Here is a 113,429-nt window from a genome sequence, read left to right on the forward strand (position 1 = left end):
TGGGCGTGATCGGCCGCGGCCACATGCGGGGGGGAGGCACGCAGGGGTTCCTCACGGCCGTGCCCGACGGCACCCAACGCTTCCTCCCGTGGGACTGGTCGCGCACCGCGGGCACCTGGTTCTGCAACACCGGCACGCGCCTGGACGAGGGATGGGAGCCCATCCGCGCGGACATGGCGCTGGCCGCCTGCGGAGACTGGCCCCCCCTGCGCCCGATCGGGACGCTCGATCGCTTCGCCAACTGCCAGGAGTGCCACGGCAGCCAGATCGGACTGGAGTTCGATGCCGCGGCGGGCACGTACGAGACGGAGTACACGACGCTCCAGGTCAACTGCGAATCGTGCCACGGACCCGGTCGGCGTCACGTGGAGATGGCGGGCGCCGGCACGTTCACGGACGTCGACATCGGGCTCGAGAGCCTCGCCTGGACGGACAAGGACGCCTCGCTCTCCGTCTGCTTCCAGTGCCATGCGCTCAAGGACGTGATCGCCGAAGGCTATCTGCCGGGTGAGGACCTCACGGATCACTACGCGCTCGCCTTCCCGGCATTGGGGGAGGAGCCGTGGCACATCGACGGGCGGGTCCGGACGTTCGCCTACCAGGCCAACCACCTCGCCAGCGCCTGCTATCTCGAGGGGCCGATGGACTGCGTCAGCTGCCACGAGCCGCACGGGCAGGGCTACTGGGACGTGGACCGGCAGCCCCTCGCCTCTCCGTTCGACGACGGACAGTGCACGGCCTGTCACGCCAGCAAGGCGGCGGACCCCGCGCAGCACACCTTCCACGCGCTGGAGTCGGAAGGGAGCCGCTGCGTGAGCTGCCACATGCCGTATCTGCAGCATCCCGAGGTCGGCGAGGGCGTCCCGTTCGCACGCTCCGACCACACGATCGCGGTGCCGCGTCCGGCCTTCGATGCCTCCCTCGGGATCGTCTCCGCCTGCGCCCAGTGCCACCAGGACACGGACGCGGCCACCCTCGAGCGTTGGACCGAAGAGCGCTGGGGTGCCGGGAAGCCGCAGCGTCCGCTGATCCAGGCGCAGCGCGACGCCCTCGCCGGGCGCGGCGACCCGGCCGCGTTGCTCCGGCCCGATCTCACCGATCCGCTCGTGCAGTTCCAGGCGCTGGCCCGCGTGCTGACGGATCACCTGCAGCCGGACATGGGCACGCTGCCGCCGGGGGTGGCCGAGCGGCTCGAGGCGTTGGCCGGCAGCCCCGATCTGGAGGTACGCAGCCTGGCGCTGGCTGCGCTGCACTGGAGCCGGGGCGACGACCCGCGCGTGCGCACCCTGCTCGTGGACGCCCTGGGGCGCGCCGAGGACGCCGCGGCGCTGCGCGGGCGCTGGGTGCTGGCGCTCGGATTCCTGGGCGACCGGGCGCGGGCCACGTCCGCCCTGCAGCAGAGCGAGCGGGCCTACGCCAAGGCGCTCGAGATCGCGCCCGGTGACCCACGCATCCTGTCGGCCCTGGGGCAGCTGCGTAGCCAGGCCGGCGATCTGGCCGGCGCCATCGACGCCTTCCGCGGCAGCCTCGCGGCCGATGCGGCCCAGCCGCTCGTGCAGGTCAACCTGGGCGTGGCGCTGGAAGCCGCGGGCGATCCGGCCGGGGCCCGCCGCGCGCTCGAGGACGCCGCGCGTCTGGATCCCCACGAAGCGCTGGCGTGGTTCAACCTGGGCAACCTGCATCAACGGGCCGGACGCCTGCCGGACGCGGCGGAGGCGTACGCACGCGCCGTGGCAGCCGATCCGGGCCTGGGCCGGGGTCAGTTCGAGCTGGCCCGCACGCTGCTTCGTCTGCAGCGCTTCCAGGAGGCCCTGCCCCACGCGCGCCGGGCGGTGGAGTTCATGCCCGACCACGCACCCTCGCGCCAGATGCTGGCCGACCTGGAGCGGGCGCTGGGCGGCTGAGACACCTCCGCGCCCGGAGGCGTCCCCACGACGACGCGAGGGGGACTCGCCGGGAGCTGGCCGCTTCGCTTATCGTCGGTGCCGCGGAGCCCCCGCCTGTCGCGCTCCGCACCAACGGCCGAACCAGGAGACGTCGTGGGAGTCATGCGCAGCGCGCTGCTGTGGGGGTCGCAGAACCGGTGGTTGGAGCGGCAGTTCCGCAGCCGGGCCTTCGCCAAGCAAGCGGTCGCGCGCTTCATGCCGGGAGAGCGGCCCGAGGATGCGCTCGCCGAGTCCAGCTCGCTGTCCGAGCGCGGCATCCAGTCCGTGCTCACCTGCCTGGGCGAGAACGTCTCCTCCAAGGCCCAGGTGGAAGCGATCGTCACCGACTATCTCGACCTCATGGACCGGATCGGCGCGGCCGAGCTGCCCACGCACGTCTCGGTCAAGCTCACCCACCTCGGGCTCGACCTGGACCGGGACCTCACGGTGCGCAACCTGGTGCGGCTTGCGGCCCGCGCCGCCGAGCATCGCCACACGTTCTGGGTGGACATGGAGTACTCGCGCTACGTGGACGCGACGCTCGACGTCTTCGAAGCGGCCCGTCGGGAACGGGAGAACCTCGCGCTGTGCCTGCAGGCCTATCTGCACCGTACACCGGAGGATCTCGAGCGCATCGCCGGCGCCGGCGCGGCCGTGCGTCTCGTGAAGGGCGCCTACGCGGAGCCGGCGTCGGTCGCGATTCCCAGCAAGGCGGAGGTGGACGAGCGCTTCGAGGAGCTCTCGCTGCGTCTGATCGAGCTGTACGACGGACGGGGACAGCCGCACGGGTTGGCCACGCACGACGTGCCGCTGCTCCGCCGCGTGGCCTCGGAAGCCGCGCGACGCGGGTGGGGCAAGGATCGCTGGGAGGTGCAGATGCTGTACGGCATCCAGCGTTCGGCCCAGAACCAGCTCGCGGCGGAGGGCTATACCGTGCGCGTGCTGATCAGCTACGGCGAGGCCTGGTTCCCGTGGTATATGCGAAGGCTGGCCGAGCGTCCCGCCAACGTGGGGTTCGTGCTGCGCAGCATGATGGGCGGGTAGCCCGCGGGACCGCGCCGCCGAGGCCGGAGGGCGACGGGCCGCCGCAGCACGCGGCGGCCCGTTCCGGTTGCAGTGCAGAAGCGGAGCGCTCAGCCCCCGGTGGGCGGCTCGAACCGGATCGGGAAGGCCACCCACACCGCGACGGTCTCACCGCGATTCCGCGCGGGCGTGAAGCGCGCTGCACGTGCCACGCGCAGCGCCGCCTCGTCCAGGGCCTCGTGCTCCGAGCTGCGACCGACGCGCGCGTCGGTCACGGTGCCCGACTCATCGATGTGGAACCACACGAGCGTGGTGCCCGTGATTCCCGCCTCACGCAGGAGCGGTGGGTATTCGGCCTGCAGCGTCGCCTGCAGGGCCTCGACGTCCACGAGACCCGGCCGCTCCGTGAACGGCGTGTACGCCACACCCTCCGGCGTCTCGAGGCGACCCGTCTCTCCGCCGTTGAGGCTGGGACGAACGGGAACGGATGCCTGCGACGAAGCGGTCTGGAACGTGATCGGGAAGGCCACCCACACCGGGACCGGCTCGTCTCCGTTCAGCGCGGGCGTGAACTCCATCACGCGTGCCACCTCCAGCGCGGCCTCGTCCAGGGCCGGATGTCCGGAGCTCTCCTGGACGCGCACGTCCCCCACCACGCCGTCGTCGCGGATGAAGAACCACACGTTCACGGTGCCTTGGACGCCCGCGTCCCGCAGGAGCGGTGGATACTCCTCCACCAGCGCGGCCTGCACGTCCTGGCGGTTCTTCAGATCCGGACGCACGGTGAACGGCGTGAAGGTGGGTCCGGCCGTGACGTCGGCCGCCGTCACCCCTGCCTCCGGGAGCTCGGGCGCGAGCGGTCCCCCCGCCTCGGGTTGCGGCGTGAAGCAGGCCACCCCGAGCGCGACCGCAACGGACGCCCCGACGACGAGACGCAGCGTGCGCCCGAGCCGCCCCCGGGCCGTCAGCACGTCGATGCGACGTTCGAGCAGGGACGCGGGCTCCGACAGCGCCGGAGCAGGGAGCAGCCCGGGGGAGCGACGCGCGCCGACGCGCAGGAGCAGCTCGCAGTAGTCGCGCAGGCGGACGTCGCCCTTGGCGAGCACGCGGGCATCGCAGTCGGATTCGATGGCCGCGCGCAGGCGCCGCACCATCCACCACAGGGGCGCGTTCCAGGGTACCAGCAGCAGGAGCGCCCAGGCACCGGCGAGCAGGCGTCCGTCCCCGGCGCGCACGTGCTCGCGCTCGTGCGCGACCATCAGTGGCAGATCGGGCGCGTCCAGCGCCCAGCGCGGCAGCACGATGCGGGGCGTCAGCACACCGGTGACGGCGGGGCCGGTGTCCTCGGAGATCCAGGCCGGCCCGCCCAGAACGGTGGTGGCCTGCCACGCGCGGGCCCGTGCCCGCAGCGACAGGAGCGCGCCGACCGTCAGCGCCAGCAGACCGCACGAGAGGATCCCCCAGCCCGCGAGGGCCCACTGATCCACCAGCAGCGTCGCCGAGCCCTGGGGCACGGTGACGCTCAGCCCCTCCAGCACGAACACACCGGACGGCGCCGACGCGTCCGGAGCGGCCACAGACCGCTCCGGCAGCAGCCCGGACAGCCGCACGGCGGGCAGCAGCACCGCCGCGACCAGCCCGGCACTCCAGGCGAAGCGCAGCGGGACGCCCGCGTGCCGGAACAGGCGCTCGGCGCCGAGCGCCGCCAGGGCGATCGCGCCGGAGACCACGACGGTGAACAGCATCCAGGCGGCGATCATCGGTCCTCCTCCTTCAGGCGGTCGTCCAGGAGCGAGCGGATGCGGCGGAGCTGGGCCTCGGAGAGGCGGCGGTCGGAGACGAGCTGTTGGAGGAGCAGCTCCGGAGAGTCCCCGAACACGCGGGTGACAAGGCGGTCGGCGGCGCTCTTCTGCGCCGCCTTCCGGGCCACCGTGGGGTGGTAGCGGTGGGCCCGCCCTTCTTCGGTGTGCGCCACGAACCCCTTCTCCTCCAGGGTTCGGAGCACGGTCAGCACGGTCGTGTAGGCGAGCGGGTCCGCGAGCCGCTCCTGCACCTCGGCCACCGTGGCGGAGCCGAGGTCCCACAGAACGGTCATGACGTCCAGCTCGCGCTCGGCAAAGACCAGGTCCACGACGCCTCCCATCGGGGGATCTACTATGGATCTAGTAGCAGGATACCGGCCTTGGGCGCGCCTGTCAACTACTCGATTAGTAGAAAGAGCGCCAGGGGATCCGCGGGCGGCGGGATGTGACTTCACGCCCCTCGAGCGGTCCGAAGGCGTGGACGCCCCCCAGTGATCCACACCCCCGACGAGGCCGCCCCTGGTGGCCCCATTGGATGGAGCGAACCGCCGTGACGCCGTATCCGGATGACCACGCCGGCCGGGTGGCCGAGTGGACGGGCCGTATCGCCGCCCGATTGGGCTTCTCCGCCGACGTGTGCGCAGGCTGGGCCCGTGCGGCCCGGTGGCACGACATCGGGAAGCAGCACATCCCGCGCTCGATCCTCGAGAAGCCCGGCCCGCTCTCGCCGGCCGAACGCCGCGAGGTCGAGCGGCACCCGGCCCTGGGCGCGTCCATGCTGGCCGCCGGGCCGCCCGAGCTGCGCGAGACCGCCTGCGTCATCGCCCTGACCCACCACGAGCGTTGGGACGGCTCGGGCTACCCCTTCGGCCTGCGCGGCGAAGAGATCCCCCTGGTGGCGAGGATCGTGGCGGTCGCGGACGTCTTCGACTGCCTCTGCACCGACCGGCCGTACAAGCAGGCGTACCCGCAGGAGCGCGCCTGCGCCATCCTCCGGGAGGGTGCGGGGACACTGTTCGACCCCGTGTGCGTGCGCGCCCTCGAGGACGTGGTGCGCCCGGCGGACGGGTGCGTGCCACAGGTGTCGCGACGCGACGCGCCGGTCGCCATCGCCGCCCCGGCGCGTCGGCGGCGCAGGCGCGTGCCGGCCGCCGCGGCCTGACTCAGGCCTCCGTCCGCTCCTCCATCAGGGCGAGCGTGTTCCCTTCCGTATCGCGCAGGAACGTCATCCACAGCGCGTACCGCTCGGTGCGATGCACGACGTGGGGCTCGTCCACGAACGTCGCTCCCCGTTCCCGCAGCGCGGCGTGCGCGGCCACGATGTCGGCCACCCGGTAGTAGAGGATGGACGCGGGGTGGTCGAAGCCCGGCTCCGACGCACCGGAGAGCATCAACCGCACTCCCCCGCAGTCGAAGAACGCGAGGGAGGGCGGCGCCTCGAACAGGAGCGGGAGCCCGAGGACGTCGCGATAGAACCCGACGGCGCGCGGCAGATCCTCGACGTGGACGGCGATCTGCCCGATCGCGAGCGGCGCGTGCGGCAAGGACATGGCGACCCCGGGGTTGAAGTATTTAGCCACACTAACTAAATACGATCATGTCCGACCCTTCGCAAGACGCCACCACGCCCGAGCTGCTGCGCACCGCAGACCGGCTGCATTCGGCCGCGCTCCACCTGCTGCGTTGGGTGCGCGCCGTGGACACCGCGTCGGGGCTCTCCGCCCCTCGCCTCTCCGTCCTGTCGGTGCTGGTGTACGGCGGCCCGCGCACCGTGGGGGAGCTGGCTGCGGCCGAGCAGGTCCGTCCCCCCACCATCACCCGGCTCGTGCAGGCGCTGGAGCGCGAGGGCCTGGTGCGCCGCACGGGCGACCGCCGGGACGGGCGCATCCAGCGCATCCACGCCACGGCGCGCGGGCGCACGCTGCTGCAGGCCGGTCGGCAGCGCCGGATCGACCGACTGGCGTCCGGCCTGGAGCGGTTGAGCCCCGACGAGCGCGCCGTGCTGGACCGGGCGGCCGTCCTGCTCACGCGCGTCGTCCGGGGGGAGTGACCCGCCTGCCCGTTGCGCGCCGGCTTCGGCGCGCCGAACATGGCCGGACCGTCCCTTCCAGCCGGAGTCCGCCATGCCCGGGTCTCTCGTCCGTGTGCTGCCCGCCCTGCTCCTCGTGCTTCCCGCCGCCCTGACCGCCTGCGGGGGCGGGGACGGCGCCGCGTCGGCAGACGGCGGGGACCACACCGCCGCACCGGCCGAGCCCCGGATCGAGATGGCGCCGACCGGGCCGGAGGAACTGCCGCCGGCCATCCTGGGCGAAGGCGGCGCGCCGCAGGGGATGGACCTCCACTACGTCGACGGCGACAGCGCCACCACGGGCTACCTCGCGGTGCCCGAAGGTGCAGGCCCCTTCCCCGCCGTCCTGCTCATCCACGAGTGGAACGGCGTGGTCGACCGCATCCGTCAGATCGCCGACGCGTTCGCGCGCGAGGGCTACGTGGCGCTGGCCGTCGACCTCTACCAGGGACGCACCGGCTCCAACCCCGAAGAGAACATGGCGCTGGTGCGCGAGACCCGTGAGGATCCCGAGGCCATGATCGCCAACCTGAACGCCGCGGCGCGTACCCTGCGGGCCCGCCCGGACGTGACCGGCAAGGTGGCCACGATGGGGTGGTGCTTCGGCGGCGGGGTGGCGCTGTCGTATGCGTTGGACGGGGAGAGCCACGACGGCACTGCGATCTTCTACGGAGGGCTCGTGGACGACCCGACGCGGCTCGCCTCCATCCATCACGAGGTATACGGCACGTTCGCGGCGGAGGACCAGGGCCCGTCCCCCGAGCAGGTGGATGGCTTCGTGGCCGCGCTGCGCGAAGCGGGCGTGCCGAACGACGTGCACATCTACGACGACGTCAACCACGGCTTCTGGCTCTACGTGGAGCGCGACGCCGAGGACGCGCGCGGTCCGGCGCTCGATGCCTGGCAGCGGCTCAAGGCCTACCTCGACCGCACGCTGTCGTAGTCTCGGGCGCGTTCCGGCGCGTGCGCACGCTCGTCGTTCTGGCCGCGGGCCTCGGTCGCCGCTTCGGTGGGCCCAAGCAGCTCGAGCCGCTGGGCCCGCACGGTGAGAGCCTGCTGGAGCTCACGCTGCACGACGCCTGGCGCGCCGGGATCGGTCACGCCGTGCTGGTCACGCGCGCGGAGCTCGAGGCTCCCCTGCGCGACCGGCTGCAACGAGGGGCCGCGCGGGCGCTCGCGCTCGACTTCGCCCTCCAGGAGGTGGACGCTGCCACCGGCAAGCCCTGGGGGACGGCGCACGCGGTGTCGGCCGCGGCGCCGCACGTGCGCGGACCGTTCGGCGTCGTGAACGCCGACGACCTCTACGGCCGCGCCGCCCTCGCGGCCCTGGCCGACAGCCTCGCGGCCCTGCGTCCCGGCGCGCCCTCCGCTCCCGTGCGGGGTGTGCTCGTGGCCTACCCGCTGGACCGCACCCTTTCTTCGAACGGCGGGGTCTCGCGCGGTGCCTGCGTGACCGACGCGGCGCACCGTCTGCTCGGCATCGAGGAGACGCTCGGGCTGGAGGCCACGCCTGCCGGAGCGGTGCGCGGGCGCCGACTGGACGGGACCTCCGTCACGCTGCCGGGCACGACCCCCGTCTCGCTCAATCTGTGGGGCTTCGAGGCGGGGGTGCTTCCGCTGCTGGCGGCCTCCTTCGCCCGCTTCCGGGAGCGGGCGTCCGCCGGGGAGGAGCACCAGCTTCCCACCGCGGTGGCCGAAGCGGTGCAGTCGGGCCAGCTGGTCGTGACCGTGCGGCCCACCGACGCCGAGTGGATCGGCGTCACGCATCCCGCGGACGCCGCGCCCGTGCGCGCGCGCCTGGCGGAATGGTTCCGCGAGGGGCGCTATCCGGCGTCCCTCTTCACGTAGAACGCAGAGGCTCGGATGCAGCTCCAGTGGGTGGACTGGGCGGTGATCGCGGCGTACGGGGCGCTGGCGCTGGCGGTGGGCGTCTTCTTCGCGCGGCGCGCGGGCCAGGGCACCGAGGACTTCTTCCTGGCCGGACGCAAGCTGCCGTGGTGGCTGCTCGGCACGTCCATGGTGGCCACCACCTTCTCCACCGACACGCCCAACCTGGTCACGGACCTGGTCCGCAGCGGGGGGGTGGCGCAGAACTGGGTGTGGTGGGCCTTCGCCATCACCGGGCTCTGCACGGTGTTCTTCTACGCGAAGCTCTGGCGGCGCTCGGGTGCGCTCACCGACATGAGCTTCTACGAGCTGCGCTACTCGGGGCCCGAAGCCGCCTTCCTCCGCGGCTTCCGCGCCATCTACCTGGGCGTGTTCTTCAACGTGATGATCATGGCCACGGTGACGCTCGCCGCGATCAAGATCGGCGGGGTGCTCCTGGGGCTCGGCAAGTTCGAGACGGTGGTCCTGGCCGCCACCGTCACCGTGATCTACTCCGCCACGTCGGGGCTGTGGGGTGTGGTGGTCACCGACCTGCTGCTGTTCGTGCTCGCCATGGTGGGATCGGTGGCCGCGGCCTGGTTCGCGCTGGCCCATCCGGCCGTGGGCGGGCTGGACGGGCTGTTCGCCCATCCCGCCGTGCAGGGCCGGCTGTCGCTCCTGCCCGACTTCTCCGATCCCCGCTCCGCGCTCGCGATCTTCATCGTGCCGGTGGCGATCCAGTGGTGGAGCACGTGGTACCCGGGCGCGGAGCCGGGCGGAGGCGGCTATGTCGCGCAGCGCATGCTGGCCGCGCGCGACGAGCGCGAGTCCATGCTCTCCACGCTGTGGTTCAACGTGGCCCACTACGCGCTGCGCCCCTGGCCCTGGTTGATCGTGGCGCTCGCCTCGCTGGTGGTGTATCCCGATCTGGCCTCGCTCGCGGAGCGGTTCCCCAACGTGGATCCCTCCATCGTGCGTGACGACCTGGCCTATCCGGCCATGCTGGTCTTCCTGCCGACCGGTCTGCTCGGCCTGGTGGTGGCCTCGTTGGCCGCGGCCTACATGTCCACCATCAGCACGCACCTGAACTGGGGTGCCTCGTACGTCGTGGACGACGTGTACCGCCGCTTCCTCGTGCCGGACGCGGACGAACGGCACTACGTCACGGTAGGGCGGATCACCACGGTGGGGTTGATCGTGCTCGCCTCCACGGTGGCGCTCTGGTTGGAGAACGCCATGCAGGCCTTCCAGATCCTCCTGCAGATCGGGGCCGGCACCGGACTGGTGTTCCTGCTGCGCTGGTTCTGGTGGCGCATCAACGCCTGGACCGAGATCGCCGCCATGGGGGCGTCGTTCCTGGTGGCCGTGTGGTTCCAGTTCGTCCACACCCGGGTGGGCCTGCCCCCGCTCGACGCGTCCCTGCAGCTGGTGATCGGTGTGGCCGTCACGACCGTGGGGTGGCTGGCGGTGACGTTCCTGACCCGCCCGACCGAGCGCGCCACCCTCCAACGCTTCTACGACCGTATCCGGCCGGCGGGCTCGGGATGGCAGCAGGTGGTGGACACCCACGGCCGACCGGGAGACGGCACCATCCCGGCAGCGGTGGCGGGGTGGTTCCTGGGCTGCGCGACGATCTACGCGGCGCTCTTCGGCACCGGCTACCTGCTCTATGGCCGCACGACGTGGGCCGTGACGGCCTATGCGGTCTGTGTCGTCTGTGGCTGGGGGCTGCTCCGGATGCTTCCGCGCGTGAGCCTCACGCGGTAGGCGCCGCCCGCGCGCTCAAAGGAGCGCATCCACGCGCGCGCCGTCGGAGGCCACGGCCGTGAAGACGACCGGATCTTCGACCGCGAAGTCACGCAACCGGCGCAGCAGCGCTGCGCGCACGGACTCCTCCGTGTGCTCGTCCGTGAGCGCCACCATCGATCCCCCGAGCCCCGCCCCGGTCAATCGCGCGCCGTGCGCGCCCGCACGACGGGCTTCGGTGACCAGCGCGTCCAGGCGCGGCGTGCTCACGCCGTAGTCGTCGGCCAGGCTCGCGTGCGACGCATCCATCGCCGCGCCGAAGTCCTCGGCGTCCCCCCGCGCCAGCGCCGCCGCCGCGGCGAGCACCCGCTGCGCCTCCGTCAACGTGTGCCGCACGCAGCGCAGCGTCGGGCCGTCCAGCCGGGTCTCGGCGCGCGCCACCGGAGCGAGATCGGGGCGCGCCAGCAGACGCGCGTACGTCACGCCCGCACCCCCGTCCACCCCCAGATCCGTGCGCTCGGCGGGCGTCCACGTCGCGGTCAGCGCCGCGAGGCCGTCGGCGCACGCGCGCACCCGCGCGTTGTAGACGGCCTGTGCCTCCCCCGACTTCTCCGCCCGTTCGCCCGAGTGCGCGACCACGAAGCGCCAGGTGTCGGGAATGGGGATCGCGTGCAGCGTCAACGGCTCGAAGTCGATGCGGAGCGCGTGACCCGCTCGACCGCCCAGCGAGATGGCCTGGTCCATGCCACCGCCCTCCGTGCCCACGAAGCGCTCCGCGCGCGCGGCTCGCGCCATGAGCTCGGCACGCGCACAGGTGATCCGGTTGGTGTGCAGCAGGGCCAGCATCGTGGCCACGACCAGCGCCGAGGAGCTGCTGAGCCCTGCGGCCACGGGCACATCGCTCGTCACCCAGGCATCGACCCCCACGGGCGCCACGCCCCGCTCGGCCGCCAGCGTCTGCACGGCCCCCGCGCCGGCCTTCACGTAGTTCAGCCAGTGTCCGGGGCGCCCGCGCTCCAGGGGCTCGGACAGGAGGAAGGTGCCGCGTTCGGCCGCGGGGTCGGCGTTGGCCACCCGGACCACGGCGTCGGGCCGCGCCCGCAGGACCAGCTCCACGCGCCGCTGCAGCGCCATCGGCAGCACGGGGAGTCCGTTGTAGTCGGTGTGGTCGCCGATGAGGTTCACGCGCCCGGGCGCGAATGCCACGTGGGTCGGCGGAGCGCCGAACGCCTCCGTGAAACGATCGACCCGGACGGAGGCCGGCGGGTGGCGGAGATCCATGGGGCGAAGCGTAGGCGACGCGGCGCGCACGGGCCAGCGGGCCCCGCTCCGCGGATTGCGGACCGGCGGGCAGGCCGGTCTACTGCCTGTCGTGGCCGGGCCGCAGGCCCGGAGGACGTCACGGGCCACCGACACCGGCAGGAGCGCGATGCGAGGCAGACGGGTCATCACGGTCGTCGACGCGCACGCGGGCGGCGAGCCCGGGCGGGTCGTGACGGGCGGGGTGCGGATCCCCCCGGCCGAGCGCGTCTACGACACCATGCGCTGGATGGAGCGCGAGGCCGACGGCCTGCGACGCCTGCTGCTCCGGGAGCCGCGCGGCTACCCCGCCCTGTGCGCCAACGTGCTGGTGCCGCCCTGCCATCCCGAGGCGGACGCCGGGTTCGTGATCCTGGAGCAGACGGAGTACCCGCCCATGTCCGGGAGCAACACCTTCTGTGTGGCCACCGTGCTCCTCGAGACCGGGATGATCGAACCCACCGAGCCCGTCACGCGGTTCACGCTCGAGGCGCCGGCCGGTCTGGTGCGCATCGAGGCGCGGGTCCGCGCAGGGCAGGTGCAGTCCATCCGGTTCGAGAATGTGCCGGCCTTCGCCGTGCACCTGGACGCCGAGATCGACGTGCCGACCCTCGGTCGGGTGCGGGTGGACGTGGCCTGGGGCGGCATGTTCCACGTCCTGGCGGACGCGGCCCGCCTCGGGCTGGAGCTCGTGCCTGAACGGGGCGCCGAACTGGCGCGCGTGGGGGCGATGCTCACCGCCGCGGCCCGCGAGCAGCTGCCCGCGGTCCACCCGACGAACCCCGGCATCGAGGGCGTGTCGATCGCCCAGCTCACGGGACCGCCCTCGGGTCCCCACGCGGACGGGCGCAACACCGTCGTCGTCTCCACGGGCACCGTGGATTGGGATCGCCCCTCCACCTGGCGGGGCGCGCTGGACCGCTCCCCGTGCGGCACGGGCACCTGCGCCCGCATGGCGGTCCTGCACGCCCGCGGCCTGCTCGAGGTCGGCCAGCCCTTCCGCCACGAAGGGATCCTGGGCACGGTCTGGACGGGGTCGCTTGGTGCCCCGACCCGCATCGGGGACCGGGACGCCGTGGTGCCCGCGCTGGAGGGGCGAGCCTGGATCACGGGCTTCTCGCACCTCGTGCTGGACCCGGAAGATCCGTTCCCCGAGGGGTTTACGCTCGGCGATCTGTGGAGTTGAGTGAATCCTGGCCCGGTCCTCGGGCGCGGTCCTCCCAGGCCAAATACTTGACGTGTCATATTTTTAATCCAGATTCATCGCATGCCATCCCCTCCCCGCTCGCTCGCCGACGCCCTGCGCCAGGGACAGCCGTTCCGCTCACCGGCCCAGGAGGCCCTCCTGGGGCTGTTCCGGACGGCGGACGACCTGCGCCGTCAGGCCGCGCTGCGCTTCGAGGCCCATGGGATCACCACACAGCAGTACAACGTGCTGCGCATCCTGCGGGGCGCCGGGGCCGGGGGGCTCGCGGTGGGTCAGATCGCCGAACGCATGGTCGAGCGGACGCCGGGCGTCACCCGGCTGGTGGACCGGCTGGTCGACGCCGGATGGGTGGACCGCGACCGCTCCGCCGACGACCGGCGCGTCGTGGTGTGCCGACTGAAGGACGCCGGACGGGACCTCCTGGCGGTGCTCGACCCGACCGTGGAGGGGATGGAGGAGGAGCTGCTCGGATCGCTCACGGAAGAGGAGCAGGTGCAGCTCACGACCCTGTTGGACCGCATCCGGGCGGAGCTCCCGGAACTCGAGGCACCCGGCTGCGAGGCGTCCGACGGCGCCACCGATCCGGATGCGAACCACACCCGAACCGACAACGGAGCACGCACATGAAGACCGTGGCCGAGCTCGACCACGAAGTGAACCAGGCCATCCTGAGCGGGCGCGCCCTGGAGGCCTTCGAGACCCACTATGCGGACGACGTGGTGATGCAGGAGCCCGGCGTGGAGCCGTTCGTGGGCAAGGACCGCAACCGCGCGCGCGAGCAGGAGTTCTTCGCGAGCGTGGAGGACTTCCACGGTGCCGAGTTGGTCGCTTCCGCCGTGGACGGGGACACCACGTTCTCGGAGTGGATGTGGGACGTGACGCTGAAGGGCGTCGGACGGATCCGGATGGAGCAGGTGGCTCGGCGGCGTTGGAAGGACGGGAAGATCGTCCACGAGCGCTTCTACTACACCAAGGGCTGAGCCCGGGCGCCGACGGCACGGAGCCGAGCCGGTACCCGGACGCGGTGTGCAGGACGGTGGAACGAACACGCGGCGAGGTCCGATCGGGCCCCGCCGCGTCGTCGTTCCAGCGCCGTGCCGCGCACCTACTCGAGGATGACGAACAGCGCCTGCTGCGGCGTCCAGTAGAAATCGTTCAGCGCACCGCCCGCGATGGGCTTGGCCTCCCGGGTCGCGAGCGCATCGGCGACATCCGTCTTGCCGTTGAACGCCACGATCAGGATGCCCAGCGCCCGCCCTCCGAAGACGCCGCCTTTCACGCTGCGCAGATCCACGGACGTCCAGGTGTAGGTCATGCCCTTGTACTGGAAGGGCGGGACCTCCCCGTCCATCTCCTTCGGCACCATGCCCGCGGCGCCCGAGAGCGGGAAGCGGCCCTTGTCCTCGAGGACCTCGTAGGCCGTATGGCGGATGGTGTTGAAGTCGGTGAGGATGCGCGCGCTGTCGGCGCGGCCGATGGGGCCGCGCATGCGTGGCACGGCGATGGCGGCCAGGATGCCGATCATCACCATGGCGGACAGCAGCTCGGGCAGCGTGAACCCGGCGCGCCGGGACGGTCGACGGGGGCTCATGGACGGCCTCCCCCGGACACGAGGAGACGGCCGGGGTCATCATACTCGGCGAGATGGGAAGCCTGTCCATCCACCTCGGCCGTAAGGGAGTAGCGCGTTCCGCTCGGGTGATACTGGAGGCCGTCGAAGCCGAACTGCAGCTCGTCGAGGGAACCCGGCAGGCGGCCCTGCTCGGCCCGGAACGCCTCCACGCCCAGCACGGTCAGGGCGGCGTGGGCGTGCGCGACATCGGCGGCCTGCTGGCTGGTCAGCGCGACCGGCTCCCGCTTCAGGGACACCGCGTTGAAGATCAGCACGCCCACCAGCACCACGCTCGATCCGATCATCGTGCTGGGGCGCGCGAGGAACGGCTTGCTCGGTCGCTGCGCCTCGGTGACCTGGCGAGCGGTCTCGGACCGCTCCTCCACGCGTTGCATCACGGACGCCAGCGCCTCCTGTTCGGCGGCGCTCGGTCCGAGGTCGATCGACGGGTCCATGGGCTTTCTTGGGCTCGCACCGGGGCACGCCCCTCCGGACGAGCCCCTCGGCCCCTGGAGTATCGGCCGGGCGGGGGGAGGGATTGAGCCGGGGCTGCCGGCCTGGCCCCCCCGGCTCCCCTCCCCGCCTCAGCCGCCCCGGCGCGTGGATCCCGTGCGCGGCCGCTCGTTCTGGAGCTCGGTCAGGTCGGCGCTCCAGCGGTCGTCGCCCAGCAGGTGGCGGACGAAGTACTCGGCACGCAGCCAGTACCAGTAGTCGCTCATGTTGCCGTACCCGTGACGCTGCCCGGGGAAGACGAAGAAATCGAAGCGCTTCCCGGCCCGGATCAACGCCTCCGCCATGCGGTGCGTGCCCGCGTGGTGCACGTTGTTGTCCACGTCCCCGGTGGTCAGCAGGAGATGGCCCTTCAGGTTCGCGGCCAGATCCGAGTTCTTGGGGATGTCGTACTCGAAGGTGACCTCGCCGTCGTCTCCTTCCACCTCCTTCACCCCGTGATGCTTCTCCGACCAGTTCTGGTTGTAGACGTCGTTGTTGTGGTTCCCGGAGGAGGAGACGGCCACCTTGAAGAAGTCCGGATAGACCAGCATGGCCGCGGTGGACATGAAGCCGCCGCCGGAGTGCCCGTAGATCCCCACGCGCTCCAGGTCGATGAAGGCGTGGCGGGCGCCCAACTGCTCCAGGGCGGCCTTCTTGTCGTCGAGGCCGTAGTCGCGCAGGTCGCCGTAGCCGTAGTTGTGGTACCACTTGGAGCGGGCCGGATGGCCCCCCCGGTTCCCGATGGTCACCACCACGAAGCCGAACTGCGCCAGCCCCTGCTCGTACGGAGCCAGCGAGAAGCTCTTGGCCACCGACTCCGTCTGCGGTCCGGGATACACGTAGGCCACGACCGGATAGACCCGGGTGGAGTCGAAGTCGTACGGCTTGTACATCACGCCGTAGAGATCCGTCACGCCGTCGGCAGCCTTCACGTGATAGGGCTCCGGCATCCGGTAGCCCGCCGCCTCCAGGCGGCTCAGGTCCGCGGTCTCCAGGTCCAGCACCTTCCGGCCCGCAGCATCGAACAGCGCCACGGCCGGTGTGGTGTCCACGCGGGAATGGTTGTCCACGAACCACCGGCGGGACTCCGACATCTCCACGTCGTGGTCGGCATCCCCGGGGTTGAGCAGCGTCACGCCCCCACCGTTGAGGCCCACCCGGTAGAGGTGTCGGTAGTACGGGTCCTCGCCGGCCTCGCGTCCGTTGGCCACCAGGTAGGCGAACCCGCGGGCCTCGTCGACCCCCACCAACTCGTCGACGTGCCAGGGCCCCGAGGTGAGCTGCGCCCGCAGCGTGCCGTCGGCGCCGTACCGGTAGAGATGGGCCCAGCCGTCCTGTTCCGACCACCACAACAGATCGCCGTTGTCCAGCCGGTGCGGGTCCTGGTGCTCCACGTAGGTGTTCAGCCGCTCCTCGATGACCACGCGCACCTGTCCCGTGGCCGGGTCGGCGGAGAGCACGTCCACCCGGTGCTGATCGCGGCTGCGCCGCCAGAAGTACAACTCGTCGTTCTGATCGGAGAGCCAGCGCGTGATGGGGATCTCCTCGGAGCCGTTCCCGCCTCCTCCGCCGAAGAACCCGCCACCCCCCGTGCTCTCGGGGTCGTCGAAGACCCCCATGCGCTGATCCTTCCAGGGCGTGTCGTCGATCTTCTTCGGAGCGCGCGCTTCCAGGTCGAAGACCCACAGCTCGGTCTGGGTGACGTTCTCCTCGCCGGGCATGTCGTACTTGTACGTCTCGAGCTGGGGTCGCTCATTCCCCGTGCTGTGGATCACCCAGAGGTCTCCCACCTCGCGCCGGTCCTGGCGCGTGAGCGCCAGCCACCGCGCGTCGTGCGACCAGGATACGCCCGAGCGCTGCCGCTTGTCGTACTCCTTCAGGGTCTCGTCGTCGTTGTCGCCGCGGCCGGCGAAGCCCCAGCTGTAGTGCTCCTCGCCGTCGGTGGTCAGACGGATCTCCTCCACCTGCACGCCGGCCTCGGCCGAATCCGCTTCCTCCCCGGTCTTGCCGCGGCGGGCGTCGAGGATCTTCCGGTATTCGTCCCAGCTCATCATCCAGAGATCGAAGTGACGGCTGAAGACGACCCAGGAGGTGTCCGGCGAGACGCTGGCCCACGCCGGATGCCGGTCCGGCGCTTCGTAGTCGTCCAGGCGCCGCAGCGTACGGGTGTCCACGTCGTACTCGAAGTACATGACCTCCTTGCGGGTGCGCGGCCGGCGCTGCCCCTGCCGCTGCTCGTCCTGTCCGCGGGCCGTGTCCGCCTCGACGATCTCCTCGTCCTGCGAGGTCTCCACCTCGAACTGGAGGGTGTTGTCGTCGACGAAGCGGATGTTGCGGATCGGGAGGTGCTGCGCGTCCCAGGGGTCGCGCGTCAGCCGCGTGAGCTCGGCCGCGATCCGGTCCCGGTCGAAGATCTGTTGGCGCGTGCCACGGGCGGGATCGACCAGAAGGAAGTCCTTGCCGTCGGAGTCCTCCCACTCGTACCAGAAGCGGTCGCCGTTGCGGATCCACTGCGGGTCGACGCGGGTGTCGCCGACCAGCTCCGAGATACGGTACGGCGCGAAGCGGGCGGCCAGCGCGTAGTTGGCGGAGCCCGCGCCGCCCACGCGGGCATCCGGCGCCTGCTGCGCTCCGACCGGAGGCACCAGGAGGGCGGTGAGGACGACCAGGAAGGAGACACGACGCATCGGCTGGACTCCGGTGGAGAGGAGCGCGGGGACCCGCCCCAAGAGGGGGCCGGGAGGGCATGCGGGCAATGGTCCTTCCCCTCCGGAACCGAACCCCGCTCGCCGCCGGGGGTACCGTCCCGGCGTTTCGGCCCCACTCGGGGGCCGAGCTCCCAGGAAGGACGAACCATGCGCTCCCTCGCACCGCACGCGCGCCGGACGGCCGTGCTGGCCCTCCACTTCGCGCTCATGGCGGCGCCTCTCGCCGCCCAGGTCCCCCAGACGCTCCCCCCCACCAACCAGGCGATGTTCGCGCCGCTCGAGCTGCCCGACCCGGGCCTCGTGCGCGCCCCCACGGGCGAGCCCGGCGAGGACTACTGGCAACAGCGCGCCGACTACCGCATCCGCGCCACGCTGGACCCCTCCGCGCACCGCGTCACGGGCTCGGAGACCATCACGTACACCAACAACTCCCCGGGCGAGCTGGAATTCCTCTGGATCCAGCTCGAACAGAACCTCTTCCGTCCCGGCAGCCGCGGCGCCCTCGTGAACTCGGGATCGCGGTGGCGGGGCGCGTTCCCCGGGGGCGGCGTGGACCTGTCCCGCGTGGAGGTGGTCCACAGCGGGACACGCTACCGTCCCTCGACCACGATCGACGACACACGGATGCGCCTGGACCTCGAGACGCCGCTCGCGGGTGAAGGCGGAACGATCGACATCGAGATCGATTGGTCCTTCGTCATCCCCGAGTACGGCGCCGACCGCATGGGACGGCTGGAAGGGGCCGACGGCTGGGTCTACGAGCTGGCCCAGTGGTATCCGCGCATGTACGTCTACGACGACGTGGACGGCTGGAACCCCCTGCCCTACCTGGGCCAGGGCGAGTTCTATCTCGACTACGGCACCTACGACGTCGAGATCACCGTGCCCCGGGACGTCATCGTCGTGGCGGGAGGAGAGCTCCTCAACCCGCAGGACGTGCTGACCGCGGAGCAGCAGCGCCGGATGGAGCGCGCACGCGCGACGCGCGAGACCGTGATGATCGTCTCGGCGGACGAGGTCGGTACGGCGGCCAGCCGGCCCTCCGGATCGGGGGCGCTGACCTGGAAGTACCGCCTCGAGAACGCGCGCGACTTCAGCTGGGCCGCGTCGCGCGCCTTCATCTGGGACGCCAGCAGCTGGGAAGGCGTCCTGCTCCAGTCCGCCTACCCCCGTGAAGGGATCGGTACCGACGAGAACCCCGGCTGGGAGCGGTCCACCGAGTACCTGCAGCACACGATCCCCTACTACTCGCAGCAGTGGTTCCGCTTCCCCTGGCCGGTGGCCGTGAACGTGGCCGGGATCGTGGGCGGGATGGAGTACCCCGGCATCGTCTTCTGCTCGGTGCGCGCCCGCGGCCAGGGGCTCTTCGGCGTGACCGACCACGAGTTCGGTCACTCGTGGTTCCCGATGATCGTGGGCAACGACGAGCGCCGCTACGCGTGGATGGACGAAGGCTTCAACACCTTCATCAACCACTACTCGAACCTGGCCTTCTACGGGGACGACGCGCAGCGGGCCCAGTCGACCAGTTCGCCGAACATCGTGCAGCAGATGCTGGCGGCGACCGCGGACCAGCCCATCGAGACCTATCCGGACGTGTTGCGCCGCGAAGGTCTCGGCTTCATGGCCTACCGCAAGCCCGGCTACGGCCTGATCCTGCTGCGGGAGCTCGTGCTCGGGCCCGACCGCTTCGACGCGGCGTTCAAGAGCTACATCCGCAACTGGGCCTACAAGCACCCGAAGCCGTGGGACTTCTACCGCATGATGGAGGAGGTCAGCGGGGAGCAGCTCGCCTGGTTCTGGCGGGGTTGGTTCCGGACCACGGAGACGCTCGACCAGTCCGTGGCTGGCGTGGCCTACGAGCAGGGCACCACCCGCGTGCGCCTCACCAACCGCTCCGGGCTGATCATGCCCGTACCTCTGGAGATCGAGCTCGAGAACGGGGAGGTGCTGCGGGAGACCCTGCCGGCCGAGGTCTGGATGCGCGGTGACGACTACGTCCTCGAGCTGGAGACGGCGGCCGCACCGGTCCGGGTGACCATCGATCCCGCGGCGCTCCTGCCGGATACGGATCGATCGAACGACACCTGGACGGTGCGTCCGGTGAGCTGACCCCCGACGGGGTCGACCCGACCCTTCCTGCCGAGGCAGCGGCCCGGCGCCCCTGAGGCGCCGGCGCCGCACCCACCTGCGGGCGCCCCTCCGGGGGCGCCCGTTGTCGTAGGAGCGCAACGGCCGATCTGGCACACCGGTTGCTCCCCCACGGTGCAGCAGGTCGCACCGACGCGGCGCAGAGGTCGCGGGCGAGGTCCGCGACCGGCGGCGCTCCTCAACCGACGGAGGTGGACGGAGGATGCGGATCATGACCCGGTCGGCCCTCGCGCTGGGCCTGACCCTCGGCCTGGCGGCCTGTCTCGACCAGACGCCCCTCGACCCGACCCTCTGGGAGCACCTGGACGTCGTCGAGGACTCGGTCGTTCTCGACGCCCGCGTCACGTACCTGGGCGGAGAAGAGCTGCCGGTGCTGGCCGCGGCGGACGCCGCAGGCGGCGGCGCCTCCTACAAGATGAAGCAGGTGGCCCGCGTGGATCCGCCGGTCGTCGCCGGCGTGCAGCTCCAGGCCTCCCACCTGGTGCGGGACGGGTCGCGCGCCTTCGTGGCCTACAACGTCCGAGGGGAGGTCTTCCGCGGCGCCATCGACGTCTTCGACAAGCTCAACGACGAGGATCCCCGCCTGCGCGCTCAGGCGTTGCTCTACGACTCCGAGGTGTCCGCCGTCGACCTGTCGGGCGGCGACCTGTACCTGGCCACCGCCACTGCGGACGAGTCCTTCCGCACCCCGGCCGTCCTGGAGGTGATGTCGGTCGCGAACGGCGCCAAGGCGCTCGTCTCGCAGCGTCGCGTGGAGCTGTCGAGCTTCGCCGGCACCGGCGTGAAGGTGTACGGCGGGGAGATCTACGCGACGTCGGGCTCGAGCGGGCATCTCACGGTGTTCGATCGCTCCTTGAACCCGGTCTTCACCGATGCGCTGAACGACGCGCGGGCCGTGGATGTCACCGATCGTTGGGTCGTGGCGATGCGAGGCACGCCGGGCATGCTCCGCGTCTACGACCGGCGTTCGCGCTCACGGCTGCGCGACATCACCCTCGGCGGGGCCAGCACCCCGAACGCGAAATCCTCCCTCTTCGTGCTGGGGGACCTCGCCTTCGCCGCGGCGGGGGACGGGGGCGTGGTGGTCGCCAACGTGGCCACGGGCGAGATCGTCGAGCGCGTGCCCGCGCCGCGGGGACCGGGTGTCTCGGTCTCCAACGGGCTCGCCTGGTACAAGGACCTGCTGTTCGTCGCGAACGGCGAGGGCGGGCTGTGGATGGCCGAGGCGCGCACCGACCTGGATCGTCTCGGGAACGGCGCGCCCGGGTTCGAGATCGTGGGTCGCATCGACCTCAAGGGCTCGGCCAACTTCGTGGACGTGAAGGGCGACCTGCTGTTCGTGGCCACCGGCCTCGCCGGTCTCACCATCGTGGAGTTCGACGACTGATCATGCGTGCCGCGCTCCTGCTCTCCGGACTGCTCCTCGGCGGAGCGCTCGTGATTCCCGCCCCGGGCGTCGCCCAGTCCTCCTGTGCCGTGGCGGCCCGGGTGGACGACGGCTGGTCCGCGTACCGGTCGGGTGCGCTCGAGGACGCGCGCGCGGCCTTCGACCACGTACGCGCGGCCTGCCCCGATCACACGGGCGCGCTGGTGGGCCTGGCCTACGTGGACCTGCGTCTGGATCGGCGCGCGGAAGCGCGGCAGGCATTGGAGGAGGTGCTGCGCGTGCAGCCCGACCACGGGGACGCGCGCAAGGCGCTGGCGCGCCTGGAGGCCCGGGAGGGCCGGCTGGAGACGGCCGACCGGGAGTGGCGACGCGTCCTGGAGCAGCATCCCTCGGACGTCGAAGCGCTGGTGGGTCGCGCGCAGACGCTGCGCTGGCTGGGAGACGCACGCGCCGCCCGTCCCCTGCTGGAGCGGGCGGAGGACGTCGCGCCGTACGATGCCGCGCTGGCGGACGAACGCGCCTGGAATCGCGCGGACGCCGGGCTCGGCGTGCAGACCCGCCTGACCCATGAGCGCGACACCGACGACAACCGCATCACGACGCTTTCCCTGGGGGGCGCCTACCCGGTCGCGCAGGGCGTGCGCCTGGTTTGGGACACCTACCTGCGCTCGACCGGATTCGGCACCGAGCGCGACCGCAAGGCGGCGGCCTACCACCTGACCACCACCGTGACCCTCCCGTCCGGGTGGCGCATCAGCGGAGGCGTGGGCGCCAGCGAGACCAGCGTCCTGGGGCAGGATGTCACCGCCGACCTGGACGTGGCGCTGCGCTCGCCGGTGGGTCGGGCGCTCCAGGGCGGTCTGCGGGTCTCGCGCAGTGCCCGCAACTTCACGAGCACGCTGATCGAACGCGGCGTCCGGGCCGACGAGCTCGGCGTGGACGGAGCCTGGACGAGCGGTCCGTGGGCCGCGCAGGCCACGACGGCGGTGGCCCGCTACCGCGGCACCGAGTCCAACCGCTACTGGTCCGCCGGGGGGCGCGTCGACCGCACGCTCGGTGATCGTCTGCAGCTGGGCGTGGTGGCGCGCGGCTTCGGCTTCGCGCACGACGTGCGCGACGGCTACTTCGATCCCGGCCACTTCGCGCTGGTCGAGCTTCCGGTCCGGGCCCAGGGCGAGCGTGGGGCCTGGAGCGGCTTCGTGGAGGTCGCGGGTGGGCTCCAGACCAGCGCGCTGCAGGACGGCACCAGCGTCGCGCCGCGCACGGCGGCAGAGGCGCGCTACCGGCTGGCCCCCGGTCGGGAGCTGGCGCTGACGGGCTCGTGGACCCGTTCGGACGCGCTCCGCCTGTCGGGCGGAAGCGGCGCCTACCGCTACACTTCGATCGGACTCGCGGGCGCCTGGGTCTTCTGAGGCAGGCGGGCGGTGGGCTCGGCGTCGAATCCCTTCCGCTGCATCCGTCCCCAGTCCGCCTGACCGCGTAGCAGCTTCCACATCCCACGGAAGCGCCAGAACACGGTGAGCTGCCGGTACCCGAAGTTCTCGCCCACCGCCAGAAGGAAGAGCGACAGCACGTCGCGCATCCGCAGGTACCGGTGGAAGGCGTACTCCTCCAGCGCCACGGCCACGAGGGAGGTCAGGGCGCCGAGCACGACCGCCATCAAGAAGAACACGATGACATAGCCCGACACCGCCCATCCCATCACGAGGCTGAGCGCGAAGGTCCCGTAGCCCAGCACCTCGATGATCGGTCCCACCATCTCCAGGAAGAAGAAGTGCGGGAAGGCGATCATCCCGGTGAATCCGTAGCGCGGATTGAACAGCATCTGCCGGTGGCGCACCAGGCTCTCGTACAGGCCGCGCTGCCAGCGGTCCCGCTGCCGGCCGAGCGTCCGTAGATCCTCCGGCACCTCGGTCCAGGCCACCGCGTCGGGCACGAACGCGATGCGACAGGGCGTGCCGCTCTCCTGGCAATGCCGCTTGAGGCGCACCACCAGCTCCATGTCCTCGCCCACGGTCTCTCCCAGGGTGAAGCGGCTGGCGTAGCCACCCGCTCCCACGACCGTCAGGCGCTTGAACAGACCGAACGCGCCCGAGATGACGAGCGACGCATTCGCGCTCGTCCAGCCCACCCGTCCCACCAGGAAGGCACGCAGGTACTCGAGGACCTGGAAGCGGGCCAGACGGCTCTTCGGCAGGCGCACCTCGGTGATGACCCCGCCCTTCAGCTTGCAGGAGTTGGCGACCCGGATCATCCCACCGGCCGCCACCGTGGTGGCGTCCTCCAGGAAGGGGCGCACGATGCGCATCAGGGCGTCCCGCTCGAGCAGGCTGTCGGCGTCCATCGCACAGAAGAGCGGCGTGACGCAGTGGTTGACCGCCGCGTTCAACGCATCCGCCTTGCCGCCATTCTCCTTGTCCAGGACCCACAGGTTGGGGTGGAGTCGGCTGGAGTACAGCCCGCGCACACGTGCGGTGGGGATCTGCGCCGTACGCGCGCGCACGCCGGGTACGAGATCGAACGCCTCCTTGAGACGCGCCAGCGTGCCGTCGCTCGATCCGTCGTTGACGACGAGGATCTCGTGTTCGGGATAGTCGAGCGCCAGCAGTGAGCGCACGGACTCCACGCAGGTCGCCTCTTCATTGTAGGCGGGCGCGAAGACCGTGATCGGCGGCGCGGCGGCGATCAGCGTGGGCTCCAACGCGCTGAACGTCCCGAGGCTGGGGACATAGCGACCCAGTGCGCGGACCGCCTGCACCGTGATGGCACCGTATACGGTGTTGATCAAGCCGAAGTAGACGAGTACGAGCAGGTTGAACGCCTCGACCAGCGGCAGGACGAGCTCCGTCATCGTGGGCTCCCCTCCGCCAGCACCTGGGAGCCGATGGCGGCCCGCGGGTGGGACGACAGCGCGAGCGCGCGTAGCTCGGCCCGCCACCCCGCCTGCAGCAGGCTACGGGCGGCCCGCAGCGCGACCCACTGCGACGGGTCCTCGTAGACCATGCTCTTGAGGCGTTCCAGCTCCTCGGGGCCGCCCAGCGCCGACAGCGCATCCGCGGCCGCCACCCGCACCACGAAGTCCGGATCCGACGTCCGCCGCGTCACCACGTCCAGGTGATCCGAGTTGCCGACCTGGCCCAGGAGGCGGAGCGTCGCCGCGACCACCTCGCGATCCACCTCCAGCTCCAGGACGTCGGCCGCGACATCCGCGCTCCCGAAGTCGTTGAGCTGGCGGAGCGCCTCCGCGACGGCGGAGCGCACCCACGCGTCGTGCGTCGGATCGGCCAGGGCGGCCCGCAAGGCCGGCGCGGCCTCCGGTCCGCCCGCCGCCAGGGTCGAGGCGAGGAACCGGGGGGTCCAGTCCGTGAGACGGGGAAGCCGCTGCAGCACGTCCGGCATGTGCTCCACCGATGCCGGACGCGCGAGCGTCTGCACGGCCATCATCGTGACCAGCGGAGACTCGTCGTCGAGGCCCCGTACGATCTCCGCGCGGTACTCCGGCCACCCCAGCTCACCCAGGGTCTGCACCGCGCGCGCGCGCACCGCAGGGGAGCGACGCTGCGCGCGTGCCGCCACCTCGGGCAGGAACGGGAGCGCGAGGCGGCGCACCCGCTCCCGGTCCTCCCCCGCCAGCCGGCGGGCGAAGCGCAGGAGGTTGCCCACGAACGGCAGCCGGTCCTCGTCGGCGACCAGGAAGGGCGCCGTCTCGTCCCCGGCGAAGAGCGCCTCCACGATGCGTGGATCCCACTCGGCGGCGAGACGCTGGCGCCGTTCCATCCGGCGGCGCGCTTGCGCGCGATACCCCAATGCCAGCAGCGCCAGCCCGAAGGCCAGGAGGACCAGTAGCAGCGTCAGCCAGGCGAGGACCGGAAGCGACGGAGCCAGGCTGCGACCGAGCGCGCCCAGCAGCTCCAGCAGGCCCATCGTCAGCCCCCGCCGATCAGGCGCTGCACCCGGGCGGAGAGCTCGCTCAGCGAGAACGGCTTGCGCAGCGTATCCGTGGCGCCCATCGAGAAGGCTCGTGACACCTGGGCGTCCCGCTCCATGGTGAGCATCATGATGGGGACCTGCGCGAAGGCCGCGCTCTCGCGCAGCTTGCGCAGCAGACCGAATCCGTCGGTGCCCGGCGTGGCGACGTCGAGAATGATGGCAGCCGTGGTCAGCGTGGGCGTCATCTCCAGCGCGTCGAGGCCATCGCCGAAGTGGACGACCTTCAGACCGTCACGGGTGAGTCGCTCCTCGATGAGCCGCGCGGTGAGCGGATCGTCCTCGACCAGCAGGACGGTGGCGTCGACGGGCAGCTCACGCTCGTCGGAGTCGACGATGCGGCCTCCCCCGCCCCGGGCCGCCTGCGCCAGCCGCCGCTCGGCCATCATGATGCCGTCCTCCAGACTCTCGGCGGAGTCGAGCGCCACCAGACCCACGGAGCAGGTCACGTCCGGCACCCGCACACCCGAGGCGGTCGGTCCCGGTGCCGCGAGCGCGGCGCGGATCTTGGCGAGCGCCACATGGGACGCGGCAACGTCGGTGTGGGGAAGCGCGATCGCGAACGCGTCGTCCCCCCAGCGCGCCACCAGGTCCGAGCGCCGCAGCACGGTCGACAGTCGGCTGGCGAGGAGTCGGAGGACCGCGTCTCCCACATCCCGTCCGTGGAAGTCGTTGAGCGCCCGGAAGCGGTCCACGTCCAGCAGGCCGAGCGTCAGCGGCTCTCCCTTGCGGACCAGCGCGCTCCAGGTGTCGCCCAGCGCACCCAGGAAGACGTTGCGGGTCCGCAGGCCGGTGAGCGGGTCGCGCAGGGCCTGATCCCGGATCTGCGCTGCGCGCAGCAGGAAGGCGCCGACGGACGCCGACAGCACCGCGGGGTGCACCGGCTTGGTGAAGTACGCGTCGGCACCGAGCGCAAACCCCTCCGTCTGCGGCTGCGCCCCCGAGGCACCCGAGACCACGATGATGGGCACCGCCGAGGTGCTCGGTCGCTCCCGCAGCTCCACGAGCAGCTCCCGTCCGTCCACGTCGGGCAGCGTCTGATCGAGGATGACCAGGTCGACGCGCTCGAGGGAAAGCAATCGATCGGCCTCGGCCTTGGTGCCGGCGACGAGGATACGACGACCGGGTGCGTCGAGGATGGCACGCAGGAGCACCACCGTGGTGGCGTCGTCCTCGACCACCAGGACGGTGACGACGTCGGCGGCACCGGGCTCGATCTCGGCCTCGACCCGCCGCACCAGGGCCTGCGCGGCGTCCAGCAACGCAGGCCCGGGGCCACGGGCACAGCGATCGGCCGCCAGCGCGAGGTCAGGGAACCGCTCGGCCGCGCGGCGCGCCAGCGCCGCGGCCAGACGGCGCAGCGAGTCGACGTCACCCGCGTCTCCACCGCGGGCCCCCTGTACCGCGATCCGCAGCGCGTCGCGCTGGGCCACCAGACCCTGCCGGTACCAGCGATCCATCGGATCGTCGGGGACGGAGGCCGCCCCGGTCGGCGCCGGGAGCCCTTCGGGCGACGGGGATGGCCCCGGATGGACCGCGGGCTCGACGGACGCGGGCTCCACGGGTGCGGGCAGGAGCGCAGCCACGTCCAGGGCGGCCTCGCCCTCGAGCAAGGTCAGCCCCGAGGGCCCCGAGGCCGGTCCCGAGCCCAGAGCGGCGCGGACGTCGGCATAGTCGAGATCCACGGGGTCGCCGACGGCCAGCACCAGCCCGGGCCCGCGTCGGGTCTCCCCGCCCCCGAGGCGGCCGTGGTCCAGCCCCGGGTCGGTGACCAGCAGCGTGTGGATCCCACAGATGCGGCCGCTGCGGCACAGGAGCACGAGGGCCCCGGGCCGCAGGGCCTCGAAGACCGCCCGGTTCCGGGGCCCATCGGTCACCGGCCAGAGCCCGACGGTCAGACCCGGAGCCGCCTTCAGATGCGGACGGGCGTCGGGGCTCAGCAGGACACGCAACTCCTCGCCGACCGGCGGGTCCTCGATGGCCGACGCGTGCATCCGCCGGGCGGCCGCGCTCGAACCGGGAACGAGGACCACCTGCGCACGGGGCTCCGGGGCCCGGTCGGAGCGGATGTCCGTACCCTGCGGACCGGAGGTCCAGGGGACTGCGCTGGCGATCATCGACCGGCGAACGTCCAGGAATGAAGCCATTCTCGGCGGATACGCCGCCTCGTGCGACGATCCAACGTGGCGTCGGTACAGCAGGTCCCGGGCCACCCTGTATCCGGGTGGACGGGGGCGGCCGCGCCCGCGATCGTAGGGCGTCCGAGCGGCCGCCCTGAGGGCGCCGCCGAACCGGTTCCCTCGCCACCGTCCCTCGCCACGCGCCATGGGCAGACGCCGCATCCCCACCGTCTCCGGCTCCGACCCCGGGCACGCGGACCGGCTGCGCCACCGGAACGCGGACGAGACGCTCGATCTGCATGGGCTGGAGGTCTGGCAGGCCGAGAGCAAGGTGCGGTTCTTCCTGGAGCGGACCGCACGCCAGCACGCGGGAGGCGTGGTGCGGATCGTCACCGGACGCGGGCTCCACTCCAGCGATGGGCCCCGACTGCGCGAGGCGGTCGAAGCCCTGCTGCGCGAGCGTCCCGAGGTGGCCGAGCAGGAACGCGCGCTCGACGGGGGGAGCGTGCTGGTCCGGTTGCGCTAGCGCGGAGGCTGCGGCTCCACGGCCAGCGCCGTGAGCTCGGCCAAGGGCGCCTCGATGCCCGCCTGGCGTGCCAGGCGTGCGACCGTGGCGTTCAGCGCGTGCACCTCGGTGCGCCGGCCGGTGCGAAGATCGTGGAGCAAGCTCGGATAGAACGTGTCCGGGAAGGCGTCGAGCACCGCGTGCACCTGGGCCTCCTCGTCGTCGGGGACGGGCACGCCGAGCGCGCGCGCCACCCGGGCTACCTCGGCCACCGCGCGCTCCTGGAGCGCGCGCCCGTGCGGATGGGCCCGCACGGGTCCCAGCGCCGAGCGCGCCGGGGCGCAGAGCGTGGCCAGAGCGCATACCACGCCCATCTTCCGCCAGAGCTCGGCGCGCAGATCCGCGGAGACCTCCACGTCCACCCCCGCCCGCGCGAGCGCCCGGGCCAGCGGGGTGACGAACCCGGCGGGCGCGCCGGCCGGGGAACTCAACACCATGCGGCGATGCTCGCCCTGGCGCTCGAGCACGCCGGGTCCGGTCTTGAAGGCCGTGACGTAGGCCAGACCCGCCAGCACGCGGTCCGCCCGCACACCCGCGGCCACCAGTCGTTCGACGGCGTCCACCCCGTTCAGGAGCGGCACGGCGAGCGCACCCTGCTCCACCAACGCGCGCACCGAGGGGGCCACCGCGTCCAGATCGTAGGTCTTGACGGTGATCAGCACGACGTCCGGCCTGCCCACGTCGGCAGCCGACACCGCGCAGGGTACGCGCACCACCCATTCCCCCGCGGGCTCCCGGATGCGCAGCCCATCCGCGACGATCGCCTCCCGGTGTGCGCCGCGCGCCACCAGGTGCACGTCCTCGCCGGCCCGCGCGAGCAGGGCGCCCAGGTAGCCGCCCAGGCCGCCCGCGCCCACCACCGCGAACCTCATCGGTCCGTCACGCAGCCCAGCGACGCGGAGGAGACGCTGCGCACGTACTTCAGCAGCACCCCGCGGTCGACCGGCAACGGAGGCTCGCGCCAGGCGGCCCGGCGCCGGGCCCGTTCCTCCGGGGGGATGTCCCACTCGATGCGGTTCGCCTCCGCGTCGATGGTGACGCCGTCCCCGTCCGCCAGCAGCGCGATCGGTCCGCCCACCTGTGCCTCCGGGGCCACGTGGCCGACCACGAAGCCGTGGCTGCCGCCCGAGAACCGTCCGTCCGTGATCAGCGCCACCGATCCGCCCAGGCCCGCACCCATGATCGCCGATGTAAGCGTCAGCATCTCCGGCATCCCGGGTCCACCCTTCGGGCCCTCGTAGCGCACCACCACCACCGATCCCTCGGCGATCGTTCCTTCCTGCAGCGCCTCCAGGGCCGCTTCCTCCCGGTCGAAGACCCGGGCCGGTCCGCTGAACCGCAGGCCCTCCTTGCCGGTGATCTTGGCCACCGCGCCCTCTGGCGCCAGGCTCCCGTGCAGGATGCGCAGGTGTCCGGTGGGCTTGAGCGGGCGGGACAGCGGGCGCACCACGTCCTGACCCTCGTGCAGGTCGTCCACGTCCTCCAGGTTCTCCGCCAGCGTGCGGCCCGTCACGGTGAGGCACGACCCGTCCACGAGGCCCTCGCGCAGGAGCCGCTTCAACACGGCCGGGACGCCGCCCACCCGGTGCAGATCCTCCATGACGTAGCGCCCGGACGGCTTGAGGTCCGCCAGCCACGGGGTGCGGTCGCTCACGGCCTGGATGTCCGCGAGGTCGAGCGGCACGTCCACCGACGCGGCGATGGCAAGCAGGTGGAGCACCGCATTGGTGGAGCCGCCCAGCACCGTCACCAGCACCAACGCGTTCTCGAACGCGGCGCGCGTGAGGATCTTGCGCGGTGTGAGGTCCAGCTCCAGCAGGCGGCGGAGCGCGGCGCCGGCCGCACGGCACTCGGCGCGCTTGGCCGGATCGGTGGCGGGGGTGGAGGCGCTGAACGGCAGGGTCATGCCCAGCGCCTCGGCGGCGCTGGCCATGGTGTTGGCCGTGTACATCCCTCCGCAGGCCCCGGGGCCGGGGCACGCGGTGCGCACGACGCGCCGGAAGCGCTGCTCGTCGATGGTGCCGGCCAGGCGCTGTCCGTAGCTCTCGAACACCGACACCACGTCCAGGGCCTCACCGTCGAGACGGCCCGCCCGGATGGTGCCGCCGTAGATCATCAGCCCGGGTCGATCCAAGCGGCCGAGCGCCATGAGCGACCCCGGCATGTTCTTGTCGCAGCCGGGCAGGCAGACGAGGCCATCGTACCACTGGGCGCGCACCACGGTCTCGATGGAGTCGGCGATGAGATCCCGCGACGGCAGGGAGAAGCTCATCCCGTCGGTGCCCATCGAGATGCCGTCGCTCACGCCGATGGTGTTGAAGCGCATCGGGACGAGGTCGGCCTCCCGCACGCCGGCCGCCACGTCCGCGGCCAGGTCGAGCAGGTGCATGTTGCAGGGATTGCCCTCCCACCACATGGACGCGATGCCGACCTGGGCCTTCTCGAGGTCCTCCGGCGTCAGACCGGTCGCGTGCAGCATGGCCTGGGAGGCCGCCTGCGCCTCGGGCCGGGTGATGCGCGCGCTGTAGCGGTTCAGGGGTCGGGACTCGCTCACGGCCTGCTCCTCCGGGGTCGGGGAACAGACTAGGGCGTGGGCCCAGGCGTTACAACGGGCGCCCCCCCTGGGCGGAAGACAGGCCGAGCGGGGGGCGGAGCCCTCAGGCCGGCACGCCGCTGTTCCAACGCGCGGCCCAGCCGCGCAGGTCGTCCCCGTGGGCCTCGGTGGTGAGCAACACGAGCGTGTCACCCGGTTCCGCCACGGTGTTCCCGTCGGGGACGAAGGCGCGCTCGGCGCGCCGCACCAGCACCACCAGGCAGTGCGGCGGGAGATGCAGGTCGCGCACCCGGTGGGCGTGGCCGCCCTGGTCCAGGGACGGGACCTGGACCTCCACCTGCACGGACGTGTTGCCGGGCACCTGCAAGAGCCCGCCCGCCCGCTCCAGGAGCTTGCGGTGCTCCTCGCTGAGCTCTTTGTAGGCCCACATCATGTCGTGGCGGCGCAGCACGCCCACCACGGCTCGCGAGCCGCTGTCCAGGACCGGGATCTGCTGCACGTCCGCCTGGGCGAAGAGCCGGAAGGCCACGCGCAGCGTGTCCGCCGGCCCGCACGACAGCACCTTGCGCGTCATGGCGTCGCCGACGGTCTTCCCCTCCATCTCGCCGGCCAGCACGGCCTGTTCGAGATCCGTGTCGGTGATGATGCCCACCAGGCGCTCGTTCGCGTCCACCACGGGCCAGCTGCGGGTGCGGCGCGAGCGCGCGAAGCGCGCCATCTCGTCCAGCGTGAGCTCCGGCGAGAGCGTCTCGAACTGCCGACTCATGGTGTCCTCGACCAGCACCATGTCGAGCACGCTGGAGGCGCTGCCGGCCGGCGTGAGCGCGCCGCGCCGCCGCAGCTTGAGCGAATAGATCGAGTCCGGATGGAGCTTGGACGAGATCAGATAAGCCACGACCACGGAGAACATCAGCGGGAGGATGATCTCGTAGTTGTCGGTCATCTCGAAGAGGATGATGATCCCTGTCATGGGCGCATGCGCGGCCGCCGCGAAGAGCGCCCCCATCCCCACCAGGGCGTAGGCGCCCGCCGGGGCGATCGGGATCTGCAGCACGTCGTTGGCGATCCGACCGAACGCGCCGCCCCCCATGGCACCGATGAACAGCGCGGGCGCGAAGACACCACCCGATCCCCCCGCTCCCAGCGTGATGGACGTGGCGAGGATCTTCAGGAACACCAGCGCGAGCATCATCCCGGTGGCGAGGCTCCCCATGAGGGCCAGCTCCACCCCTTCGTGCCCCACCCCGAAGAGGTGGGGACTGCCGAAGAAGCCCAGCGCCCCCACGGCCAACCCGCCCACGGTGGCCTTGAACACCGGACCGCGCGACCACGCCTCGAACGAGTCCTCGAACCAGTAGACGGCACGCACGTACAGGGTGGCCACGATGCCCAGCAGCACACCGAGTGCCAGGTAGAGCGCGAACTCCCACTGGTTGACGAGCGTGAACGTCTCCACGAGGTGGAAGGCGGGCTCGCGTCCGAGCGCGGCCTGCGAGACCGCCGTGGCGGTCACGGCCGAGATGACCACCAGCCCGAACGAGCGGGCCACGAAGCTGGAGAGGATCACCTCGAGCCCGAAGATGGTGCCCGCGATCGGCGCGTTGAAGGTGGCGCCGATGGCACCCGCGGCGCCGCAGGCGACGAGCACGCGGAGCTGATCGGGCGAGACGCCCAGGAGCTGTCCCAGGGAGCTGCCGAGCGCGGAGCCGATCTGCACGATCGGACCCTCGCGCCCCACCGATCCGCCCGAGCCGATGGAGATGGCGCTCGCCACCGCTTTGGCGGCAGCCACCCGGGGACGGATACGCCCGCCGCGCATGCGTACGGCGTACTGCACCTCGGGGACGCCGTGTCCGCGGGCCTCCGGCGCCCACCTCCGCACCAGCAGCGTCACGAGGACCATGCCGATGGGAGGCGCCAGGAAGTAGTGCAGGTTCGCGAGCGCGGGTGGCAGGCCGAGCGCGGGTCCCAGCTTCTGCCCCTGGCCGAAGAACACCCACTGGACGGCGGCGATCAAGACGCGCAGGACGATCGCGCCGCCCCCGGCCAGCAGGCCGACGGCGATGGCGATCAGCAGGGGTGCCGTGGTTTCGGACTGCGCGAAGCGCAGCCGGAGCCGCTCGAGGGGCGGAGGGGTCACGCGCGGGGGCGGGAGGTCGGAACCATCGTGGCGAGAAGGATAACGCGTCCGGCCGCTTCGGTCAGGGGGCCCACCCTGGCGTACCTCCCGCCGACGCCCTACCGATAGCGGATGCGTCCGCCCCTCGACCCGGGAGCCTCCATGCCCTCGCTGCGTAGCTGCGTCGCCGTCCTGGCCCTACCCGTCCTCGCGGCCTGCGCCGCGGCCGACGCAGGCACCACGGACTGGACGCCGACCGACGCGGACTGGCCCGTCTATGGCGGCGACGACGGCGGCCGCCGCTGGTCCGCGCTCGATGGGGTCACGCCCGAGAACGTCGCGGACCTGACCGTGGCCTGGACCTGGGAGACGGGAGACGTCCCGGTTCCGGGCCCGATGCGCCCGATCCCGGGTCAGGACGTCCGGGCCGGCAACTTCGAGGTCACGCCGCTCGCCATCGGCGACACGCTCTACGTCTCCACGCCCTTCAACCGCGTCGTGGCATTGGACGGTGCGACGGGCGCGGAGCTGTGGAGCTACGACCCGGGCACCGTGGACTGGGGCAAGCCACCGAACGGCACCGGCCTGGTGCACCGGGGCGTCGCGGTCTGGACCGGCGACGGCAGCCGACGGCTCTTCCTGAACACGCGCTGGCGGCTGATCGCGCTGGACGCCGCCACGGGCGAGCCCATCGAAAGCTTCGGGCACCGGGGCGAGATCGACCTCACCGAGCAGCTCCTGTGGCGCACCAACCGTCTGCACTACACGCAGACGTCTCCACCCGTCGTGTACGGCGATCTGGTGATCCTGGGCAACGGCGTGTGGGACGGCTTCGTGTATCCCAACGATCCGCCCGGCAACATCCAGGCGTTCGATGTGCGAACGGGCGAGCTCGTGTGGTCCTTCAACCCCATCCCCCAGGACGGGGAGTTCGGCAACGAGACGTGGGAAGACGAATCCTGGCGCGTGAAGGGCCACACCAACGCGTGGGCGCCGATGACGGTGGACACCGAGCGCGGTCTGCTCTACGTGCCCATGGGGACGCCAAGCGGCGACTACTACGGCGGAGACCGCAAGGGCGACAATCTGTTCGCCGAGACGCTGCTCTGCCTGGATGCACGCACGGGCGAGCGGAAGTGGCACTTCCAGACCGTACACCACGGGCTGTGGGACTACGACCTGCCCGGCGCGCCGGTGCTCTACACCGCGGAGGTGGACGGGCGCAGCGTGGACGCGGTGGCCATCGCGGCCAAGACGGGGTTCGTGTACGCGTTCGACCGGGTGAGCGGCGAGCCCATCTGGCCCATCGAGGAGCGCGAGGTGCCCGCGAGCGACGTACCGGGTGAGCGGGCCGCACGCACGCAGCCCTTTCCCACGCGGCCCCCGCCGTTCTCCCGCCAGGGCTTCGAGGAGGACGATCTGGTGAGCCTCACGCCGGAGCTCAACCGGCGCGCCCGGGACCTCACGCGCGGGTTGCGCTTCGGGCCGCTCTACACGCCGCCGTCCCTGCAAGGGACGCTGGGGATGCCCGGCATCATCGGTGGGGGGAACTGGGGCGGCTCCGCGGTGGATCCGACCACCGGCTTCCTCTACGTGAAGGCCACCGAGGGCCCGGCCCTGTTCAAGCTGGCGCCGGCGGACACCAGCCGCGTGGTGGCGGAGTGGGACATCGACCGCGACGCGCGGGGCATGACCAGCGTGGACGGCGTGCCGATCATCGACCCACCGTACGGGACCGTGACGGCGATCGACATGAACGCAGGCGAGATCGTGTGGCAGAGTCCGGTGGGGGACAATGCGCGTGTGCGGGAGCATCCCCTTCTCGCCGGGGTGGACCTGCCGGAGCGGCTGGGAGCGGCGGGCGCGCCCGGTCCCATCGTCACGGCGGGCGGCCTGGTCTTCGTGGCCGGCGGCGCGGACGTGCTGACCGCGTTCGACGCCGCCACGGGCGCGCGGCTGTGGGAGGGACCGCTGCCCGGACGCGGCTACGCGAACCCGATGACCTACGCCACCCGCGACGGACGGCAGTACGTGGTGATCGCGACCGGCGGCGGGGCGGACGGGGGAACGCTGGTGGCGTTCGCGCTGCCGCCGGAGGGAGCGCGATGAGCACCGATCGTCGCAGCTTCCTGAAGGCCGCCGGGACCGCCTTGGGCGCCGCGGCGGTGGGTACTGGATGCGCACCGAATCCAGCGAGCGACCGTGAGGACGCTGCGGCGAGCACGTCCCTGGACGGCGGACTGCTGCGCGCGGTGGCCGTGCTGGTGCTGCCCGCAGAGCTGTCGCCGGTGGAGCAGGAGGAGGCCGTGCAGGGCTTCGAGCGCTGGGCCGCAGGCTATGAGCCCGTGGCCGAGCTCAACCACGGCTACGGGACGTCGGAGATCCGGTACGGCCCGCCCGACCCGCGGCCGGGCTGGGCGGCGCAGCTGCGGGGGCTGGATCTCGAAGCGCAGCGGCGCTCGCAGACGGGGTTCGCGGCGCTCGAGCGCACGGAGGCCGACCCGCTGCTCCGCGGCCACCTCGCAGGTGCACGCGGCGGGCTGGGCGCTCCGCTGCAGGCCGAGCACGTCGCCCTGGCCCTGCTGGGGTGGTGGCTGTCCACGCCGGATGCCACCGACCGCTGCTACGGCGTGCGCATCGCGCCGCAGACCTGTCGTGGCATCGACACCGCGCCCGCCGAGCCGGAGGCGATCCTGTGAGACGCCGCATCGAGGAAGCGGACGTGGTGATCATCGGTGGGGGGATCAGCGCCGCCCTGGTGGCCGAGAAGCTCACGGACGAGCACGACGTGGACGTGCTCGTCGTGGAGGCAGGCGGCGAGTCGGCCCTGCTCGAGGCGCGGGGCGAGCGGCGCCAGCGCTACCTGGACTACGGGGAGAACCCGTGGACGGACGACCACATCGCCGATCAGGTGGCGCTCGGGATCATGTCGCGCTCCATGGTGGTGGGCGGGCAGGCGCTCCACTGGGGGGGCACCACGCCGCGCTTCACGCCCGAGGACTTCCAGCATCGATCGTACTTCGGCGTGCACACGGACTGGCCCCTCGACTACGACACGCTCGATCCGTACTACCAGGACGCGGAGGAGCGCATCGGGATCGCCGGCGAGCAGGGACCCGATCCCCTCGATCCGCGCGGCGCGCCCTACCCCATGCCGGCGGTCCCGCTCACGTGGACGCTGGGTCGGCTGCAGGAGTGGGTGTCCGCCGCGGGCATCCCCACCTGGATCAATCCGGTGGCCAAGAACACGCAGCCCTGGCGTGGCCGCAACGTCTGCCAGCGCTGCGACACCTGCAACATCTGCCCCACGGGCGCCAAGTACACCCCCGATTTCACCTTCCAGCAGCTGCTCGGTGCCGGCCGCATACGTCTGCACCCGCGCACGCTCGTGCGCCGCCTGCTGCTCGAAGACGGCACGTCGCGCATCCACGCGGCCGTCGCGCGTTCCTACGACGATCCCGACACCGACGTGGTCTACCAGGCACGCACCTTCGTGCTGGCCGCGGGCTACACGTGGAGTCCGCACCTGTTGTTGTTGTCCGCGCAGGGTGCCTTCCCGGAGGGACTGGCCAATTCCTCCGGACTGGTGGGCCGCTACATGAACGGGCACCGCAGCGTGAGCGCCTTCGTGGAATTGCCGCTGCGCCTGCTGCCCGGCATGTACAACGGGCATTCGCTCATCTCCAAGTATTTCCAGCGGCCCACGGCAGCCGGCGGACCGGGCCTTCCGGACGGCTTCATGCGTCACGACTTCCGGGTCTGGGAGTCGACCACCGCCCGCGGTCCCCGGCTGCGGGACGACGACGACCGCCTGCTGCTCGGGGACGACCTGATGGCGGACTGGCGTGCGCGCACCGCGACCGGCACCACCCGGCTACGCTCCTACTACGACGTGATCCCGGACCGGGACAGCCGGGTGGAGCTGGACCGCGGGCGCACCAACCGCTTCGGAGATCCGCTGCCCACGTTGCACTTCCAGGACGCACCGATCTCCCGTGAGCAGCGGGGGCGCACCGAAGCGCGCATCCGCGGCGTCTTCGAGCGGCTCGCGGCGTCCGGCAACGGCCGCGTGCTGCGTACCTCCGTGGACGATACGCAGGATCACCCCGGAGGGGGATGCCGCATGGGGGACGATGCGGCCGACAGCGTGGTCGATTCCTGGGGCCGCACGCACGACCACGAGAACCTGTTCGTGGTGGGCGCCCCCACGATGGTGTCCGGTGGCTGCAGCAACGGTACGCTGACGTTCGCGGCCCTCTCGTTGCGGGCCGCGGAGGAGGTGGGCCGCGCCTTCCCCGACCGGGCTCCGGCCGGGGCCTGATCGGGTGGGTCTGCACGTCGTCCTGGTCCATCCCGAGATCCACTGGAACACCGGCAACGCGGGGCGCACCTGCCTGGCGGTCGGCGCGAGCCTCCACCTGATCGAGCCGCTGGGCTTCTCGCTGGAGGAGCGCGAAGTGAAACGCGCGGGGCTCGACTACTGGCCGCACGTGGACCTGCAGGTCTGGCCGGACTGGGACAGGTTCGAGGAGGCCCTGCCCGGGCTGGGCGAGCCCTGGTTCTTCTCCACGCGCGCGCCGCGTTCCTACTGGGATGCCCCGCTGGGCGCGCCGGAGGACGTGGTGCTGATCTTCGGGCGCGAGACGATCGGGCTGCCCGACGCCCTGCACGAACGCTACGCGGAGCGCTTCGTCTCCATGCCGGTGGCGTCCCCGCGCGTCCGCTCCCTGAACCTGTCGACCAGCGTGGCGCTCGCGGCGTACGAGGTGCTGCGGCAGCGGCGCGACGTCACTTCACGCTGACGCCGGCCGCCGCCAGCGCGTCGGAGACGATCGCCGACGCCTCCTCCTGGATCCGGGCCAGGTGGTCGGGGCCGCGGAAGCTCTCCGCGTAGATCTTGTACACGTCCTCGGTCCCGGACGGTCGCGCAGCGAACCAGCCATTCTCCGTCGTCACCTTGAGCCCGCCGATGGGCGCGTCGTTGCCCGGCGCGCGCGTGAGCGTGCCCGTGATGGGCTCGCCCGCGAGCGTGGAGGCCGTCACCTGCTCGGGCGACAGCTTCTTGAGCACCGCTTTGGCCTCGGGGCCGGCCGCGGCGTCCACGCGGGCATAGACGGGGCTTCCGAAGCGAGCCTCGAGCTCCGCGTAGCGCTCGCTCGGATCCCTCTCCGTGCGCGCGGTGATCTCGGCCGCCAGCAGCGCCAGCAGGATGCCGTCCTTGTCGGTGCTCCACGGCGTGCCGTTCTTCCGCACGAAAGAGGCGCCCGCGCTCTCCTCGCCCCCGAAGGCGAGGCGGCCGTCGAAGAGCCCGTCCACGAACCACTTGAAGCCGACGGGCACCTCCACCAGACGGCGTCCCAGCGCGCCGGCGACGCGGTCGATCATGGAGCTGGAGACCACCGTCTTGCCCACGCCCGCGTCCGGGCTCCAGTCCGGACGATGGGTGAACAGGTACTCGATCGCCACCGCCAGGTAGTGGTTCGGGTTCATGAGCCCGCCGCCCGGGGTGACGATGCCGTGGCGGTCGAAGTCGGTGTCGTTGCCGAAGGCGACGTCGTAGCGGTCCTTCAGCTCCACGAGACCGGCCATGGCGTACGGGGACGAGCAGTCCATGCGGATCTTCCCGTCCCAGTCCAGCCGCATGAACGCGAACGTGGGATCGATCCGGCGGTTCACCACCTGCAGGTCGAGCCCCCAGCGCTCGGCGATGGCGTCCCAGGCGTCGAGACCGGAGCCACCCATGGGGTCGGCCCCGATCCGCACGCCGCCTTCGCGGATGGCGTCCATGTCCAACACGGACCCGAGGTCGTCCACATAGGGCGCGATCAGATCGCGTTCGACGACCCGGTCCGACTGCCGCGCCCGGCGGTAGGGCATGCGCTGCACGCCCTCGAGGCCGGCCTCCAGCAGGGCATTGGCCCGCGCCTCGATCCGGGACGTGATGGCGGTGTCGGCCGGTCCGCCGTTCGGCGGGTTGTACTTGAAGCCGCCGTCCTCGGGCGGGTTGTGCGACGGCGTGATGACCACGCCGTCGGCCAGCTCCGCGCTACGGCCGGCGTTGTGCGTGAGGATGGCATACGAGATCACGGGCGTGGGCGTGTAGCCGCGGCCGGACTGCAGCACCACCCGCACGCCGTTGGCGACCAGCACCTCCACGGCGGTCACGAGCGCGGGTTCGGACAGCGCATGCGTGTCTGCACCGAGCAGGAGCGGACCCGTGATGCCTTCGTCCCGACGGTGCTCGGCGATGGCCTGCGCGATGGCGAGGATGTGCGCCTCGTTGAAGGTCCGCTCGAGCGACGTGCCCCGATGCCCCGAGGTCCCGAAGGAGACGCGCTCGCGCGCCTGGGCGGGATCCGGCGACTCCACGTAGTAGCGGGAGACCAGCCGCGGGATGTCGCTCAGCTGGTCCGGCGGGACGGGCTGTCCGGCGAGGGGGTGGAGGGCCATTGACGGGTCTCGGAGATGGAATGGGGGCGCCAGGACCCGAAGGTTTGACCGCAGAGCGGCGCGGATCAAGTCCGACCCGCCCTGTCCACCCCGCCGGGCCAAGGCGGCGGGACGCTGGGCGCCCCTCCGGCCCGCGCTCCGCCGACCTGCAGCGCTCCGCCGCCGGACCATCCGGCGGCGGAGCCCCCGCCTGCTAGTTGATCCGCTGGGTGTAGACGACGGCGTTGTTGCTCGCGACGGGATCCGTGTCCTGCCCGGTGACGGAAAGCGTGGTGGTATGGAGACCCGTCTGGATGCCCTCCAGAGTGAGCGTGAACTCCGCCCGTGCCCCCGCGGCGAGCGGCCCGATCGCACAGGTGATCACCTCGGCCGCATCCGCCGTGCAGGCGGCGCCCGCGGCGGACACGAAGGCGAGCCCCACCAGCGGCGTCGTGACCACGGTCGAACCGCTCGACGCAGACGGACCGGAATTCGCGACGCGGAAGACGTTGTCCATCGTGTCGCCGAGCACCTGGCCATACTCCTGGCTGACCTGGGTCAGGACGAGGTCCGCTTCCGCGTCGTTGTCCTCGATCTCGATGGTCACCGACGGTGCCGCCACGCCGCCGTAGCGCGGGTCCGTGCTGACCACCGTATGACGGATGGTGTCGGTGTGGAGCCCTTCGAGCACTGAATCGTCCAGGGCGGACGTCAAGAACTCCAGCGGCAACATCCAGTCGTCCACAGTGAAGGTCTTGGCTCCCTCCGTGAGCACCTGTCCCAGAATCGATGTGGTGCTCACCTGTACGTCCGCGGTGGGCGCGTCCGGTCCGAGACACAGGCTGTAGCTCTGGGGCCCCTGCCCCTCCGCCAGGTGCAGCGCGTCCGGATGGGACGCGAGAGCCGGACCCGCGGGGTCGAAACCGACAAGGGTGGCGGTGCCGCCGCGGGTGTGCAGCCGCCACGCCCGCGCCGCATCGAGGCCGAGGCCGTTCACCGCCGCGAACGACACGCTGGCCGAACCGTCGTGCGTGATGAGCGGCAGCGCCTGGCCGCACTGACCGCCGACGAAGGCTGGGTCGGTCTCGACCGTGAGGGTTCCCGTGGCGGAGAGGGCCCCTGCGACGGCGACCGCATCGAACTCACCTGCTGTGGCTCCCTCCACCTCGATCACCACCTCGGTGGCGCTGTCGAGCAGTGCCGACGCCATCGTCAGCGTGCCGGTGCCGTTGCCGGGGAGGATGCGCGCACCGAAGGCGATCACGTCACCCACCGTACCGGCACCGGTGAGCGTGGCGCGGTCGAGCTCCAACACGCCGTCCATCACGCTCCCGGCGTTGGCCTGGAACGTCGTGCCGGTGGCCAAGTGCAGGGTGGAAGTGTCCGCGTCGATGGTTCCCTTGTTCTTGAAAACGTTCGGCGAACCGGCGCCTCCGGGTCCGGCGACGCTCAGTCGCGCGTCGGTGACGTAGCTCACCTCGCCCTGGTTCACGATGCTGTCTGCGAGCACGAGGACCGGGCCCGTCACGCGCCATTCTCCCCGATTCACGAGGCCGGGCAGGACGACGGACATCGAATCGGCCGAACTCGTCCAAAGATGCAGGACGCCCTCGTTGATGGTCGGCCCGGCTGTCTGCCGATCAAACGCATAGCTCCGCTGCGCGGTGCCGAGAGCCCGCAGCGTCACATCCCTCCCGATGATCCCGGTGACGCGCGTGGTCCCCGGCGACGTCCCCGTCAGATGGAGCGTCCCGTCGAGTCGGCTGGTCTGCAGCACGACGTCGCTGTTCCACACCGAAACGGCGTGTGGAGAGGGCTCGAGCTCGCCCCCCGACCAATCGAAGGGGAAGAAGATCTGGATGGGTGCAAGGCCGACCACCGAGCCCGACCGCTGCAGCCAGCGTGCTCCCGTGGCGCCACCCCGGTGCAGGAAATCGATGGGACTGGTACCCGCCGCGCGTCCGACGATCACTCCGGTGTTGATGACACGGGCATCCGTGGCCAACCAGACGTCGATCGGTGCGGTGAGATCGAGTGTGCCTCCGTTGCGGATGCGTGCGACCTCGAAGCGCGCGAGCAGTCCCCCGCAGGCACAGGGGTTGGATACGGTCAAGCGGCCGTCGTTGATCAGGGTCGGGCCCGGATTGCCGCCGATGACGTGGCCTCCGACCGAAGGGATCTCGAAACGGCTGCCGGCGGCGACCTCCAGCGTGTCAGAGACTGCGAAGGTGCTGGCCACGACGGGATCCCACTCGAGCGTCACCTCCGCGCCCGGGCCCCCGATGCGCAGACTGGCCACGTCCGTGGGCGAAGCCAATTGGACCGTGTAGGTGCCCGGCGCGTCGATGCAGACCACATCGCCCGGTGCGGGCACGCCGGCGGGCGTCCAGCGTCCCGCGTCGAGCCACAGGCCGCCGATGCCGGACGTCCAGGTGCGGGTACAGGCGCTGCTGGGGATCGCCACGGCAGCCGCCTGAAGCGCCGGCGGGGCCGGTGCGGCGGCCGCGGGGTGGGTGGGACTATCGTGACAGGCTCCCACGGCCGATGCGACCGACAGGAGCGCGAGGATACGAAGCCGCGGCATGATGCATTCCCCCGTTGGAATGGCGTTGCGCGCGGCCACTCGACCGCGGCACACCGGCCACGGCGACGAGGAAGGGAGGATCTGGACATCACCCGCAGCGGTGATCGACGAGCGGGGAGAGCGGGGCCGGCGGGAGGAGAGGGTGTGAGTGGACGAGAACCCGCGGGCCCGCGGGATGAAACCCCCTTGGAGCCTGGGACCTACGGATCCGTCCCGTGCGACGCGTAGTACCCGGCGATCCGCTCGTGGAAGCCAGCGCGTGTGTAGACGTCGGGTCGGCCCGTGTCGATGACGTCCGCGAGGACGGCGGCAACCTCCTCGGCACTCTGCGACTCGGGAAAGGAGCGGGAGTCGGGTCCGCCGTGCAGCGCACTGTTGCCGAAGTCGGTGCGTACCACGCCCGGGGAGAGCAGCGAGATGCGGATGCCGGGATGCGACTCGGCCAGCTCGGCCCGGAACGTGGCCGTCAGCGCGTTCAGGAAGTGCTTGGCCCCGCAGTAGGCGGAGCGGATGGTGGCGAACGGCACGCGTCCCAGGAGCGAGGACACGTTGATCAGGTGGCCCTGGCCCCGCTCCTTGAAGTGCGGGAGCACCTCCTGCATGCCGTACAGCGCGCTCAGCACGTTGGCGCGCATCATGGCGTCGATGTCGTCGTCCGTGAGCTCCGAGGGCAACCGGGAGATCCCCCGACCGGCATTGTTCACCCAGACGTCGACGCGACCGAAGCGCTCGAGCGTCGCGTCCACGGCCCGCCGCACCTCGGCGCGGACCTCCATGTCGGCGCTGACCGGGAAGACGGTGCCTCCGGCCTCCCGCGCGACCTCCTCCAGCTTCTCGGCCCGGCGGGCCACCGGCACCACGGCATCCCCGCGGGCGGCGAGGAGCTGGACTGCGGCCGCGCCGATCCCGGCGCTGCCACCCGTTATGACGACGACCCGGGGGTCCATGGACCTCCCTCCCCTGCATGGGATATGGGCGCTGCTGGATTCGAACCAGCGACCCCCTGCTTGTAAGGCAGGTGCTCTGGACCAGCTGAGCTAAGCGCCCGGCACTTGTGCCTGCCTGAAGATAGGGTGTGGCGGGGGAGTCGAGCCAGCGCACCCACTGGGCCGAGGGAGGTCAGACCTACGCGACGGTGGCGCGCAGCGCACCCACCTCGGACCGGTGGAACAGGAGGGCAATCGACCCCGTGGCTCCCGGAAACGTGATCGCCCAGGCGGAGGCCGGCCAGATGAGGACGTTCAGATAGAGCTGCCCCACCAGGAACGGCAGGAGCAGCCCGTTCGCGATCAAGAACCAGCGCGCGATGCGCTCAGCTCCGTGGGTGGCGAACACGGGTGCCGCGAACAGCGTCGCCAGACTCATGAAGCTGTATCCCAAGAGGTCCACGGAGTACAAGAACGAGTCGAAGGGGACGAACAGGAACACCTCGATGCCCGCGGTACGCGCTTCGGCGATGCGAGGCCCCACGAACGTCAGCTGAACGAAGTAGGTCATGCTGATCAGGACCGCGTAGACGGTCCCGAAGGCGAGCGCCGCCTGGCTCCAGACCTTCTTCTCGCGCGGTGCAGCCTGGTGGACGCTGACGAGCAACACGAGGAACGAGCTACCGAGCAGGAGGGAGGGAGTGAGCAGGACGGCGATCCCGAGGGTGGTGCTCGAACTCGCCGGCCCACCGTCGGAGCCGAGCCAGCCGAGCCACTCCGCGAGTTGCGCCACGACATACGTCAGGCTGAATACCGTGGCCAGGATCGCGGACCAGAACCCCACGGCACGATTGGCGGTTGTCACGTACATCGCCCGCGCTCCCCGTTGCGACCCCGATTCGACCTGCGTTTTCTAGGGCCACGGACAGTCTAGCCAGAGCGCCGTGATTCGGTCTGTCGGGGAGGACCCGCCCCACGCCGTCGGCACCCGCCGGTCCCGGGCGTGGCGGCCGCACCCGCGCTACGGCGTTCGCACTGCCAACACCCTTCCCGGCCCCTCCACCAGCAGATCCCGAACGGCCTGGGCCGGCAGGATCTCCTCCAACGCAGCCAGGATCTCCTCCGGCATATGCGGCCGGAACTCCCCGTGGTGATCCGTGGCCACCAGATCGGCGATCCCCTCCCGGCACAGCGTCGTACCGAGGTCCTGAGCACCGCGACCGTGGTGTCCGAGCAGGCTTCCTCCGTTGACCTGCAACGACGCCCCCAGCCCGCGCCACTCCTCCATGGCAGCCAACGGGTCCGTATCCCCATAGGCGTAGCGCTCCGGGTGCGCGAGGATCACGCGACGACCGTCCGCCCGACCGGCCGCGACGACCGCCGCTCCGTCGAAGCCGGGCCGGAACCCGAGTTCCACGAGTACGGTCTGGCCACCGTCCACCCCCACGCCTTCGATCTGGAGCGCACGGCGGAGGTCCTCGGGTCCGGGGGCCAGGATCTCCTGGCCCAGGTGCAGGCGGGGAAAGCCGTCCTTCTCGCCTACGGCGCCCTGGACGCAGGTGAATCGCTCGCGGTGGAGGGCGACGTCCGCAGCGAGCTGCTCCGGCGACCGGGTGGCCGCCAACAGGTGGGGCGTGAAGCACACGGCCGCGACCCCCTGGGCGCAGAACATCTGCAGGTGACGAAGGGTCTCGTCGAGCGACCGGGAGCCGTCGTCGACGTCGGGGAGCAGATGGTTGTGGAGATCGCAGGCGAGGGCCAGGAGGCCTCCGGGGCCGAAGGGATCAGGGCGGAAATGGCCGACCGGCGGAGCGGCGAGCCCCCGTCCGTACCGCCGGAAGCATCCCGCGTGCCGCTCAGCGAGGATCGCCCACCACGAGGGAGATGAACACCACGACCACGCCCAGCACCCACGGAGCGAGGCCGACGAGCAGCCCGTGACGGAGGTCCTTTCCCATCCAGGCCAGCCAGGCACCATAGCCGCCCAGCCCCAGGCCCAGGAGCGCCGCAAGAACCGTGGTGGGCGTCCCGTACTTGCTCGTCTGCAGGATCCCCAGGACGTTGAGCGCGGCCCGGACCCCGAACCAGAGGTTCAGCGCCGCAACCAGGGACACGAGGATTCGCATGCGATGCGTCCTTCGGAGCAAGGGCCCGACCGGCAGCCAGGACGCTCGCGCCGAGCCCGCGCCCGCGCAATCCAGGACCGGCACCCTCCGGTCGGCTGCACCACCGCCTGCGGGTACAGGTAGAGGGGCCCCGGACGCCGGCCACCTCCGACGCTCGTCCGCGAGCCGCCCGTGACCTCACCCCCGATTGCGCGCGTGCTTGTGGAGGCCTGCGTCACATCCGCCGCCGAGGCGGCCGCCTGCTTTGCCGCAGGAGCCTCACGGGTCGAGCTCTGCCGTCGGCTCGACGTCGGTGGGCTCACGCCGGACGGCGCGGACGTCCGCGAGGCGCGCGCCCTCGCGGGCGGCCCCGTCTTCGCGATGGCCCGCTCGCGCGAGGGGTCGTTCCGCGTTGCACCGGCAGAGCTCGCGGCCCTCATCGAGACCGTATCCACGCTGACACGGGCGGGCGCCAATGGGATCGTCGTCGGCGTGCTCGACGCACGCGGGCGGGTGGACGCGGCCGCGCTACGCGACCTGGTTGCCGCCGCCGACGGCCGGCCGGTCACCTTCCATCGCGCGTTCGACGAGTTGGACGATCCCCTCACCGGCCTGGAGACGCTGCTCCGATGCGGTGTGCACCGCGTGCTCACGTCCGGCGGGGCGAGCCAGGCGTGGGAGGGGCGCTCCATGCTGCGGGCGCTGGTGTCCGTTGCCGGTGGCTCGCTCACCGTGCTCGCCGGAGGGCGCGTCCGCGCCGATCACGTGGCACGTCTCATCGAGGAAACCGGCGTCACGGAGGTGCACGCGCGAGCGAGCGCGGTGCCGGGCCTCGTGGGAGCACTCGGGCGCGAGCGGCGGACCTGACGCACAGACGGCGGCGCCGGGCGAGTACCCGTCAGTCCCACTGGATGCGCACCGACATCCCCGGGCGCGCCCCGTCGAGCAACGGCGCCACCTCCGCACGCAGTCGCTGGGTACGCACCCGCTGATTGTCACGATGCGCGAGGTGCATCGCGTCGAGGATCGCCCAGGCCGTACCGCCGATCACGAGTACGCTCCCCAGCGCGCAAGCGCCTTCGCAGCTCCGTCCGCCCTCGCCGAGGATGAACTGGTCGGCGTGCATCACCAGACCGAACCCCACGAGCCTCGTCAGGCCCGACGGGATGCCTCGCCGCCAGTGCCCGGCGTAGCTGTATCCGAGTGTCGGCACGTACAGCTCGAGCAGCGGGATGAGGAGCAGGCTCTTCTCGCTGGGCCTCTCGGCGGATTGTGCTCCGGACGAGTCCGCTACGACGGGCTCCTGTCCGTCCAGGGTCACAGGGCTCGCGAGCACGGCGCATACGAACAGGAGGATCCACACCCTCCCAGGCCGGACACCCGTGGACCCGCTGGGCGCGCCATCACGCCACCGACCGACCGGTCTCCCGACCGGCCCCGTGGGGCCACCCGTACGCCTCCGCCATCCGTTGCCGATGTGCATGCAGCTCCTCCTTCCATCTGGCTGTTCCCCACCCCATCTCCTCCTGGATCCACGGGCGCAACGCCGCCGCGGCCGCGGTACCGCCGTCGGCGGTGCACAGTGCCAGCCGCGTGCGCCGCAGGAGCAGGTCCGACAGCGAGCGCGGCGCCTCGGCACGGATGATCCATCGCACCTCGGCGACGCAGACGTGCGACACCACGGCGTGGTGCTCGTCGCGTGGTCGAGCCGCCATCCACTCGACCCCCTCCGCGCCATGCCGCCCGAGAAGGCGGCGCGCGGTGCCGCTCGCGAACGGGAGACCCATCCACGGCGGCGGCACCGCATCGAGCGTCGGTGCCGGAGCGGGATGCACCCGTCCCGGCCGCAGACGCGGCCAGATCCGGCCGAGAACGTCGCGGGCCACGTGCGCGAACGTGGTCAGCTTCCCACCCGCCACGGTGAACAGCCCGCGCTCCTCGAGGACGCGATGGTCCCGGGAGCCATGGAGACCCGCCGCCGCGGGGCCCGCACACAGACCGCGCACACCGGAGAAGGTGCACAGCACGTCGTCCGGGCCCAGGCACCGGGCCGGAGCCAGCCCCCGCGCCCAGGCCAACAGGTGATCCGCCTCGGCCCGGGTGATCCGGGGCTCGCGGTCCAGCGCCTCCGGCTGCGGCTCGGACGTGGACCCTACCAGCGTGACGCCCAACCACGGTACGGCGTAGACGGGTCGGGCCGTGTGGGGGTCGATGGTCGCGACCGCGTGACGCAGCGGGAGTCGATGGCGCGGCAGGACGAGATGACTGCCGCGCACGTGCGTGAGCACCGCATCCAGCCCCAGCCCCGCGCGCACCCGATCGGCCCCCACGCCGGCGGCATTGACGACCACTCGCGCCGGCTGGACCCACGCACGACCGGCGGCCCGGTCGTGCAGACGCATCCCGGCCACGAGCCCGTCGGAGGAGCGCACCAGGTGCCGAGCTTCCACCCCGTTCAGGCATGTGGCCCCCGCCCCGCGCGCTTCGCGCAGGACGCGCAGGACCAGGGCGGCGTCATCCGTCACCGCATCGCGGTACCGGAAGGGGGCGGCGTCGGGACGGGCCTCGTCGGCCCGGGGGTCGGGGACGTCGCACGGGTCGACGCCGCCCCACCATCCGTACGCCCGCATCAGGAGCCCCACCGCCCACGGGGGATAGGGCCCGGTCTGGTCGCGCGGGATCGCGAAGGCGAGGCCGTGCACGAGACCGGAGCCGGCCTCCAGCAAGGCGTTGCGCTCGGCACACGCGCGCCGTGCCGTGCCCACCTGCCCTCGGGCGAGATAGTGCAACCCGCCATGGACCAATTTCGACGAGCGGCTGGACGTTCCGGATGCGAAGTCCGCGCGCTCCACCAGCAGCACCGACAGACCGGCGTGCGCAGCGACACGCGCGACGCCCGCGCCCATGATCCCGCCGCCCACCACGAGCACGTCGACGGTCCGCACGCCTCCCCGCTCAGCCACACGCCCTCTGCGCCGGAGCGCGGTGCGCCGGCCACGCCGCGAGGTGCGCGACGAGCGTGTCCAACCGGGAGCGTGACGCCCCGAGGGGAGCCGGCAGGAAGAGGATCTCCCCCATGCACCGGGACACGTTCGGAGTGCGCACGTGGCCGAAGCCCGGAGGCGACGGAACCGGCGCGAGGCTCGTGGCCCCGCGCGTGGCGTCGAACCCGTCGCGCCACAGCGCGCGCATCCGCACCTCCGGCTCGGGCACGCAGACCGGCACCAGCCAGTGCGTGTGGTCGGACGCGGAGCGACCTGGGACAGAGAGATGGGGGATGCGCTGCAGCAATGCGGAGGCGGCGTCGGCTCGCCGGCGGAGGCGCGCTGGATCGAACCGCTCGAACCGGTGCGCCATCAGGGCCAGGAGAGCTCCGGACGGACGGCGGCGGATCCGCTCGAAGAATCCGGCCCCGGGAAATCCACGCAGCGAGTTGCTGAGGCGGGCGTCGTGGTTCCATCCCAGGAGACCCGCCAGGCCCACCACGCTCCCGTAGCAGGCCGGTGTGAGGAGGGCCTGCACGCCTGCCGCGCGCAAAGCCCGGACGCGGACCTCACGATCGGGTTGCAGCGGCCACGCGTGCTGGATCCGCCGCATCCGCTCCCGCAGGTCCGGGGAGCGCACCACCAGCACCGCCCCGCCCAGGCACGTGTGGGTCTTGATGAGCCCGAAGCTCATCATGACCACGTCGCTCCGAGGATCTCCTGTCGTGTCGAGGCCGGTGAAGCTCTGGGCACAGTCCTCGACCAGGAGGAGACCGCGCGCCGTGCAGAACTCCCGCACGCGTCCCAGTGGCATGCGGCTTCCGAACAGATGCGCGACCACGAGCACCCGGGCGCGAGGTCCGGTCGCGCGCTGGAGCGCCTCCGGGTCGAGGGCCAGCCGATCCATGTCCAGATCCACCGGCACGGGCACCAGGCCATGGGCTGTGACGATGCGCGCCATGTCCCGGATCGTCAGCGCAGAGAGCAGCACCTCGCTTCCGCGAGGGAGCGCCAACGCGTGCAGCAGAAGATCGAAGCCGCTGCGCACCGACAGCGTCACGAGCGTGCGCGGCGGATCGGGCAGGTGCGTGCGCAGGCGTCGCGCGAGCTCGGGGCGCGGTCCTGGCCGCGGACCGACCGCGACGGCGTGCGCGAGATCGCTCCAGCCGATGTCCAGGCGGCCACGCGGCATCACGACGCGCGGTCCCGCGCGAGCGCCCCGGCTGCGTCCTCGCCGTAGAAGCCGCGATAGCGCTCTGGCAGCAACCCGGCAACGGCGACCATGCAGCGGTCCGTCTCCCTGCGGCGGAAGGCCTTCCCGCTGAGGCCCGAGGGCGAAGCATCGAAGGACAATGGCGCCCCGAAGGTGATCCGGACCTGCGGGCGCCACAGCGCACGCCAGGATCGGTGCAGCTGTTCGGCACCGGTCACGGCGACCGGCAGGATGGGGGCGCCCGAGCGCTCCACCAGGAATGCCAGGCCGGTGTGGGCGCGCCGGAGCCCGCCCGTGGGGCTACGTCCGCCTTCGGGCGCCAGCCCCACCATGCAGCCCCTCGCCAGCGCCCCCACCGCTCGCTCCAGCGTCGCGCGGTCGCGGCCTCCGCGTCGAAGCCAGAGACCGCCGGCGGCGTCGACAAAGCGGCTCAGCGGATGATCCCTGCGGTCCGCGGCAACCAACGCGACCACGTCGGTCCGCGGAAGCGCGGCGAAGATCAGCGGAAGATCGAAGTTGCTCACGTGATTGAAGATCAGAAGACAGGCGCCCCGGGTGGGGACGTGTTGGCGCCCCCGGACGTCGAGCCTGCACAGGCTACGCGCCACCGCGCGCGCCAGCAGGTGGACACCGCGGGCACCGAGCCCGGCGCGGGAGCCCCGGGAAAGAGGTGGAGGAGTGCGCATGCAACGGCTCCGGACGGGGGGTGCTCTGACCCCGGTACGGGAAACCCGCGGGACGTGGTCCAGCCGGAGCGCGGTTCCCGTATCTCGGATGTGCCCCGTGCCCGGTCCACGCGCCCCTGCTTCGGAGGCGGGAAGGCCGGTGCCCCCATCCACTCCACCCGGAGACCACCGATGGAAGGACCGCGAAGCCTGAGACCGCTGCTCTGGGCGAGCCTGCTTCTGATGTGCGCAACTCCAGCCGCCGGACAGACGCTGCAACGGGGTCGTTGGGTGAGGATCGGGGACGGGCCCGACAGCTCGCGCGGTCGGGTCGTGTACGCGAGTCCCGATTCGCTGGTCCTCCGCACGCCGGAGGGCCAGCTACGGACGGTGGACCCGGCCGCCGAAGGACCGCTCTACATCAAGGAGAGCCGCAGGGCCGCCGCCACGCTCGCCGTCCTCGTGGGCGGCGTGGGAGGGGGCGTCCTCGGCCACTCGATGGCGGGCACCAGCGAGCAGCCCGACTGCGGCTTTCTCGCCTTCCCGGACTGTACCCGCACCCGTGAGGTGAAGGACCTCGGACCCGCGCTGGGGGGCGCCTTGCTCGGCGCGAGCCTGGGGCTGCTGCTCAGCCAGATCGGGACCCGCTGGATCGAAGTCGACGGTACGAGCGCGCTGAGTCTGGGCCCGGTGCCAGGCGGCGGAGTGAGGGCGGTCCTCACCGTGCCCGCACCCTGAGGACACGCTGGCGGGTGCGCATCGTCGATGCCGCGGGCCTCCGTCCCCGCCACCACCCCCACACCCCCGGATCGTGTCGGAGCAGATCCGGGCGGAAGGCGGAGGGAGAGGAGAACACGGCGCCCAGCTCGGCCGCGGCCTGGGGATCCCGCAACCGTGCCAGCACCAGCGCGCGCCGGATCTGCGCCTCGGATCCGTGCAGCGCGTCGAACCCCACCGGGGTGGCCGCTACGGCCCCATCTGCTGCGCGGAGGCGCACACGGCCGTCTGCCGCCCCAGGACCGTGAGGGCAGCATACCCGCTCAAGCGGTCGCTGATCTCCTCGGACAGACCCTCCGCAACGTAGGCCTCCTCGACCTCCGCCAGGATGTCCGTGGCGCGCTCCCAGCGTTCGGCGTACAAGCGGTCTCCGGGGGTTCGGCCGCACCGTAGGCGACCGGGAAACCGGGACCAATCGAGCCTGAGCCCGCGGCGGCCCCGGGCTACTCCGCCTGCAGGACCGCCTTCGGGTCCACGCGCGCGGCCCGGAGCGCCGGCATCAACGTCGCCAGCAGGGCGACGGTCAGGAGCAGCGCCGCCGCGCCCCCGAGCGTCCACGGATCGGTGGGGCTGACCCCGAAGAGCAGGGCGTCCAGCGAGCGCGTGAAGGCGACGGCTCCCACCAGCCCCACCGCCACACCGATGCCGGCGAGACGCAGCGATTGGCCCACGATCAAGCGTACGACCTGCCCGGGCAGCGCCCCCAGGGCCAGGCGGACCCCCATCTCGGCCTGCCGTTGCGCCACCAGGTAGGCGAGCACCCCGTAGATGCCGACCGCGGACAGCAGGAGCGCCATCATTCCGGCCACGCCGAGCAGCACCAGGGTGAAGGAGGCCCGCGCCATGACGGGCGAACGCGCGATGGCGGCCGTCAGGGCCCGCGGCTCCACGACGGGCACCTCGGGATCGAGTGCCGTGACCACGTCGCGGAAGGACGGGAAGAGGGGCGCCGCATCCCCGCCCTCCGTGCGGACCACGATGCGCATGGTGCGCGGCGGCACCCAGAGCGGCGCGCCTTCGATGGGCATCAGCGGGAAGTACACCGCTTCCAGAGGAGGGCGGTCGAGTCCGTCCGCGCGCACGTTGCCGGCGACTCCGGCCACCCGGTAGAACGGCTCCTCCCAGCCGTTGCCGCGCACGCCCCTCCCGATGGGGTCCTGACCCGGCCACACCCGTGCGGCGAACGCCTCGGTGACGACCACGCGACCCGCTTCGCCGTCCAGATCACTCCACGAGGGAGCGCTCCCCCGCACCGGGATGCCGAGTGTCTCGAAGTAGCCGGGCGCCACCTGCAACACGGGGAGACACGGCGGCTGCTCGTCGGCGTTGGGGGGCTGGTCGTCGAAGAAGAGCGCGGCGCAGTGGCTCGCGTCGTTGGTCTCCACCAGCGGCAGCAGCTCGGTCGCGCCGGCCACCGAGACGCCGGGCAATGACTCCAACCCGGACAGCAGTTCACGCTGGAAGGCCGCCACGTCCGCATAGTCCGGATAGCGGCCCGCGGGCAACGGCACGGTGAAGACGGCGACGCCATCGGGCTCGAACCCCGGATCCACCGCACGCAGGTGGATGAAGCTCTGGAGCATCAGACCGGCTCCGGCCAGCAGCACGAGCGCGAGCGCGACCTGCGCGCCCACCAGGCCCTGTCGGAGACGGTGGCGTACGGGGGACAGGACCCGGCGGGTGCCCTCGGCGAGGTCGTGCGGGTCCGTCATCCGGAACGCCACGGGAAGCACGCCCAGGAGGACGCCACCCACGATGGTGAGCGCCACAGTGAAGGCGATGCTGACGGCGTCCAGATGCACCTCTCCCAACCGCGGCAACTCGGCGGGCGCCAGACGGACGAGCACATGCACGCCGGCCCAGGTCAGTCCGAGCGCCGGGCCCGCCGCAGCGAGGGCCAGCAACACGCTCTCCGTCACGTGCAGTCCGGCGAGCCTGCGCGCGTTGGCCCCCAGCGCCGCTCGGATGGCCAACTCGCGCCGGCGGCCCTCGGCGCGCACGAGGTACAGATTCCCCACGTTGGCCACGGTGATGGCGAGGAGCAGCAGCACGGAGCCGAACAACGTCCACAAGGTGCGGTGCGTGTCACCGAGCACATGCGCCTTGAGCGGGACGGCGCGTGTGGCGAAACCGCTCTCGCGCATGAAGCGCTCGGAATAGGCGGACGGGAAGCGTCTCGTGAACGTCGCGGTGATCTCCCCCAGCTCGCGCTCGGCGTCCTCCGCGGTCCGTCCCGTCGCGAGCCTGCCGACCACGGAGAGCCAATGGGCGTTCACGGGCCGGGCAGCCGGATCCAGGCGCAGCGCCGTCCACACGTCCGGGACCTGTTCGGGGAGCGAGATCCCTTCCTCCAGCACGCCCACCACTTCGGCGGTGACGCTGCCGAGCCGGAGCGTGGTGCCGACCACGGCGGCGTCACCCCCGAACTCACGCTGCCAGAAGCCATGCGACAGCACCGCCACGCGGGCAGCGCCGGGGACATCGTCCTCCTGCAGGAAGAGGCGACCGACCGCCGGGCGCGCAGCGAACACGTCGAACAGGGTGTGCGACACGGACGCCAGCTCCACCACCCGGGGCGCGCCCTCTCCCAGCCAGGTGATCTCCTGGGTGGAGAACGCGGCGACACCCGAGAGCGTGCGCGCATCATCGACGAACGCGAAGTAGCCGGCCTGGGAGACCCCCCAGCGGGCATCGGCGCCCACGTACGGCACCGCGCTCTCGACCCACACCAGCTCGTCCGCATCCGGGTAAGGGAGCGGACGCAGAACCACCCGATCGACGACGGTGAAGACCGCGGAGGTCGCTCCGACCCCAAGGGCCAGGATCGCAACCACGGAGAAGGCGAGGAGAGGCCGGCGCAGGAGGCTGCGCGCCGCCAGGCGCGCACCCGCGGAGACGTCGGCCATCCGCTCGCTCCAGGCGGCCTTCCGGTGGCGGGCGCGATCCACGTTCCGTGTTGCGGCACGGACGCGTTCCACGTCCCCGAAGCGCGCGAGCGCTTCCGCGCGGGCCTCGGCGTCGCTCATCCCGCGTGCGCGATTGTCCCGGATGCGCATCTCGATGTGGTGCGCGATCTCCTCGTCGACGTCGCTGTCCACGCGCCGCGCCTCGAGGGTCTCGTCCAGGTCCCGCCGCCGTTCCGTCATCGTCCCCCTCCCTCCCGGTCCTCCACTCCGCGGCCGCCCGTCCGCACGGCCGAGGGCGTCCACGCGCGCACCGTCTGCGCACGCCTCAGCCGCGATCGCCCTCCAGCACCATGGCGATCGTCGACACGAAGCGCGCCCACTGCCGCGTCTCCTCCGCGAGGCGCCTCCGCCCGGCCGGAGTCAGCGTGTAGTACTTGGCGCGGCGGTTGTTCTCACTCGTGCCCCACTCGGCGCGCACCCAGCCCCGTCCGACCATGCGGTGGAGCGCCGGATACAGGGACCCCTCCTCCACGCCGAGCGCATCGCCGGTCTGCTCCTCGAGCGCGCGGGCGATGCCGTACCCGTGGCACGGGCCCCAGCTCAGCGCCTTCAGGATCAGCATGTCCAGCGTGCCCTGCAGCAGCGCAACCCGCCGCGCTCCCTCCCCACGCGCCATCGTTTCTCCCTTCCCTAGATGCTTGAGGGGAAGCGTACGGCGGCGGCAGTTCGTTGTCAACGAACGAGCTTCAGCGGCTCGGGGAGAGCTCCGAGACGAGGTCCAGATCGGGGAGCATCACGATCTCGATGCGGCGGTTGGCGCGTCGGCCGTCCGCGGTCTCGTTGGAGGCCACGGGTTGGTGCTCCCCGAACCCGGCTGCGGACAGGTGTGCGGGGGCGACGCCCTGCTCCGTGAGCAGGCGCACCACCGTCAGGGCCCGAGCGGCGCTCAGCTCCCAGTTGGAGGGGAATCGCGCCGTGGAGATCGGCACGTCGTCCGTGTGCCCTTCGACCTGGAAGCGTCGATCCGGCAGGGCCGCGAGGGCCTGGCCCACCGGGATCACCGTGGCGGTCCCCTCGCGATTCAAGGAAGCGCTCCCCGACGTGAACAGCACGTCCTGCGGGAGCAGGATGACCAGACGCCCGCGGTCGATCCGGACCGAGAGCTGGCCCCCGTCGATCAGCGACCGGAAGCGCGCCAGGATCTCCTCGTAGATGCGGTTCCGCTCGCGTACCTCCGCCTCGACGGCCGCGAGCGCGTCCAGACGGCGCTGCAGACCCTCCACCTCCTGCCCCCGATCCTGCAGGCGCTCCTGCAGACGCAGGCGCTCGGACTCCGTGGACGATGCCGTCCGGCTCAGCCGGCTCAGCTCCCGCTCACGAGCGGCGAGCGAATCGCGGAGCGTCTCCTGCCGTAGTCGCAGGTCGGCGATCTCCGCCTGCAACCGCCTGCGCTCCTGCTGCGCACCCTGCTCCGCGCTGGTCAGGCGCGCCTGTGTCTCCGACAACTCGGCGAGGGCGGCACGGTGCGTACCCCGGGTCACGCATCCGGAGGAGAGGACAGCGGACACGACGACGGTGCCCAGCAGGCAGTGGCGCATCCACGCTCGATCGGAGGAAGGGGTCGAGGCCCGCAACCGAGCGAGCCACAGCCAGAGTGCGCGACCGCGGGGCCTCCCGCAAGCGCGGCGCGAGTGCGCCCGCGGCCTGCGCCGGCCCGGGTCAAGGGGCCGGCGCATCCTTCGGACTGCACCTCGATTGTGCGGTGGTTCAAGGCGGGGCGTCAGCGCCCCGCCTGCGCCTCCGACGAACGTCGTTCGTTCTCCACGCCCGCAGCCGTCCGGATCTGTCCGATCAGCTCGTGGAGGCGCGTCTCGATGGCCTGCATCTCGCGCTCGGCCTGGAGCGCCAGGTGGCCTCCACGCCGGGCGTCGACGCCCAACCAGTTGAGACGGCGCACCTCCTCCAGGAACACCTGGGTGAGCGTCCGCAACCGCCTGAAGCGGCGCACGCGCTCCCACGCGTCCCGGCGGGCGCTGGTCTGGGCCGGCTCCAGGTTGGAGGCCAACCAGATCAGGGGGGCCAGGGCCATGAACCCCAGCACCGTTCGCAGGAAGGGGTGGAGCGGAAGTGCCAGGGCGCACACTTCCGCACAGACCACGGCCCACAGGACGAGCCGGGGTGAAACGGGATGGGGGGTGGCGGCATGGGTGAACCGCACCGCCTTCTCGGCGGCAGGCTCGCTGATTCTGCTCATCTGTCCTCGCGCTCGAAATGGGGCAGAGATGCACCACCTCGGGGGACTACAGGGCGCAAGCTCCGCGCCATGTCGCAGGGCTGCCGCCTCGTCGGGCCACAATGGCGCAACGGCGCCGATCTGTCCTCACCGGTTCAGCCAGTACGCGACCTTCACGAGGAACGTATTATCGGGATGCAGGTCGAAGAGGCCATTGAAGTCCCGCCGCCAGGGCTGGCGGGGCTCGTCTTCGAGGTAGGCCTCCCGGCCGTGCGCCCAGACGAGGAAGAGGGTCGAGCCCGGGCTGTACTCCCAGCGCAGCACGGCGTTGGTGCGCAGCTGCCGGAAGGAGAAGCTGAGCGCTTCGTCCGCCGGCGGTGCGTACGGCCGGAAGCGATCGTCGTAGTCGTCCGCGCCCGGTGTGGCGCTCACCTCACGCACGTCGGAGTAGGTGCCCGAGCTGGCGAACGGCTCCCCGTAGAACTCGAATGTGAGATCCGGCGTGGCCGTGTAGTTCAGGCGCACGTTCATCGAGACCGTACGCTGGTCCAGGTGAGCGAACGTATGGTGGGTGACACCGGTGCCGTCCGTGAAGTTGCCATACCACTGCGCGTCGCGGTCGACGTGGTTGACGTTCACACCCAGGTTGGCGCGCAGCCGGGTGGAGACGTTCATGTTGAGGTACGGGCTCAGGCTGGTGCGCCGCGTCCGACCCTCGTCGGCGAAGTCCAGGTTGACCCACATCCCGGGAACGACCATCCGTCGGCTGTCTCCGTTGACACCGAACCAGGGGAAGATCCCCCCGCTCTGCCGCAGCGCGGGGCCGCCCCGGGTGCAGCGGTCGCACCAGGTCTCCCCGAGTCGACCGAACGTCGCCCCCGCATGCACGTCCCAGTTGTTGTGGAGACCCATGTGGCCGTTCACGTTGAGGGCGTTCTCGAGCCGGAGGCCGGACGTGCTCCAGTGCTCCCAGTGGTTGGCATTGAGTTGCGCCCAGCGGTACAGCCGGGTGGGGCTGCGGAACGACAGCGCGGCCCACGTGCTCCAGTCGAGGATATCGGCACGTCGCAAGAACCCCAGATCGTTCGGCTCGAAGCCCGCGGATTGCCGGACCAGGCTGGTCTCGAAGCGCGTGATCCCGCCTCCGTACTTGCCCACCTTCAACTGTAGCGCGGTGCCCGACAGGGAGGTCCGCGCGGAGTCGAGGGCGAGGTCGTCCCCGGGCTGCTGGTAGTAGTGCACCGAGCTGCGCTGCGTACGCGTGATGGCCTCTTCGCTACCCGCGACGTGCGAGGCGGCGAAGGAGCCGGCCACTTCGTAGTTGCGATCTCCGAACCGGTTGCGGAAGCTGAGGCCGCTGACCCAGGCACTCTCGTGCATCCAGGCACGGGTGTTCTCGTCCAGGCCGCGGTGCACGGCCGTCCCGATCCAGCCGATCCCGGCGTCCCCGTTGCGGAAGTCCTGCTGGACGCGCAGGACCGTGTGGTTCGTGCGCGGCTCCACGGCCCGCCCCTGGGTCCCCTCCACCTGTTGCGTGAAGGCGTCCAGGACCCCGAACGACAGGCCACCCCGCGTGCGTCCCGTCAGCTTGACGGCGGCCGCGATGGGGGTGGACGTGGGCGTGCGGGCATCCCCGTACTCGGAGGCCAGGGACGGGCTACGGCCGATCCGCCTCGAGTAGAACAGACCTTCGTTCGTCTGACAGTCGACGACGATGTAGCAGTTCAGGGCGAACTGGTAGAGCCCCGTGCCTTCCACGAAGAACGGCCGCCGCTCCGACTGGAAGACCTCGAACGCCGTCAGATTGAGCACCGCGGGATCGGCTTCCACCTGGCCGAAGTCCGGGTTCACCGTGGCATCGAGGATGATGTTGGGTGTCAGACCGACCTTGAGATCCCCTCCCACGGAGATCTCCTGGGCGCGCTCGAACCCACCCCCGCCCAGGGGCCGCGACACGTTGCGCGTGAGGGCATATGGGGTCAGCTCGGCCCGGCGTACCGAGCCCAGGTTCTCCAGGCCCTCCAGGTAGCCGAGCTGGGAGACCAGGCCGCTCACATTCTGAGAGTAGAGCGGCCAGCTCACCGACTCGTTGTAGCGTTCGATCTGGCGTCGGATCCCGAACCCGAACGTATGCTCGTCGGCGTCGGCGAAACGGAGCTGGGAGAGGGGAATGCGGAACTCGGCGGTCCAGCCGAGCGAATCGACCTGCGGGACCGCGTCCCAGATCCCGTTCCAGGAGACGTCCTCGTTGCCGTCGTTGAAGATCGAGTAGTCCCGCTTCACGCCGTCGGGATTCACGTGGAAGGAGAAGCCGGTGCGTCGATCGTTGTAGGAGTCGATGTACAGCGTGATCTGGTCCGACGGCCCACGCACGTCCCGACGCGTGAGCGCGCGCATGATGCTATCGGGATGCGCATCGAAGGCGCGCACGAACACGTACAGATTGTCGTCGTCGTACGCGACCCGGAACTCGGTCCGCAACGAGGGATCGGCGTCCGGTGCGGGATTGAACTGCCGGAAGTCGCTGCGCGCCTCCGTGTCGCGCCAGACGGCGTCGGTATCGAGGCCGTCGATCCGGGGCGGCTCCAGGGCCCGACGGGCGGAGGTCACGGTGGTGCTCCGGGTCACCCGTCCGGAGTCGGGTCGGTCCCCGTCCACCGCCTGGGCCGCAGTTGGATCCGCGACGCCCAGGAGGAGCCCTGCGGCCAGCAGGCCACTCCATGCCACCGTAGACGCACGCGCTCGTCCTCCCATCCCGTCCCCCTGCCCCATGGGCCCGCTGTTGTCCACCTACGGTTGGATGGCGGGAAGACCTGAAGGGTTTCGACCACGCTCCGGCCGTTCCTCCGCCCCGTGATCCCGCCGGGCGGGCAGGAGCCGCCTCCGACCCCGCCTCCTAAGTGCTCAAAAATAAGCACATGGTGGATTTTGACCACAACAGGGCCGCTCGTCAAGGTGGTGAGCGGTTCCTTCTTCCTCCCTCCGCTGCGTGCGGGATTGATCGGTTCGAACAGATCAATCCGGCGCGGAGGGGCGCGACAGTACCCGGACAGCGAGGCCGGAAAGGGGGGAGCAGGCGCCGCGGTGGATCGGAGAGCCGGGTCGGATGCCGAACCGAGCCCGGCGGATCAGCCGTCGGGAGCCAGGATCCGTCCGGGGCCGGATCAGCCGTCGAGGGCCAAGATCACACGTCCGGGGTCAGGATCACCCGTCCGGGGCCAGGATCCGCCGACCGGCGGCCAGCCCATCCGGGTTGATGCCGTGGCCCATCCCGGGATACAGGCGCAGATCGACCGCGGCGCCCATGCGGGTGAGCAGCTCGGCGGTCTCGCGCACGCGTGTGGCCGGGATGTGCGGATCCGTGTCTCCGCAGGCCAGCAGGACGGGCACAGACGACAGGGAATCGGCCGGTCCGGCCGCACCGGCCTCCGGCCCGATCACGCCGCCGGCGTATGCCAGCAGCCCCGCGAGCGGACGGGGCCGGCGCCGCACCGACTCGGACGAAAGGCACGCGCCCTGGGAGAAGCCGACGAGGAACGTGCGCTCCGACGCGATCCCCTCGTCGCTGAGGTACGCCTCCAGGTCGTCGAGCATGCGGAGCGCGGAGGAGAGCCACGGTTCGTTGTGCTCCGTCGGCTCCAGGAAGCGGTGCGGATACCAGGTGTGCTGGAACGCTCCGGGCGCCACCAGCGCCGAGTCCGGCGGTGCCAGATGCTCCCCCAGGCCGAGGATGTCCTCGCTGGAGCCTCCGCGGCCGTGCACGAGCACCAGCACGCGGGCCGCGTCCCGGAGTGCGCATCCGCCCCACAGGAGGGGGCGCCCTTGATGCGGAGTCCCGGAGCCCGGCTCGCCGGGTGTGTGCGTCAGCATCAGTGGACCTCTCCCTGCGCGGGGCGTCGGAGTCGCGGACAGCGAGGAATGGCGGGAAGGAGTGGAGCTCCGGGCCAGGTGCCCTGGCGCCGGTGCGCCGCCCCGCGTAACCCTGGAGCGCCCTGCGAGTGCCCTTCCCCACCCTGGTCGTGCCCATGACGCCGGACGAGTATCACGCGATCGCGCCCCTCATCTCCGACTGGATCGCCGGGTACTGGCGGACGCTCCGCGACCTGCCCGTCCTGCCCGACATGCAGCCGGGCGATCTCGTCGATCGCCTCCCCGACGCGGGTCCTGAAGAGGGCGCCGAGGTCGCGCAGATCCTCGCCGACTTCGAACGCGACATCCTGCCCGCCGTCACGCACTGGAACCACCCGCGCTTCCATTCGTTCTTCGCGATCTCGTCGTCTCCCCCCGGTGTGCTGGCGGAGACGCTCATCGCGGGGCTGAACATGCAGCACATGCTCTGGGCGTCGGGCCCGGCCGGCACCGAGCTGGAGCAGGTCACGCTCGATTGGCTGCGTCAGTGGTTGGGGCTCACGCCGGGGTGGTTCGGGCAGATCCTGGATACGGCATCCACCTCCACGCTCCACGCCATCGCGGCCGCACGGCACCGGGCCGAGCCGGAGAGCCGGGACCGGGGCCCTTCCGGGCGGCTCACCGTCTACACCTCCGAGTACGCGCACTCGTCGGTGGACAAGGCCTGCATGATGGCCGGGATCGGGCTGGCGAACCTGCGGCGGATCCCCGTCGATGCCGACTTCCGGATGCGGCCCGACGCGCTCTCGGACCGCATCCGCGCGGACCGGGCCCAGGGCCTCGTGCCGGCGTGCGTGGTGCCGACGGTGGGGACGACCGGCGTCACCAGTGTCGACCCGGTGCGGGAGATCGTGGCGATCGCCCGGGCCGAACGCATGTGGGTGCACGTCGATGCCGCCTACGGCGGGGCCGCGGCCGTGGTGCCCGAGCTGCAGCACGTGCTCGATGGGGCGGACGACGCCGACTCGATCGTGGTCAATCCCCACAAGTGGCTCTTCTGCCCGATGGACATCAGCGTCCTCTACACGCGCGACCCCGCCACCTTCCGCGGCGCGTTCTCGCTGACGCCGTCCTATCTGGCGTACGAACAAGGCGATCGCACCGTCGACCTCATGGACTACGCGCTGCCGCTGGGGCGGCGCTTCCGATCGTTGAAGCTCTGGTTCGTGATGCGGTCGTTCGGACGGGAGGGCATCGTGCGGCGCATCCGGGAGCACGTCGAGTGGGCCGAACGCCTGACCCGCCGGATCGAGGAGGACCCCCACCTGGAGCTGGCCGCCCCCACCACGATGGGACTGGTCTGCTTCCGCCACCGCGACGGGGAGGACGCGACCCGACGGATCCTCGAGCGCATCAACCGCTCCGGGTTCGCCTTCCTGTCCCACGCCACCATCGCGGGCCAGCTCACGATCCGGTGGGCGCTGGGCACCTACCTCTGCACGTGGGAGGATCTCGACGCCGTGTGGACGCGCGTGGAGGAGGCCGCCGCCGGCTGAGGGCCGCCGCGTCAGTGGCCCGCCGCGTGTCCGTCCTTGCGCGGATCCGAGGCCGCGGCCCAGCCGCGCGCCAGCTTCATCACCAGCTGTGCACCCCCGAACGCGGGCTCGCTGTCGGAGATCTCGTGGCCCAGAGCGGCCAGCGCCCGCCGGGTGTCGGCTCCGATCGCCGGCTCCAGGGCCACGCTCCTGCCGGAGAGATGGTAGAAACGGGCGGCGTCGACGGCCGCCTGCGGCTCCATGCCGAAGTCGATGAGGTTGATCAGCAGCTGGGCATGACCCTGCGGCTGCATCGCGCCGCCCATGAGCCCGAACGCCATCCAGGGCGCCCCATCCCGGGTGACGAACCCCGGGATGATGGTGTGGAAGGGGCGTTTGCCCGGAGCCGCCCGGTTGGGGTGGCCGGGCTCGAGGGTGAAGCCACCCCCCCGGTTCTGGAGCACGATGCCCGTCCCCGGCACCACGACGCCGGAGCCGAAGTAGCCGAACACCGAGTTGATGAGGGACACCATGTTGCCGTCGCGGTCGGCCACGGCCAGGTAGATGGTCTCCGACGCCTGGGCGGCCTCGGGCGCCTCCTCCCGATCGGCGGCGGCCCGCGGCGAGATGAGCGCCCGGCGCGTGCTCAGGTAGTCCTCCGAGAGCAGGTGCCCAGGGCTGGTGTCCATCCACTCCGGGTCGGCGACGTAGAGCCGCAGGTCTTCGTACGCCAGCTTCTTGGCCTCGATCAGGTGATGTAGATACTCAGGCGAGTTGTGGCCCATCGCCGCCAGGTCGTACGGCTCGAGCAGCTCCAGCATCTGCAGCGCGGCGATCCCCTGTCCGGAGGGCGGAAGCTCCCAGACGGTGTAGCCGCGATAGTCCACCGACAGCGGCTCCACCCAGCGCACGCTGTGCGCACGCAGGTCCTCCAGGGTGAGGAAGCCACCTTCGGCCTGGAGGTGGTCCACGATCCGGCGCCCCAGCGCGCCCCCGTACAGCGCGCCCGGTCCTTCGCGCTGCAGCGCCGCGTAGGAGGCGGCCAGATCGGGATTGCGGAACCACTCGCCCGCCTCGGGCCCCCGATCCCCCTCGAAGAGGAAGGTCGCGGCGGCGCCCGGGTCGCGGGCCAGCTTGGGCACCTGGGCCCGCCACTGGGCCGCGATCACCGGCGTCACGGGGAATCCCTCCTCGGCGATGCGGCGGGCGGGCTCCAACGCCTCCGCCAACGTCAGGGTGCCGTGCCGTTCGAGCAGCGCTGCCCACCCCGACACGGCACCGGGCACCGTGACCGACCGGGGCCCGGAGCCCGGCATGCGCTCCACGCCACTGGCCAGGAGCGCGTCGGCGTCGAGGAGCGACCCGCCCTTCCCCGACGCATCCAGGCCCACCAGACGTCCCTCTCCGGCCGACCAGAACAGGGCGAACAGGTCTCCGCCCATGCCGGTCATGTGGGGCTCGACCACGCCCAGGACCGCGGCGGCCACCACGGCGGCGTCGATTGCGTTGCCGCCCTCCTCGAGCACCCGCAGGGCGGCCGAGGTGGCCAGCGGCTGGCTGGTGGCCACGGCTCCGTGGGGCGCATAGACGGTGGAGCGCCCGCCGGCGCTGAAGGGTCCTTGCTGGGCAGCGAGATCGGGGGACGAGCTCATCAGCGCTCCTGCGGCCAACGCGGCGATGAAACGTTTCTGGGCGTTCATACGTCGTATGTGACGAAGGGGTGGACGAGAGGTGGAGGAACCAGAACCCATGACCTTGCTCAGAAAGACTTCTCCGAAGATCACGATACTCGGCATCACGCTCACCATTCTGGCCCTGGGATCGGGGACGGTGCTCAGCGAGCGCCCGGCTCCCGCCGACAGCGGCGACGTGCCGGTCCAACCGGCCGACGCCGCCCCCCAGGAGGCACCGGCTCCGCCGGTCACGCTCAACGGCTGATGCGCGGGACCCTTCCGGGTCCCGTGGTCATGCCCTCCACACGGAAGCGGCCCGCCCGCACGGGCGAAGGCCGATCCGCTCGAGCACGCCGACGCGCTACAGGATCAGGGCGAGCGGGATGAGGACCACGTAGCCCAGCACCAGCAGCAGCGGTGCGGCCGTGATCGAGCCCTGGGCGAGCAGGAAGAACCCCAGCCCGATGGCCGCGAGGGCGGCTCCCCCCACGACGGCGTTGACGGTCGAGAAGCGGAGCGCCTGCGAGGCCACCGCCCCGGTCCGCGCCGTCTCGTTCTTGGTGGTGCGAGTCCTGGCCATGGCTCAGCCTACCGGGCGCCGGGGTCGGCGGTCAAGGGAGCCGCCGCGGCGCGCCGGCGCTCAATCGTCGTCGTCCTCATCGTCGAGACCTCCCAGGTCCCCTTCGTCCGAGCCGTCGTCCAGGTTGAACTTGCGCAGGATGCGGGCGAGACGGGAGCGCGAGATGGACAGCGTGCGCGCCGCCTGGCTCTTGTTGCCCCCGCACCGCTGCAGCACGTCGGCCACGTGGGCGGCGATCACCGCATCCAGCGTGTCGGAGTCGGGTCCGTCGGACCGGCTGCCTCGCGTGGAGACCTGGATGCCCAGCGAGATGTGCTCTTCGGCGATCGCATGCCCGCGCGCCAGCACGATCGCGCGCGTCAGGACGTTCTCCAGCTCGCGCACGTTCCCGGGCCAGGTGTGCCCACGCAGACGCCGCATGGCGGGCTCCGAGATGAAGCGCGTGTCGGATCCCATGTCGCGCGCGATCTTGGCCAGCAGCGCCTGGGCCAGGAGCGCGATGTCGTCCGGGCGCTCCCGCAGCGGCGGCACCTCGATCTCCACCACCTTGAGGCGGAAATAGAGGTCTTCGCGGAAGCCTCCTTCCTCCACCAGCTTCTCGATGGGCTGGTGCGTGGCGGCCACCACCCGGGCCTCGGTGAACCGGGGCTCCTCTCCCCCCACCGGATAGAACTGCCGCTCCTGCAGCACCCGGAGCAGCTTGGTCTGGAAGTCCGGCGAGGTGTCGCCGATCTCGTCCAGGAAGATCGTCCCCGCCCCGGCCAGCTCGAAGTAGCCCCGCTTGGACGACACCGCTCCGGTGAAGGAGCCCTTCACGTGGCCGAACAGCTCCGACTCGAGCAGCGTGTCGGAGAGCGCGGTGCAGTTCACGGCGATGAAGGGCTCGCGCGAAGCGGAGGAGTTCTGGTGGATCGCGCGCGCGATCATCTCCTTGCCGGTCCCGGTCTCGCCGCGGATGAGGACCGTGGCCCGGTTGCGGGCCAGCACGCCGATCGTCTTGAAGATGTCGATCATGCGCGGGTCGCGACCCACGACCGTGTTCTCGCCGAAGGACGGAGGCGGGATCTCGGGCTGCTGACGGCGGGCCGCCCGGTTCAGGCGCTGCGCCTCCAGGCAGCGGTCCACCAGGGACTCCACCTCCCCGAGGTCGACCGGCTTGACCAGGTAGTCGAAGGCGCCCGCCTTCATGGCCAGCACGGCCGAGCTCATGTCCTCGTGACCCGTGGCCACGATCACGTCCACGTCCTCCATGTCGGACTTGACGCGCTCCAGGAGCTGGAGCCCGTTCATGCCCGGCATGTGGAGGTCCGTGATGACGACGGCGGGATCGAATTCCTTGATGCGGGAGAGGGCTTCTTCGGCGCTGCCGGCGATGCCCACGTGATGGCCCACGTGCTCGAGCTTGGCCTTGAGCACGCCGAGGGCATCCGTGTTGTCGTCGACCAGGAAGATGCGTGACGGCATCGGCACGTCCGGTCTTTCGTCTTCCGGTGGGGGAGCGTGGAGCGCGGGGTGAGGGGGCTCCACGTCGGGACCGGGGCTTCTACCCGCGCTCCTCCGAGGGGTTCGACGGGGGCACGGGCGGCGGGCGAGCGCCGGGCGGATCGGTCGGTGACGGGGGCCCGGACCCGGCCGGAGGACCGGGGTCCCGGGGCGCGGGAGGGGTGGGCGGCCCGGGCGGCTCCTCCCACCAGGCCGGCTCGTCCGGCGGCTCGTTCGCCCGCAGCCGCGCCATGCGCCGGGTCATCCGCCGCCGCCGCCAGCGCCACAGCACGAGCAGCGTCACCCCGAGGCCCAGCCAGAGGGCCACGGACTGCGACAGCAGCAGCAACCACCCGTAGCGCCGCTTGAGCCACCGTACCCAGGCGGTCTCGAAGCGCCCCGGGGTGAAGCCGAACACGCTTCCGAGCGCGTCGTCGAAGCTCCCCCCCAACCTCCACCGCTCCAAGAAGATACGGACCCCTTCCTCACCTGCGGGCTGAGACAGCAGGTATTCGACCGCGGATGCCGAGAGGTCGTACGCCAGCCGGGCCCGGGCGCCCCCGTCCGGCCAGTCCAGGGTCAGCGAGTCCAGCGGGGGTGCGGTCCCCCGCGCCAGCGCCCACCGTAGCGCCCAGCCCGACCGGGCGTCCCATTCCCCTGCCGCCACCCGGGCGTAGCCCTCGTGGAACCAGCGCGGCACGCGCAGGTCCTCCAGCCACTGCGCCAGCCCGATGTGGGCCCACTCGTGCCGCAGGGTGGCCGCCCGATCGCCGAAGCGCGTGCGGTTGGACGCATAGACCGGCAGCAGGATGGCATCGCGATCGAGCAGCGCCACCGCGGCCGACCAGTCGGGCGCGGCCCCTCCCACCAGCGCCTGGAAGCGCTCCTCGGTGTCGGCCAGCCACAGCGTCACCCCGGAGGGCACGCCCTCCGGCAGGCCCAGCAGCGCGGGGGCGGTCTCGAGCCCCGTCTGGAGGTCCCGGGCGCGCGCTTCGAGCCCGTCCCAGTAGACCACGGTGACCCGGCGACCGGGCAGGGTGTCGGCGCCCGACAGCGGATCGACCGCCTGGGGCACGGAGACGTGCCCCCGATCGGATGACGAGGCCTCCCCCGCGGCGACCGCAGAGACCGCACGTCCGCCGCGCGCGTCCGCCCCGGTCCACGCCCCCCCCACCGTCGCGAGCGCGAGGAGGAGGGAGGCGAGAGAGGTCATCCGGTGTGTGCCTGTTCCAGTTCGCGTTGGCCGGAGCGGGCCGCCTCGTTGGACGGGTTGAGCTCCAGCGCCCGCTGGAAGTACTCCCCCGCCCTCCGGAGATCCGCGTCCTGGCGGGCGAGTTGCCCCAGCCTGGCGTACACGTCATCCCCGAGTTGGGGTTCGACCCGCACCGCGCGTTCGTAGTGGGCGCGGGCCCCACCCAGGTCGCCGCGCCGATGGGCGAGGTCGCCCAGGTTCTTGTGGGCCTGTGGCGGCGGGTCCTGCCCCACGGCCCGGAGGTAGAACGCCTCCGAAGCGGCCGGCTCGCCCACCTGCTCCAGGACCGCGCCGGTGTTCACCAGGATGGCACCGTCCTTGGGATAGCTCGCCAGCCCCTCGCGTCCGATCCGCACGGCATCCTCGGTGGAGCCGTCCAGCGCCGCGGCCAGCACGGCGTGCGCGAAGTAGATGGGGGGAGGGAGCCGCTTGCCCAGCCGCTCCCGGTAGCGGATGAACGCGTCGTTGGCGCCGCGCGGCTGGTCGGCCTTGAGCAGCGCGATGCCCCGGTGCAGGAACAGGTCCACGTCCGAGGGTCGGATCCCCTCGGCCACGTCCAGGAGTTGGAGCGCCTCGTCGTAGCGACCCAGCATCTCCAGGGCGAGCGCGCGATTGCGCAGGACGCCGTACGTCTTCTGTTGCGCGCCCGGCAAGGCGCCGTAGTGATGCAGCGCATCCGCCGCCTTCTTCCCGTGCAGGGCGATCCGAGCCAGCTTGCGGTGCGCCAGCTCGTTGTGCTCGTCCAGCTCCACCACCCTGCGGAACTCGCGCGCGGCGTCTTCCAGCAGACCGGCTCGATCGAACGCGAGCCCCAGGTCCAGGTGCCGTTGGATGCGCGCTTCCGGCGTGTCCTTCTGCGCACCCACCTTGCGACCGCTCTGTTCGGCAAACCCCGCCTGCACGAGCCCGTACAGCGCCTTGCCGGCTGCGAACTCCACCAGTCCGGTCTCGCGCACGACCTCGTCGACGGAACGCTGACCGTCCAAGGCCGCGATCACCTTGCGTTGCTCGCCGGTCAGCTCGATCTCGTCGCCCTCCGGCTGGCGCGTGAGCGAGAACACCAGGTCGAAGCTCGGGATGCGCTTCTCGATCAGGCTCCATTCGTCGACGCGGCGCGCACCTTCCAGCAGCAGGTTCTCGGCGTTGATCGAGACCAGCCGCGCCTCTTCTTCCTCGGGCACGTGGTCGGGATCGAAGTGGAACGAGCCCTGGCTCCACGTGAACAGATGGTAGACGGCCTCCGAGATCTGCAGCTCCACATACTGCTTGAGCTGCTCCTCCGTCATGGCCCCCTGCCCGACGAGCAGGCGTCCGAGGCGCGCGCCGGGCTGATGCGCCTGCCCCTCCATGGCCGCCGAGAGCTGCTCGCGGTCGATGACGCCGTTCTGGACCAGAAGCTCACCCAGCCGGTCGGGCCGATTCAGCACGGACGCGTACGTGACGCGTCCCTGGTCGAAGTAGACGTAGCCGAAGTTCGAGCGGTCCGTGATCCAGAGACATCCGCTCTTGCGGCCCATCGCCAGGAGCTGGCAGATGTCCGCGAGATTGACCTCGTTCAGCGAACCGCGGAGCGCCATCTCAGGCATCCTCCGGTACAATGCGGTCCTCGATGCGCGGCCAGTCCCAGACCACCTTCTCGGGCGAGGGACGCCAACGCGGTTGCGGGTGGGCGGTCGGCTGGACGCCGTTGGCCGCGGCCTGCGGCTGATCGAACGGCGCCAGGATCGCGTCGATGATGTCGCTCAGCTCCGAGACCGGGATCGGGCCCTGCGGCCACGGCTCCGCGTACTCGGGGTCTTGATGGGGGATCACCGGAGCCGGGTCGGGGAGGTCCGCCGTCGCTGGCTGGGGTGCTTCGGTCGGTTCCTCGCCCGACTCCGGTGAACGATGTGGAGGCGCCGGTGCCGCGGCCGCCGCGGGGGCAACGGGCTCGGGTGCCGGTTGGTCCTCGATGCCCACTTCCTTCTGCCAACGCCGCTTCTCGGTCAGCAGCGTCGGGAAGTCATCGGGCCGGATCTTGATCTTGGTGAGCGCCGCCGGGCCCGCCACATCCAGGTGGGTCGGCTCCGGAGGCGTGAGGGCGTGCCGCTCCGAGCCCCCTTCCAGGCTCGCCAACGCGGACTGGAACGCGGGATCGATCGCTTCATCCTCGCGGATGATGCGGCCGTCCTCGTCGCGCTTGACCAGACCGAGGTCGGGGCCCACTTCGCCCCCGCCTTCCAGGCTGTCCAGGGAGGTCTCGAGGACGCCTTGCCGCTTGACCCGCCGCGCCAGCAGCTCCTCCGCCGGGAGCGGCGGCTCGCCGGTGACGTCCATCTGCACGACCAGCCCACCCTCGAAGCGCGAGCGCAACCGGTCGTCGATCTGCGTGACGCGCGACGGGGGCCGGTCCGCGGCAATGACGATCCGGGCGCCCCGGCGCTTGACCGCCTCGAACAGGTGGAAGAACTCGTCCTGCGCCCGTTCGGTCTGCGAGAGCTCCTGGGCCTGATGCACCATCAGCAGCTCGACCGTCCACCAGCGCTCGCGCCACGCACCCGCCACGCCCTCGGAGAGGGCCGTCACGAACTCGTCCGCGAACTCGCGGGCCGAGATGAGCGCGACGCGGGAGCGGGGCCGCTGCGAGACGAACGTCGTGCCGATGGCCTCCAGCAGCTCGCGCGCACCGTGCCCGTCGGGGCTCCACACGAACAGCGGGTTGTACTCGGGCGGCTCCTCGCCCACGACCTCGCGTGCGGCCTTCACCGCCAGCGCAGGGAAGCGCTCCTCCGCGGTGTCGAGGGGACGATCGTCGCGGAACGGCGGGAAGTCACGCACGCGCTCCCGCGCCGACGCCAACAGCGCGCGGGCCTCCTCCAGGCGCTCCGGGTCGGTCAGGACGCCGCGCGCGGCCTCCGGCCACGGGTTGCCCACCATGTCCAGCTCGGACTGGATCCGACGCAGCTCGTCGAGCACCGCGTGGTAGTCGGCGACGATGCGCTCCGGGTCCGCCGGCTCCAGATCGCCATCGAGGACCCGGCGCAGGCGGGATGCATTGAACCCCTCCGCCTCGGCCGCCTCGGCGGCTTCGCGCAGCTGCGTCTGCCACGCCTCCTCGAACTCGGGCTCGGCGTGGGCCGTCGACGCACCCAGGCCGGCCAGGCGCTTCGGACGCTTGACCCGCTCGCGCGGCACGTCGATCAGCTTGCCCACCTCGGCGGCCGTGACGACGCGGCCCTCGAGATCCTGGATCGCGATCACACGGTTGAGCCCACCCATCAGCTCGCGCACGTTGCGGAACGGCATCCGGGCGATGGCCTCGGCCACCTCGTCCGAGACGCCCACGTTCCGCTCCGCGCGCTTGCGCCGGATGATGGCCAGGCGCGTCTCGAACTCGGGAGGTGAGATGTCCACCATCAGCCCGCCCGAGAAGCGCGACAGCAAGCGCGCGTCGAGCCCGTCGATCTCGGCGGGGGGACGGTCCGACGCGAGGACGATCTGGCTCCCGGAGACGTTCAAGGCATCGAGCGTGCGCAGCAGGATCTCCTGCGCCTCGGGCTGCCCGGTCAGGAACTGGACGTCGTCCAGCAACAGGATGTCCAGATCCTTGTACCGATCGCGCATCTCCTCCTGCCGGCCGTGCGCGAGCGCTTCAGCCAGCTCGTTGAGATAGCCTTCGAGCGTCTGGTACAGGACGCGTGCGTCCGGGTTGAGCCGCTCGGAGTGGTGGGCCATCGCGTTCAGGATGTGCGATTTGCCCAGACCCGACGCCGAGTACAGGAACAGCGGGTTGTACGACGCCGCCGGGGAGTCGGCGGCACGGCGCGCGGCCGCGGAGGCCAGCCGGTTCCCGGGACCGACGACGAACGTGTCGAAGGTCATCCGTGGATCGAGCTGGGACTGCACGTCGCGGATCATCGCTGCGGGAACAACCTCTCGAGACTCGTCATCAACGACGTCTCGAATTCCTCCGCCCGCAGGGGACCATCACCGCCGACGCCGGCGAGCGAGCCCAGCGTGCGCGCGAACACCTCGAAGGCGCCACGTGCGACCTGGGGGCGGCCGTTGGCGCGGAAGACGGTCAGGAACAGGATGGGCCCGGCCGGAGTGAGCAGCTCGGAGAGGAAGAACTCGCAGGTGCTGCCGCGGTTCTGGGACTGGGCCATGCCGGGGTCGCCGACCAGCTCCCCGATGCGCTTGCCGGTCGCGTGGATCCCGGCCGCCAGGGTGGCGACCTTCATCACCTGGCGCGCGTCGGCGAAGCCACGTTGCAGGAGGAGCCGTCCGGAGCGGTTCATGAGCATGACCCGCTCCGCGCCCGCGTCCCGGACGAACGTGTCCACCGCGATGTCCAAGGGTCCCGGCGGAGGAAGCCGCGTCGGCACTCCTCCGGTCGACCTCACGTTCATGCCGCCCCGGCCTATCCTCCGCGCGCGGTTCTGGCGTACGCCAGCGCCGCCGCGAGATCGGGCGGAGGTGGGATTCGGAAGTGCAGGTGCTCTCCGCTCAACGGGTGAGCGAAGGAGAGCGCCCGGGCATGCAAGAACTGCCTGGGCACGCGGGCAAGGAGTTCCCTCGCCCAGCGTCTGTCCGGCCCCGCGATTCCGCGCTCCCAGCCCGCGCCATACAGGGAATCTCCGATGACCGGATGGCCCAGATGCAAGAGGTGGACCCGGATCTGGTGGGTCCGGCCGGTGGACAGACGCACGTCCAGGAGCTCGCCGGACGGCCAGCGCTCCCGCACCCGGATCAGCGTACGGGCGGCGCGTCCGCCCTCCACCACGGCCATGCGTTTGCGGTCCCGCGGATCGCGACCGATGGGCGCCTCGACGGTGAGGCGGTCCTCGGGCAGATGCCCCCAGGACGCCGCCAGATAAAGGCGTTTGATCTCCCTCCGCCGCAGTTGCTCGGACAGCGCCAGGTGGGCGCGATCGGTCTTCGCCACGAGCAGGAGTCCGGACGTGTCGCGGTCGAGCCGATGGACGATGCCGGGGCGCAGCCGACCGCCCACGCCGGACAGATCGCGGACGTGGAACAGCAGCGCGTTGACCAGGGTGCCCGTGCGATGCCCGGGGGCCGGATGGACCACCATGCCGGCAGGTTTGTCCACCACCAGCAGCTCGGCGTCCTCGTGGACCACGTGCAGGGGAAGGTCCTCGGCGGGGATGTCCACCGGCTCGGGCGGAGGCACGTCCACCTCGATCACCTGACCGGGCTCGACCGCCTCCGACTTGCGGACGGCACGTCCGTCCACGCGCACGCGCCCCTCCTCCGCCAGCCGCGCCACCCGTGTGCGCGAGAGCCCCAACCGGTCGGCCACGAAGCGGTCGAGCCGACCGCGGTCGCCTTCCCCGACCTCAAGACGCGCGGCGCTGTCGCTCATGCAGTCGGCGCTCGTCCCACCAGATGGCGACGATCAGCGCGATCGTGCCGAACAGGACGGCCACGTCCGCGAGGTTGAAGACCGGGAAGGACAGGGATCCCAGGCGCAGGTCGATGAAGTCCACCACGCCGGGCGGGTCCTTGAGACGGTCGATGAGGTTGCCCAGCGCACCCCCGAACGTGAGGGCCACGGCGTACAGCCGGAAGCGGAGCTCGACCGGCATGAACAGGAAGACGAGCGCCAGCAGCAGAGTGGCCGCGAGCGAGAGCAGCGTGGGCCCGTTCGCGCCTCCCACCGCGAGCCCGAACGCCGAGCCCGGGTTCAGCAGGTAGGTCACGCGCAGCACGCCCTCCACGACCGCCTGGGCGTCTCCCGGTTGGAGCAGGACGCGGATGAAGTTCTTCGACGCCTGGTCCAGCAGGACCACGCCTCCGCTCACGCCGAACAGCGCGACCGCCTTGCCGGGGCGCCGGACGCCGCCCGCCTGCCTGGTGCGGTCCGCCATCCGGCCCCCGGCTCAGCCCGTCTCCACGGGCTCGAGGCCGATCCAGGCGGTGCGGCCGTCGAGGTCCTCGTCCCGCGCATGCGCGAACGCGCCCGGCTCCGGCCGGTCCAGCACCTGCACGTCGAGCGCCAGGGTCTCGCTGGCCAGCGCCTGGGCGTACGCCTCGGCCGCGGCCCGCACGTCGTCGGGGCCGGCCACCGCCAACCGGATGCGGTCCGAGACCGCGAGCCCGCCGTCCTTGCGCAGGCGCTGGACGCGGTTGACCAGCTCGCGGTAGAGGCCTTCGCGCACGAGCCCGTCGTCCAGGGTCGGGTCCAGCGCCGCGACGTACCCGCCCTCGGCGCGCACGGCGTAGTCCCCCGCGGCCTCCTCCACCACGTCCAGGTCGCCCGGCTGCAGCGCGAAGCGCTCGCCCTCCACCGCGATCTCCACGGGCTCCCCGGCCCGGTACCGGCGGAGCGCGTCCGCATCCAGGTCGCGGATGGCGGTGGCCGCCTGCTCCGTCCGCTTCTGGAAGCGCTTGCCCAGCACCCGGTAGTTCGGCTTGGCGCTGACCTGCACCAGGCCGTCGGAGGTGGTGATGAAGTCCACCTGCTTCACGTTCAGCTCGTCCTCCAGGACCTCCAGGACGTCGGGACGCGGCACCTGGCCGCCCGGCACCACCGCGCGCAGCTGACGCAGCGGCTGGCGCACCCGGATGCGCACATCCTCCCGCGCCGCCCGGCCGAGCCGGGACAGCATGCGCACCGCGCGCATCTCCTCCTCCAACGCGGGGTCGGACAGGGCGCCGGGGCCGCTCTCCGGGAACGGCGTGAGGTGCGCGCTCTGGCTGGTCAGGGCGCGGCACAGCGCATCCGCCACGAACGGCGTGACGGGCGCCAACAACAGCGCGAGCGTGTGCAGCGCGTCGTGGAGCGTGCGGAAGGCGGCGCGCGTGTCGTGCGCGTCGGTGTTGCCCCAGAAACGGCGGCGGGAGCGGCGCACGTACCAATTGGACAGGTCGTCGACGAACGCGCCGACTTCCCGGTAGGGCCGCGTGATCTGATAGCCATCCAGCTCCGACCGCACCAGGCGCACCAGTCCGTCCAGCCGGGCCAGCACCCAGCGATCGAGCACGGGACGGGCCTCCGGCGCGGGATCGGCGTCCGAAGGCGACCAGCCTTCCAGGTTCGCGTACAGCGCGAAGAAGCGGTACGTCTCCAGCAGGGTGTCGAACAACGCCCGGCTGGCGTCGGCCACGCCCGCCGGATCGTAGCGCTTGTCCGCCCACGGGTAGCTGACCGTCATCATGGCCCAGCGCAACGCGTCGGCGCCGTGTTCGGCGATGGCGTCGAACGGGTCCACGACGTTCCCGCGGGACTTGGACATCTTGAGGCCGTCCGCGTCCAGGATCAGCCCGTTGACGATGACGTTCTTGAACGACGGTCCCTTGCCCAGCATCGTGGAGATGGCGAGCAGCGAGTAGAACCAGCCGCGCGTCTGGTCCATGGCCTCGCAGATGTAGTCCGCCGGGAACTGGTCCGCGAACACGTCCTGGTTCTCGAACGGGTAGTGCCATTGCGCATAAGGCATGGCGCCCGAGTCGAACCACACGTCGATCACGGCGGTCGTGCGCTTCATGGTGCCGCCGCACGCGCACGGCCACGTGTACTCGTCGATGAACGGCCGGTGCGGATCGAACGGCTCGGGCAACGGGCCCGCCTTGTCGGCCAGGGCCGCGAAGCTGCCGATCCACTCCACGTGGTCCGCGTCGCGATCACAGATCCACACCGGCAGCGGCGTGCCCCAGAACCGGTCGCGCGACAGCGCCCAGTCCACGTTGCCCTCCAACCAGGCTCCGAAGCGGCCCTCCCCCACCTCGGGGGGGTGCCAGGCGATCTGGTGATGGTTGGCGAGCAGCTGGTCCTTGAGCGACGACGTGGCGGCGAACCAGGAGTCGCGTGCCATGTAGATCAGGGGCGAGCGGCAGCGCCAGCAGTGCGGATAGCTGTGCAGGTAGTGCTCGGTGCGGAACAGCCGACCGCGTTCGGCCAGCAGCTCCAGGATGGGCGCGTCGGCGTCCTTGACGAACAGACCGCCCACGACCGGCACGGCCGTCCCGAAGCGGCCCTGGTCGTCGATGGGCCGCAGGAGGGGCAGGCCGTAGCGCTGCCCGGCCGCGAAGTCGTCGGCCCCGAACGCCGGCGCGATGTGCACCAGGCCCGTTCCGTCCTCGGCGGATACGAAGTCCTCCGCGACCACCGTCCAGGCGGTCGCGGACGGGTCGTCCACCGCGATGAGATCCAGCGGCCGCTCGTACCGCGTCCCCACCAGGTCGGCACCGCGGTGCCGAGCCCGCACGGGCGCGTCCTCGCCGAACAGGGCGGCCAACCGCGATTCGGCCACGATGCGCGGACCCGCCTCGGTGTCCACCTCCACGTAGGTCAGATCCGGATGGACGGCCAGGGCGGCGTTGGACGGGACCGTCCAGGGCGTCGTGGTCCACACCACGAAGGCCCGGCCGTCCGGGTCGGCCTGACCGTCCTCCCCGCGCAGGGGGGCCAGGAAGTAGAGGGAGGGGTCTTCGACGTCCTCGTAGCCCTGGGCCACCTCGTGCGACGAGAGGGCGGTCCCGCAGCGCGGGCAGTACGGCACACTCTTGTGGCCGCGGTAGAGCAGTCCCTTCCCCGCCAGCTCCGACAGGATCCACCACACGCTTTCGATGTAGTCGGCGTGGTAGGTCACGTACGGCTTGGAGTAGTCGAGCCAGTAGCCGATGCGCTCGGAGAGCTCCTCCCAGACCTCCTGATAGGTCCAGACGGACTCGCGACACACCTCGTTGAAGCGCTCGATCCCGATGGCCTCGATGTCGGGCTTGCCGGAGATGCCGAGCTTCTTCTCCGCCTCGATCTCCACGGGGAGCCCGTGGGTGTCCCAACCCGCCTTGCGCAGCACGCGCCGGCCGGTCAGCGCACGGTACCGGCAGATCAGGTCCTTGGTGGTCCGCGCGATGATGTGGTGGAAGCCGGGGCGGCCGTTGGCCGTGGGCGGGCCCTCGTAGAAGACGAAGGGCGGGTTGTCCCGCGTCCATTCGAGCGTGCGCTCGAACAGGTGCTCCTCCCGCCAGCGGGCCAGCACCTGCTCTTCCAGCTCGTTCAGCGACTTGGGCAGCTCGGGATAGCTCATGCGTCGGCGAAGTGGGCGATGACGTCGTGGACGAGCCCGGTCAGATGGGGCTCGGCCTCCATGGCCGTGCGGATGATGGTGTTCACGTCCGCCGGCTCCAATGCATCCGGCAGACAGGCGTCGGTGACGATGGACAGACCCAGCACGCGGATGCCCATGTGGCGGGCCACGATCACCTCGGGCACGGTGGACATGCCCACCACGTCGGCGCCGAGCGCGCGCAGCATGCGGTATTCGGCACGCGTCTCGAGGTTGGGACCCACCACCGCGACGTAGACGCCGCGCCGGAGCGGGAGGCCGCGCCGGAGCGCGACGTCCTGTGCCAGGCGCTGGAGGGCGCGGTCGTACGGCTCCGACATGTCCGGGAAGCGCGGTCCCAGCGCATCCAGGTTGGGGCCCACCAGGGGGTTGTCGCCCAACAGGTTGATGTGGTCGTCCAGGAGGACCAGGTCACCGGGCGACCAGAGCGGGTTCATCCCGCCGGACGCGCCGGTGACGATCAGCACGTCGATGCCCAGCCGGCCCAACACGCGGATGGGGAAGGTCACCTGCTGCAGGGTGTAGCCCTCATAGCGGTGGAAGCGGCCCTGCAGGACCACGACCGGCACCCCGGCCAGGGAGCCCAGCAGCAGACGCCCGCTGTGGCTCTCGACGGTGGCCAGTGGGAAACCGGGCAGGTCCGTGTAGGGCACCGTGGCTTTCACGTCCATCTCGGACGCCAGCCGCCCGAGTCCCGTCCCGAGCACGATCCCCACGCGCGGCGGCACGAAGCCGGGCGCGTTCCGGATGCGCTCGGCGGCCGCGTCGACCGCCGCGAGGGTCGGGACCGTGTCCGTGCTCATGCCTCGGATCCGGGGCGCTCCTGGGACTCGCCCATCGAGAAGCGCCAGTGGGGCTGCCAGGGCTCGTCGCCGGAGCGCTCCGACCCGTCGGGCCGCAACTGGTCGATGTCCACCACGTCTTCGTCCGCGCCTTCCTCGTCGTCGGCGTGGGACGATGCCGCGCGCCGCGCGCCCGCATCGTCGGGGCGGTTCACGAACAGGTCGAGCTCCAGCGGCTTCTCCTCCAACGGGCTGCGGCCTTCCTCCACGCTGACGAAGTCGAGCTCCCGCTCGAGCATGGCCCGCACCGCCCTGAGGAAGCGCCGCCGCCTCCGGTCGGCCTCGTCGGTGGCCAGCCGGATCTCGTCCAGCCGGTTCTCCGCGTCCATCAGCATGCGCTCGATCTCGGCCTCGGCCTCGCGACGCATCAGCTCGGCCTCGCGCTGCGCCTGGCCGGAGATGTCCTTGCGCAGGGCCTGGGCGGTCACCAGCGCGTCCTGCACGGCCTTCTCCCGGTCCTGCTGCTCCTTGACCTGGTCGGTGAGCCGCGCCGTGCGCTCCTTCAGCGTCAGGTTCTCCTTCACCAACGCCTCGAGTCGCTCGGCCACGATCTCGAGGAAGGTGTCCACTTCCCCCGCATCATAGCCGCGCATGCCCTTGCGGAAGTCGCCGCGCTTCTTCCGCACGTCCAGCGGTGTGAGCTCGATCATCTGCGGTTCCCGTTCAGGGTGCTTGGATGCGCTCTCCGAAGAGGGCGGTGCCGATGCGGATCATCGTGCTGCCCTCCTCGATCGCGATCTCGTAGTCGTTGGTCATCCCCATCGAGAGCTCCGTGCCCTCGTATCCCGCCACGGCCCGACGGGCGTCCTCGTGCAGCGCCCGCAACCGGCGGAACGTCTCACGTACGGGCTCTTCCTCCTCCACGAACGGCGCCATGGTCATGAGACCCCGGACGAGCAGGCCCGGGAGCGTCACCAGGCGGGTCAGCGCCTCGGGAGCCTCCTCCACGGTGAAGCCGCCCTTGGATCCTTCTCCGGAGGTGTTCACCTGCACCAGCACGGGGAGGCGGCGCCCCGTCTCGTCGGCCACCCGGTCGAGGCGCTCCGCCAGGCGCACCGAGTCCAGCGCGTGGAACAGATGGGCCGCCTCCACCGCGTCGGGGGCCTTGCGACGCTGCACATGCCCGATCAGGTGCCAGCGCACGTCCGGGTCGGGAAAGGCGCCGCGCCGCTCGACGAGCGACTCCGGGCGGTTCTCCGCCAGATCGCAGAGCCCGGCGGCGCGGGCGGCGCGCACCGCGGCCAGCGGGTGGCCCTTGGTCACCGCCAGGAGCCGCACGGCGTCCGCGGGCCGCCCCGAACGCACCGCCGCGTCCTGCATGCGTCGCCGGAGCTCCGGCAACGCGACGGACACACGCTCGTGGTAGGCCTGCTCGGGCGGGGTCAGGGGGGGACCCCGCTCCGCGTCCGACTCGTAGACCGCCCGTGGCAAACCCGCGCTCCTCCCGTTCCTGGACAGACTGTTAATTGTAGTGCTCGCTCCGCTCGGAAACCACGGATCCGGACACCCTCCCAACGCAACGAGGCCCCGCCGGACCGAGTCCGGCGGGGCCTCGAGGCGCTTCCGGGATCCCGGTGCTACTGGATCTGGAAGGTAATCGGGAACGCCACCCACACCTGGACGCGCTTGTCGCGGTTGAGCGCGGGCGTGAACTCCATGATGCTGGCCACCTTGAGGGCGGCATCGTCCAGGGCCTTGTGCCCGGACGACTGCTGCACCTGCGTGCGGAGCACGCGGCCGTTCTCGTCGATGAAGAACCAGACGTTGACCGTGCCGCCGATCCCGGCGTCACGGAGCAGCGGCGGGTACTCGCGCGTGAGCGCCCGCTGCACGTCGCTCCGGTTCTTCAGGTCGGGCCGCACCGTGAAGGGCGTGAACGTCGGCGCCGCGGACACGTCCGTCTCCGTCGCCTCGGGCGGCGGGGGCAGATCCTCGACGGGGTTATCGTCGAAGGTCGTGGGCGCGATCGTGATGTCCTCCTCGATCGGCGTATCGGCGATGACCGGCGTGGCCGGACGCGCGATGGCCTGGGGTGGCGGCGGGATCTCGATCTCGGGCGGCAGCTCGATGGCTTCCAGCTCCTCGGTCGCCACCGACACGTCGGCCGCGGTCATTTCCGGCCAGAACTGGAAGACCGCGAAGTGGATCGCCGTCGCCGCCACGATCGAGCCCCAGAACCAGGTGTTGAATCCCTGTTTGAAGCGGTCGTTCGCGGTGGTGCCGGCCGTGGCGGATGTCTCGGTCATCGTCTCTCTCCGGCCATGCGGCGCTCGAGCTCGGTGGCGAACACGACGCGGATTGCGCCGGCCTCCTGCAGCTCCTTCTGCACCAGGTCGATGTAACGGTACGGGACGTCCTTGTCGGCCCGGACCGACGTCACGAGGCGGCGCTCCGTCTCGATGTACATCGGCGCCACGAGGGACGAGACGTCCGCCATGGCCACCGGCCGATCGTTGACGAAGACGTTCCCGTTCTCGAGCACCCACAGCTCGAGGACGTTCTTCTTCTTCTCATCGATCTTCTGGGTAGCCTCGGCCTGGACCCAGTCGATGGGCTGCTCGCCCGACGTCCGGAAGACCGTGGTCACCATGAAGAAGATGAGGAGGAGGAACGCGATGTCGGCCAGCGAGGACGAGGGGATCTCGTCCGACACGCCCGACTTGCGCTTGAAGCCACCCTGCTTGATCGCCATGACGTCAGCCCTCCAGGACCTGCAGGGAGATCTTGTCCGCGCCCGCCGACTGCAGCGCGTCCAGGACGTCCACCATGAATCTGTACGGCGCGTCGGGGTGGGTCTTTACCGCCGCGATCAGGTTCGGGTTGTTCGTGACCTCGAGGCGCCACATGGCCTCGAGCTGCTCGGGGCGCACCTGCTGGGTCTGCTGGCTCTCGCCACGCTTGACCTCGACCAGCCCGTTGGGCTGGACGATCAGGTGCATGATGTTCTTCTGGCTGACCTGCACCTGCTCCTGGGCCTCGGGCAGCACGACCGGAAGGCCCTTGTCACGCGGGAACACCGTCGTGACCAGGAAGAAGATCAGCAGCAGGAACGCGATGTCCGCCATGGACGAGGTAGGCACCTCGTCGCTGACCTTGGACTTCTTTCTCATCATCGCCATGGAATCGCTTCTCCGCGGGCGTAAGCGCTGGTTTCAGATACCGGATGGACGGGCGTGGGGTTCCGATCCCGACTCACGTCTGCGGGGGCACTCCTCCGCCAGGCGTGGCTCGTGTGTCCGAAGGACGCTGCGCCACGCCGCCTTCCCCGGCCAGGGGGTCGGGGCGGGTGGCCTGCTTGGTGGCGGGCCGGGCCATGGTGCTCGCGCGCGCCTTCCGGGAGGAGGTCACGGTGAGCTTGCCCTGCTTCTCCATGTCCCACGCCAGGCTCAGGATCTCCTGGGTGCCCTGCTCCATGTCCACGATCAGCTTGTCGATGGCGTAGACGAAGAAGTTGTAGGCGATGTTGACCGGGATGGCGATGACGAGGCCGGCCGCCGTGGTGAGCAGCGCGACCTTGATCCCTCCGGCCACGAGGCCCGGATCCACGTTGCCTGCCGCCTCGATGGAGGCGAAGGCCAGGATCATCCCGGCCACCGTGCCCAGGAAGCCCATCAGCGGGGCCACGTTGGCGATGGTGGCCAGCACCACCAGCCCGCGCTCCAGGAAGCCGAGCTCGATCGTGCCGGTGGTGTTCACGGCGGCTTCGACCTCACCCCGGCGGACCTTGAGGTCGCGCAGTCGGAGCAGACCCGCGTGCAGGATGGCAGCCGTGGGCCCACGGGTGGACGCCGCGATCTCGATGGCCTCATCCAGCCGGCCGCTGCGCGCCGCCTCCTCCACCCGGTTCATGACGCCCTTGGCGTCCTTGTGGGCGACGAAGAGGGTCCAGGCCTTGGCGATGATCACGCCCAGGGCCAGGAGGGAGCACAGCACCAGGGGGTACATCATCACGCCGCCGTCGGCGAACAGCGACATCAGTTCGTATTGCGAGCCGCCGGATTCCAACCGCTACTCCTTGGGTCCGAGGGGTTGAACGACCCGGGGGGCGGATGGCCCTCCAGACCGCGCTCCACGCCCGTCCGGGCAGAAGCGGCGGCAATGTAGGGAGCCCCCGTCGGGCATGTCAAACGTCCGTCCAGGCCCTGGCGGAGAGGCCATCAGGAGCCCGCGCTCCCCAGCATCGCGGCGGGAGCCGGCGCCTCGATCAGCTCGCGCAGGCGGGCCGGTTCGACCCCCACTTCCAGGCGTCCCCGCTGGGCCACGGCGATCCGCGCGGTCTCCTCGCTGACCACGATCACCAGGGCGTCCGTCTCCTCCGAGAGGCCGATCGCGGCCCGGTGCCGGGTCCCCAGCGTGCGGTCGCTCACCGGGCTCTGCGTGAGAGGCAGGATGGCCCCCGCGGTCTTGATCTGATCCCCCGCGATCAGGACGGCCCCGTCGTGCAGCGGGGAGTACGGGGTGAAGATGGTGGCGAGGATGTCGGAGGACACGCGCGCCTCCACCGGCCGCCCCGTGTCCGCATACGCCGCCAGCCCCACTTCGCGTTCGATGGCGATGATCGCGCCGACCTTCTGGCGCTGCAGCTGCTCCACGGCGGCGACGATCTCGTCCGCGACGCGGCTCGAGTCGACCCGGTTGAAGACGCGCAGCATGCGGGTCTGTCCCAGGCGGGCCAGCGTCTGGCGCAGCTCGGGCTGGAAGACGACCAGCAGCGCGATCGCACCGTACCGGAAGATCGTCTCCAGGATCTGGCGGATCAGCGAGAAGCCCAGCAGGCGCGCCACGAAGTACGCCGCGGCCAGCAGCAGCACGCCGAGCAGCATCTGCATCGCGCGGGTACGCTGCAGCAGGAGCAGCAGCCGATAGAACAGCGCGGCGACGATGAGGATCTCGACCAGGTCCAACCATCCCGGTCGCAGGAAGAGGATCTGGTCGATCAGCGTCCTCACGACGAGGCTCCGGCGTGGTCGATGCGCCAGGCCACGTCCAGCGCCTTGCGGGCCGGCCGGACGTCGTGCACCCGGAAGATCCGCGCTCCGCGCGACCAGGCCACCACGCAGGCCGCGAGCGTGCCCTCCACCCGCTGGTCCGGAGGAAGCGCCTCGGGCCCCGCCAGGAAGCGCTTGCGGCTGGGGCCGACCAGGAGGGGCCGGCCCAGCAGGTGCAACCCGTCGAGGCGATGCAGGAGGGCCAATGACTGGTCGGGGCTCTTGGCGAACCCGATGCCCGGATCCAGGACGATGCGGGCCTCCTCCACGCCCGCGCTACGGGCGTAGTCGAGCGCGCCGGCGAGCTCGGAGCGCACCTCCGCGACCACGTCCCCGTAGCGGGCCCATTCGGTCATGTCGATGGGATTGCCGCGCATGTGCATGAGCACGAGGGCGGCTCCGCTCCGGGCCACCACACCCGCGAGCGTCGCATCGTGCGACAGGCCCGAGACGTCGTTGACGATCTCGACGCCGGCGTCCAGGGCGCGCTCGGCCACCGCCGCCCGGCGCGTGTCGATGGAGACCGGAACCGGGATCTCGCCTAGACGCGCCAGGAAGGGCTCCAGACGCCGCAGCTCCTCGTCCACCGGCACCGGGGTCGCGCCCGGACGGGTGGACTCGCCACCCACGTCCAGCAGGTCGGCCCCCTCCTCGACGAGGGCATGGGCGCGCGTGATCTGGGCGTCGACGTCGGCGAAGCGCCCGCCGTCGCTGAACGAATCCGGGGTGAGGTTCAGGATCCCCATCACCACGGGGCGGTCGAGCGGCACCTCGCGGGTGCGCAGGCGCCAGCGGACCGGAGCGCGCAGCGGGTCCGGACCGCCCGCGGTGCCGGGGGTCGGGGTCTCCCCGCCGCGCACGAGCCCCGGGCTCATGCGTCCGAGGGACGCGCTCCCCGGCGGGGCAGACGCAGGCGACCGACGGGTGCGGCCACCTCGCTCTCGCTGAGCCCCCCGTCCGCGGCGGTCGGGGTGGTCAGCAGCGCCTCCGATGGCCGCGGTGGCGGCAACTCCCGCCCATCCGCGAGCGACTGGATCTCCTCGCGATCCAGCGTCTCCCGCTCCAGCAGGGCCTGGGCGATGGCCTCCAGCAGCTCCCGCTCGCGGCTGATCAACTCGCGGGCCCGGTCGTGGGCGTCGTCCAGGATGCGCTTGACCTCGTTGTCCACGAGCTGGGCGGTGTGCTCCGAGGTCTCCCGGCGCTGCACCAGCTCGCGGCCCAGGAACACCTCCTGCTCCGAGTCCCCCACGGCCATGAGCCCCACGACCTCGGACATGCCGAAGCGTGTGACCATCCGCCGCGCCAACGAGGTGGCCCGCTCGATGTCGTTGCCGGCTCCGGTCGTGACCTTCTCGGCGCCGAACTCGAGCTCCTCGGCCACGCGGCCGCCGTACAGCATCACGAGTTGCCCCTCCAGCCACTCCTTGGTATAGGAGTGCCGATCCTCCTCGGGCAGCGATGCCGTGATGCCCAGCGCGCGGCCCCGGGGCACGATGGTGACCTTGTGCACCGGGTCCAGCCCGGGCAGGCGCACGCCCACCACGGCGTGACCGGCCTCGTGGTACGCGGTCAGGCGCCGCTCCGACTCGTTGAGCACCAGGCTCTTGCGCTCGGTGCCCAGCATGACCTTGTCCTTGGCCCGCTCGAAGTCGTCCATGTTGACCTTCTCGGCGCCCCGGCGGGCGGCGAGCAGGGCGGCCTCGTTGCAGACGTTGGCCAGGTCGGCCCCGGCCATGCCCGGCGTCCCCTTGGCGATGACCTCGAGGTCCACGTCGGGCGCCAGCGGCAGCTTCTTGGCGTGCACGCTGAGGATACCCTCGCGCCCCCGCACGTCGGGGAGGTCCACCACGACCTGCCGGTCGAAGCGGCCGGGCCGCAGCAGCGCGGGGTCGAGGACGTCCGGGCGGTTGGTGGCCGCCAGCAGGATGACGCCCTCGTTGGCCTCGAAGCCGTCCATCTCCACCAGGAGCTGGTTCAGGGTCTGCTCCCGCTCGTCGTGCCCGCCGCCCAGGCCGGCTCCCCGGTGCCGACCCACGGCGTCGATCTCGTCGATGAAGATGATGCAGGGGGCGTGCGCCTTGCCCTGCTCGAAGAGGTCGCGGACGCGGGACGCGCCCACGCCGACGAACATCTCCACGAAGTCCGAGCCGGACATCTGGAAGAAGGGGCGGCCGGCCTCGCCCGCCACGGCGCGCGCCAGCAGCGTCTTCCCGGTTCCGGGCGGGCCCACCAGCAGCACCCCCTTGGGCAGGCGGCCACCCAGGCGCGAGAAGCGCTGGGGGTCCTTGAGGAACTCGATGATCTCCTCGAGCTCGTCCTTGGCCTCGTTGGCGCCGGCCACATCGGCGAACGTGACCTTGGGCGTGTCCGGCGAGATCATCTTGGCCTTGCTGCGCCCGAACTGGAAGGCGCGGTTCCCGCCGCTCTGGATGGTGCGGAACATCCACAGCCAGAACGCGATGAACAGCAGCCAGGGCAACACGCCGATCAGCAGGGCCCACCAGCCCTCCTGCGGCGCCTCGGCGGAGACCACCACGTCCTGCGCCTCGAGGTCCGCGAGGAGGTCGTCGGTGACCTGCCCGGCCAGGATCACCTGGAAGCGGGTCACCTCGCGGCCTTCCCGGGTGATCGCGCGGCGGAACTCGCCGGAGGCGCGCGTGACGCGCGGCTCCGGCTGGAAGGTCACGTCGTGGATGTTGCCGTCGCGCAGCTGCTCCTTGAACTCGGTGAAGTTGAGCAGCGCTCCGCCCTCCTCATTGCCCCGCCGCGCGGTCAGGACCGCGAGGCTGAAGAGGACGATGAGGGCAATGAAAGACGTGACGCGCGAAAGCCGTGCGAGGCGGCCGCGCGGGTCTTCGGGTTTCTGGTCTCGTTCCGCCATGAACTCCGCAGAGCGCCCGGACGTTGCCGCGGTGCGGCCTACTCCTCCAGGCTACCGATGAAAGGAAGGTGCCGAAAATCCTCGCTGTAATCCAGTCCGTACCCCACGAGGAAGTCAGAAGGTGCATCGAACCCCACCCATCGGGGCTCGGTGGGGAGGTCGACCAGTCGCTTGTGGAGCAGGCTGCACAGCTCGAGGCTGCGCGGCCGCCGGGCGGCCAGGGCCGGCAGGAGCCGCCTGAGGGTGTTTCCCGAGTCGATGATGTCCTCGACGACCAGGACGTGCCGGCCCTCGAAGCCGGCGCGCGGGTCGTAGAGCAGCTCCAGCGTCCCGCTCGACACCTTCCCCGAGCCGTAGCTGGCCGCCACCAGGAAGTCGACGTGGAGCGGCCGGTCGATCTCCCGCACCAGGTCGGCCAGGAAGATGAACGACCCCTTCAGCAGGCCCAACACGAGCAGTGGCTCGTCGGCGGGGTAGTGGGCGGTGATCTCCCGGCCCATGTCGGCCACGCGCGCGGCGATGGTCTCCGCGCTGAAGGCGATGCGCGCGAGGCGCTGCCCGCTGGCGCCCACGATCTGTTCAGCGTCGATCGGCACTCTCGAATCCCAGATGGAGGCGTCCGGCGTCGGGCGCTTCGGCGCGTACGGCCGCGCCGAGCCCCAGGGCCCACAGTACCCGTCCCCGCGCATCCGCCACCAGGGGCAGACGGCCGCGTTCCGATCGGGCGATGCCCGCCTCCTGGAGGAGCTTCTTGAGGGGGCGGCTTCCGCCCGGGAGGCGCAATCGGTCGCCGGGGCGGCGTGCCCGCACCAGCACCGGAAGGTCGCGCACCACGAGGTCGACCCGCGCCGGGGCGTCCACCGCGGCCCGGTCCGACCAGCCCACCCGCCAGCGCACGCCACCCAGCACGGCCTCCCCCTCCCCCTCCCCCGCCCCGGCGATCGTCAGCGGGCGATCCGCGTCCGGGGTCGCGTCCATCCGCTCGAGGCGCAGGCGCCCCCGCCAGACGATCAGGTCCAGCGCCCCGGGCAGATGGAAGCGGACCCGCTCCCGGCCCAGCGCGGCCAAGGCCCGGCGGGTCGAGCGCTCGTCCAGGCGGACGCCCAGGGCCGCCGCGCCCTCCCGCAGCACCCGGCCCGCGAGGTGGGGGTCCTGCGCCCGCAAGGCCTCGAGGGACCACTCCACGTGCGTGGGCCCCTCGGCCAGGCGTGCCTCCCGGTCGGCCCGGAGGGTCCATTCCCGCAGGGCCGATTCGCCCTCCCCGGCCAGGCGCGCGAGCCGCACCAGCGCCCGGCGGGCGCCCGGGGCCACGGTGCGCTCCAGGTCCGGGAGGATCCGGTGGCGCAGCACCGAGCGCGGTCGGGCGAGCGCGCGGTTGCTCGGGTCCTCCAGCCACGTGAGTCCGCGGACGCGCGCGGCCTGCTCGATCTCCTCGCGCCAGAAGGGGAGCAGCGGGCGCACCCAGGGCTCGCGCCGGGCGGGGATCCCCGCGAGCCCCCCGGGCCCCGCCCCCCGGAGCGCCCGGAACAGGACCGTCTCGGCCTGATCGTCCGCGTGGTGGGCCGTGAGCACCCAGCGCGCGCCCAGGCGCGCGCGCACCTCCTCCAGGAACGCGTAGCGCATGCCCCGGGCCTCCTCCTCGTCGGCGGGTGCGCGCACCGCCCGCGCGCTGGAGCATTCGAGGCCCCACGCCCGCGCCACGCCCGCCACCCAGCGGGCCTCGCCCTCGCTCCCCTCCCGCCAGGCGTGGTCGAAGTGCGCGACGTGCAGGCCTCCGGGGGGCGCGACGTCGAAGCGGAGCAGGTGGAGCAGCGTCAGCGAATCGACGCCTCCCGAGACGGCGACGATCAACGGTGCCTGGGCCTCCACCGCGAGCGTGCGCCAGTGGTCGATGAAGCGCGCTCCCAACGATCCCGGCCCGCGCCGGCGCCGGGCGCTCACCCGGCCTCCGCGGGGCCGAGGCCGGGGGGTGGCCGCCGCCCCACGCGCTCGACCAGGACCCGGGCCAGCAGGTCCGGCCGATCGGTCTGGATGCCGTCCACGTCCCATTCCAGCAGCTCGACCATGCGCTCGGGTCGGTCCACCACCCAGACGTGCACGGGCAGGCCGCGGGCGTGGGCGTCCGCGATGAAGCCACGCGTCGCGATCGTGCGACCCTTCCAGGAATCGGGGATCTGCATCGCGTCGGCGCGCGGTGTATACACGCGGAACGGGAGGTGTCGCAGCACCCACAGCAAGCGGATCTGCGCCTCCGACGCCCCCCAGGGTCCGGCGTATCCACGCGCCTCGACCCGGGTGCGCTCGTACTGCGCGGCCACCAGCACCCGCTCCTCGGCCTTGTGCGCGCGGATCACGCGCACGAGCCCCGCGGCCGCATCCGCGGATTTGCTCTCCACGTTGATGCGCGTGCGCGGGAACGCCTCCAACACCTCCTCGAAGCGTGGGATGCGCACACCCCTCCCCCGGAAGGACGGCTCGCCCTGCAGATCCAGGAACGTGTGCCCGGCGTCGAGCCGTGCCAGCTCGGGCCAGTCGTGATCGCGCACCGCACCGCGTCCGTCGGTGGTGCGGTCGACGGTGGGATCATGATGGACCACGATCACCCCGTCACGCGTGGCGCGCACGTCCATCTCGAGGACGTCGGCCTCCCACCGCTCCACCGCCGCCGTGAACGCGGCCATGGTGTTCTCGGGTGCGAGCCGGGCGCCCCCGCGGTGGGCCATCAACAGCGGGGACCCGGCGAAGTAGGGGTGGTGGGGCCGTGGTGCCATGCGGGCGCGGGTCCCCCCGCTCCTGCGATCCTCAGAGATCGCCGGGGTCGACCTCGTGGAGGTACTGGAGAACGACATCCAGGAGCTGGCTGGTCATGGCCCGCTCCGCCCGGGTGCGCTCCGGATCGTCCAACCCGCCGCGGGCCAGGCCGGCGTCGAGCTCGATCACGCGGCCGGCCAGGAACTCGACCAGATCCTGCACGACGTCGGGACGCGGCTGCGCCTCCACCCCGGCGGACGGCAACGCCTTCTTGAGCAGCAACCCCCGGACGAAGGCCAGGAAGCCCGGGAAGGTGAGCTGCGGCAGCGGCCCGCCCTCGAGCTCCTCCTCCTCGGTGAGGTTCTCCCACTCCAGCTCGTTCCAGTACAGGTCGAGCCCTTCCTCGCGCAGGTAGCTGCGCTCGGCGGGCGCACCGGCGCCGTCCACCGGCGCCTCGGGCAACTTCTTGCCGATCGCGGCTTCGAGGCGGGCACGGCGCTCGTCGACGAGACGTCGGACGTCCTGGGAGATGTCGGTGGAAGCCAAGGGTCGTGGCGGTCGGAGTGGCGGTGATGTCGTGGGGCGAATGTGCGCCCGGCCGGCGGACCGGGCAAGGTGGCTGGAGGAGGCGCTCGGTCGGCCACGGCCCCGCGCACCGGGGGCCTCGTGCCCGCCGACCGCGGCGGATGCCGCGGCGTCCACCACCTGCTACCATGGCCACTCCCGTCCACGTCCCGCCGGAGATCCGCCGCCCGTGATCCGCCCCCTGCTGCTGGTGGCCACCGCGCTCAGCGTCCTGTCCCCCTCCCTGGCCGCGCAACGCGTGCTGCTCAGCCCCGCCGCCGTCTACGACGGTGAGGCCCGGCACGAGGGTTGGGCCGTCCTGCTGGACGGCGCGCGCATCGTCGCGGCCGGGCCGGCCTCCACGCTCGACGCGCGCGGCGCCCGCACGATCGCGCTGGACGGGCTCACCCTGCTGCCGGGCCTCATCGAAGGTCACTCGCACCTGCTGCTCCACCCGTACGACGAGGTGGCCTGGAACGACCAGGTGCTGTCCGAGTCATGGGGTGAGCGTGTGGCGCGTGGGGTCGTGCACGCGCGGAACACCGTGATGGCCGGCATCACCACGGTGCGGGATCTCGGCAGCGAAGGCGCCGGCTACATGGACGTCGGTCTGCGGGACGCCATCGCGAAGGGCGTGGTGCCGGGGCCGCGCATGCTGGTGGCCGGCCCGGCCATCGTGGCGACGGGCAGCTACGGCCCGAAGGGCGCGCCCGAGTGGCATCTCCCGAAGGGCGCCGAGGAGGCCGACGGCGTGGACGGGTTGATCCGCGTGGCCCGCGATCAGATCGGTCGCGGCGTCGACGTGGTGAAGGTCTACGCCGACTACCGCTGGGGACCGAACGGGCAGGCGCGCCCGACCTTCACCGAGGAAGAGCTGCGCCGGCTGGTGGAGGTGGTCGCCTCGTCCGGGCGCTCCGTGGTGGCGCACGCCGCGACGGCGGAGGGGATGCGGCGGGCCGCGAGCGCCGGCGTGGGGACGATCGAGCACGGAGACGAAGGCACGGCGGAGATCTTCGCGCTCATGCGCGACCGGAACGTGGGCTACTGCCCCACGATCGCCGCCGGAGACGCCATCTCACAGTATGGCGGATGGCGCAAGGGAGCCGAGCCGGAGCCGGCACGCATCCGCCGCAAGCGCGAGAGCGTCGCGTTGGCCTACGCCTCCGGTGTGGCCATCTGCTTCGGAGGCGACGTGGGGGTCTACGCGCACGGCGACAACGTGCGCGAGCTGGAGCTGATGGTGGAGTACGGGATGACGCCTGCTGCCGCGGTGCGCGCCGCCACGGCGGGCAATGCACGCATGTTCGGCCTGGAGGACCGGGGCCGCGTGGCGGAAGGCCTGCTGGCGGACCTCATCGCCGTGGAGGGCGACCCGACCGCCGACGTCGGCGCGCTGCGGCGGGTGCGCTGGGTGATGAAGGGCGGCGAGGTGCTGCGCGCGCCGTAGGGGTGCACCCGCACGCGTCTGCGCCCGCGTCGTGTTGCACGCGTGTCCGGCGCGCACGCAGCGAGGCCCCCAGCAGGCGTTTCCGGGCGGTTCTGCAGCGATCCACGGGCGCAAACGCCGGGTGCGTGACGGAACGCGGCCTGCCGTAGAGAGGAGCTACCCGAGACTCCTCGCGTCTGGAGGCGCACCCGTGGCATCCTCGTCGTCCACCGGCTCCATCCCCCGTCCCGACCCGACCACCGTCCTTCCGGACGTGGGCTCCGGCGTGGCCGTCGCGGCGCGCGCCGGCTACACCGCCAAAGGCATCGTGTACGTCCTGGTGGGCGGGTTGACCGCATCGGCGGCGTTGGGCAGCGGCGACACCACCACGCCGTCCGAGGTCGTGCGGGGCCTGCCCGGCACCTGGTGGGGCGCCACCATGCTCGTGCTGATCGCGGTCGGCCTGGCCGGCTACGTGGTGTGGCAGATCGTCCGCGCGGTCGCCGACCCCGAGGACCGCGGCACCGACGCGAAGGGCCTGGCGCTGCGCGCGTCCTACCTGTTCAGCGCGGCCGTCTACGGTCTGCTCGGCTTCACGGCCGTGAAGGTCCTGTTGGATCAGGCGTCCTCGTCCTCCGGATCGAGCTCCAGCGAGCAGGCGAGCGGCATGTTGCTGTCGCTGCCCGGGGGTCGCTGGCTCGTGGCCTTGCTCGCGCTGATCGTCATCGGGCGCGGATGCGCCGAGATCTACAACGCCTGGTCGGAACGCTTCCGCGAGAACCTGGAGCTGCAGGTGGGGGGCGGCGTCGCGGATTGGATGATCCGGGTGGGCAAGGCGGGGCTGACCGCCCGAGGCGTGGTCTTCCTCGTCATCGGCGCCTTCCTGGTGCTGGCTGCGACCAGCGGCTCCTCCTCGCAGGCGCGCGGGCTCGAAGGCGCGATGGAGGCGCTGCGGGATCGAGGCGGTCCCTGGGTGATGGCGGCCGTCGCGGTGGGGCTCGCGTGCTACGGCGCATTCCAGCTGATCAAGGCCCGCTACCGCACCATCCCGGACTGACGCGTTCCCGTTCGCGACCCGCCGCGGTCAGCGACGACCCTCGAGCACACGGTCGTACACGCTGCGCGGGAGCAGTCTCCCGAACCGGGCGGCCAGCGCCACCGGGAGAGGAAAGGAGAATGAGCGCCGACGCTCGAGGATGGCGCGCGTCATCCGGCGCACGGCGTCGTCCAGCTCGAGCCCGAAGGGTCGGCTGGCGAAGTTGCCCTCGGTCATGGGCGTGCGCACCCAGCCGGGGTTGATCACGGTCACGTCCACTCCCGTTCCACGCAGCTCGATGCGCAGCGATTCGAACCAGGTGGTCATGGCGGCTTTGCTGGATGCGTAGGCGGCGCGGAACGGCAGGCCGCCATACCCGGCCACACTGCTCACGCACACGAGGTGGCCACGACGCTCCTCCAGCATGCGAGGGAGCACCGGATCCACGAAGTGCACGGCACCGAGGACGTTGATCTCGTACACGCGCCGTACTGCGGCCGCGTCCACCAGCCGCCGCGCCCGCTCCTGCTGGACACCCGCATTGGCCACGAGCAGGTCGACCGGGCCGATCGCCTCCTCACAGCGACGGACGGCGCGCAGCGCGGCATCTGCGTCGGAGACGTCGCAGGGGAGGACGACCGCGCGCTGACCGCGGTCCAGGACATCCGCGGCCACGGCTTCCAGGAGGTCGGCGCGGCGCGCCACGAGCGCGAGGTCGTACCCCTCGGCGGCGAGGGCCACGGCCAGGCCCCGGCCCAGACCCGACGACGCCCCGGTGATCAGCGCGACCGGCAGAGTGGACCCCCGGGGAACGGGTCTGGAAACGACGAAGGGGTCCGGGCGGACCCCTTGCGAAGATGCCGGAGGAGGGACTCGAACCCCCGACACGCGGATTATGATTCCGCTGCTCTAACCGACTGAGCTACTCCGGCGAAGGGCAGGAAACCTAATCCGGCCCTCTGGGGTTGCCAACCCCGACATCGGTGTCCCTCCCCGCCTTCAGGAGGCCCTCGTGGAACTCACCGCCATCCTCTGGCCCATCGCGGTCCTGGGCGCCCTCGGCGTCGCCACCAGCATGCGCGTCCTGTGGGAGTACGAGCGGGGTGTGGTGTTCCGCCTGGGCAAGCTCAAACGGGCCACCGGGCCGGGGTTGATCTTCCTGGTCCCCTTCGGGATCGACCGCATCCGCAAGATGGACCTGCGCATCGTGGCCCTGGACATCGCGCCCCAGGACACCATCACCAAGGACAACGTCTCGGTGAAGGTGAACGCCGTGGTCTACTTCCGCGTGGCGGACCCGGCCAAGGCCGTGGTGGAGATCGAGGACTACTACTTCGCCACCAGCCAGCTGGCCCAGACCACGCTGCGCAGCGTGATCGGCCAGTCCGAGCTGGACGAGCTCCTGGCCGAGCGCGAGCAGATCAACGAGATCGTCCGCGGCATCATCGACCAGGGTACCGACCCCTGGGGGATCGAGGTGACCGGGGTGGAGATCAAGGACATCGACCTGCCGCAGGAGATGAAGCGCGCGATGGCCAAGCAGGCCGAGGCCGAGCGCGAGCGCCGCGGGAAGGTGATCGCGGCCGAGGGAGAGTACCAGGCGTCCAAGAAGCTGGCGCTCGCCGCGGACGTCATCTCCCGCCATCCCGCTGCGCTCCAGCTGCGGTTCCTGCAGACGGCCGTGGAGGTCGCGGCCGAGAACAACTCCACCACCCTGTTCCCGATCCCGCTGGATCTCTTCCGGCCGATGATGGAGAAGGTCACCGGCGTGCGGGGAGGCGGATTCCCGCAGGAGGACGCGGACGCGGGTCCGGCCGCCGACCTTCCCGATCCCGACGCGCCCGCGGCGTTGCCGGACGGCGCGCTGCGCGCGCTGGGGCACGGACCCGAGCAGTCCGCGCAGCCCGTGGAGCCGACCCCGGGGAAGCCGGGCGCGGAGAAGTAGGGACGGCGCCCTTCCGCTCCGAACGGTCCGTCAGCGGTCGGGGTCGGAGCGGGGCTCCTCGTCACGCGCCGTGGACGTGGTGTCGTCGGGGTCGGCGACCTTGTAGAGCATCTCCCCGTCCCGGATGAACCCGAAGCGCTCGCGCGCGATGCGCTCGAGCACGGCCGGATCGTTGTTCAGCGAATCCGCCCACGCCTGCAGCGAATCCGTCACCTGGCGCAGGCGCGCCAGCTCGGCCTCGGCGGCTTCGATGTCCTTCCGGGCCCGCCGCAGGTCGAAGATCGTGTACTCCCCACCGAACACGACGAAGTACAGCGCGATCCCGAAGACGGCCGGAAGGACGAACCGGCCCCACCGGCGCGGCGCGGTCGCGGGCTCCGGGCGGCGGCTCATCCCCACAGACCGCGACCGGGGTAGCGCGCGGCGGCGCCCAGCTCCTCCTCGATGCGGAGCAGCTGGTTGTACTTGGCGACCCGGTCCGTGCGGCTCGCGCTACCCGTCTTGATCTGTCCCGCACCGGTGGCCACGGCCAGGTCCGCGATGAACGTGTCCTCGGTCTCGCCGGACCGGTGCGAGATGACGGAGCGGTACCCATGCCGCTCGCCGAGCGCGATCGCATCCAGGGTCTCGGTGAGCGTCCCGATCTGGTTCACCTTGATCAGGATCGCGTTGCCGACTCCCTGGTCGATCCCCTGCTGCAGACGCTCGGCGTTCGTGACGAACAGATCGTCTCCCACGAGCTGACAGCGGTCGCCGATGGCGTCCGTGAGCATCTTCCAGCCTTCCCAGTCGTTCTCGTCCAGCGCGTCCTCGATGGAGCGGATCGGGTAGCGGTCCACCCACTCGGTCCAGAACTCCACCATGCCGGCCGCGTCCCGCCGCGGACCCCGTGACCAGGGGAAGACATAGCCGTCCTCGCGGCAGAGCTCGCTGGCCGCGGCGTCGATGGCGAGCACGATGTCCTCACCCGCGCGGTAGCCCGCTCGCTCGATGGCCTCGAGCACGACCTCCACGGCCTCCTCGTTGCTGCGCAGGTCGGGCGCGAAGCCGCCTTCATCGCCCACGGCGGTGTTCTTGCCCTGCGAGGAGAGCACCTTCTTCAACGCATGGAAGACCTCCGTGCCCATGCGCAGCCCCTCCGAGAAGGAGTCGGCGCCCACGGGCATCACCATGAATTCCTGGAGGTCCACGTTGTTGGGTGCGTGGGCGCCGCCGTTCAGGATGTTCATCATGGGAACGGGCAGCAGGTTCGCGTCGGGCCCGCCCAGATGCCGGTAGAGCGGGACGCCGGCCGCGAGCGCGGCGGCGCGCGCGGACGCCATCGAGACGGCGAGCAGGGCGTTCGCGCCCAGGCGTCCCTTGTTCGGCGTCCCGTCCGCGTCCAGCAGGCGACGATCCAGGGCAGCCTGATCCGCGGGATCCAGGCCGGTGACGGCGTCCTTGAGCGCACCGTTCACGTTCGCGACGGCGTCACGCACGCCCTTGCCCACGTAGCGGTCCGCATCCCCGTCGCGCAGCTCGACCGCCTCGTGCTCGCCGGTGGAGGCACCGCTCGGCACGGCCGCGCGGCCGAGGACACCGCTGTCCAGGACCACGTCGGCTTCCACGGTGGGGTTGCCGCGCGAATCGAGGATCTCCCGCGCGTGCACGTCACGGATCTTGGCCACGGCTCTCGCTTCCTTCCGGTTCGGTGTTCGTTGAGGGTTCGGGGGCGCAGCCCGTCCGCGGGGCGCGCCGTCAGGACCGATCGTCTCCGGCGCGCGCCGTGTGGGGATCCCCGTCCGGGACACCGCCGATGGCCCCCTTGAGCTCGGCGATGGCGTCGTGCGAACGCTGGAGCAACGCGTCGCGGTCCTCGTGTGTCAAGCCCGCCGTCTCGATGGGGGCACCCACCTTGATGCGGATGTGGCCGGGGCGGACGCGGAACGATCCCTTGGGCATGATCTGGCGGGTGCCGGCGACCGCGACCGGGACCAGGGGCACCCGCGACTGGATGGCCAGCACGAAGGCGCCCTTCTTGAACGGCAGCAGGTGCCCCGTGGCCGAGCGCGTGCCTTCCGGGAACAGCACGATGGTCAGGCCGTCCTCCCGGATCCGCCCCGCCGCCTGCTGCAGGCTCTGCACGGCGGAGGAGCGATCGGAGCGATCGACCGAGATGTGCCCGCACATGCGCCAGGCCTGCCCGAAGATCGGGATGCGCGCCAGCTCCTTCTTGGCGACGAAGCGGAATCGTCCGGGCACGTGACCCAGCACGGCGAACACGTCGAACCACGACTCGTGGTTCGCGATGAGGATGTGGGGCTGGGCCGGGTCGATGTGCTCGGCGCCTTCGACCTCGATCGTGGAGCCGGAGGCGCGGACGATGCGGGCGCCCCAGATGCGCGCGAGCCGGTCGCAGGTGCACGGGGCGTCGGCGGGGCGCAGCAGGCCCCCCAGGATCGCGCGCGTGGCGTAGACGGCGGTCAGCACCACCCCGTAGGCCAGGACCCAGAGCGTCCGCAGCACGGTCAGGCGCCACTCCCGAAGTGGTCGTGCGAGCGGGGCAGCCGGTCGAGCCCATGCACCCGCACCCGCCCTTCGCCGGCCTGCGCGTCCCCCACCCGGGTGATCAGCACGCCGGTCTCCCGCTCGAAGCGCAGCGCGAGGGGTTGCACCCGCCCGGGCGGAGCCAGGAAGGCCAGCTCGTAGTCTTCCCCCCCGCCGAGCGCGAGCGAGCGGGCCTCCTCGACGCCCAGCCCCGAGCTCAGGAGGCCTTCGTGCAGCGGAAGCGCCGCCGCGTCGATCTCCAGGTCCAGGCCGGACGCCGCGGCCAGGTGGCCGGCGTCCCCCAGAAGCCCGTCGGAGAGATCGATCAGGGCGTGCAGCACCCCCTGCCCCGCCAGCCAGCGCGCCGCCTCGATGCGCGGGCGGGGCCGCAGGAAGGCTTCCAGCAGCTCCGGCCCGGGCGCGTGCCCCGCCTCCCACTGGCGCACGGCGAGCGCCGCGCCGCCGAGTCGGCCGGTGACCCAGAGCTCGTCGCCGGGGCGGCCCCCGGAGCGGAGCACCGGGGTGGCCGCCCGCCCGATCGCCACCACGTCCACGAGCCAGGCCGATCCGGCGGGCACGCGGGTCAGGTCTCCGCCCACGAGCGCGGCACCTACCTCGGCTGCGGCCACGCGTACGCCCGCGAGCAGGTCGGGGACGGACTCCGACGCCGATGCCGCATCCACACCCACGGTGGTCAGCAGCGCCACGGGCTCGGCCGCCATCGCGGCCAGGTCGGACAGGGCGCTCCGGGCGGCGCGCTCACCGATCTCCTGGGGCGACATCCAGTCGCGACGGAAGTGCACGCCCTCCACCGAGACGTCGACCGTCACCACGAACGGTCCCCCGTCCAGGACGGCCGCGTCGTCGCCCGGGCCCACCCGGACCCCGGCCGCGGTGCCCAGTCCCTGGAGGGCCTGCTCGATCAGCCGGAACTCGGCGCCGGCGCCGAGGCGGGAGCGGAGGGGGGCGTCGTCTACCATGGAGCCGGCAGATCGAGCGTGACGAACGGGAGGCCCAACGGGCTCGATGGCGGCGGCAGGCGCAGCACGTGGGGCAGGGATTCGATCAGGTCGGACGGGACGAGCGAGACGCCCAGGCCGACGCGCCGATGGGCCCGCCCGCAGTCGTGCAGCGCCAGCCCGGCGGCGCGGAACGGGTCCAGGCCCTGGGCCAGGCCCGCCCCGGCCACGCCGGCCAGCACGTCCCCCATCCCCGCGGCCGCCAGGTCGGAGCTGCCCTGGACGTCCACCGCCCAGGCTCCGTCGGGGGCACAGACCAGCGAGGGCGTGCCCTTGGCCAGCACCGTCGCGCCCCAGCGCGCCGCCACCTCCGCCGCCACCTCCGCGCGTTCGGGGTCGGGCACCGACCCCGGGCGCCCGGCGAGTCGGGCCAGCTCGCCCGGGTGGGGCGTGAGCAGCAGACCGGGATGGCCGACGGGACGCCCCTCCGCCTCGCCCGCGAGGAGCGTGAGGGCGTCGGCGTCGAGCACCGCGGGCGCGGGATCCGGGCCGGCGAGCGCAGCCGTGAGGGCGCGCCGGGCCGCATCGTCCGTCCCCATGCCCGGACCCGCCACCACGGCGTCCGACTGGGCCCGGGCCGCCTCGAGGGCGTCGGGGTCGTCCCGGTCCAGCCACAGCGCCTCGGGCACCCCGCGCTGGACGACCTCGCGGTTGGCGGCCGGAGTGGCGACGCGCACCAGGCCCACGCCCGCGCGCAGCGCGGCCCGCGCGCACAGGAGCGCGGCGCCGGCCATGCCGGCCTGACCGGCCACGACCAGGAGGGAGCCCACCGCCTTCTTGTGGGTCACGGCCGGGCGGACCGGGCGATGGGCGCACGCCCATCCCGGCGTGAGGACCACACCGGCGCCCAGGCGATCCCCTGCCGGGGGAAACCCGATCTCGACCGCCAGCAGGCGGCCGGCGTGGGCGCGGCCCGGATGGAGGAGGGTCCCCCGCTTGGGCGCCCCGAACGCGACGGTCACCCGGGCCTGCACCGCCGCCCCGGGCACCGCCCCGGTGGCGCCGTCCACGCCGGAGGGGATGTCCAGCGCCAGCACGGGCGGCCCCGCCGCGTGGAGGCGCGCGATCAGCCGGGCGTGGGGCTGGCGGGGCGGGCCGCTCAGCCCCGTGCCCAGCAGGCCGTCGACCAGCACGGCCGCCCCGGCCAGGGCGGCGTCGGTGCCGACGTCGTCGGGATCGAGCAACGGGAGGTCCCAGCCATGGGACAGGGCACGGTGGGCCGCCGTGGGGCCCAGCGGCACCAGTCGCACCTCACGCCCCCACGCGCGCAGCGTGCGGGCCACCACATGGCCATCGCCGCCGTTGTTGCCGGAACCGGCCAGGACCACGACCCCACCCTCCGGAAACAGGCGCGCGACGATCTGGGCCGCGCTCCGACCCGCGTTCTCCATGAGCACGCGTTCGGGGACGTCCTGGGTGTCGATGGACCAGCGATCGAACGAGGCGGCCTCGCTCCCGGTGGGGACGGCGACCCCGGCCCCTCCGCTCACGAGGTCCCACCCGGCGCCGGTGTCGGCCATCATCGGGAAGCCCGGCACCTCCGGCGCGAGCGCGCCGCCGGCGGGAGCCCTACTTGTAGCTGGGGCCGATCGCCCGGCCCAGCGTGATCTCGCCGTTGTCGATGCGGATGTTGAATCCGCACTCGGGGTTCGAGCACACCCACGCCTTGAACCGGATGGGCGCTCCGTCGCGTCCGTAGTCGGACAGCGGCAGCAGCGTTCCTGTGGTGCACTTCATACAGCCGGGATATCCCCGCTCGTCCGCCATTGACTCTCCACCTCGTCGGCGCGGTCGTCCTTCGGCGCCAGGCACCTTCGGCCTGGTCCGTCTAGAGCCTCGCCTCCCACGGGTAATCCCGTTCGAAGGCCTCCTCGAAATCGAAGACATCGCTGAAGTCTTCCACCCGGTCGTGCTCCTGCTTGATGAGCACGCCGCACTCCACCAGGGCGAACACGATCTCGCCCAGATCCTCCGTCGCGTGGATGCCCCAATGCTCCAGCACCGTCCGCGCCATGGGCCCGTACTGCTCCAGCGCCAGCGCGCGCACGCCTTCCGCCAGCTCGGGTCCCGAGATGTGGCGCGGCTCGGGCAGGGTGGCGATGACCTTGTGCAGGGAGGAGAGCACGAGCAGATACCCCTTCGCGTGGAAGCGCGGGTTCCGCTCCTGGAGTTGCTCCAGGATCTCCTCGGCGAACGTGAGCTCGGTCATGGCCGCAAATGTCGGCGGACCCCCCGGTCGGCGCCAGTCCCCCGGACGGCGCCGCACCGGAGGGGATGACCGCCCTCGCTCACGCCGGCACCGGCTCGGGATAGAGCGGATGGCGGGCGCAGAGCTCCTGGACCTCGGCCCGCACGGACGCGACGCGCTCCGGTGCCTCGGGAGCGTCCAGCAGGTCGGCGATCCAGTGGGCGATGCGACGGAACTCGGCCGGTCCCATGCCGCGCGTGGTGAGCGCCGCGGCCCCGATCCGGAGTCCCGACGTCACGAAGGGCGAGCGCTTCTCGCCCGGCACCGTGTTCTTGTTCACGGTGATCCCCGCGGCTTCCAGCCGTGCCTCCGCCTCCTTGCCGGTAAGCGTGTGGTCGCTCAGGTCCACGAGCACGAGGTGGTTGTCCGTCCCGCCGCTCACGAGCCGCACGCCACGCTCCTGCAGCCCGTCCGCCAGGACGGCGGCGTTCTCCACCACCTGGGCGGCGTAGCTGGCGAAGTCGGGGCCGAGCGCCTCGCGCAGCGCCACGGCCTTGGCCGCGATCACATGCATGAGCGGGCCGCCCTGTGTGCCCGGGAAGACCGCCTTGTCCACCGCCTTGGCATGCCGCTCCTCGCTGAGGATCAGGCCGCCCCGGGGGCCGCGCAGCGTCTTGTGGGTGGTGGTGGTCACGACGTCCGCGAGGCCGACGGGCGTGGGGTGCACGCCACCGGCGACGAGCCCGGCGATGTGCGCCATGTCGACCATCAGCAGCGCGTCCACCTCACGCGCGATCGAGGCGAAGGCTTCGAAGTCGATGATCCGCGGATAGGCGCTGGCACCGGCGATGATCATGCGCGGCCGCTCGGCGAGCGCCTGGGCCCGCAGCGCGTCGTAGTCGATGCGGCCCGTGTCCTCGCGCACGCCGTAGGCGCGCACCTCGTACAGGAGCCCCGAGAAGTTGACGGGAGAGCCATGGGTCAGATGACCGCCGTGGCTCAGGCTCATGCCCAGGATGCGGTCGCCCGGCTGCAGCAGCGCCAGGAACACCGCCATGTTGGCCTGGGCGCCCGAATGCGGCTGCACGTTGGCGTGCGTCGCGCCGAAGAGGCGGCAGGCGCGCTCCCGGGCCAGCTCCTCCACCGTGTCGACGTGCTCACAGCCGCCGTAGTAGCGCTTCCCGGGAAGGCCCTCGGCGTACTTGTTGGTGAGCACCGTGCCCATCGCCTCGAGCACCGCGCGCGAGACGAAGTTCTCGCTGGCGATCATCTCCAGCTGGCCGGCCTGGCGCCGCTCCTCCAGCTGGATGGCCTCGTACACGTCCGCGTCGACCGCCTTCAGGTGCTCCACGGGCTCCTCCGCTCGGGCTCCGTCACGAAGATCCGTCAGACCCAGCTCTTCTGGAGCGTGCGTACTTCCGCCAGCCGCTGCTCGGCCAGCCGGTCCGCCGCCACGCTCGTGGGTACGCCGTCGGCATCCGCCCGCTGGAAGATGCGCAGCAGGGTGTTGTAGATGTCACCCGCCTTCCGCTTCGCCCGATCGCGGCCCCACTCGTTGATCTCGCCATAGACGTTGATGAGGCCGCCGGCGTTGATCACGTAGTCGGGCGCGTACAGGATGCCCTTCTTCTGCAGGGCTTCCCCGTGCCGCGCCTCGGCCAGCTGGTTGTTGGCCGCTCCCGCGATGACGTCGACCGTGAACACCTTCAGCGTCTCGTCGTCGACCACCGCTCCGAGGGCACACGGTGCGAAGATGTCGGCGTCCACCGCGTAGATGTCGTGGGTACCCACGGCGGTGGCGCCGAAGTCGTCCACCACGCGCTGGACGCGCTGCGCGTCGATGTCGGTGACGGTCAGCCGAGCGCCATCCTCGTGCAGGTACGAGCAGAGGTGGTAGCCCACGTGCCCGAGGCCCTGCACGCTCACGTGCTTCTCCGACAGGTCGTCCGAGCCGTAGCGCTCGTGCGCGCACGCCTTGATGCCGCGGTAGACGCCGTAGGCGGTCACGGGGGACGGATCCCCCGAGCGGCCGAGCAGTCCGACGACCGAGTCGGTCTCCATCCGCACGAACTCCATGTCGTCCACGGAGGTGCCGACGTCTTCGGCCGTGATGTAGCGGCCGCCGAGCGATTCGACCGCGCGCCCATGCGCCCGGAAGATCATCTCGCGGTCACGCGTGCGGTTGTCGCCGATGATGACCGACTTGCCGCCGCCCAGATTGAGACCGGTGATCGCGGCCTTGTAGGTCATGCCGCGGGACAGGCGCAGCGCGTCGGTGATGGCCGCCTCGTCGGAGTCGTACTGCCAGAAGCGTGTCCCGCCCAGCGCGGGCCCGAGCGTCGTATCGTGGATGGCGATGATGCCCTTGTAGCCGAGCGTGGGCTCGCTCCACAACACGATCTGCTCGTGTCCGAACGTCTGGAGCGCATCGAAGATCTTCATCGAAAGGATTCCGTCCTGTCAGGTTCCAGTGGATGCCCCGTCGCCACCCAGCAGATCGCGGGCGACGATCCAACGGAGCACCTCGTTCGTGCCTTCGTAGATCTCGGTCCCCTTGGCGTCGCGCATGAGCTTCTCCACGGGGTAATCCCTCATGTAGCCGTAGCCGCCGAAGATCTGGACGGCCTCGTCCGCCACGTACATGGCGGTCTCGCTCGCGAACACCTTGGCCGCCGCGCAGGCGGCCGCCGGCGCGAGCGCCGCCGGCCCGGCCGGCAGATCCAGCGCGGCCGCCGTCTGCTCCAGCAACGACCGGGCCGCCCCCACCCGGATCGCCATGGTGGCCAGCTTCTCCTGGATGGCCCCGAACGCCGCCAGGGGCCGGTCGAACTGCTCGCGGCCCAGCGCGTAGGCCACCGCGTGCTCGAGGGCGGCCTGGGCGATGCCGACCGCCTGGGCCGCGATGCCCAGCCGGCCCACACCGAGGGCCTGCATGGCGTAGCCGAAGGCCGCGCCGGGCTGCCCCACCAGGGCCGAGCCGTCCACCCGCACGTCCAGCTCCACGGAAACGGTCTCGGTGGCCCGCAGGCCCAGCGTGGTCTCGCGGCCCGTCACGGTGTAGCCGTCCGTTCCGGGCTCGACGAGGAACAGCCCCACCTCGTGGGCTCCCTCCCCCGTGCGCGCGAAGACGGCCACCACGCCCGCCCGGGCCCCATTGGTCACCCAGCGCTTGCGGCCCCGGATGCGCCACCCGTCGCCGTCCCGCTCGGCGCGGGTGGACAGGGCGGCGGCGTCGCTGCCCGCCTGGGGCTCCGTCAACGCGAAGGCCCCGAGCACGTCGCCCGAGGCCATGGGAGTGAGCCAGCGCGTCTTCTGGGCGTCGTCGGCGAAGCCCAGGAGCAGCGCGACCAGCGGCCCGTTGTGGATGGCGAGATCGAGGGCGACGGACGCATCCCCCCACGCGATCTGCTCGAGCACGGTCAGGTAGGTGGGCACGTCCAGGCCGAGCCCCCCGTAGGCCTCGGGGACCCGCATGCCGAAGAAGCCCAGCTCGGCCAGCTTGCCGTGCACGTCGGCGTCCAGGCGGCGCTCGGCGTCCCAGCGGGCGCTGTGCGGGCGGAGCTCCGACTGCGCGAACTCGCGCGCCAGCGCGCGCAGCTCCAGTTGTTCCTGGGTGAGCGCCATCAGGCGTCGTACCGGTAGAAGCCACGGCCGGCCTTGCGACCCAACCAACCGGCGGCGACGTACTTCCGGAGCAGCGGACAGGGGCGGTAGCGGTCGTCTCCGAGCCCGCCGTGCAGGACCTCCAGGATGTTCAGGCAGGTGTCCAGCCCGATGAGGTCGGCCAGGGCCAGCGGGCCCATGGGGTGGTTCATCCCGAGCTTCATGACCGTGTCGATCGCCTCCGCCTCGCCCACCCCTTCCATGAGGCAGAAGATCGCCTCGTTGATCATGGGCATCAGCACGCGATTGGAGACGAAGCCGGGGTAGTCGTTGACCTCGACCGGCTCCTTGCCCAGGTCACGCGAGAGCGCGAAGACCGCGGCGGTGGTCTCGTCGGTGGTGGCCAGCCCGCGGATCACCTCGACCAGCTTCATGACCGGGACGGGGTTCATGAAGTGCATGCCGATCACCGAGCCCGGGCGGCGCGTATGCGCGGCGATCTCGGTGATGGAGATGGAAGAGGTGTTGGTGGCGAGGATCGCGCCCTCGGGGGCGGACTCGTCCAGGGTCTGGAAGATCCGGACCTTGAGATCGGCCCGTTCGGGCGCGGCCTCGATCACGATGCCCGCCCCGGCCGCCGCGGCGGCGAGGTCGGTCGAGCCCTCGATGCGTCCCGAGGCGGCGTCGCGGTCCTCCTGGGAGAGCGTGCCCTTCTTCACCTGGCGGTCGAGGTTCTTGCCGATGGTGGCGAGGCCTCCGGCCAGTGCGTCCCGGTCCACATCCACCAGCGTCACCCGGCGACCGGAGAGGGCCGCCACGTGGGCGATCCCGTTCCCCATGGTCCCCGCTCCGACCACCGCGACGTGCTCGAACTCCATCGGTCTCCCGCGTCCTCGAGTTCCGTTTCCCGAACAGCCTGCCTAGTACTCCGACCCCTCCCGGGGGTGCCCCGGCTGGAGGGGGTCCGGTAGGGGTCGCCACTGCACGGCCGACGGCTCCGGAGCGAGCCATCTCGTGCGGGCGATCCAGACGGCCGCGCCGGTCAGCACGACCAGGGCCGCGATGCCCCCTTCCGGGCCGAAGGCGCCCCCGCTCCACCAGGCAGGGCCGTCCATCCGGAGCGCCAGGTAGGGTGCATCGACCAGGTCGAGGCCGCTCACGGGGAGGTCGACCCAGAAGCCGATCGACCAGTTCCAGCCCAGGTGGACGCCCGACGCCCACCACAGGCTCAGGGTGCGCAGGTAGACCAGGCCCAGGAGCGCGCCTGCGGCGGCCAGATTCACCAGCGCGAGGGGCGCGACGTCCGGGTTGCCGAGGTGGAGGGCCGAGAAGGCGACGCTGGTCAAGGCCAGCGCGGGCCACCCGCCCAGGCGGGCGGCCAGGACCTGGAAGGCGTACCCACGGGCCAGGGCCTCCTCGGCCGCGGCCGGCAGGGCGAAGAAGGCGAACGAGCCCCACGCGGCGCCGAGCCACCCGAGCGGGGTGCCGGGCTCGGAGCCCAGCGCGATGCCCCCGCCGAGCGCGATGAGCCCGGTGACGGCCAGGCCCAGCGCGAGCCCCAGCCCCACCCCTCGGCCCAACTCCCGCGGGAGGGAGAGCGCCAGCGGGAAGCCGAGGGCCCCGGGGCGGCGTCCGTCCAGCCGCAGGACGAGCACACCGGCCGCGACCGAGGCGAGCAGCAGGGTGAGCGCCCCACCCAGGAAGGCCGCCACCCCGAGCGTGCCGGCCCCCCACACCAGGGCGGCCAGCACGCCGAAGAACAGGGAGAGGCGGAGGATCAGGCCGCCCCACCCGAACGGGGCGGAGCGGGTCGCGCGCGGACCCTCCACGCCGGGATCAGGCCCGCCGGGCCGGATCCCCCCCGATCACCCGGAGCAGCAGGACGGCCAGGGCCACCTGGACGGCCCCGCCCGGCAGGAACGGGAGGGCGCCCATGCGGAAGGCGCCCTCCAGACCCTGGCCGGAGACCAGCGCGAGCTGGGCCACGCCACCCGTCAGGATGACGACCAGGCCGGCCGCGGTGCCCAACGAGGCGCGCACCAGCCCCGGCGTCCGCCCCAGCAGCGCGCCCACCGCGAACGCCGCCACCGGGAAGGCGGCCAGGTAGCCGCCGGTGGGACCGAGCAGCCAGGGGAGCCCTGCCCCACCGCCCGAGAACACGGGCGCGCCCAGCGCGCCCAGGGTCAGGTAGGCCAGGAGCGCGAAGGCACCCGGCACGGCCCCCAGCAGACCGCCGACCAGCAGCACCGCGATGGGCTGCAGCGTGACGGGCACCGGCGTGCCGGGAAGGGGGATGGCCACGCGCGCGGCGCCTGCGATCAGCGCCACGGCGGCGATCACGCCCAGCGCCTGGTGGGCGGTGCGGGCTTCGGTCCAGCGTCCGGTCTGCAGGGGCACGGGGCTCCTCGTGTCGGCTCGGGTGGGATGGAGTCGGGGACGGTGCGGTGATCTACGCCTTCTCGACCGAGAGCGCCACCGCGTTGCCGCCGCCCAGGCAGAGCGTGGCCACGCCGGTCGAGGCACCCCTGTCCTCGAGCGCGCCCAGCAGCGTGACCAGCACGCGAGCGCCGGAGGCGCCGATGGGGTGACCCAGGGCGACCGCGCCCCCGTTGATGTTGACCTTGTCCGGGTCCATCTCCAGCGCGCGCATGTCGGCGATGGCCTGCACGGCGAACGCCTCGTTCACCTCGAAGAGGTCGTAGTCGCCGATGCGCTTGCCCTCCTTCTTCATCAGGCGCTGCATGGCGTCGACGGGCGCGAAGAACAGGTCCTGCGGCTCGGTGGCACCCGAGGCGTAGCCGGTGATGATCGCTTCGACCGGGAGGCCGTGGGCCTCGGCGTACTCGAGCGACGCCACCACGAGCGCGGCGGCGCCGTCGTTCAGGCCGGGCGCGTTGCCCGCGGTGACAACGAGGTTCTCGAGATCCTTGGGCGCGTCGTTCGGGAAGGCCGGACGCAGCTTGCCCAGGGCTTCGAGGGAGGTGTCCTTGCGGGGCGACTCGTCGGTGTCGACGACCGTCACGCCTTTGCGCGTCTTCACCTCGACCGGGACGATCTCGTCCTGGAAGCGGCCGGCCTCGATGGCGTCGATGGCCTTCTGGTGGGAGCGCAGGCTGAACTGGTCGGCGTCCTCGCGGCTCACGCCCGCCTTGGCCGCCGTGTATTCGGCGTGACCGCCCATGTGGCAGTGGCCGAAGGAGCACCACAGGCCGTCGTAGATCAGCCCGTCCTGCACGGTCTGGTCGCCGAACTTCACGCCCTCGCGCAGGCCCCGCAGGTAGAACGGCACGTTCGACATCGATTCCATGCCGCCGGCCACCACCAGGCGGGCGTCACCGGCCTTGACGGCCTGGGCCGCCAGCATCACGGCCTTCAGGCCCGATCCGCACACCTTGTTCACGGTGAGCGCGGGCACCGTGGCCGGGATGCCACTCCGGACGGCGGCCTGCCGGGCGGGGGCCTGGCCGGCTCCGGCCGTCACCACGTTCCCCATGATCACCTCGTCGATGTCGCCGAGGTCGATCCCGCTCCGCTGCACCGCGGCGCGCAGGGCGATCGCGCCCAGGTCGGGCGCGGCGATGGAGGACAGCCCGCCCAGGAAGCGCCCGATGGGCGTGCGGGCCGAGCCCTTGAGGAGGACCGGGGTGGTGGCCTTGTTCATGAAGCCTGCTCCGATGTGCGGCGGTGATCGAGGTCGGGACCCGCGAACCGGACGGGCCAGCGCCCGCCCGGGCCGCCGGAAGATACACCCGGACGGGCAGAGGGGGGATCCGGGGGCGGCGGGAAGGCGCGGCGCGGGTGGCGGTTCGGGCGGCGGGGGATCGCGGAGCGGGTGGCGGTTCGGCGGCCCGCGTCGAGCCCAACGCGTGGCTGCCGAGCCCCGCGCGTGGTCCGCCCGGACGTTCCCGCGGGAACGCGGGGGCGGGCGGATGGGATCCCGGGACGGTGGCGTTTCAGCGGAAACGTCGGAGCGGCGCGGGTGCGCGGCTCCTGCCGACCGGATCGCTCGACCGCCCCGGACGCTATACTTGAACCATGGACACCCGACCCCAGGACACATCCCCCGAGGCATGGGCGTACACGCTCGCCCTGCATCGCGCGCTGTCGCCCGCTCGCCGCGTCGAGCTGGCGCTCGAGATGAGTGACGAGGTCCGGGCGATCCAGCTGGAGGGGTTGCTGGCGCGCAATCCGAGGTGGACCCGCGCGGATGCCGTCCGCCATCTGGTGCACCGCGAATTCGGCGTGCGGCTGCCGGATCGATGAGCCTGGGGGAGCTTCTCGGCCGCGTCGTCGGCATCCTGACGCGGTTGGAGGTGCCCTACATGCTCACCGGCTCCCTGGCTGCCGCACACTACTCGCTCCCGCGGGCGACCCAGGACGTGGACCTGGTGATCGAGCTCGGCGACGGAGCGGTCAGCGGGTTGGTGGACGCCTTGGCGGCCGCAGGGTTCTACGTGAGTCCGGAGGCGGCACGCGAGGCCATCCAGGTCCGGGGATCTTTCAACGCGATCGACGCCGAGAGCGGCTGGAAGGTCGACTTCATTCCCCGCAAGGAGCGGCCGTTCAGTCGCAGCGAATTCCAGCGCCGGCGCCTGGTGCCCATGCTCGGGTCGGAGGTTGCCGTGGTCAGCCCCGAGGACCTGGTGCTCGCCAAGCTCGAGTGGGCGTCGAAAGGCGACTCCGAACGGCAGCGACGCGACGCGGCACGAGTGATGGAGTCCCTGGGTGCGGCGCTCGATCACGCGTACGTCGAGCGCTGGCTCGATGCGTTGGCCGTCCGCGAGGAATGGGAGCGCGTGCGCGCGGGGGGTCCTCAGCGCTGAGCGTGCACCATCGAGGTCGCAACGGCCTTTGCCCGCGTGCCCGGCGGCATCCCCATCACCCTCACCCCCCGGATCCCGCCCCTCCCCGTCTCCTAACCGCCCACCCGCACCACGTCCACCAGCTCGGGCCGCCCGGGATCGCCCTGCAGGCGGGCCCGCACCACCTCCGGGTCGTGTTCGAACACCAGCGTCCACGCTTCCGCCACCGCGCGCTTCCACAGCCACGTCTTGGTGTCGAGCGTGGTCAGCGGCTCCACGTCGTAGCCCATGATCCAGGGCAGCGGGACGTGCGCGCTGGTCGGGCACACGTCGCCCAGGAAGATGGCGGTCTCGCCGTCGCTCTCGATCAGCACGGACTGGTGGTGCGGGATGTGACCCGGGGTGGGAAGCACGCTGATGCCCTCCGTCACCACGGCCTCGCCGTCCACCAGGTCGAACAGGCCCGCCTCCGCCACCGGCTCGTAGTTGGCCGGCAGATAGCTGGCCCGGATGCGCGGGTTGTCCCAGCGCGCGAACGCGAGCTCCTTCTCCTGCACCACATAGCGCGCCCGCGGAAAGGACGGGACGGCGCCTACACTGTGCCCGTCCTCACCCGGGACCGCATCCGGGGCGCGTCGCGTGTTGCCGCCGGCGTGGTCGAAGTGCAGGTGCGTGTCCACCACGATGTCCACGTCCTCGGGCCGGTGGCCGGCGGCGCGGATGGCATCCTCGAGCGCGGTGGGGTCGCCCTCGTTCTCGAGGCCGTAGATGTCCTTGAACTTGTCCGTCTCCTTGTCCCCCGCGCCGGTGTCGATGAGCACCAGGGCGGAGGGCGCCTCCACCAGCAGGCAGCGCATGGCCAGCGGGATGCGGTTGCGCGCGTCGGCCGGGATGCGCTTCTCCCAGAGCGGCTTCGGCACCACGCCGAACATGGCGCCGCCGTCCAGGCGCTGGAGCCCCGCCTCCAACGCGTGCACGCGCAGCCGGCCGACCGCGAACGAGGTGACCAGAGGACGTGGGCCGCTCATCGCGGATCCGCTGCGAACGAGAATCGGAGTTCCGTCATCGGCTTCCAGCGCTGTGCAGGTGGACCCTCGAATCGTGTGCGTCGTCCCAGGGATGAGCCCGAGCGTGGTCTCCCGGAGGAGCGCGTCGGAGCAGCCGCGCGTCGGCTCATCCGTGACCCGGCGTGAAGAGATCGGTCTGGACGCGCGGCCTTCGGGGCCGCTCGCGCCTGGGCACGTAGCGAAGATAGCGCTGCAGCGCGTGCAGGTCCGACAGCCCCATGCGCTCGGCCAGATCCAGCAGGCGGACCAGCACGCGCGCCGTGGCGAGCGCGTCCCCGTAGGCGCGATGCCGGTCGTAGATAGGCACCTCGAAGTGGTCGGCCAGGCCGTCCAGGCTCCGGTTGCGGAGCTGCGGCAGCAGGCGCTTGGCGAGGCGCACCGTGCACAGTCGCGGCACGCGCGGCACCGCACCCGAGGTCTCGCCGATCTGTCGCGACACGAAGCCCCAATCGAAGCCGACGTTGTGCGCGACGAACACCCTTCCCTCCAGGCGGGCCGCGACCTCGTTCGCGATCTCGTCGAAATACGGCGCGCCCGCGAGCAGCGCGTCCGAGATGCCGGTGAGCCGGAAGATGGACGGAGGGACCGGACGGCCCGGGTGCACCAGGGTGTGCCAGCTCTCCTCCACCCGACCGCTCCGCACCTCCACCACCGCCACCTCGGTGATGCGGTGGCCGCGGGAGAAGGGGCCGCCCGTGGTCTCGACATCCACGACCGCGAAACGCAGATCGCGCAGCGGCGTCCCGACGGGCACTGCGCCGGGCGCCAGCCGCCACATGCCCTGCGGGTCCACCTCGAAGCGGCTGTCGCCCCCGAGCAGGGCCAGGACGGCCTTGCCGGCCGCACCCGGGTGCCCCCGCAGGCTCAGCACGTCGGCGGCCAGATCCTCGGTGGACGTGGGCCCCGTCTCGAGTCGGCGGAATGCGCGATCCACCAGCGAGCCGGGTCGCGCACGTCCGCTCATGCGTCCGGACCCTGGCTGAGGGAAAAGGCGAGCGCCTCCAGCTCCATCGACATGTTGACGTCCCGCAGCGCCACGCCGGCCGGTGCGTGCAGTTGGGTGGGGGCGAAGTTCAGGACCCCGTGCACACCCACCGCCGCGAGGCGGTCGACGATGCCCTGCGCCGCCTCCACGGGGACGGCCAGGACCGCGATGTCGACCGGACGCTCCGCGAGCACCCGCTCCAGGTCCTCCTCCGCTTCGATGCGGACCTCCCCCAGACACCGTCCCACCTTGCCCGGATCGGAGTCGAAGACGGTCACGATCTCGAAGCCACGGCGGCGGAAGTCGGCGTACTCGAAGAGCGCCGTCCCGATGCGCCCGGCACCGACCAGCGCCACGCGCCACCGGCGGCCGAGGCCCAGGATGTCCCGCAGGTGGTCGGAGAGGTCCGCGACGTCGTAGCCCCGTCCGCGCTTGCCGAAGGAGCCGAAGAGCGAGAGGTCCTTGCGGACCTGGGCGGCCGTGGTGGCCCCCCGCCGGGCCAGCTCGCGACTGGAGACGGTGCGCGTCCCGCCGCGCTCGAATTCCTCCAGGAAGCGGAGGTAGAGCGAAAGGCGCCGGACGGTGGAATCGGAGATCTTGCGGGACACTCGCGGCCAGACTTGTGAAATCCTTCACAATCTAGCCGATCAGGTCGCGGAAGCAACGGATTGGCCGGGGTCCTCATCCTGCCCCCCTCGCCCGCGCGTCGGCCCAGGCCTGCGCCAGGGCCACCCACGTCTCGGGGGCGATCTGGTCCGGCCGCCGCTCCGCCGGCAGTCCCACGGCGTCCAGGACGCCGTCCGCCCGGGCGCCCAGCGCCAGGTCGGGGTGATCGCGAAGCACCTTGGCGATCTGCTTCCGCCGCCACTGGAAGGCCGCGCGCACGACGTGGCGTAGCCTACCCTCCTCGTCCACGGTGAGGCGCGGGGGACGATGGGGCACGAGCCGCACCACCGCCGAGTCCACCCGCGGGCGCGGCCGGAAGGCGCCTGGCGGCACCCGCAGCACCCCGTCCACCTCCGCGACCGTGCGGATGCCCACGGTCAGGGCTCCGTACGCCTTGCTGCCGGGCTCCGCCCGGAGCCGGTCGGCCACCTCCTTCTGGACCATCACCACGATCGCACGGGGACGGGGCCGGGCCAGCAGGTGGAAGAGCAGCGGCGAGGTGATGTTGTAGGGGATGTTGCCCACCACGACGGTGTGGGCCGGATCGCCCAGCGCGGCCAGCGACAGCTCGAGCACGTCCGCGTGGAGCAGCGTGATGCCGGGGTCGTGCTGCGCCCGATCCGACCAGTGGGCGGCCAGCGCGTCGTCCAGCTCGACGAGCACCAGACGGTCGGTGCGCTCCCGCAGCCCGTGCGTGAGCGCACCACGTCCCGGCCCGATCTCCACGACGGTGTCCCCGGGCTCGATGGGCGCCGCGTCCACGATGCGACGCGCGAGCGTGGGATCGACCAGGAAGTTCTGACCGAGCGAGCGCTTGGGTCGTCCGTGCAGCGACACCGCGGCCGTCAGAGCCGGACGATCATCGCCGTGCGGTCGTCGGCGGGAATGGTCCCTTCGCTGTCCGCGGCCAGCGCGAAGAGCAGGTCCACGATCTCCGCGACGGGCCGCGTGCGCTCACGCACGACCGTGGAGATCACGCGCTCCTCGCCCGAGCCGCGCCGGTCCTCGGCCAACAGGTCGGACAGACCGTCCGTGAAGAGCAGCAGCACGTCCTCCTGCTCCCACGCCGCGCTCCGCTCGGTGTAGCGACCCTCGGGCGCGATGCCCATGGGTGGATCGGTGGCCGCCAGCCGGGTTGCCGTCCCGTCGGGTTGGATGCGGAAGGCGTGGGGGTGCCCGGCGTTGGCGTAGACCAGACGATGGGCGGCCGGATCGATGACGCCGTAGAACAGCGTCAGGTACATCTCCGTGGTCTCGAGCTCGTCGCGCACCGCGGCGTCGACGCGGGCCAGCACGCCGGAGGGCGAACCGCCTTCGGCCGCGTAGATGGCGGCCGCGCTCATCACCAGCGTCATGATCAACGCCGCCGGGAAGCCGTGTGTCGAGACATCCCCGATCATGACGCCGATGCGGCCGCCGCTGAGCGGGAAGAGCTGATAGAAGTCCCCGCCCACCTGCTCGGCGGGACGCACGCGCGCGCCCACCTCCGCACCCGGAAAGCGATCCACGGGCGGGAGGAGCTTCATCTGCAGGTCGTGCGCGAGCTGCATCTCGCGCCCCATGCGCTCCTGCGCCAGCGTCTTCTCGATGAGGCGATTGTTCTCGAGCGCCGCGCCGACCTGGCTCGCGATGGCGGACAGGAGCTTCTGGTCGGACGCGCTGAAGCGCTCCCCGGTGCGCCGGCCCACGAGGTTGATCACCCCCACCGTGCGGGGCACGCCGCTCGGCGGTGTGTAGCGGATCGGCACGGAGAGCATGGACTCGGTGGCACGCGCTCCGCCGCGCCGCTCCACCGGGCGATCGGGACCCTCCGCCTCCGCGTCCGCGGGACCGTACATCGCCGCCCGGCCCTCACGGAAGACGCGGGCGGTCACTGCGTCCACGTCGTCCACGCGGATGGGCTGGTCGCGGCCGGAGCGCCCCACGGACGCGACCAGGCGCAGCATGCCGGGGTGCTCGTCGTGCACCCACAGCGAGCCACGCTCGGCGGCGAGCACGTCGCACACCTCGTTCAGGATCGCGTGGGCGGCGTCCTCCAGCCGCAGGATGGAGCCCAGCGTCTCGGAGATGGAATAGAGGAGGTTGATCTCCTCGTAGCGCTCGGAGAGCTCGTACGTGAAGAAGTGCACCTCGTGATCGTACTCGAGGGCCAACTCCACCTGGTGCGCGATGAGGTCGCCCAGCGTCGTGCTGCCGGTCGCGCCGCACAGCTCGATCTCGAGCGGAGGACCGGAGCGCGTGGCCACCGGCACCCGCAACGCGGCGCCGTCGAAGGGCACCGCTCCCGCGGGATCGCGCACGACGCGCGCACCGTCCACGGTGGCGACGAGGCGCACGTCGATCCCGAGCGCGGTGCGGAAGTCTTCGAGGGTCCGGAGGACCGTTTCCGGCAGCGGCGGCCCGGACGGGCCGTCCGGGATCATGCCTGGGCTCCGCCCAGACCGCCCGTGCTGGAGCGCAGGATCAGCGTGACCGAGTTGCCCTGCTCGTTGTAGTGCACCTCGTCCATCAGCTTGCGCATCAGGAACACCCCCCGGCCGCAGGGCCGGCGCCGGTTGACCGGCTGGGTGGGGTCGGGAACGCACGCGGGATCGAAGCCGGGGCCCTCATCGGTCACGCGCACGGTGATGCGGTGCGGCGCTCGCGAGATCTCCACACGCACGCGCTTGTGGGGATCCTGGCGGTTGCCGTACAGCATCGCGTTGGAGAGGGCTTCGGTCAGCCCGACCCGCAGGTTGAGGCTCAGCTTGCGGGGGTCCGCATGGCCGTTCAGGCAGGCCACCACATGCTCGACCGCCGACTCGATGGCCGACAGGTCGTTGGGGAGCTCCAGGACGAGGTCGTCCAACCTCGGATCGCCGAACCCCATGAGGGTCAGGTACTCCCGGCTCACAGCCCCTGGAGTGCCTCTGAGCGGGAATCGGCGATCACGAACAAGGTATCGAGCTTGGTGAGCTCGAAGAGGGTGCGCAGGTCCTCGTTGAGGCCCGCCAGACGCAGCTCCCCGCCCTGCTCGCGGATCTTCTTGGACAGGCTCACCAACACGCCCAACCCCGAGGAGTCGATGTAGCCGGTGTTGGAGAAGTCGATGACGAAGGTCTTCTCGCCTTTCTCCAGCTCCTCGAGCACCCGCTGCTTCAACTCCTGGCGGTTGCCCACGATGAGCTGTCCCTCGACGTCCACCACGGTGATCTCCCCTTCGCGAGAGACGGTGAAGGCCATCCTGCCTCCGGAATCGACTGCTGGGTGGGATAGGGCCCGCACCGTGTGGACCGGCGTCGGGTCGGGCGTTCGAACGATACAAAAAGCGCGCGAAGAGGGGCAACCCGTCGCTACGACGTTTGTTCCGGGGCCGGCGCGGCGGCCGCCCCGGCCCGCGTCTCCCGCGGGTCCTCCAGCAGGAGGCCCGTGATGCAGGCGCCCCACACGATGTCGGCCGCGGCCGCCCCCCGGGAGAGGTCGTTCACCGGCCGGGCCATGCCCTGCAGGATGGGCCCCAACGCGGTGGCACCGGCCAGACGCTCCACCAGCTTGTAGGCGATGTTGCCGGCCGCCAGGTCGGGGAAGACCAGCACGTTGGCCGTGCCGGCCACCTCCGACCGGGGCGCCTTGCGGGCGGCCACCCCCGGCATGAGGGCCGCGTCGGCCTGGAGCTCCCCCGCGGCCGGGATGCCGGGCGCGATCTCCCGGAAGCGGGCCAGGGCCCGGCGGACCTTCTCCACCTCGGGCCCGCCCGCGCTGCCCAGCGTGGAGAAGGACAGGAACGCCACCCGGGGCGCATCCCCCACCACCCGGACGCGGGCCCGCGCCGCGGCCAGCGCGATGTCGGCGAGCTGCTCCGGCGTGGGCGTGGGGACGACCCCCGCATCCGTGAAGGTGAGCACCTCCCGCCCCCGACCCCGGAAGTCCCGCACGTCCATGTAGAAGCTGGACGACACGGTGCCGATCCCGGGCGCCAGGCCGACGCCCAGCAGGGCAGCCCGGATGACGTCGGCGGTGGAGCGCACGGCCCCGGCCAGGGCGCCGTCGGCCTCGCCGATGCCCACCAGGGCAGCGGCCCGGATCAGGGGATCCTCCAGGCGGGCGCGGGCGTCGTCGGGATCGAGCTTGCCCGCCCGCCGCGCGACGACGTGGGCCACCAGGCGATCGAGCAACGCCGCCGACGCGGCCTCCAGGACCTCCACGCCGGCCAGAGGGGTGGGCGTGGGCGTCCCCAGCAGGACGGGCCGGGCCAGACCCTCCCGGACCAGGACCCCGGCGGCTTCGCGGACACGGGGATCGTTGCCCTCCGGGAGCAGGATGCGGCGCGGCGCGGCGCGGGCGCGCTCCGCGAGGGAGGCGAGGAAGGGCGAACGCGGATCCGACACGGGAGCGGTCAGCGGTTCCCGAGCGCGGCCAGGACGTGGGGGGCCACGAACCGCGTCACATCCCCGCCGAGCGCGGCCACCTCCCGCACGAGCGACGACGAGAGGTAGTCGTAGTCGTGGTTGGGGACCAGGAACACGGTCTCGAGCTCGGCGTGCAATGCGCGGTTCATCTGCGCCATCTGGAACTCGTACTCGAAGTCCGACACCGCGCGCAGCCCACGCACGACCAGCGTCGCGCCGGTGGAGCGCGCGAAGTCCACGAGGAGGCCGGAGAAGCGCGCCACCTCGATGGAGGGCTCGTCCGCGAACGACGTGGCCAGGAGCTCGAGGCGCTCGTCCACCGTGAAGCGGGTGCGCTTGATCTGCGTCGCCGTCTCCGCCACGGCGACGATCACGCGGTCGGCGAGCTGGAGCGCGCGCCGCGCGATGTCCTCGTGCCCGAGCGTCACCGGGTCGAAGGAGCCGGGATAGAGCGCGACGCGCTCCGGTCGGGGGCTCATGCGAAGAGGTGGGTCAAGGTGGTGTCTCCGTAGCGACGTTGCTCGATGCGGGGGTCCTCCGGGACCGGATCGCGCGAACGATGCTCGACCCAGAACTCGCGCGCAAACGGCTGGGCGAGGAAGCGCTCCAGGAGGCGGACCTCCCAGCCTTCGCCGTACGGCGGGTCGGCCACCGCCAGGTCGAAGTGCTCGCTCTCCAGACGGTCCAGCGCCTTGAGGGCGTCCGCGCGCACGATCCGCACCTCGTCGCGAGCGCCGAGCGCGGCCACGTTGGCCTCCAGCGCGTCCAGCGCGCCCTTGGCGCGCTCCACGAAGACGACGTGCTCCGCCCCACGCGAGAGGGCTTCGAGGCCGAGCGCGCCCGAGCCCGCGAACAGG

The 113,429-nt window shown here is 71.7% G+C and carries 105 protein-coding genes, 2 tRNA genes and 1 pseudogene (2 of these 108 cut by a window edge); 27 read left to right on the forward strand and 81 right to left on the reverse strand.

Features of this window, described 5'->3' with window-relative positions; translation table 11 throughout:
- Positions 1–1,904: the 3' portion of a tetratricopeptide repeat protein gene (locus R3E98_07010; GenBank protein ID MEZ4423139.1), read on the forward strand. It extends 361 nt beyond the left edge of the window; the window shows 1,904 of its 2,265 coding nt (coding positions 362–2,265); the start codon falls outside the window, past its left edge; its stop codon occupies positions 1,902–1,904.
- Positions 1,905–2,048: 144 nt separating this feature from the next.
- A complete protein-coding gene (locus tag R3E98_07015) occupies positions 2,049–2,969 on the forward strand; it encodes a proline dehydrogenase family protein (GenBank protein ID MEZ4423140.1) in 921 nt (306 codons plus the stop codon).
- An 89-nt stretch (positions 2,970–3,058) separates the two neighbouring features.
- On the opposite strand, the gene R3E98_07020 is transcribed toward R3E98_07015, so the two are convergent.
- Both R3E98_07020 and R3E98_07025 read right to left on the reverse strand, forming a co-directional pair.
- Entirely contained in the window at positions 3,059–4,708 is a 1,650-nt protein-coding gene (locus tag R3E98_07020; GenBank protein MEZ4423141.1) for a M56 family metallopeptidase, read from the reverse strand.
- Positions 4,705–5,091, reverse strand: a complete 387-nt coding sequence (locus tag R3E98_07025; GenBank protein MEZ4423142.1) for a BlaI/MecI/CopY family transcriptional regulator — start codon at positions 5,089–5,091, stop codon at positions 4,705–4,707. Before R3E98_07025 ends, R3E98_07020 begins: the two co-directional genes overlap by 4 nt.
- Before the next feature lie 194 nt (positions 5,092–5,285).
- Here R3E98_07025 and R3E98_07030 point away from each other — a divergent pair, with 194 nt between their 5' ends.
- Positions 5,286–5,912, forward strand: a complete 627-nt coding sequence (locus tag R3E98_07030) for an HD-GYP domain-containing protein (GenBank protein MEZ4423143.1) — start codon at positions 5,286–5,288, stop codon at positions 5,910–5,912.
- Position 5,913: 1 nt separating this feature from the next.
- Here R3E98_07030 and R3E98_07035 read toward each other — a convergent pair whose 3' ends face one another.
- Positions 5,914–6,300 carry a VOC family protein gene (locus tag R3E98_07035; protein ID MEZ4423144.1) on the reverse strand — a complete coding sequence of 129 codons (387 nt, stop codon included), beginning with the start codon at positions 6,298–6,300 and terminating at the stop codon, positions 5,914–5,916.
- A 47-nt stretch (positions 6,301–6,347) separates the two neighbouring features.
- Between R3E98_07035 and R3E98_07040 the strand changes: the two genes are divergently transcribed.
- The 4 genes from R3E98_07040 to R3E98_07055 all read left to right on the forward strand — a co-directional run bounded on the left by R3E98_07040 (position 6,348) and on the right by R3E98_07055 (position 10,451).
- The gene (locus R3E98_07040) at positions 6,348–6,800 is read left to right on the forward strand and encodes a MarR family winged helix-turn-helix transcriptional regulator (GenBank protein MEZ4423145.1); all 453 of its coding nucleotides are present in this window, start codon (positions 6,348–6,350) and stop codon (positions 6,798–6,800) included.
- Positions 6,801–6,873: 73 nt separating this feature from the next.
- Positions 6,874–7,761, forward strand: a complete 888-nt coding sequence (locus R3E98_07045) for a dienelactone hydrolase family protein (GenBank protein ID MEZ4423146.1) — start codon at positions 6,874–6,876, stop codon at positions 7,759–7,761.
- Between the two features lie 20 nt (positions 7,762–7,781).
- Positions 7,782–8,666, forward strand: a complete 885-nt coding sequence (locus R3E98_07050) for an NTP transferase domain-containing protein (GenBank protein MEZ4423147.1) — start codon at positions 7,782–7,784, stop codon at positions 8,664–8,666.
- Positions 8,667–8,681: 15 nt separating this feature from the next.
- On the forward strand, positions 8,682–10,451 hold the full coding sequence (locus tag R3E98_07055; GenBank protein MEZ4423148.1) for a sodium:solute symporter family protein: 1,770 nt from the start codon (positions 8,682–8,684) through the stop codon (positions 10,449–10,451).
- Positions 10,452–10,466: 15 nt separating this feature from the next.
- On the opposite strand, the gene galK is transcribed toward R3E98_07055, so the two are convergent.
- Positions 10,467–11,879 carry a galactokinase gene (gene galK, locus R3E98_07060; GenBank protein ID MEZ4423149.1) on the reverse strand — a complete coding sequence of 471 codons (1,413 nt, stop codon included), beginning with the start codon at positions 11,877–11,879 and terminating at the stop codon, positions 10,467–10,469.
- Between galK and R3E98_07065 the strand changes: the two genes are divergently transcribed.
- The 3 genes from R3E98_07065 to R3E98_07075 all read left to right on the forward strand — a co-directional run bounded on the left by R3E98_07065 (position 11,860) and on the right by R3E98_07075 (position 13,916).
- Positions 11,860–12,915 carry a proline racemase family protein gene (locus R3E98_07065; protein ID MEZ4423150.1) on the forward strand — a complete coding sequence of 352 codons (1,056 nt, stop codon included), beginning with the start codon at positions 11,860–11,862 and terminating at the stop codon, positions 12,913–12,915. The genes galK and R3E98_07065 overlap by 20 nt on opposite strands.
- 81 nt (positions 12,916–12,996) lie before the next feature.
- A complete protein-coding gene (locus R3E98_07070; GenBank protein ID MEZ4423151.1) occupies positions 12,997–13,563 on the forward strand; it encodes a MarR family transcriptional regulator in 567 nt (188 codons plus the stop codon).
- The gene (locus R3E98_07075; protein ID MEZ4423152.1) at positions 13,560–13,916 is read left to right on the forward strand and encodes a SnoaL-like domain-containing protein; all 357 of its coding nucleotides are present in this window, start codon (positions 13,560–13,562) and stop codon (positions 13,914–13,916) included. The genes R3E98_07070 and R3E98_07075 overlap by 4 nt, the downstream gene beginning before the upstream one ends.
- A gap of 125 nt (positions 13,917–14,041) precedes the next feature.
- On the opposite strand, the gene R3E98_07080 is transcribed toward R3E98_07075, so the two are convergent.
- The 3 genes from R3E98_07080 to R3E98_07090 all read right to left on the reverse strand — a co-directional run bounded on the left by R3E98_07080 (position 14,042) and on the right by R3E98_07090 (position 17,727).
- Complete coding sequence (locus R3E98_07080; GenBank protein ID MEZ4423153.1) at positions 14,042–14,527, reverse strand: type II secretion system protein; 486 nt, start codon at positions 14,525–14,527, stop codon at positions 14,042–14,044.
- A complete protein-coding gene (locus R3E98_07085) occupies positions 14,524–15,003 on the reverse strand; it encodes a hypothetical protein (GenBank protein MEZ4423154.1) in 480 nt (159 codons plus the stop codon). Before R3E98_07085 ends, R3E98_07080 begins: the two co-directional genes overlap by 4 nt.
- A gap of 129 nt (positions 15,004–15,132) precedes the next feature.
- Complete coding sequence (locus R3E98_07090; protein MEZ4423155.1) at positions 15,133–17,727, reverse strand: DPP IV N-terminal domain-containing protein; 2,595 nt, start codon at positions 17,725–17,727, stop codon at positions 15,133–15,135.
- A 168-nt stretch (positions 17,728–17,895) separates the two neighbouring features.
- Here R3E98_07090 and R3E98_07095 point away from each other — a divergent pair, with 168 nt between their 5' ends.
- The 3 genes from R3E98_07095 to R3E98_07105 all read left to right on the forward strand — a co-directional run bounded on the left by R3E98_07095 (position 17,896) and on the right by R3E98_07105 (position 22,698).
- Positions 17,896–19,860, forward strand: coding sequence for a M1 family metallopeptidase (locus tag R3E98_07095; protein ID MEZ4423156.1), 1,965 nt, complete (start codon positions 17,896–17,898; stop codon positions 19,858–19,860).
- A gap of 250 nt (positions 19,861–20,110) precedes the next feature.
- Entirely contained in the window at positions 20,111–21,286 is a 1,176-nt protein-coding gene (locus R3E98_07100; protein ID MEZ4423157.1) for a hypothetical protein, read from the forward strand.
- Between the two features lie 2 nt (positions 21,287–21,288).
- Entirely contained in the window at positions 21,289–22,698 is a 1,410-nt protein-coding gene (locus tag R3E98_07105; protein ID MEZ4423158.1) for a tetratricopeptide repeat protein, read from the forward strand.
- Here R3E98_07105 and R3E98_07110 read toward each other — a convergent pair.
- Genes R3E98_07110 through R3E98_07120 form a run of 3 tightly spaced genes read right to left on the reverse strand, consistent with a single transcriptional unit; the run spans position 22,659 to position 27,390 of the window.
- Positions 22,659–24,137: a glycosyltransferase gene (locus R3E98_07110; protein MEZ4423159.1), complete on the reverse strand. Its 1,479-nt coding sequence runs from the start codon at positions 24,135–24,137 to the stop codon at positions 22,659–22,661. The two genes, R3E98_07105 and R3E98_07110, sit on opposite strands and share 40 nt — an antisense overlap.
- The gene (locus R3E98_07115; protein ID MEZ4423160.1) at positions 24,134–25,210 is read right to left on the reverse strand and encodes a HEAT repeat domain-containing protein; all 1,077 of its coding nucleotides are present in this window, start codon (positions 25,208–25,210) and stop codon (positions 24,134–24,136) included. Before R3E98_07115 ends, R3E98_07110 begins: the two co-directional genes overlap by 4 nt.
- A gap of 2 nt (positions 25,211–25,212) precedes the next feature.
- Positions 25,213–27,390, reverse strand: coding sequence for a response regulator (locus tag R3E98_07120; GenBank protein MEZ4423161.1), 2,178 nt, complete (start codon positions 27,388–27,390; stop codon positions 25,213–25,215).
- Positions 27,391–27,598: 208 nt separating this feature from the next.
- On the opposite strand from R3E98_07120, the gene R3E98_07125 reads away from it, so the two are divergent.
- On the forward strand, positions 27,599–27,919 hold the full coding sequence (locus tag R3E98_07125; GenBank protein ID MEZ4423162.1) for a Smr/MutS family protein: 321 nt from the start codon (positions 27,599–27,601) through the stop codon (positions 27,917–27,919).
- On the opposite strand, the gene R3E98_07130 is transcribed toward R3E98_07125, so the two are convergent.
- The 3 genes from R3E98_07130 to R3E98_07140 all read right to left on the reverse strand — a co-directional run bounded on the left by R3E98_07130 (position 27,916) and on the right by R3E98_07140 (position 32,652).
- Entirely contained in the window at positions 27,916–28,830 is a 915-nt protein-coding gene (locus R3E98_07130) for a ketopantoate reductase family protein (protein MEZ4423163.1), read from the reverse strand. The genes R3E98_07125 and R3E98_07130 overlap by 4 nt on opposite strands.
- Complete coding sequence (gene ilvD, locus R3E98_07135) at positions 28,827–30,512, reverse strand: dihydroxy-acid dehydratase (protein ID MEZ4423164.1); 1,686 nt, start codon at positions 30,510–30,512, stop codon at positions 28,827–28,829. Before ilvD ends, R3E98_07130 begins: the two co-directional genes overlap by 4 nt.
- Positions 30,513–30,615: 103 nt before the next feature.
- Complete coding sequence (locus tag R3E98_07140; GenBank protein MEZ4423165.1) at positions 30,616–32,652, reverse strand: chloride channel protein; 2,037 nt, start codon at positions 32,650–32,652, stop codon at positions 30,616–30,618.
- Positions 32,653–32,793: 141 nt separating this feature from the next.
- On the opposite strand from R3E98_07140, the gene R3E98_07145 reads away from it, so the two are divergent.
- From R3E98_07145 to R3E98_07160, 4 genes are read left to right on the forward strand one after another with little or no spacing between them, the layout of a single operon-like run.
- The gene (locus R3E98_07145; GenBank protein MEZ4423166.1) at positions 32,794–34,740 is read left to right on the forward strand and encodes a pyrroloquinoline quinone-dependent dehydrogenase; all 1,947 of its coding nucleotides are present in this window, start codon (positions 32,794–32,796) and stop codon (positions 34,738–34,740) included.
- The gene (locus R3E98_07150) at positions 34,737–35,330 is read left to right on the forward strand and encodes a twin-arginine translocation signal domain-containing protein (protein MEZ4423167.1); all 594 of its coding nucleotides are present in this window, start codon (positions 34,737–34,739) and stop codon (positions 35,328–35,330) included. Before R3E98_07145 ends, R3E98_07150 begins: the two co-directional genes overlap by 4 nt.
- On the forward strand, positions 35,327–36,952 hold the full coding sequence (locus R3E98_07155; GenBank protein ID MEZ4423168.1) for a GMC family oxidoreductase: 1,626 nt from the start codon (positions 35,327–35,329) through the stop codon (positions 36,950–36,952). The genes R3E98_07150 and R3E98_07155 overlap by 4 nt, the downstream gene beginning before the upstream one ends.
- Before the next feature lie 4 nt (positions 36,953–36,956).
- On the forward strand, positions 36,957–37,433 hold the full coding sequence (locus R3E98_07160; protein ID MEZ4423169.1) for a tRNA (cytidine(34)-2'-O)-methyltransferase: 477 nt from the start codon (positions 36,957–36,959) through the stop codon (positions 37,431–37,433).
- Here R3E98_07160 and pgm read toward each other — a convergent pair.
- The 7 genes from pgm to R3E98_07195 form a co-directional block, all read right to left on the reverse strand.
- The gene (gene pgm / locus R3E98_07165; protein MEZ4423170.1) at positions 37,420–39,081 is read right to left on the reverse strand and encodes a phosphoglucomutase (alpha-D-glucose-1,6-bisphosphate-dependent); all 1,662 of its coding nucleotides are present in this window, start codon (positions 39,079–39,081) and stop codon (positions 37,420–37,422) included. The two genes, R3E98_07160 and pgm, sit on opposite strands and share 14 nt — an antisense overlap.
- Before the next feature lie 193 nt (positions 39,082–39,274).
- Complete coding sequence (locus tag R3E98_07170; protein ID MEZ4423171.1) at positions 39,275–41,644, reverse strand: hypothetical protein; 2,370 nt, start codon at positions 41,642–41,644, stop codon at positions 39,275–39,277.
- Positions 41,645–41,844: 200 nt separating this feature from the next.
- Entirely contained in the window at positions 41,845–42,591 is a 747-nt protein-coding gene (locus tag R3E98_07175; GenBank protein MEZ4423172.1) for an SDR family oxidoreductase, read from the reverse strand.
- A 25-nt stretch (positions 42,592–42,616) separates the two neighbouring features.
- Positions 42,617–42,691 (reverse strand) — tRNA-Val (locus tag R3E98_07180).
- 78 nt (positions 42,692–42,769) lie between these two features.
- Positions 42,770–43,441, reverse strand: coding sequence for a hypothetical protein (locus R3E98_07185; protein ID MEZ4423173.1), 672 nt, complete (start codon positions 43,439–43,441; stop codon positions 42,770–42,772).
- A gap of 150 nt (positions 43,442–43,591) precedes the next feature.
- On the reverse strand, positions 43,592–44,545 hold the full coding sequence (locus R3E98_07190; protein MEZ4423174.1) for a CpsB/CapC family capsule biosynthesis tyrosine phosphatase: 954 nt from the start codon (positions 44,543–44,545) through the stop codon (positions 43,592–43,594).
- Positions 44,427–44,696, reverse strand: a complete 270-nt coding sequence (locus R3E98_07195; protein MEZ4423175.1) for a hypothetical protein — start codon at positions 44,694–44,696, stop codon at positions 44,427–44,429. Before R3E98_07195 ends, R3E98_07190 begins: the two co-directional genes overlap by 119 nt.
- 171 nt (positions 44,697–44,867) lie before the next feature.
- On the opposite strand from R3E98_07195, the gene R3E98_07200 reads away from it, so the two are divergent.
- A complete protein-coding gene (locus R3E98_07200) occupies positions 44,868–45,542 on the forward strand; it encodes a copper homeostasis protein CutC (protein MEZ4423176.1) in 675 nt (224 codons plus the stop codon).
- Positions 45,543–45,573: 31 nt separating this feature from the next.
- On the opposite strand, the gene R3E98_07205 is transcribed toward R3E98_07200, so the two are convergent.
- From R3E98_07205 to R3E98_07220, 4 genes are read right to left on the reverse strand one after another with little or no spacing between them, the layout of a single operon-like run.
- The gene (locus tag R3E98_07205) at positions 45,574–46,038 is read right to left on the reverse strand and encodes a hypothetical protein (protein ID MEZ4423177.1); all 465 of its coding nucleotides are present in this window, start codon (positions 46,036–46,038) and stop codon (positions 45,574–45,576) included.
- A 40-nt stretch (positions 46,039–46,078) separates the two neighbouring features.
- Positions 46,079–47,638, reverse strand: a complete 1,560-nt coding sequence (locus R3E98_07210) for an FAD-dependent oxidoreductase (protein ID MEZ4423178.1) — start codon at positions 47,636–47,638, stop codon at positions 46,079–46,081.
- A complete protein-coding gene (locus R3E98_07215) occupies positions 47,631–48,851 on the reverse strand; it encodes a DegT/DnrJ/EryC1/StrS family aminotransferase (GenBank protein MEZ4423179.1) in 1,221 nt (406 codons plus the stop codon). Before R3E98_07215 ends, R3E98_07210 begins: the two co-directional genes overlap by 8 nt.
- A complete protein-coding gene (locus tag R3E98_07220) occupies positions 48,851–49,558 on the reverse strand; it encodes a lysophospholipid acyltransferase family protein (GenBank protein ID MEZ4423180.1) in 708 nt (235 codons plus the stop codon). The genes R3E98_07215 and R3E98_07220 overlap by 1 nt, the downstream gene beginning before the upstream one ends.
- A 171-nt stretch (positions 49,559–49,729) precedes the next feature.
- Between R3E98_07220 and R3E98_07225 the strand changes: the two genes are divergently transcribed.
- Complete coding sequence (locus tag R3E98_07225; GenBank protein MEZ4423181.1) at positions 49,730–50,275, forward strand: hypothetical protein; 546 nt, start codon at positions 49,730–49,732, stop codon at positions 50,273–50,275.
- Positions 50,276–50,503: 228 nt separating this feature from the next.
- On the opposite strand, the gene R3E98_07230 is transcribed toward R3E98_07225, so the two are convergent.
- From R3E98_07230 to R3E98_07260, 7 genes are all read right to left on the reverse strand, one after another.
- A complete protein-coding gene (locus tag R3E98_07230) occupies positions 50,504–50,677 on the reverse strand; it encodes a hypothetical protein (protein MEZ4423182.1) in 174 nt (57 codons plus the stop codon).
- Positions 50,678–50,757: 80 nt separating this feature from the next.
- The gene (locus R3E98_07235; GenBank protein ID MEZ4423183.1) at positions 50,758–53,460 is read right to left on the reverse strand and encodes an ABC transporter permease; all 2,703 of its coding nucleotides are present in this window, start codon (positions 53,458–53,460) and stop codon (positions 50,758–50,760) included.
- Between the two features lie 85 nt (positions 53,461–53,545).
- Positions 53,546–53,896: a PadR family transcriptional regulator gene (locus R3E98_07240; GenBank protein ID MEZ4423184.1), complete on the reverse strand. Its 351-nt coding sequence runs from the start codon at positions 53,894–53,896 to the stop codon at positions 53,546–53,548.
- Positions 53,897–53,966: 70 nt separating this feature from the next.
- Entirely contained in the window at positions 53,967–54,818 is an 852-nt protein-coding gene (locus R3E98_07245; GenBank protein ID MEZ4423185.1) for an OmpA family protein, read from the reverse strand.
- Between the two features lie 182 nt (positions 54,819–55,000).
- A complete protein-coding gene (locus R3E98_07250; GenBank protein MEZ4423186.1) occupies positions 55,001–55,474 on the reverse strand; it encodes a hypothetical protein in 474 nt (157 codons plus the stop codon).
- Between the two features lie 126 nt (positions 55,475–55,600).
- Positions 55,601–58,180 (reverse strand): DUF5916 domain-containing protein, encoded by a 2,580-nt coding sequence (locus tag R3E98_07255; GenBank protein MEZ4423187.1) that lies wholly within the window; start codon positions 58,178–58,180, stop codon positions 55,601–55,603.
- Between the two features lie 477 nt (positions 58,181–58,657).
- Complete coding sequence (locus R3E98_07260) at positions 58,658–59,323, reverse strand: dienelactone hydrolase family protein (GenBank protein ID MEZ4423188.1); 666 nt, start codon at positions 59,321–59,323, stop codon at positions 58,658–58,660.
- 128 nt (positions 59,324–59,451) lie between these two features.
- Between R3E98_07260 and R3E98_07265 the strand changes: the two genes are divergently transcribed.
- The gene (locus tag R3E98_07265; GenBank protein MEZ4423189.1) at positions 59,452–60,858 is read left to right on the forward strand and encodes an aminotransferase class V-fold PLP-dependent enzyme; all 1,407 of its coding nucleotides are present in this window, start codon (positions 59,452–59,454) and stop codon (positions 60,856–60,858) included.
- An 11-nt stretch (positions 60,859–60,869) separates the two neighbouring features.
- Here the strand turns inward: R3E98_07265 and ggt are convergent, their stop codons facing one another.
- A complete protein-coding gene (gene ggt, locus R3E98_07270) occupies positions 60,870–62,489 on the reverse strand; it encodes a gamma-glutamyltransferase (protein ID MEZ4423190.1) in 1,620 nt (539 codons plus the stop codon).
- Between the two features lie 97 nt (positions 62,490–62,586).
- On the opposite strand from ggt, the gene R3E98_07275 reads away from it, so the two are divergent.
- Complete coding sequence (locus tag R3E98_07275; GenBank protein MEZ4423191.1) at positions 62,587–62,775, forward strand: hypothetical protein; 189 nt, start codon at positions 62,587–62,589, stop codon at positions 62,773–62,775.
- A gap of 96 nt (positions 62,776–62,871) precedes the next feature.
- Here R3E98_07275 and R3E98_07280 read toward each other — a convergent pair whose 3' ends face one another.
- From R3E98_07280 to R3E98_07390, 23 genes are all read right to left on the reverse strand, one after another.
- Complete coding sequence (locus R3E98_07280) at positions 62,872–63,090, reverse strand: hypothetical protein (protein MEZ4423192.1); 219 nt, start codon at positions 63,088–63,090, stop codon at positions 62,872–62,874.
- 60 nt (positions 63,091–63,150) lie between these two features.
- The gene (locus R3E98_07285; protein ID MEZ4423193.1) at positions 63,151–64,554 is read right to left on the reverse strand and encodes a sigma-54 dependent transcriptional regulator; all 1,404 of its coding nucleotides are present in this window, start codon (positions 64,552–64,554) and stop codon (positions 63,151–63,153) included.
- A 79-nt stretch (positions 64,555–64,633) separates the two neighbouring features.
- Positions 64,634–65,785 (reverse strand): peptidase MA family metallohydrolase, encoded by a 1,152-nt coding sequence (locus R3E98_07290; protein MEZ4423194.1) that lies wholly within the window; start codon positions 65,783–65,785, stop codon positions 64,634–64,636.
- Positions 65,782–67,401, reverse strand: a complete 1,620-nt coding sequence (locus tag R3E98_07295) for a DUF4388 domain-containing protein (protein MEZ4423195.1) — start codon at positions 67,399–67,401, stop codon at positions 65,782–65,784. Before R3E98_07295 ends, R3E98_07290 begins: the two co-directional genes overlap by 4 nt.
- A 1-nt stretch (position 67,402) precedes the next feature.
- A complete protein-coding gene (locus R3E98_07300) occupies positions 67,403–69,721 on the reverse strand; it encodes a DnaA/Hda family protein (protein ID MEZ4423196.1) in 2,319 nt (772 codons plus the stop codon).
- Positions 69,718–70,146, reverse strand: coding sequence for a hypothetical protein (locus R3E98_07305; protein ID MEZ4423197.1), 429 nt, complete (start codon positions 70,144–70,146; stop codon positions 69,718–69,720). Before R3E98_07305 ends, R3E98_07300 begins: the two co-directional genes overlap by 4 nt.
- Before the next feature lie 77 nt (positions 70,147–70,223).
- Complete coding sequence (locus tag R3E98_07310) at positions 70,224–71,186, reverse strand: RluA family pseudouridine synthase (GenBank protein ID MEZ4423198.1); 963 nt, start codon at positions 71,184–71,186, stop codon at positions 70,224–70,226.
- On the reverse strand, positions 71,161–71,691 hold the full coding sequence (lspA, locus tag R3E98_07315) for a signal peptidase II (GenBank protein ID MEZ4423199.1): 531 nt from the start codon (positions 71,689–71,691) through the stop codon (positions 71,161–71,163). Before lspA ends, R3E98_07310 begins: the two co-directional genes overlap by 26 nt.
- A 12-nt stretch (positions 71,692–71,703) precedes the next feature.
- The gene (gene ileS, locus R3E98_07320; protein MEZ4423200.1) at positions 71,704–74,856 is read right to left on the reverse strand and encodes an isoleucine--tRNA ligase; all 3,153 of its coding nucleotides are present in this window, start codon (positions 74,854–74,856) and stop codon (positions 71,704–71,706) included.
- On the reverse strand, positions 74,853–75,698 hold the full coding sequence (locus tag R3E98_07325; protein MEZ4423201.1) for a purine-nucleoside phosphorylase: 846 nt from the start codon (positions 75,696–75,698) through the stop codon (positions 74,853–74,855). Before R3E98_07325 ends, ileS begins: the two co-directional genes overlap by 4 nt.
- Positions 75,695–76,387: a DivIVA domain-containing protein gene (locus R3E98_07330; GenBank protein ID MEZ4423202.1), complete on the reverse strand. Its 693-nt coding sequence runs from the start codon at positions 76,385–76,387 to the stop codon at positions 75,695–75,697. The genes R3E98_07325 and R3E98_07330 overlap by 4 nt, the downstream gene beginning before the upstream one ends.
- A 13-nt stretch (positions 76,388–76,400) precedes the next feature.
- Positions 76,401–77,168 carry a YggS family pyridoxal phosphate-dependent enzyme gene (locus R3E98_07335; protein MEZ4423203.1) on the reverse strand — a complete coding sequence of 256 codons (768 nt, stop codon included), beginning with the start codon at positions 77,166–77,168 and terminating at the stop codon, positions 76,401–76,403.
- Positions 77,169–77,314: 146 nt separating this feature from the next.
- A complete protein-coding gene (locus R3E98_07340) occupies positions 77,315–77,983 on the reverse strand; it encodes an energy transducer TonB (GenBank protein ID MEZ4423204.1) in 669 nt (222 codons plus the stop codon).
- Positions 77,980–78,429 (reverse strand): biopolymer transporter ExbD, encoded by a 450-nt coding sequence (locus tag R3E98_07345; protein ID MEZ4423205.1) that lies wholly within the window; start codon positions 78,427–78,429, stop codon positions 77,980–77,982. The genes R3E98_07340 and R3E98_07345 overlap by 4 nt, the downstream gene beginning before the upstream one ends.
- A 4-nt stretch (positions 78,430–78,433) precedes the next feature.
- A complete protein-coding gene (locus tag R3E98_07350) occupies positions 78,434–78,856 on the reverse strand; it encodes a biopolymer transporter ExbD (protein ID MEZ4423206.1) in 423 nt (140 codons plus the stop codon).
- 73 nt (positions 78,857–78,929) lie between these two features.
- A complete protein-coding gene (locus R3E98_07355) occupies positions 78,930–79,712 on the reverse strand; it encodes a MotA/TolQ/ExbB proton channel family protein (protein ID MEZ4423207.1) in 783 nt (260 codons plus the stop codon).
- Between the two features lie 182 nt (positions 79,713–79,894).
- Positions 79,895–80,686: a diadenylate cyclase CdaA gene (cdaA, locus tag R3E98_07360; protein ID MEZ4423208.1), complete on the reverse strand. Its 792-nt coding sequence runs from the start codon at positions 80,684–80,686 to the stop codon at positions 79,895–79,897.
- Positions 80,683–81,600, reverse strand: a complete 918-nt coding sequence (gene folP / locus R3E98_07365; protein MEZ4423209.1) for a dihydropteroate synthase — start codon at positions 81,598–81,600, stop codon at positions 80,683–80,685. Before folP ends, cdaA begins: the two co-directional genes overlap by 4 nt.
- Positions 81,597–83,606 (reverse strand): ATP-dependent zinc metalloprotease FtsH, encoded by a 2,010-nt coding sequence (gene ftsH / locus R3E98_07370; protein ID MEZ4423210.1) that lies wholly within the window; start codon positions 83,604–83,606, stop codon positions 81,597–81,599. Before ftsH ends, folP begins: the two co-directional genes overlap by 4 nt.
- A 38-nt stretch (positions 83,607–83,644) precedes the next feature.
- Complete coding sequence (hpt, locus tag R3E98_07375; protein ID MEZ4423211.1) at positions 83,645–84,202, reverse strand: hypoxanthine phosphoribosyltransferase; 558 nt, start codon at positions 84,200–84,202, stop codon at positions 83,645–83,647.
- A complete protein-coding gene (gene tilS / locus R3E98_07380) occupies positions 84,186–85,547 on the reverse strand; it encodes a tRNA lysidine(34) synthetase TilS (GenBank protein ID MEZ4423212.1) in 1,362 nt (453 codons plus the stop codon). Before tilS ends, hpt begins: the two co-directional genes overlap by 17 nt.
- Positions 85,544–86,377 carry a glycerophosphodiester phosphodiesterase gene (locus R3E98_07385; GenBank protein ID MEZ4423213.1) on the reverse strand — a complete coding sequence of 278 codons (834 nt, stop codon included), beginning with the start codon at positions 86,375–86,377 and terminating at the stop codon, positions 85,544–85,546. Before R3E98_07385 ends, tilS begins: the two co-directional genes overlap by 4 nt.
- 31 nt (positions 86,378–86,408) lie before the next feature.
- Entirely contained in the window at positions 86,409–86,903 is a 495-nt protein-coding gene (locus R3E98_07390; GenBank protein MEZ4423214.1) for a hypothetical protein, read from the reverse strand.
- 211 nt (positions 86,904–87,114) lie between these two features.
- Here R3E98_07390 and R3E98_07395 point away from each other — a divergent pair, with 211 nt between their 5' ends.
- On the forward strand, positions 87,115–88,368 hold the full coding sequence (locus R3E98_07395) for an amidohydrolase family protein (GenBank protein MEZ4423215.1): 1,254 nt from the start codon (positions 87,115–87,117) through the stop codon (positions 88,366–88,368).
- Between the two features lie 190 nt (positions 88,369–88,558).
- Positions 88,559–89,404 carry a DUF1206 domain-containing protein gene (locus R3E98_07400; protein ID MEZ4423216.1) on the forward strand — a complete coding sequence of 282 codons (846 nt, stop codon included), beginning with the start codon at positions 88,559–88,561 and terminating at the stop codon, positions 89,402–89,404.
- Between the two features lie 27 nt (positions 89,405–89,431).
- On the opposite strand, the gene R3E98_07405 is transcribed toward R3E98_07400, so the two are convergent.
- Positions 89,432–90,271, reverse strand: a complete 840-nt coding sequence (locus R3E98_07405; protein ID MEZ4423217.1) for an SDR family NAD(P)-dependent oxidoreductase — start codon at positions 90,269–90,271, stop codon at positions 89,432–89,434.
- Positions 90,242–90,315 (reverse strand) — tRNA-Met (locus R3E98_07410). Before R3E98_07410 ends, R3E98_07405 begins: the two co-directional genes overlap by 30 nt.
- A 143-nt stretch (positions 90,316–90,458) precedes the next feature.
- On the opposite strand from R3E98_07410, the pseudogene R3E98_07415 reads away from it, so the two are divergent.
- A pseudogene (locus R3E98_07415) lies at positions 90,459–91,136 on the forward strand (slipin family protein).
- Between the two features lie 222 nt (positions 91,137–91,358).
- Here the strand turns inward: R3E98_07415 and R3E98_07420 are convergent.
- The 14 genes from R3E98_07420 to R3E98_07485 all read right to left on the reverse strand — a co-directional run bounded on the left by R3E98_07420 (position 91,359) and on the right by R3E98_07485 (position 104,325).
- Positions 91,359–91,721 (reverse strand): septum formation initiator family protein, encoded by a 363-nt coding sequence (locus tag R3E98_07420; protein MEZ4423218.1) that lies wholly within the window; start codon positions 91,719–91,721, stop codon positions 91,359–91,361.
- On the reverse strand, positions 91,718–92,995 hold the full coding sequence (eno, locus tag R3E98_07425) for a phosphopyruvate hydratase (protein ID MEZ4423219.1): 1,278 nt from the start codon (positions 92,993–92,995) through the stop codon (positions 91,718–91,720). The genes R3E98_07420 and eno overlap by 4 nt, the downstream gene beginning before the upstream one ends.
- 70 nt (positions 92,996–93,065) lie before the next feature.
- On the reverse strand, positions 93,066–93,833 hold the full coding sequence (locus R3E98_07430) for a lysophospholipid acyltransferase family protein (GenBank protein MEZ4423220.1): 768 nt from the start codon (positions 93,831–93,833) through the stop codon (positions 93,066–93,068).
- A 2-nt stretch (positions 93,834–93,835) separates the two neighbouring features.
- Positions 93,836–94,834, reverse strand: a complete 999-nt coding sequence (thiL, locus tag R3E98_07435) for a thiamine-phosphate kinase (GenBank protein MEZ4423221.1) — start codon at positions 94,832–94,834, stop codon at positions 93,836–93,838.
- A complete protein-coding gene (locus tag R3E98_07440) occupies positions 94,828–96,396 on the reverse strand; it encodes an NAD(P)H-hydrate dehydratase (GenBank protein ID MEZ4423222.1) in 1,569 nt (522 codons plus the stop codon). Before R3E98_07440 ends, thiL begins: the two co-directional genes overlap by 7 nt.
- A 46-nt stretch (positions 96,397–96,442) precedes the next feature.
- Positions 96,443–96,610 carry a hypothetical protein gene (locus tag R3E98_07445; protein MEZ4423223.1) on the reverse strand — a complete coding sequence of 56 codons (168 nt, stop codon included), beginning with the start codon at positions 96,608–96,610 and terminating at the stop codon, positions 96,443–96,445.
- Positions 96,611–96,701: 91 nt separating this feature from the next.
- A complete protein-coding gene (locus tag R3E98_07450) occupies positions 96,702–97,082 on the reverse strand; it encodes a hypothetical protein (protein ID MEZ4423224.1) in 381 nt (126 codons plus the stop codon).
- 79 nt (positions 97,083–97,161) lie between these two features.
- The gene (gene glyA, locus R3E98_07455; protein MEZ4423225.1) at positions 97,162–98,412 is read right to left on the reverse strand and encodes a serine hydroxymethyltransferase; all 1,251 of its coding nucleotides are present in this window, start codon (positions 98,410–98,412) and stop codon (positions 97,162–97,164) included.
- Positions 98,413–98,447: 35 nt separating this feature from the next.
- On the reverse strand, positions 98,448–99,503 hold the full coding sequence (locus R3E98_07460; protein ID MEZ4423226.1) for an amino acid dehydrogenase: 1,056 nt from the start codon (positions 99,501–99,503) through the stop codon (positions 98,448–98,450).
- A gap of 18 nt (positions 99,504–99,521) precedes the next feature.
- Entirely contained in the window at positions 99,522–100,685 is a 1,164-nt protein-coding gene (locus tag R3E98_07465; GenBank protein MEZ4423227.1) for an acyl-CoA dehydrogenase family protein, read from the reverse strand.
- Complete coding sequence (locus R3E98_07470; protein ID MEZ4423228.1) at positions 100,685–101,542, reverse strand: 3-hydroxybutyryl-CoA dehydrogenase; 858 nt, start codon at positions 101,540–101,542, stop codon at positions 100,685–100,687. Before R3E98_07470 ends, R3E98_07465 begins: the two co-directional genes overlap by 1 nt.
- Before the next feature lie 42 nt (positions 101,543–101,584).
- Positions 101,585–102,493 carry a CPBP family intramembrane glutamic endopeptidase gene (locus tag R3E98_07475; protein MEZ4423229.1) on the reverse strand — a complete coding sequence of 303 codons (909 nt, stop codon included), beginning with the start codon at positions 102,491–102,493 and terminating at the stop codon, positions 101,585–101,587.
- Positions 102,494–102,500: 7 nt separating this feature from the next.
- Positions 102,501–103,061, reverse strand: coding sequence for a biotin transporter BioY (locus R3E98_07480; GenBank protein ID MEZ4423230.1), 561 nt, complete (start codon positions 103,059–103,061; stop codon positions 102,501–102,503).
- Positions 103,062–103,113: 52 nt separating this feature from the next.
- The gene (locus R3E98_07485; GenBank protein ID MEZ4423231.1) at positions 103,114–104,325 is read right to left on the reverse strand and encodes an acetyl-CoA C-acetyltransferase; all 1,212 of its coding nucleotides are present in this window, start codon (positions 104,323–104,325) and stop codon (positions 103,114–103,116) included.
- A gap of 374 nt (positions 104,326–104,699) precedes the next feature.
- Between R3E98_07485 and R3E98_07490 the strand changes: the two genes are divergently transcribed.
- Together R3E98_07490 and R3E98_07495 are read left to right on the forward strand one after the other, a co-directional pair.
- Entirely contained in the window at positions 104,700–104,927 is a 228-nt protein-coding gene (locus R3E98_07490; GenBank protein ID MEZ4423232.1) for a hypothetical protein, read from the forward strand.
- On the forward strand, positions 104,924–105,487 hold the full coding sequence (locus R3E98_07495; protein ID MEZ4423233.1) for a hypothetical protein: 564 nt from the start codon (positions 104,924–104,926) through the stop codon (positions 105,485–105,487). The genes R3E98_07490 and R3E98_07495 overlap by 4 nt, the downstream gene beginning before the upstream one ends.
- A gap of 92 nt (positions 105,488–105,579) precedes the next feature.
- On the opposite strand, the gene R3E98_07500 is transcribed toward R3E98_07495, so the two are convergent.
- The 10 genes from R3E98_07500 to rsmD all read right to left on the reverse strand — a co-directional run.
- Complete coding sequence (locus R3E98_07500) at positions 105,580–106,494, reverse strand: MBL fold metallo-hydrolase (GenBank protein ID MEZ4423234.1); 915 nt, start codon at positions 106,492–106,494, stop codon at positions 105,580–105,582.
- A 145-nt stretch (positions 106,495–106,639) separates the two neighbouring features.
- Entirely contained in the window at positions 106,640–107,497 is an 858-nt protein-coding gene (locus tag R3E98_07505) for a 3'-5' exonuclease (GenBank protein MEZ4423235.1), read from the reverse strand.
- Positions 107,494–108,126: a redox-sensing transcriptional repressor Rex gene (locus R3E98_07510; protein MEZ4423236.1), complete on the reverse strand. Its 633-nt coding sequence runs from the start codon at positions 108,124–108,126 to the stop codon at positions 107,494–107,496. Before R3E98_07510 ends, R3E98_07505 begins: the two co-directional genes overlap by 4 nt.
- A gap of 73 nt (positions 108,127–108,199) precedes the next feature.
- Positions 108,200–109,021: a 16S rRNA (adenine(1518)-N(6)/adenine(1519)-N(6))-dimethyltransferase RsmA gene (rsmA, locus tag R3E98_07515; GenBank protein ID MEZ4423237.1), complete on the reverse strand. Its 822-nt coding sequence runs from the start codon at positions 109,019–109,021 to the stop codon at positions 108,200–108,202.
- An 8-nt stretch (positions 109,022–109,029) separates the two neighbouring features.
- Positions 109,030–110,607, reverse strand: coding sequence for a GAF domain-containing SpoIIE family protein phosphatase (locus R3E98_07520; protein MEZ4423238.1), 1,578 nt, complete (start codon positions 110,605–110,607; stop codon positions 109,030–109,032).
- Positions 110,604–111,077 (reverse strand): ATP-binding protein, encoded by a 474-nt coding sequence (locus R3E98_07525; protein MEZ4423239.1) that lies wholly within the window; start codon positions 111,075–111,077, stop codon positions 110,604–110,606. The genes R3E98_07520 and R3E98_07525 overlap by 4 nt, the downstream gene beginning before the upstream one ends.
- Complete coding sequence (locus tag R3E98_07530; GenBank protein MEZ4423240.1) at positions 111,074–111,406, reverse strand: STAS domain-containing protein; 333 nt, start codon at positions 111,404–111,406, stop codon at positions 111,074–111,076. Before R3E98_07530 ends, R3E98_07525 begins: the two co-directional genes overlap by 4 nt.
- Before the next feature lie 110 nt (positions 111,407–111,516).
- Complete coding sequence (locus R3E98_07535; protein MEZ4423241.1) at positions 111,517–112,551, reverse strand: phosphate acyltransferase; 1,035 nt, start codon at positions 112,549–112,551, stop codon at positions 111,517–111,519.
- A gap of 8 nt (positions 112,552–112,559) precedes the next feature.
- Complete coding sequence (gene coaD / locus R3E98_07540; protein ID MEZ4423242.1) at positions 112,560–113,051, reverse strand: pantetheine-phosphate adenylyltransferase; 492 nt, start codon at positions 113,049–113,051, stop codon at positions 112,560–112,562.
- On the reverse strand, positions 113,048–113,429 hold the 3' portion of the coding sequence (gene rsmD / locus R3E98_07545) for a 16S rRNA (guanine(966)-N(2))-methyltransferase RsmD (GenBank protein ID MEZ4423243.1). It continues 140 nt past the right edge of the window; only the last 382 of its 522 coding nucleotides appear in the window; its start codon lies off the right edge, out of view — the gene reads right to left on this strand; the stop codon is at positions 113,048–113,050. Before rsmD ends, coaD begins: the two co-directional genes overlap by 4 nt.

Source organism: Gemmatimonadota bacterium (genome assembly GCA_041390125.1).
Taxonomy (GTDB): Bacteria; Gemmatimonadota; Gemmatimonadetes; order Longimicrobiales; family Gaopeijiaceae; genus JAGQIF01.

Excerpts from the sequence above, each read along its gene's own strand:
- R3E98_07015 (MEZ4423140.1), top strand. The coding sequence starts at position 2,049 with ATGCGCAGCGCGCTGCTGTGGGGGTCGCAGAACCGGTGGTTGGAGCGG.
- R3E98_07020 (MEZ4423141.1), bottom strand. The coding sequence starts at position 4,708 with ATGATCGCCGCCTGGATGCTGTTCACCGTCGTGGTCTCCGGCGCGATC.
- R3E98_07025 (MEZ4423142.1), bottom strand. The coding sequence starts at position 5,091 with ATGGGAGGCGTCGTGGACCTGGTCTTTGCCGAGCGCGAGCTGGACGTC.
- R3E98_07030 (MEZ4423143.1), top strand. The coding sequence starts at position 5,286 with ATGGAGCGAACCGCCGTGACGCCGTATCCGGATGACCACGCCGGCCGG.
- R3E98_07035 (MEZ4423144.1), bottom strand. The coding sequence starts at position 6,300 with ATGTCCTTGCCGCACGCGCCGCTCGCGATCGGGCAGATCGCCGTCCAC.
- R3E98_07040 (MEZ4423145.1), top strand. The coding sequence starts at position 6,348 with ATGTCCGACCCTTCGCAAGACGCCACCACGCCCGAGCTGCTGCGCACC.
- R3E98_07045 (MEZ4423146.1), top strand. The coding sequence starts at position 6,874 with ATGCCCGGGTCTCTCGTCCGTGTGCTGCCCGCCCTGCTCCTCGTGCTT.
- R3E98_07055 (MEZ4423148.1), top strand. The coding sequence starts at position 8,682 with ATGCAGCTCCAGTGGGTGGACTGGGCGGTGATCGCGGCGTACGGGGCG.
- R3E98_07065 (MEZ4423150.1), top strand. The coding sequence starts at position 11,860 with ATGCGAGGCAGACGGGTCATCACGGTCGTCGACGCGCACGCGGGCGGC.
- galK (MEZ4423149.1), bottom strand. The coding sequence starts at position 11,879 with ATGACCCGTCTGCCTCGCATCGCGCTCCTGCCGGTGTCGGTGGCCCGT.
- R3E98_07070 (MEZ4423151.1), top strand. The coding sequence starts at position 12,997 with ATGCCATCCCCTCCCCGCTCGCTCGCCGACGCCCTGCGCCAGGGACAG.
- R3E98_07075 (MEZ4423152.1), top strand. The coding sequence starts at position 13,560 with ATGAAGACCGTGGCCGAGCTCGACCACGAAGTGAACCAGGCCATCCTG.
- R3E98_07080 (MEZ4423153.1), bottom strand. The coding sequence starts at position 14,527 with ATGAGCCCCCGTCGACCGTCCCGGCGCGCCGGGTTCACGCTGCCCGAG.
- R3E98_07085 (MEZ4423154.1), bottom strand. The coding sequence starts at position 15,003 with ATGGACCCGTCGATCGACCTCGGACCGAGCGCCGCCGAACAGGAGGCG.
- R3E98_07090 (MEZ4423155.1), bottom strand. The coding sequence starts at position 17,727 with ATGCGTCGTGTCTCCTTCCTGGTCGTCCTCACCGCCCTCCTGGTGCCT.
- R3E98_07095 (MEZ4423156.1), top strand. The coding sequence starts at position 17,896 with ATGCGCTCCCTCGCACCGCACGCGCGCCGGACGGCCGTGCTGGCCCTC.
- R3E98_07100 (MEZ4423157.1), top strand. The coding sequence starts at position 20,111 with ATGACCCGGTCGGCCCTCGCGCTGGGCCTGACCCTCGGCCTGGCGGCC.
- R3E98_07105 (MEZ4423158.1), top strand. The coding sequence starts at position 21,289 with ATGCGTGCCGCGCTCCTGCTCTCCGGACTGCTCCTCGGCGGAGCGCTC.
- R3E98_07110 (MEZ4423159.1), bottom strand. The coding sequence starts at position 24,137 with ATGACGGAGCTCGTCCTGCCGCTGGTCGAGGCGTTCAACCTGCTCGTA.
- R3E98_07115 (MEZ4423160.1), bottom strand. The coding sequence starts at position 25,210 with ATGGGCCTGCTGGAGCTGCTGGGCGCGCTCGGTCGCAGCCTGGCTCCG.
- R3E98_07120 (MEZ4423161.1), bottom strand. The coding sequence starts at position 27,390 with ATGATCGCCAGCGCAGTCCCCTGGACCTCCGGTCCGCAGGGTACGGAC.
- R3E98_07125 (MEZ4423162.1), top strand. The coding sequence starts at position 27,599 with ATGGGCAGACGCCGCATCCCCACCGTCTCCGGCTCCGACCCCGGGCAC.
- R3E98_07130 (MEZ4423163.1), bottom strand. The coding sequence starts at position 28,830 with ATGAGGTTCGCGGTGGTGGGCGCGGGCGGCCTGGGCGGCTACCTGGGC.
- R3E98_07145 (MEZ4423166.1), top strand. The coding sequence starts at position 32,794 with ATGCCCTCGCTGCGTAGCTGCGTCGCCGTCCTGGCCCTACCCGTCCTC.
- R3E98_07150 (MEZ4423167.1), top strand. The coding sequence starts at position 34,737 with ATGAGCACCGATCGTCGCAGCTTCCTGAAGGCCGCCGGGACCGCCTTG.
- pgm (MEZ4423170.1), bottom strand. The coding sequence starts at position 39,081 with ATGGCCCTCCACCCCCTCGCCGGACAGCCCGTCCCGCCGGACCAGCTG.
- R3E98_07170 (MEZ4423171.1), bottom strand. The coding sequence starts at position 41,644 with ATGCCGCGGCTTCGTATCCTCGCGCTCCTGTCGGTCGCATCGGCCGTG.
- R3E98_07175 (MEZ4423172.1), bottom strand. The coding sequence starts at position 42,591 with ATGGACCCCCGGGTCGTCGTCATAACGGGTGGCAGCGCCGGGATCGGC.
- R3E98_07185 (MEZ4423173.1), bottom strand. The coding sequence starts at position 43,441 with ATGTACGTGACAACCGCCAATCGTGCCGTGGGGTTCTGGTCCGCGATC.
- R3E98_07195 (MEZ4423175.1), bottom strand. The coding sequence starts at position 44,696 with ATGCGAATCCTCGTGTCCCTGGTTGCGGCGCTGAACCTCTGGTTCGGG.
- R3E98_07215 (MEZ4423179.1), bottom strand. The coding sequence starts at position 48,851 with ATGCCGCGTGGCCGCCTGGACATCGGCTGGAGCGATCTCGCGCACGCC.
- R3E98_07220 (MEZ4423180.1), bottom strand. The coding sequence starts at position 49,558 with ATGCGCACTCCTCCACCTCTTTCCCGGGGCTCCCGCGCCGGGCTCGGT.
- R3E98_07225 (MEZ4423181.1), top strand. The coding sequence starts at position 49,730 with ATGGAAGGACCGCGAAGCCTGAGACCGCTGCTCTGGGCGAGCCTGCTT.
- R3E98_07235 (MEZ4423183.1), bottom strand. The coding sequence starts at position 53,460 with ATGACGGAACGGCGGCGGGACCTGGACGAGACCCTCGAGGCGCGGCGC.
- R3E98_07240 (MEZ4423184.1), bottom strand. The coding sequence starts at position 53,896 with ATGGCGCGTGGGGAGGGAGCGCGGCGGGTTGCGCTGCTGCAGGGCACG.
- R3E98_07245 (MEZ4423185.1), bottom strand. The coding sequence starts at position 54,818 with ATGCGCCACTGCCTGCTGGGCACCGTCGTCGTGTCCGCTGTCCTCTCC.
- R3E98_07250 (MEZ4423186.1), bottom strand. The coding sequence starts at position 55,474 with ATGAGCAGAATCAGCGAGCCTGCCGCCGAGAAGGCGGTGCGGTTCACC.
- R3E98_07260 (MEZ4423188.1), bottom strand. The coding sequence starts at position 59,323 with ATGCTGACGCACACACCCGGCGAGCCGGGCTCCGGGACTCCGCATCAA.
- ggt (MEZ4423190.1), bottom strand. The coding sequence starts at position 62,489 with ATGAGCTCGTCCCCCGATCTCGCTGCCCAGCAAGGACCCTTCAGCGCC.
- R3E98_07275 (MEZ4423191.1), top strand. The coding sequence starts at position 62,587 with ATGACCTTGCTCAGAAAGACTTCTCCGAAGATCACGATACTCGGCATC.
- R3E98_07280 (MEZ4423192.1), bottom strand. The coding sequence starts at position 63,090 with ATGGCCAGGACTCGCACCACCAAGAACGAGACGGCGCGGACCGGGGCG.
- R3E98_07285 (MEZ4423193.1), bottom strand. The coding sequence starts at position 64,554 with ATGCCGTCACGCATCTTCCTGGTCGACGACAACACGGATGCCCTCGGC.
- R3E98_07290 (MEZ4423194.1), bottom strand. The coding sequence starts at position 65,785 with ATGACCTCTCTCGCCTCCCTCCTCCTCGCGCTCGCGACGGTGGGGGGG.
- R3E98_07295 (MEZ4423195.1), bottom strand. The coding sequence starts at position 67,401 with ATGGCGCTCCGCGGTTCGCTGAACGAGGTCAATCTCGCGGACATCTGC.
- R3E98_07300 (MEZ4423196.1), bottom strand. The coding sequence starts at position 69,721 with ATGATCCGCGACGTGCAGTCCCAGCTCGATCCACGGATGACCTTCGAC.
- R3E98_07310 (MEZ4423198.1), bottom strand. The coding sequence starts at position 71,186 with ATGAGCGACAGCGCCGCGCGTCTTGAGGTCGGGGAAGGCGACCGCGGT.
- lspA (MEZ4423199.1), bottom strand. The coding sequence starts at position 71,691 with ATGGCGGACCGCACCAGGCAGGCGGGCGGCGTCCGGCGCCCCGGCAAG.
- ileS (MEZ4423200.1), bottom strand. The coding sequence starts at position 74,856 with ATGAGCTATCCCGAGCTGCCCAAGTCGCTGAACGAGCTGGAAGAGCAG.
- R3E98_07325 (MEZ4423201.1), bottom strand. The coding sequence starts at position 75,698 with ATGAGCACGGACACGGTCCCGACCCTCGCGGCGGTCGACGCGGCCGCC.
- R3E98_07330 (MEZ4423202.1), bottom strand. The coding sequence starts at position 76,387 with ATGATCGAGCTCACACCGCTGGACGTGCGGAAGAAGCGCGGCGACTTC.
- R3E98_07340 (MEZ4423204.1), bottom strand. The coding sequence starts at position 77,983 with ATGACCGAGACATCCGCCACGGCCGGCACCACCGCGAACGACCGCTTC.
- R3E98_07345 (MEZ4423205.1), bottom strand. The coding sequence starts at position 78,429 with ATGGCGATCAAGCAGGGTGGCTTCAAGCGCAAGTCGGGCGTGTCGGAC.
- R3E98_07350 (MEZ4423206.1), bottom strand. The coding sequence starts at position 78,856 with ATGGCGATGATGAGAAAGAAGTCCAAGGTCAGCGACGAGGTGCCTACC.
- R3E98_07355 (MEZ4423207.1), bottom strand. The coding sequence starts at position 79,712 with ATGTCGCTGTTCGCCGACGGCGGCGTGATGATGTACCCCCTGGTGCTG.
- folP (MEZ4423209.1), bottom strand. The coding sequence starts at position 81,600 with ATGAGCCCGGGGCTCGTGCGCGGCGGGGAGACCCCGACCCCCGGCACC.
- ftsH (MEZ4423210.1), bottom strand. The coding sequence starts at position 83,606 with ATGGCGGAACGAGACCAGAAACCCGAAGACCCGCGCGGCCGCCTCGCA.
- R3E98_07385 (MEZ4423213.1), bottom strand. The coding sequence starts at position 86,377 with ATGGCACCACGGCCCCACCACCCCTACTTCGCCGGGTCCCCGCTGTTG.
- R3E98_07420 (MEZ4423218.1), bottom strand. The coding sequence starts at position 91,721 with ATGAGCCGCCGCCCGGAGCCCGCGACCGCGCCGCGCCGGTGGGGCCGG.
- thiL (MEZ4423221.1), bottom strand. The coding sequence starts at position 94,834 with ATGGTAGACGACGCCCCCCTCCGCTCCCGCCTCGGCGCCGGCGCCGAG.
- R3E98_07440 (MEZ4423222.1), bottom strand. The coding sequence starts at position 96,396 with ATGATGGCCGACACCGGCGCCGGGTGGGACCTCGTGAGCGGAGGGGCC.
- R3E98_07445 (MEZ4423223.1), bottom strand. The coding sequence starts at position 96,610 with ATGAAGTGCACCACAGGAACGCTGCTGCCGCTGTCCGACTACGGACGC.
- R3E98_07450 (MEZ4423224.1), bottom strand. The coding sequence starts at position 97,082 with ATGACCGAGCTCACGTTCGCCGAGGAGATCCTGGAGCAACTCCAGGAG.
- R3E98_07460 (MEZ4423226.1), bottom strand. The coding sequence starts at position 99,503 with ATGAAGATCTTCGATGCGCTCCAGACGTTCGGACACGAGCAGATCGTG.
- R3E98_07465 (MEZ4423227.1), bottom strand. The coding sequence starts at position 100,685 with ATGGCGCTCACCCAGGAACAACTGGAGCTGCGCGCGCTGGCGCGCGAG.
- R3E98_07470 (MEZ4423228.1), bottom strand. The coding sequence starts at position 101,542 with ATGGAGTTCGAGCACGTCGCGGTGGTCGGAGCGGGGACCATGGGGAAC.
- R3E98_07485 (MEZ4423231.1), bottom strand. The coding sequence starts at position 104,325 with ATGAACAAGGCCACCACCCCGGTCCTCCTCAAGGGCTCGGCCCGCACG.
- R3E98_07490 (MEZ4423232.1), top strand. The coding sequence starts at position 104,700 with ATGGACACCCGACCCCAGGACACATCCCCCGAGGCATGGGCGTACACG.
- R3E98_07495 (MEZ4423233.1), top strand. The coding sequence starts at position 104,924 with ATGAGCCTGGGGGAGCTTCTCGGCCGCGTCGTCGGCATCCTGACGCGG.
- R3E98_07500 (MEZ4423234.1), bottom strand. The coding sequence starts at position 106,494 with ATGAGCGGCCCACGTCCTCTGGTCACCTCGTTCGCGGTCGGCCGGCTG.
- R3E98_07505 (MEZ4423235.1), bottom strand. The coding sequence starts at position 107,497 with ATGAGCGGACGTGCGCGACCCGGCTCGCTGGTGGATCGCGCATTCCGC.
- R3E98_07520 (MEZ4423238.1), bottom strand. The coding sequence starts at position 110,607 with ATGATCCCGGACGGCCCGTCCGGGCCGCCGCTGCCGGAAACGGTCCTC.
- R3E98_07530 (MEZ4423240.1), bottom strand. The coding sequence starts at position 111,406 with ATGGCCTTCACCGTCTCTCGCGAAGGGGAGATCACCGTGGTGGACGTC.
- coaD (MEZ4423242.1), bottom strand. The coding sequence starts at position 113,051 with ATGAGCCCCCGACCGGAGCGCGTCGCGCTCTATCCCGGCTCCTTCGAC.